The 92,886-nt window shown below is 60.0% G+C and carries 89 protein-coding genes and 9 pseudogenes; 38 read left to right on the top strand and 60 right to left on the bottom strand.

Annotated features, from left to right (window positions below):
* Positions 1 to 182: 182 nt before the first annotated feature.
* The 4 genes from AC4FS3_RS22555 to AC4FS3_RS22540 all read right to left on the bottom strand — a co-directional run bounded on the left by AC4FS3_RS22555 (position 183) and on the right by AC4FS3_RS22540 (position 5,059).
* Positions 183 to 1,394 carry a helix-turn-helix domain-containing protein gene (locus AC4FS3_RS22555; protein ID WP_491022409.1) on the bottom strand — a complete coding sequence of 404 codons (1,212 nt, stop codon included), beginning with the start codon at positions 1,392 to 1,394 and terminating at the stop codon, positions 183 to 185.
* A 183-nt stretch (positions 1,395 to 1,577) separates the two neighbouring features.
* A complete protein-coding gene (gene repB / locus AC4FS3_RS22550; RefSeq protein ID WP_491022408.1) occupies positions 1,578 to 2,543 on the bottom strand; it encodes a plasmid partitioning protein RepB in 966 nt (321 codons plus the stop codon).
* Positions 2,543 to 3,727 carry a plasmid partitioning protein RepA gene (repA, locus tag AC4FS3_RS22545; RefSeq protein ID WP_491022407.1) on the bottom strand — a complete coding sequence of 395 codons (1,185 nt, stop codon included), beginning with the start codon at positions 3,725 to 3,727 and terminating at the stop codon, positions 2,543 to 2,545. Before repA ends, repB begins: the two co-directional genes overlap by 1 nt.
* A gap of 273 nt (positions 3,728 to 4,000) precedes the next feature.
* A complete protein-coding gene (locus AC4FS3_RS22540; RefSeq protein WP_491022406.1) occupies positions 4,001 to 5,059 on the bottom strand; it encodes a site-specific integrase in 1,059 nt (352 codons plus the stop codon).
* A gap of 1,208 nt (positions 5,060 to 6,267) precedes the next feature.
* Between AC4FS3_RS22540 and AC4FS3_RS22535 the strand changes: the two are divergent.
* Both AC4FS3_RS22535 and AC4FS3_RS22530 read left to right on the top strand, forming a co-directional pair.
* Positions 6,268 to 6,874: pseudogene (locus AC4FS3_RS22535) on the top strand (glycosyltransferase family 2 protein).
* A complete protein-coding gene (locus AC4FS3_RS22530; protein WP_491022405.1) occupies positions 6,816 to 7,211 on the top strand; it encodes a hypothetical protein in 396 nt (131 codons plus the stop codon). Before AC4FS3_RS22535 ends, AC4FS3_RS22530 begins: the two are co-directional and overlap by 59 nt.
* Positions 7,212 to 7,319: 108 nt before the next feature.
* Here the strand turns inward: AC4FS3_RS22530 and AC4FS3_RS22525 are convergent, their stop codons facing one another.
* Both AC4FS3_RS22525 and AC4FS3_RS22520 read right to left on the bottom strand, forming a co-directional pair.
* A complete protein-coding gene (locus tag AC4FS3_RS22525) occupies positions 7,320 to 8,099 on the bottom strand; it encodes a glycosyltransferase family 25 protein (protein WP_491022404.1) in 780 nt (259 codons plus the stop codon).
* Positions 8,099 to 8,812: a hypothetical protein gene (locus AC4FS3_RS22520; RefSeq protein ID WP_491022403.1), complete on the bottom strand. Its 714-nt coding sequence runs from the start codon at positions 8,810 to 8,812 to the stop codon at positions 8,099 to 8,101. Before AC4FS3_RS22520 ends, AC4FS3_RS22525 begins: the two co-directional genes overlap by 1 nt.
* A gap of 734 nt (positions 8,813 to 9,546) precedes the next feature.
* Between AC4FS3_RS22520 and AC4FS3_RS22515 the strand changes: the two are divergent.
* The 4 genes and pseudogenes from AC4FS3_RS22515 to scpB (AC4FS3_RS22500) form a co-directional block, all read left to right on the top strand.
* Positions 9,547 to 9,876: pseudogene (locus tag AC4FS3_RS22515) on the top strand (DUF1403 family protein); the annotation flags it as partial.
* A gap of 155 nt (positions 9,877 to 10,031) precedes the next feature.
* Positions 10,032 to 10,112 (top strand): annotated as a pseudogene (locus AC4FS3_RS22510) (hypothetical protein); the annotation flags it as partial.
* 16 nt (positions 10,113 to 10,128) lie between these two features.
* The gene (locus AC4FS3_RS22505; RefSeq protein WP_491022414.1) at positions 10,129 to 10,464 is read left to right on the top strand and encodes a DUF1403 family protein; all 336 of its coding nucleotides are present in this window, start codon (positions 10,129 to 10,131) and stop codon (positions 10,462 to 10,464) included.
* A 2-nt stretch (positions 10,465 to 10,466) separates the two neighbouring features.
* Positions 10,467 to 11,102 carry an SMC-Scp complex subunit ScpB gene (scpB, locus tag AC4FS3_RS22500; protein WP_491022402.1) on the top strand — a complete coding sequence of 212 codons (636 nt, stop codon included), beginning with the start codon at positions 10,467 to 10,469 and terminating at the stop codon, positions 11,100 to 11,102.
* A 31-nt stretch (positions 11,103 to 11,133) separates the two neighbouring features.
* Here the strand turns inward: scpB (AC4FS3_RS22500) and AC4FS3_RS22495 are convergent, their stop codons facing one another.
* The 5 genes from AC4FS3_RS22495 to AC4FS3_RS22475 all read right to left on the bottom strand — a co-directional run bounded on the left by AC4FS3_RS22495 (position 11,134) and on the right by AC4FS3_RS22475 (position 14,858).
* A complete protein-coding gene (locus AC4FS3_RS22495; protein ID WP_491022413.1) occupies positions 11,134 to 11,478 on the bottom strand; it encodes a hypothetical protein in 345 nt (114 codons plus the stop codon).
* Entirely contained in the window at positions 11,478 to 12,281 is an 804-nt protein-coding gene (locus AC4FS3_RS22490) for a transglutaminase-like domain-containing protein (RefSeq protein ID WP_491022401.1), read from the bottom strand. Before AC4FS3_RS22490 ends, AC4FS3_RS22495 begins: the two co-directional genes overlap by 1 nt.
* Before the next feature lie 307 nt (positions 12,282 to 12,588).
* A complete protein-coding gene (locus tag AC4FS3_RS22485; RefSeq protein ID WP_491022400.1) occupies positions 12,589 to 13,764 on the bottom strand; it encodes a zinc-dependent alcohol dehydrogenase in 1,176 nt (391 codons plus the stop codon).
* Positions 13,764 to 14,291 (bottom strand): SRPBCC family protein, encoded by a 528-nt coding sequence (locus AC4FS3_RS22480; protein WP_491022399.1) that lies wholly within the window; start codon positions 14,289 to 14,291, stop codon positions 13,764 to 13,766. The genes AC4FS3_RS22485 and AC4FS3_RS22480 overlap by 1 nt, the downstream gene beginning before the upstream one ends.
* Positions 14,292 to 14,363: 72 nt before the next feature.
* Complete coding sequence (locus tag AC4FS3_RS22475) at positions 14,364 to 14,858, bottom strand: YciE/YciF ferroxidase family protein (RefSeq protein ID WP_491022398.1); 495 nt, start codon at positions 14,856 to 14,858, stop codon at positions 14,364 to 14,366.
* A 133-nt stretch (positions 14,859 to 14,991) separates the two neighbouring features.
* Between AC4FS3_RS22475 and AC4FS3_RS22470 the strand changes: the two genes are divergently transcribed.
* A complete protein-coding gene (locus AC4FS3_RS22470) occupies positions 14,992 to 16,284 on the top strand; it encodes an NAD(P)/FAD-dependent oxidoreductase (protein WP_491022397.1) in 1,293 nt (430 codons plus the stop codon).
* Positions 16,285 to 16,546: 262 nt separating this feature from the next.
* Entirely contained in the window at positions 16,547 to 16,837 is a 291-nt protein-coding gene (locus AC4FS3_RS22465) for a hypothetical protein (protein ID WP_491022396.1), read from the top strand.
* 73 nt (positions 16,838 to 16,910) lie between these two features.
* On the opposite strand, the gene AC4FS3_RS22460 is transcribed toward AC4FS3_RS22465, so the two are convergent.
* Positions 16,911 to 17,201 (bottom strand): hypothetical protein, encoded by a 291-nt coding sequence (locus AC4FS3_RS22460; protein WP_491022395.1) that lies wholly within the window; start codon positions 17,199 to 17,201, stop codon positions 16,911 to 16,913.
* Between the two features lie 129 nt (positions 17,202 to 17,330).
* Between AC4FS3_RS22460 and ku (AC4FS3_RS22455) the strand changes: the two genes are divergently transcribed.
* Together ku (AC4FS3_RS22455) and ligD are read left to right on the top strand one after the other, a co-directional pair.
* Positions 17,331 to 18,179, top strand: a complete 849-nt coding sequence (ku, locus tag AC4FS3_RS22455; protein WP_491022394.1) for a non-homologous end joining protein Ku — start codon at positions 17,331 to 17,333, stop codon at positions 18,177 to 18,179.
* A gap of 3 nt (positions 18,180 to 18,182) precedes the next feature.
* On the top strand, positions 18,183 to 20,705 hold the full coding sequence (gene ligD / locus AC4FS3_RS22450) for a DNA ligase D (RefSeq protein ID WP_491022393.1): 2,523 nt from the start codon (positions 18,183 to 18,185) through the stop codon (positions 20,703 to 20,705).
* Here ligD and ku (AC4FS3_RS22445) read toward each other — a convergent pair whose 3' ends face one another.
* From ku (AC4FS3_RS22445) to AC4FS3_RS22420, 6 genes are all read right to left on the bottom strand, one after another.
* Positions 20,706 to 21,503: a non-homologous end joining protein Ku gene (ku, locus tag AC4FS3_RS22445; RefSeq protein WP_491022392.1), complete on the bottom strand. Its 798-nt coding sequence runs from the start codon at positions 21,501 to 21,503 to the stop codon at positions 20,706 to 20,708.
* Between the two features lie 10 nt (positions 21,504 to 21,513).
* Positions 21,514 to 21,819 carry a hypothetical protein gene (locus AC4FS3_RS22440; RefSeq protein WP_491022391.1) on the bottom strand — a complete coding sequence of 102 codons (306 nt, stop codon included), beginning with the start codon at positions 21,817 to 21,819 and terminating at the stop codon, positions 21,514 to 21,516.
* A gap of 68 nt (positions 21,820 to 21,887) precedes the next feature.
* Positions 21,888 to 22,220, bottom strand: coding sequence for a hypothetical protein (locus AC4FS3_RS22435; RefSeq protein WP_491022390.1), 333 nt, complete (start codon positions 22,218 to 22,220; stop codon positions 21,888 to 21,890).
* A 7-nt stretch (positions 22,221 to 22,227) separates the two neighbouring features.
* Positions 22,228 to 22,914, bottom strand: a complete 687-nt coding sequence (locus AC4FS3_RS22430) for a DUF421 domain-containing protein (protein ID WP_491022389.1) — start codon at positions 22,912 to 22,914, stop codon at positions 22,228 to 22,230.
* A 184-nt stretch (positions 22,915 to 23,098) separates the two neighbouring features.
* Positions 23,099 to 23,914 carry a formate/nitrite transporter family protein gene (locus AC4FS3_RS22425; RefSeq protein WP_491022388.1) on the bottom strand — a complete coding sequence of 272 codons (816 nt, stop codon included), beginning with the start codon at positions 23,912 to 23,914 and terminating at the stop codon, positions 23,099 to 23,101.
* Positions 23,907 to 26,204, bottom strand: coding sequence for an FdhF/YdeP family oxidoreductase (locus tag AC4FS3_RS22420; protein WP_491022387.1), 2,298 nt, complete (start codon positions 26,202 to 26,204; stop codon positions 23,907 to 23,909). Before AC4FS3_RS22420 ends, AC4FS3_RS22425 begins: the two co-directional genes overlap by 8 nt.
* Positions 26,205 to 26,366: 162 nt before the next feature.
* Here AC4FS3_RS22420 and AC4FS3_RS22415 point away from each other — a divergent pair, with 162 nt between their 5' ends.
* On the top strand, positions 26,367 to 26,912 hold the full coding sequence (locus AC4FS3_RS22415) for a DNA-3-methyladenine glycosylase (protein WP_491022386.1): 546 nt from the start codon (positions 26,367 to 26,369) through the stop codon (positions 26,910 to 26,912).
* A 173-nt stretch (positions 26,913 to 27,085) separates the two neighbouring features.
* On the opposite strand, the gene AC4FS3_RS22410 is transcribed toward AC4FS3_RS22415, so the two are convergent.
* Genes AC4FS3_RS22410 through AC4FS3_RS22400 form a run of 3 tightly spaced genes read right to left on the bottom strand, consistent with a single transcriptional unit; the run spans position 27,086 to position 30,032 of the window.
* Entirely contained in the window at positions 27,086 to 27,697 is a 612-nt protein-coding gene (locus AC4FS3_RS22410; protein ID WP_491022385.1) for a cysteine hydrolase family protein, read from the bottom strand.
* Between the two features lie 6 nt (positions 27,698 to 27,703).
* Positions 27,704 to 29,803 (bottom strand): catalase, encoded by a 2,100-nt coding sequence (gene katE / locus AC4FS3_RS22405; RefSeq protein WP_491022384.1) that lies wholly within the window; start codon positions 29,801 to 29,803, stop codon positions 27,704 to 27,706.
* Positions 29,760 to 30,032, bottom strand: a complete 273-nt coding sequence (locus AC4FS3_RS22400; protein ID WP_491022383.1) for a hypothetical protein — start codon at positions 30,030 to 30,032, stop codon at positions 29,760 to 29,762. The genes katE and AC4FS3_RS22400 overlap by 44 nt, the downstream gene beginning before the upstream one ends.
* Positions 30,033 to 30,334: 302 nt before the next feature.
* Here AC4FS3_RS22400 and AC4FS3_RS22395 point away from each other — a divergent pair, with 302 nt between their 5' ends.
* The 9 genes from AC4FS3_RS22395 (at position 30,335) to AC4FS3_RS22355 (ending at position 36,939) form a co-directional block, all read left to right on the top strand.
* Positions 30,335 to 31,060 carry a hypothetical protein gene (locus AC4FS3_RS22395; protein ID WP_491022382.1) on the top strand — a complete coding sequence of 242 codons (726 nt, stop codon included), beginning with the start codon at positions 30,335 to 30,337 and terminating at the stop codon, positions 31,058 to 31,060.
* 77 nt (positions 31,061 to 31,137) lie between these two features.
* On the top strand, positions 31,138 to 31,644 hold the full coding sequence (locus AC4FS3_RS22390) for a ferritin-like domain-containing protein (RefSeq protein WP_491022381.1): 507 nt from the start codon (positions 31,138 to 31,140) through the stop codon (positions 31,642 to 31,644).
* 2 nt (positions 31,645 to 31,646) lie between these two features.
* A complete protein-coding gene (locus AC4FS3_RS22385; protein ID WP_491022380.1) occupies positions 31,647 to 32,087 on the top strand; it encodes an NUDIX hydrolase in 441 nt (146 codons plus the stop codon).
* Positions 32,088 to 32,140: 53 nt separating this feature from the next.
* Positions 32,141 to 33,082 (top strand): PRC-barrel domain-containing protein, encoded by a 942-nt coding sequence (locus AC4FS3_RS22380; RefSeq protein ID WP_491022379.1) that lies wholly within the window; start codon positions 32,141 to 32,143, stop codon positions 33,080 to 33,082.
* 59 nt (positions 33,083 to 33,141) lie between these two features.
* Positions 33,142 to 34,911 (top strand): YbhB/YbcL family Raf kinase inhibitor-like protein, encoded by a 1,770-nt coding sequence (locus AC4FS3_RS22375; protein ID WP_491022378.1) that lies wholly within the window; start codon positions 33,142 to 33,144, stop codon positions 34,909 to 34,911.
* Positions 34,912 to 34,931: 20 nt separating this feature from the next.
* The gene (locus AC4FS3_RS22370) at positions 34,932 to 35,762 is read left to right on the top strand and encodes an alpha/beta hydrolase (protein ID WP_491022377.1); all 831 of its coding nucleotides are present in this window, start codon (positions 34,932 to 34,934) and stop codon (positions 35,760 to 35,762) included.
* A 53-nt stretch (positions 35,763 to 35,815) separates the two neighbouring features.
* Positions 35,816 to 35,953, top strand: a complete 138-nt coding sequence (locus AC4FS3_RS22365; RefSeq protein WP_491022415.1) for a hypothetical protein — start codon at positions 35,816 to 35,818, stop codon at positions 35,951 to 35,953.
* Positions 35,950 to 36,468: a DUF4142 domain-containing protein gene (locus AC4FS3_RS22360; RefSeq protein WP_491022376.1), complete on the top strand. Its 519-nt coding sequence runs from the start codon at positions 35,950 to 35,952 to the stop codon at positions 36,466 to 36,468. The genes AC4FS3_RS22365 and AC4FS3_RS22360 overlap by 4 nt, the downstream gene beginning before the upstream one ends.
* Positions 36,469 to 36,729: 261 nt before the next feature.
* A complete protein-coding gene (locus AC4FS3_RS22355; RefSeq protein WP_491022375.1) occupies positions 36,730 to 36,939 on the top strand; it encodes a hypothetical protein in 210 nt (69 codons plus the stop codon).
* A gap of 32 nt (positions 36,940 to 36,971) precedes the next feature.
* Here the strand turns inward: AC4FS3_RS22355 and AC4FS3_RS22350 are convergent, their stop codons facing one another.
* Together AC4FS3_RS22350 and AC4FS3_RS22345 are read right to left on the bottom strand one after the other, a co-directional pair.
* Positions 36,972 to 37,388: a hypothetical protein gene (locus AC4FS3_RS22350; RefSeq protein ID WP_491022374.1), complete on the bottom strand. Its 417-nt coding sequence runs from the start codon at positions 37,386 to 37,388 to the stop codon at positions 36,972 to 36,974.
* 467 nt (positions 37,389 to 37,855) lie between these two features.
* Positions 37,856 to 38,185: pseudogene (locus AC4FS3_RS22345) on the bottom strand (integrase core domain-containing protein); the annotation flags it as partial.
* Positions 38,186 to 38,254: 69 nt separating this feature from the next.
* On the opposite strand from AC4FS3_RS22345, the pseudogene AC4FS3_RS22340 reads away from it, so the two are divergent.
* A pseudogene (locus tag AC4FS3_RS22340) lies at positions 38,255 to 39,515 on the top strand (IS110 family RNA-guided transposase).
* 232 nt (positions 39,516 to 39,747) lie between these two features.
* Here the strand turns inward: AC4FS3_RS22340 and AC4FS3_RS22335 are convergent.
* Positions 39,748 to 40,113: pseudogene (locus AC4FS3_RS22335) on the bottom strand (transposase family protein); the annotation flags it as partial.
* Positions 40,114 to 40,831: 718 nt separating this feature from the next.
* Between AC4FS3_RS22335 and AC4FS3_RS22330 the strand changes: the two are divergent.
* Positions 40,832 to 41,374 (top strand): sigma-70 family RNA polymerase sigma factor, encoded by a 543-nt coding sequence (locus tag AC4FS3_RS22330; RefSeq protein ID WP_491022373.1) that lies wholly within the window; start codon positions 40,832 to 40,834, stop codon positions 41,372 to 41,374.
* 135 nt (positions 41,375 to 41,509) lie between these two features.
* On the opposite strand, the gene AC4FS3_RS22325 is transcribed toward AC4FS3_RS22330, so the two are convergent.
* The 4 genes from AC4FS3_RS22325 to AC4FS3_RS22310 form a co-directional block, all read right to left on the bottom strand.
* Positions 41,510 to 41,782 (bottom strand): hypothetical protein, encoded by a 273-nt coding sequence (locus tag AC4FS3_RS22325; RefSeq protein WP_491022372.1) that lies wholly within the window; start codon positions 41,780 to 41,782, stop codon positions 41,510 to 41,512.
* An 82-nt stretch (positions 41,783 to 41,864) separates the two neighbouring features.
* A complete protein-coding gene (locus AC4FS3_RS22320) occupies positions 41,865 to 45,368 on the bottom strand; it encodes a CheR family methyltransferase (protein ID WP_491022371.1) in 3,504 nt (1,167 codons plus the stop codon).
* Positions 45,369 to 45,438: 70 nt separating this feature from the next.
* Positions 45,439 to 46,008: a response regulator gene (locus AC4FS3_RS22315; RefSeq protein WP_491022370.1), complete on the bottom strand. Its 570-nt coding sequence runs from the start codon at positions 46,006 to 46,008 to the stop codon at positions 45,439 to 45,441.
* Positions 46,009 to 46,221: 213 nt separating this feature from the next.
* Positions 46,222 to 46,521, bottom strand: coding sequence for a response regulator (locus tag AC4FS3_RS22310; RefSeq protein ID WP_491022369.1), 300 nt, complete (start codon positions 46,519 to 46,521; stop codon positions 46,222 to 46,224).
* A gap of 473 nt (positions 46,522 to 46,994) precedes the next feature.
* On the opposite strand from AC4FS3_RS22310, the gene AC4FS3_RS22305 reads away from it, so the two are divergent.
* A complete protein-coding gene (locus AC4FS3_RS22305; protein ID WP_491022412.1) occupies positions 46,995 to 47,888 on the top strand; it encodes an SDR family oxidoreductase in 894 nt (297 codons plus the stop codon).
* Here the strand turns inward: AC4FS3_RS22305 and AC4FS3_RS22300 are convergent.
* The 4 genes from AC4FS3_RS22300 to AC4FS3_RS22285 form a co-directional block, all read right to left on the bottom strand.
* Entirely contained in the window at positions 47,837 to 48,892 is a 1,056-nt protein-coding gene (locus AC4FS3_RS22300; RefSeq protein ID WP_491022368.1) for a sensor histidine kinase, read from the bottom strand. The genes AC4FS3_RS22305 and AC4FS3_RS22300 overlap by 52 nt on opposite strands.
* Positions 48,893 to 49,275: 383 nt before the next feature.
* Positions 49,276 to 49,863, bottom strand: a complete 588-nt coding sequence (locus tag AC4FS3_RS22295; protein ID WP_491022411.1) for an NAD-dependent epimerase/dehydratase family protein — start codon at positions 49,861 to 49,863, stop codon at positions 49,276 to 49,278.
* Positions 49,864 to 50,006: 143 nt separating this feature from the next.
* Positions 50,007 to 50,504, bottom strand: coding sequence for a YciE/YciF ferroxidase family protein (locus tag AC4FS3_RS22290; protein ID WP_491022367.1), 498 nt, complete (start codon positions 50,502 to 50,504; stop codon positions 50,007 to 50,009).
* Between the two features lie 4 nt (positions 50,505 to 50,508).
* The gene (locus AC4FS3_RS22285) at positions 50,509 to 52,935 is read right to left on the bottom strand and encodes a membrane-bound PQQ-dependent dehydrogenase, glucose/quinate/shikimate family (RefSeq protein WP_491022366.1); all 2,427 of its coding nucleotides are present in this window, start codon (positions 52,933 to 52,935) and stop codon (positions 50,509 to 50,511) included.
* 387 nt (positions 52,936 to 53,322) lie between these two features.
* Here AC4FS3_RS22285 and AC4FS3_RS22280 point away from each other — a divergent pair, with 387 nt between their 5' ends.
* A complete protein-coding gene (locus AC4FS3_RS22280; RefSeq protein ID WP_491022365.1) occupies positions 53,323 to 53,637 on the top strand; it encodes a hypothetical protein in 315 nt (104 codons plus the stop codon).
* 278 nt (positions 53,638 to 53,915) lie between these two features.
* Here AC4FS3_RS22280 and AC4FS3_RS22275 read toward each other — a convergent pair whose 3' ends face one another.
* The 5 genes from AC4FS3_RS22275 to AC4FS3_RS22255 form a co-directional block, all read right to left on the bottom strand.
* Positions 53,916 to 54,749 (bottom strand): BON domain-containing protein, encoded by an 834-nt coding sequence (locus AC4FS3_RS22275; protein WP_491022364.1) that lies wholly within the window; start codon positions 54,747 to 54,749, stop codon positions 53,916 to 53,918.
* A gap of 119 nt (positions 54,750 to 54,868) precedes the next feature.
* The gene (locus tag AC4FS3_RS22270; protein WP_491022363.1) at positions 54,869 to 55,387 is read right to left on the bottom strand and encodes a superoxide dismutase family protein; all 519 of its coding nucleotides are present in this window, start codon (positions 55,385 to 55,387) and stop codon (positions 54,869 to 54,871) included.
* A gap of 75 nt (positions 55,388 to 55,462) precedes the next feature.
* Entirely contained in the window at positions 55,463 to 56,848 is a 1,386-nt protein-coding gene (locus AC4FS3_RS22265; RefSeq protein WP_491022362.1) for a c-type cytochrome, read from the bottom strand.
* A gap of 10 nt (positions 56,849 to 56,858) precedes the next feature.
* The gene (locus AC4FS3_RS22260) at positions 56,859 to 58,628 is read right to left on the bottom strand and encodes a GMC family oxidoreductase (protein ID WP_491022361.1); all 1,770 of its coding nucleotides are present in this window, start codon (positions 58,626 to 58,628) and stop codon (positions 56,859 to 56,861) included.
* 3 nt (positions 58,629 to 58,631) lie between these two features.
* On the bottom strand, positions 58,632 to 59,240 hold the full coding sequence (locus AC4FS3_RS22255) for a gluconate 2-dehydrogenase subunit 3 family protein (protein WP_491022360.1): 609 nt from the start codon (positions 59,238 to 59,240) through the stop codon (positions 58,632 to 58,634).
* 298 nt (positions 59,241 to 59,538) lie between these two features.
* Between AC4FS3_RS22255 and AC4FS3_RS22250 the strand changes: the two genes are divergently transcribed.
* Positions 59,539 to 60,129: an exopolysaccharide biosynthesis protein gene (locus AC4FS3_RS22250; RefSeq protein ID WP_491022359.1), complete on the top strand. Its 591-nt coding sequence runs from the start codon at positions 59,539 to 59,541 to the stop codon at positions 60,127 to 60,129.
* Positions 60,130 to 60,410: 281 nt separating this feature from the next.
* Here AC4FS3_RS22250 and AC4FS3_RS22245 read toward each other — a convergent pair whose 3' ends face one another.
* Positions 60,411 to 60,707, bottom strand: coding sequence for a PRC-barrel domain-containing protein (locus tag AC4FS3_RS22245; RefSeq protein ID WP_491022358.1), 297 nt, complete (start codon positions 60,705 to 60,707; stop codon positions 60,411 to 60,413).
* A gap of 423 nt (positions 60,708 to 61,130) precedes the next feature.
* Between AC4FS3_RS22245 and AC4FS3_RS22240 the strand changes: the two genes are divergently transcribed.
* The 3 genes from AC4FS3_RS22240 to AC4FS3_RS22230 are packed head-to-tail and all read left to right on the top strand — an operon-like array spanning position 61,131 to position 62,144.
* A complete protein-coding gene (locus tag AC4FS3_RS22240; RefSeq protein ID WP_491022357.1) occupies positions 61,131 to 61,655 on the top strand; it encodes an MgtC/SapB family protein in 525 nt (174 codons plus the stop codon).
* 16 nt (positions 61,656 to 61,671) lie between these two features.
* On the top strand, positions 61,672 to 61,863 hold the full coding sequence (locus tag AC4FS3_RS22235; protein WP_491022356.1) for a DUF3008 family protein: 192 nt from the start codon (positions 61,672 to 61,674) through the stop codon (positions 61,861 to 61,863).
* The gene (locus AC4FS3_RS22230; RefSeq protein ID WP_491022355.1) at positions 61,860 to 62,144 is read left to right on the top strand and encodes a hypothetical protein; all 285 of its coding nucleotides are present in this window, start codon (positions 61,860 to 61,862) and stop codon (positions 62,142 to 62,144) included. Before AC4FS3_RS22235 ends, AC4FS3_RS22230 begins: the two co-directional genes overlap by 4 nt.
* Here the strand turns inward: AC4FS3_RS22230 and AC4FS3_RS22225 are convergent.
* From AC4FS3_RS22225 to AC4FS3_RS22215, 3 genes are read right to left on the bottom strand one after another with little or no spacing between them, the layout of a single operon-like run.
* Complete coding sequence (locus AC4FS3_RS22225) at positions 62,141 to 62,458, bottom strand: hypothetical protein (protein WP_491022354.1); 318 nt, start codon at positions 62,456 to 62,458, stop codon at positions 62,141 to 62,143. The two genes, AC4FS3_RS22230 and AC4FS3_RS22225, sit on opposite strands and share 4 nt — an antisense overlap.
* A complete protein-coding gene (locus tag AC4FS3_RS22220; protein ID WP_491022353.1) occupies positions 62,455 to 64,929 on the bottom strand; it encodes a cytochrome c oxidase subunit I in 2,475 nt (824 codons plus the stop codon). The genes AC4FS3_RS22225 and AC4FS3_RS22220 overlap by 4 nt, the downstream gene beginning before the upstream one ends.
* Positions 64,926 to 65,219 (bottom strand): hypothetical protein, encoded by a 294-nt coding sequence (locus AC4FS3_RS22215; RefSeq protein ID WP_491022352.1) that lies wholly within the window; start codon positions 65,217 to 65,219, stop codon positions 64,926 to 64,928. Before AC4FS3_RS22215 ends, AC4FS3_RS22220 begins: the two co-directional genes overlap by 4 nt.
* Between AC4FS3_RS22215 and AC4FS3_RS22210 the strand changes: the two genes are divergently transcribed.
* On the top strand, positions 65,193 to 66,248 hold the full coding sequence (locus tag AC4FS3_RS22210) for a DUF2231 domain-containing protein (RefSeq protein WP_491022351.1): 1,056 nt from the start codon (positions 65,193 to 65,195) through the stop codon (positions 66,246 to 66,248). The two genes, AC4FS3_RS22215 and AC4FS3_RS22210, sit on opposite strands and share 27 nt — an antisense overlap.
* Before the next feature lie 359 nt (positions 66,249 to 66,607).
* Here AC4FS3_RS22210 and AC4FS3_RS22205 read toward each other — a convergent pair whose 3' ends face one another.
* On the bottom strand, positions 66,608 to 67,357 hold the full coding sequence (locus tag AC4FS3_RS22205; protein WP_491022350.1) for a cytochrome c oxidase assembly protein: 750 nt from the start codon (positions 67,355 to 67,357) through the stop codon (positions 66,608 to 66,610).
* 90 nt (positions 67,358 to 67,447) lie between these two features.
* Positions 67,448 to 68,005, bottom strand: a complete 558-nt coding sequence (locus AC4FS3_RS22200) for a hypothetical protein (protein ID WP_491022349.1) — start codon at positions 68,003 to 68,005, stop codon at positions 67,448 to 67,450.
* 885 nt (positions 68,006 to 68,890) lie between these two features.
* Between AC4FS3_RS22200 and AC4FS3_RS22195 the strand changes: the two genes are divergently transcribed.
* Together AC4FS3_RS22195 and AC4FS3_RS22190 are read left to right on the top strand one after the other, a co-directional pair.
* Positions 68,891 to 69,598 carry a peptidoglycan-binding domain-containing protein gene (locus AC4FS3_RS22195; RefSeq protein ID WP_491022348.1) on the top strand — a complete coding sequence of 236 codons (708 nt, stop codon included), beginning with the start codon at positions 68,891 to 68,893 and terminating at the stop codon, positions 69,596 to 69,598.
* 72 nt (positions 69,599 to 69,670) lie between these two features.
* A complete protein-coding gene (locus AC4FS3_RS22190) occupies positions 69,671 to 69,913 on the top strand; it encodes a hypothetical protein (protein ID WP_491022347.1) in 243 nt (80 codons plus the stop codon).
* A gap of 230 nt (positions 69,914 to 70,143) precedes the next feature.
* Here the strand turns inward: AC4FS3_RS22190 and AC4FS3_RS22185 are convergent, their stop codons facing one another.
* A complete protein-coding gene (locus AC4FS3_RS22185) occupies positions 70,144 to 70,545 on the bottom strand; it encodes an FAD-dependent oxidoreductase (RefSeq protein ID WP_491022346.1) in 402 nt (133 codons plus the stop codon).
* 88 nt (positions 70,546 to 70,633) lie between these two features.
* Between AC4FS3_RS22185 and AC4FS3_RS22180 the strand changes: the two genes are divergently transcribed.
* Complete coding sequence (locus tag AC4FS3_RS22180; protein ID WP_128486787.1) at positions 70,634 to 71,590, top strand: IS5 family transposase; 957 nt, start codon at positions 70,634 to 70,636, stop codon at positions 71,588 to 71,590.
* Between the two features lie 217 nt (positions 71,591 to 71,807).
* Here the strand turns inward: AC4FS3_RS22180 and AC4FS3_RS22175 are convergent, their stop codons facing one another.
* Complete coding sequence (locus tag AC4FS3_RS22175; RefSeq protein ID WP_491022345.1) at positions 71,808 to 72,815, bottom strand: hypothetical protein; 1,008 nt, start codon at positions 72,813 to 72,815, stop codon at positions 71,808 to 71,810.
* 792 nt (positions 72,816 to 73,607) lie between these two features.
* Between AC4FS3_RS22175 and AC4FS3_RS22170 the strand changes: the two genes are divergently transcribed.
* Both AC4FS3_RS22170 and scpB (AC4FS3_RS22165) read left to right on the top strand, forming a co-directional pair.
* Positions 73,608 to 74,525, top strand: a complete 918-nt coding sequence (locus AC4FS3_RS22170) for a DUF1403 family protein (RefSeq protein WP_491022344.1) — start codon at positions 73,608 to 73,610, stop codon at positions 74,523 to 74,525.
* Between the two features lie 2 nt (positions 74,526 to 74,527).
* On the top strand, positions 74,528 to 75,163 hold the full coding sequence (gene scpB, locus AC4FS3_RS22165; protein ID WP_491022343.1) for an SMC-Scp complex subunit ScpB: 636 nt from the start codon (positions 74,528 to 74,530) through the stop codon (positions 75,161 to 75,163).
* A 26-nt stretch (positions 75,164 to 75,189) separates the two neighbouring features.
* Here scpB (AC4FS3_RS22165) and AC4FS3_RS22160 read toward each other — a convergent pair whose 3' ends face one another.
* The 10 genes from AC4FS3_RS22160 to AC4FS3_RS22115 all read right to left on the bottom strand — a co-directional run bounded on the left by AC4FS3_RS22160 (position 75,190) and on the right by AC4FS3_RS22115 (position 85,237).
* On the bottom strand, positions 75,190 to 75,852 hold the full coding sequence (locus AC4FS3_RS22160; RefSeq protein ID WP_312524726.1) for a hypothetical protein: 663 nt from the start codon (positions 75,850 to 75,852) through the stop codon (positions 75,190 to 75,192).
* A 303-nt stretch (positions 75,853 to 76,155) separates the two neighbouring features.
* Positions 76,156 to 77,346 (bottom strand): GIY-YIG nuclease family protein, encoded by a 1,191-nt coding sequence (locus AC4FS3_RS22155; protein ID WP_491022342.1) that lies wholly within the window; start codon positions 77,344 to 77,346, stop codon positions 76,156 to 76,158.
* Positions 77,339 to 79,381: a DEAD/DEAH box helicase gene (locus AC4FS3_RS22150; protein WP_491022341.1), complete on the bottom strand. Its 2,043-nt coding sequence runs from the start codon at positions 79,379 to 79,381 to the stop codon at positions 77,339 to 77,341. Before AC4FS3_RS22150 ends, AC4FS3_RS22155 begins: the two co-directional genes overlap by 8 nt.
* Positions 79,378 to 79,791, bottom strand: coding sequence for a hypothetical protein (locus AC4FS3_RS22145; protein ID WP_491022340.1), 414 nt, complete (start codon positions 79,789 to 79,791; stop codon positions 79,378 to 79,380). Before AC4FS3_RS22145 ends, AC4FS3_RS22150 begins: the two co-directional genes overlap by 4 nt.
* Before the next feature lies 1 nt (position 79,792).
* Positions 79,793 to 82,540: a class I SAM-dependent DNA methyltransferase gene (locus AC4FS3_RS22140; protein ID WP_491022339.1), complete on the bottom strand. Its 2,748-nt coding sequence runs from the start codon at positions 82,538 to 82,540 to the stop codon at positions 79,793 to 79,795.
* Complete coding sequence (locus tag AC4FS3_RS22135) at positions 82,537 to 82,815, bottom strand: HigA family addiction module antitoxin (RefSeq protein WP_491022338.1); 279 nt, start codon at positions 82,813 to 82,815, stop codon at positions 82,537 to 82,539. The genes AC4FS3_RS22140 and AC4FS3_RS22135 overlap by 4 nt, the downstream gene beginning before the upstream one ends.
* Positions 82,816 to 82,861: 46 nt before the next feature.
* On the bottom strand, positions 82,862 to 83,113 hold the full coding sequence (locus AC4FS3_RS22130) for a WGR domain-containing protein (protein ID WP_491022337.1): 252 nt from the start codon (positions 83,111 to 83,113) through the stop codon (positions 82,862 to 82,864).
* A gap of 2 nt (positions 83,114 to 83,115) precedes the next feature.
* Positions 83,116 to 83,745 (bottom strand): tyrosine-type recombinase/integrase, encoded by a 630-nt coding sequence (locus tag AC4FS3_RS22125; RefSeq protein ID WP_491022336.1) that lies wholly within the window; start codon positions 83,743 to 83,745, stop codon positions 83,116 to 83,118.
* Positions 83,746 to 84,053: 308 nt separating this feature from the next.
* Positions 84,054 to 84,959 (bottom strand): TIR domain-containing protein, encoded by a 906-nt coding sequence (locus tag AC4FS3_RS22120; protein WP_491022335.1) that lies wholly within the window; start codon positions 84,957 to 84,959, stop codon positions 84,054 to 84,056.
* The gene (locus AC4FS3_RS22115) at positions 84,956 to 85,237 is read right to left on the bottom strand and encodes a hypothetical protein (RefSeq protein WP_491022334.1); all 282 of its coding nucleotides are present in this window, start codon (positions 85,235 to 85,237) and stop codon (positions 84,956 to 84,958) included. The genes AC4FS3_RS22120 and AC4FS3_RS22115 overlap by 4 nt, the downstream gene beginning before the upstream one ends.
* A 395-nt stretch (positions 85,238 to 85,632) precedes the next feature.
* On the opposite strand from AC4FS3_RS22115, the pseudogene AC4FS3_RS22110 reads away from it, so the two are divergent.
* A pseudogene (locus tag AC4FS3_RS22110) lies at positions 85,633 to 86,014 on the top strand (site-specific integrase); the annotation flags it as partial.
* Positions 86,015 to 86,218 (top strand): annotated as a pseudogene (locus tag AC4FS3_RS22105) (IS256 family transposase); the annotation flags it as partial.
* A gap of 53 nt (positions 86,219 to 86,271) precedes the next feature.
* On the opposite strand, the gene AC4FS3_RS22100 reads toward AC4FS3_RS22105, so the two are convergent.
* The 5 genes from AC4FS3_RS22100 to AC4FS3_RS22080 all read right to left on the bottom strand — a co-directional run bounded on the left by AC4FS3_RS22100 (position 86,272) and on the right by AC4FS3_RS22080 (position 91,928).
* Positions 86,272 to 88,080: an ATP-binding protein gene (locus tag AC4FS3_RS22100; RefSeq protein ID WP_491022333.1), complete on the bottom strand. Its 1,809-nt coding sequence runs from the start codon at positions 88,078 to 88,080 to the stop codon at positions 86,272 to 86,274.
* A gap of 1 nt (position 88,081) precedes the next feature.
* Complete coding sequence (locus AC4FS3_RS22095; RefSeq protein ID WP_491022332.1) at positions 88,082 to 89,203, bottom strand: hypothetical protein; 1,122 nt, start codon at positions 89,201 to 89,203, stop codon at positions 88,082 to 88,084.
* 655 nt (positions 89,204 to 89,858) lie between these two features.
* Entirely contained in the window at positions 89,859 to 90,692 is an 834-nt protein-coding gene (locus tag AC4FS3_RS22090) for a hypothetical protein (RefSeq protein WP_035715005.1), read from the bottom strand.
* A gap of 228 nt (positions 90,693 to 90,920) precedes the next feature.
* Positions 90,921 to 91,358, bottom strand: coding sequence for a hypothetical protein (locus AC4FS3_RS22085; RefSeq protein WP_491022331.1), 438 nt, complete (start codon positions 91,356 to 91,358; stop codon positions 90,921 to 90,923).
* Positions 91,359 to 91,691: 333 nt separating this feature from the next.
* On the bottom strand, positions 91,692 to 91,928 hold the full coding sequence (locus tag AC4FS3_RS22080; RefSeq protein ID WP_491022410.1) for a hypothetical protein: 237 nt from the start codon (positions 91,926 to 91,928) through the stop codon (positions 91,692 to 91,694).
* A 226-nt stretch (positions 91,929 to 92,154) separates the two neighbouring features.
* On the opposite strand from AC4FS3_RS22080, the gene AC4FS3_RS22075 reads away from it, so the two are divergent.
* Positions 92,155 to 92,490: a hypothetical protein gene (locus tag AC4FS3_RS22075; RefSeq protein WP_306680835.1), complete on the top strand. Its 336-nt coding sequence runs from the start codon at positions 92,155 to 92,157 to the stop codon at positions 92,488 to 92,490.
* 73 nt (positions 92,491 to 92,563) lie between these two features.
* Positions 92,564 to 92,886, top strand: a pseudogene (locus AC4FS3_RS22070) (lytic transglycosylase domain-containing protein); the annotation flags it as partial.

The following is a 92,886-nucleotide window of genomic DNA, read 5'->3' as shown; positions in this document are numbered from 1 at the left end:
CTCTCTCCTCAGGTTTTTGACCGTGGTCCGGAAGACCATAGCGCAGGTGGGTGAGGAGCCGTCCACACCAGCACATCACTCCACCTCGCAGCGTTCCTACATGAGAACAATCAACGAACCTATCCGATTCCTCCCGAGCGGTCTATCTGGGTGTTTCATGGCCATGCGACCGCGGTCAGGGATCACGCTCGCAGGACGGATCTCACATACGCATCAGGGTTGAGGATGGTTCCGATCTGCCCTGCCATGCGGTTTTCTAGCTTGAGAAGTTCCCAAAGCCCGAGCTTGCTCGCAGCGCGGACGAGGATGTCCTGGCTTATTCTCAGCATGCTTCCGAATTCGAAAGCGATGCGTGTGGCTTCTGGGGCGCTCGTCGGCTTTTCATAGAAAGCGCTGACCTCGGTCAGGGCTGTCCAACTTGGAAGGTCATCGACTTCTCGCTTTCTTTTTTTTGTATCTGAATCTTGCTCTATGTGGCGGACGTTCTGTCCGTCAGAGGCGGGCTTTTGCTTGGTTGGCCGCAGCCCGGAGGTTTCTGCGGTGAGGGCCTGAAAGGTTTGGGAGACCGTTTGGTCTGGAGCGCGGTCCATGGTGGTTTCCGCGCAGGATGTAGCATCAGGGGCCTCCGCTTTGGAGGCCAGGCGCTGGTCAACCTCTTCGACTTCGCAATGGGCTATTGCTTGTGGGGCTGCATGTGACGAGAGGACCGTGGTCAGCTGCGAGAGAGCTGCCCGAGCCTCAATGAGGGTCAGTGAGGTACGTCGCACGAGGTTTCGCAAACTGTCGATGAAGGTGGTGACAGCGTCGCTTAGCTGGAGTTCGGCGCAAGCGGCGCGAAGTCTGAGGATCTGGGCCCGCAGCCCGCGCAACTCGTCTGCTTCCTCGCGGCGTCGCAGGGCAAGGGCGAGCAGCTCGTTGGACTGCGCGAAGAGGGGGGACAGGTCCAGCCCGAAGGCACCGATCGGTTTGCCGTGCTGCATCACAGGGAAGCGCTTGCCATTTGCGCTGTCACGGCGGCGGATCAGCCCGGCGGCTTCCAGCGCCTCCAGATGCCGCCGCAACTGACGGTCGGTGAGACCCTTGGCGCGGAAGCACAGGGTTTCGTTGCTGGCATAGACCGTGAGCAGGGTGGCCGGAGAAACGGGTGTCTCGCGGCCATCCGCGCTCTGACAGGGCAGGCAGCTCAGCAGCGCGTCAAGAACGACCACTGCCCCTTGCCGAATGCCGAGATCGCGGCTGCATGTATTGACCGCAGCCATGATGTCCCGACGAGCGAGAGGTCGGAATGCTGGCTGCAGGGTGATCGAACCCATGCCGGGGAGCGAGTACTCCGCGGATTTGGCACAGATTTCCTGTGCCCCGGCCGCAAGGGCCGTGGATGTGATGTGCTTCATATTGATCAGCGGACAAAACTATCCCGTTCGCTCTGAAGCGTTGCTCTTGATTCGTGATTCGGGGGCTGCTAGATTCAGGGTGTCTAATCGAGAATGCGCTTCGGCGCGGCAGCCTCCGGAGCGTCACAGCTTCGGGGGTTTTGTTTTGTTAGCCTTTCCTCCTTTCTGCTCTGCCTCGGTTGGTTATTCGTCGTCCTGCGGAGACTTCGATCGGAACTCCGCATAGGATTGTTTGATGAGGTCCTGGAGCCGAGTGTCCAGCCAGGAAGCGAACTCGGCATTTGCTCCGCTTCGCTTCACAGTGAGCGTCACTGAGCTACGGCCAGAGCGGATCGTGACGCCGTCGACTGGAGTGCTTTCGGCGATGTCGTCATGTCGAGCGCCGCGCTTTGTCGCCTCGCGAATGAGATGGTCTAAGCGCTCGTCGGAAGTCAGGCGCTCGTTTGCGGACCTCAGAATCCCGTCGGCCGTTCTCTCGGTCAGCTTCCCTGCGATGAAGAGTTCCGCCAGAGCAGTCCATTTCGGTCGTCCAGACTTCTGAGCGGCACCGATGAGCGAGCCGATGTCTGCGGGGACGGCCTGGGTGACCTTGGTAAGGTGGGAAAGACCAGCGGCTGACAGGTTAAGCACCGCCTTTGCCGTGGCAGGTTGGTGGCCGGCATCAAGGATGGCTTGGGCGAACCTAGCTCGCTCGTAGAAGGATAGGTTTCGCCGCGCAGCGTTCTCGAGGCCCTTGGCTATGAGCGCTGTCGCATCATCCAGATCCTGGACGTTGGCCCGGACTTTAATGCCTAGGTCACGACAGGCAGCGAGGCGGCGGCGTCCATAGATGACTTCGTAACGGCCTTCGGCCTTTGCTCGACGAACCAGAATTGGCACCTGTTGCCCCTGATCCCGGATGCTGTTTGTAAGACTCTCGAGGCCGTCATCCGCTTCATCATCGTTTACAGCTGTAAACGGTGTCAGCCGGTCAACGGGTCCCCAGTCGTCGATCAAACCAGGTTCAATCTCGCGAATTGCGGCGAGAGATCCCTGCAGGGCGCCGAGTGCAGGCGCGGTGATCTTGGTCGACCGCTCGGATGGCGAGGTGGTGGAGCGCGCGATCGTACTTGCGATGCCTGTCATTCCACTGAGCGATTTGCGAGCCATTACTTACGCCCCCAGGTTTGCCGGACCATCGTCTCGATCTCGCGGCCGATAGCGTCCATCGAGCCCCGTGCCCTGTCGTATGTTGCCCTGGTCATATCTGAGCGAACTACCTCATAGAGAGACTGTTTGAGCATGGTCGCGTCACTGATTGCCGTGCTCTTGAGAGCGGTGGCTGACATGACGCGATCCTGAAACAAGGCCCGCATGAACGAGGTGATTTGCTGAGACGGGATGTCGGTGGGTTCATCGCGAGTGATAAGGAGCTTAAAGTGATCGTAGTCGAGCGCCGCGCCGGCATCTTCGATGACGCCCATGTAAGCCCCTGCGAGTTCAAGGAACTGTGCAGTGGAGGAGACGTCCAACATCGATGGGGTCATCGGGACAATGATCGAGGTCGCGGCGGCCATACCGGAAATCGTCAGGAAGCCAAGCTGCGGAGGGCTATCCATCAGGACCAGGTCGTAGTCAGCTTCGACCTGCGCAAGTGCATCGCGGATCCGGAAGTAGAACGGCCTTTCGGAGTTGGAGTGAACTGCGGACTCCGTCTCGAACTCGGATAGGACGAGCCGGGAAGGAGCGATCGCGAGCCCGGGAAAATAGGTCTGCACGATCACGTCGGCCATCGGCGACGGGTTTTCGTATTTGATGGCATCATAGATCGTGAGCCCATCGAACTCGATTTCGGGGCTGATGCCGCACATGGACGTCAGCGAGCCCTGGGGGTCGAGGTCAACGACCAGCACCCGGTAGCCTTGCAGTGCGAGGTAGTGGGCTAGGTGGATCGTCGTCGTGCTTTTGCTTGACCCGCCCTTGAAGTTCATCAGCTGCCAGACTTGGAGCTTTTCGCCCTCCATCCTGCGTGGCAGGTAGTGTCCTTTCTTCCGTGAGGTTCGTTCAAGAATCTCGCGCGCCTGCAAGATCTCCTGACCTGAGTAGTAGCGGCGTCCTCCACGGTTGATTGCGGGTTCTGGCAGAACGCCGTCTGCATGAACTTTCCGCATGAACTGACCTGAGACATCGAGTAGCTCCGCAACCTCTGGGGCCGAGAACTCGCGAAGTGTCTTGGTGTTGTCTGGAGCGAACGCGGCAAGCAGGTGCTCCCTGATCGCGGCGTTCAGTCGCTCAGAGATGTCAGTCGCGAGTGCTGACGGGCGATCCGCAGTTAGCGGTGTCACAGGAATCATCTGGTTGCCTCAAATCCGAAAATGTAGCATTTTTCGCGCCACTTGATGACAAGGGCGGTGATTCGCCGGCTTATGTCAAGAGTTTCCTGCATATAGTGTCTATGCAGGCGCATCGTGACTACATGCATGGCGAGGCTGCCCGAACATTTTACAGTTGTAAACGGCCGCCGCACATTGCTGAGCTTGGGAGGCACGGCTGCCGTCCTGTGGGGATCTGTGAATTACTCGAGCGTGTGGGGTCTCTGGATGCGTAGTAGTGCTCCGATCGTTTAGCTACAGGCCAGCAGCCTTGGTCAGGTTCACCCTGAACCTGTCGCGGCGGCGCTGATACCTGCGGGTCATCTCGGCGCTGGCGTGGCCGAGCTGCTTTTGCACATGCCGCTCGTCGACCTCGGCTGAGGAGGCGAGACCGGCGCGAAGGCTGTGGCCGGAGAAGAGGGCAGGGCGGTCCTTCTCGGGCAGATCGCCCCGCAGTCCCGCTGTTTGAGCGGCCCGCTTGACCAGTCTCGCGACCTCGCGGTCATTGAGACGGAACGGCCCCGGTTCCTTGCCCCCGCCGGTGACCCGACGGAACAGCGGTCCCTGGCTGATGCGGGCGAACTTCAGCCAGAGTTCCAGCGCTTCGACCGGGCAGGTTGCGGGTGACGACCCGCGACCGATCTCGACCTCGCGCCAGCCGGTCTTGCCGCGCAGCGTGACCAGCAATCCGCCAGGCAGCAGCTCGATCCAGCCGCGCCCGTCCGTGGTCTGGTCCCGGCCGATGTCGAGCCCGGTGATCTCGGACCGGCGCAAGCCCCCGGCGAAACCGATCAGCAGCATCGCCCGGTCCCGGAGCCCCCGCAGCGTGCCGCGGTCACAGGTCTCCAGCATGGCGCGGAGGTCTTCCGGCAGGATCGCTTCCTTCTGGCGCGGGGGCGCGGCGTGGCTGTTGCGGATGCCGGCGAGGACGGTGGCGATGTGGCGGTCGCGCCGGTTGAGGCTCAGCCCGCGCTGCGTCCAGGCCCAGGCCAGCGCGGAGAGCCGGCGCTCGATGGTGGAGACGGTGTTCCTGCGCCCGCCGACGGAAGGCGCGCCGGAGGCACAGGCGGTGATATAGAGGCCGACGATCTGCGGATCGGGCAGCGTCGGGTCGAGCCCCTCGCGGCGACACCAGCCGGCGAAGTGCTTCCAGTCGGCGGCATAGGCCTTGCGGGTATTGGCGGAGCTGGCGGCTTCGGCATAGACGCGGGCGCGTTCGGCCAGATCCCGCAAGGCCGGGGGCTGGTGGCCGGGCGGGGCAGGGGCGGGGACTTCCTGCCTCGCGCCTTCCGGATTGGATGTCTCATCCGTCATGGCGACCCCCCGGGGCGCTGAGCTGTGGCGAGGGTGCTCCGATGCCGGATGCAGACGGGACCGCCGCAGGCAGCCAGGCATGAGCCCGCGATCGGCAGGGCCTCGCTGAAGCGTATCGGGCAGGATTTCGGGGCATTTTCGGGGGTCTGAAGCGCATCTCTCCATAAAGAAGCAAGACAGCCGATAATGCTGAAACTGCTGCCGGGATGTCTGTTTGGCGTGACTTCAGTTCGGTCAGCTTTTGCCACATTGCGGATCCTGGCCGGGAGCTGAGATGGGGTTATGAAGCTGCTCAGGGACAGATAAGGTTTTTGATAATGCGATCTTTTCTCTGGGGTGGAAGTAGGCCCGATTGGACAAGTTCGTCTTGGCAGCGCGACGACCGCGCACGCCTCTGGGCAGCACCATAGTGACCGGAGATCAAAGACCTGCCCGCATCGGTTCGAGAGCGGGTCTGGGGGCAGCAGCGCTGAGCCGAAAACTCGATATTACGCCCGAAACCGTTCCGAAGGTGCCAAGCGGGAAGAGGGACACAGTGGTGACGCGTTCAGGCGGCATACGCTGTTGCCATTGGACGACTGCTTCCATGTCCTGCAATCGTCCCTGCCGCACTTGGCACACTCGGACATGCAACGTTGTTTTCTACGCCACGGGATATACGCCTGCCGGAAGTGGATGGAGGCAAACAGAAACGGCAATACTTCAAGCGCTACCCCATCAACTATTTCCCTGCAGGTATCGCCGAGGCAGCAGACCGCCAGAGCTGGGGTCTGTCGCTTTGTCGTCAGTGACAGAACCGGAAAATTTGCATGCGCGCGCCTTGTACACAAGGCTGACCAGTTGGCCTCTGCTTAGTTCCTGCGCAATCTGATCGCAGTGGCTCTGTGTCGGGTCTGATACTACCCCATAAAATTGCCAGAGGTCACTGTCAGATCAGGGGGATACCACTGGCGGGCAGGCCCTGCGCCATTGCGACAGGAGTCGGCAGCATTTCCGGTCTCTCCTGCCATATCCTGCCCAGCCAGCTGCGTGGCACCCCCCTCTGGTGAGCAGGATTGCGCCCTCTGCACGGTATTGAGGCTCAGCTCCTCCATGACCTTCAGGAAGGTCCGCGCTTTGGATCTGTCGGGGGCGTTGCACGTGAAGACAGGCCTGCCATAAAGGAAAGGAGCAAGAATATCGTGTGACCCGTATCGAAAAGTGCTGCAGTGACCAGAAAAGACCAGCTTTCAGATGTATCAGAGCCGGTCTCTGACCCGGTTGAGCCGGAGGCTGTGCCGGAACGCGGCTGTCGGCTGTCGGTCGTTATCGCGACACATAATCGTCCAGGGCTTCTGCCCAGGGCCGTCGCGTCTGCCCTTACCGGTCTGCCGGAAGACGCTGAGATCGTCGTTGTCGATGACGGGTCGACTGAATGGGCCGGTGACGTGCTGGCGGATCTTGTCCCTGCGAACGGCCAGTTGCGCATATTGCGTCACACCGGTCCCAACGGAGCCGCGCGCGCGGAATTTCGGGGTGGCGAGGGCGCGGGGCACGACCATCCTGTTTCTGGATGATGATGATGAACTGCTGCCGGGATATGCGCGGCGTATGCTTAAAATCACGGCGGAAGGTACCTCCCATACAGGTTCAGCGCGGTATGGCACTGACACAGTGACGGACGTGAAAGCCGGACCGGCCGGTCGCAGGCCAGCGGCCCCGTCACAGCCAATGCGCCGTTGCGCCACAAAATCGCGCCCTGAGCGCCGGCTTCTGGGTGAAACGGGAGCAGTTTCCGGCCACAGGCGGTCTGGACCCCGATCAGAAAATCGATGAGGATGCCGGCCTTTGCTGTGCCTTCGCTACGAGTGGGGCCTGTCCTTGGTATGAGGACACGCCTGGTGCGCGCGTCTATCTCGACCATACGCACGCTGGTGCGAATAGCGCACAGCTCACCCGTGCCAATACGGCCGAAACAATGCTCGACTACTATCTGCGCACCTGGAAAAACTATCAGTCCCGCTTTCGCGCATGGTCCGAGGCGCGCTGGTTTCTGGGCGCGCGCTTTCTGCGCCGTGCAGCCAAACTCGGCGCAGATGACAGCGCTCGCCAGTTCATTGCTGGCGTCAGGCCCCTGCCCCTGGCAGCGGCCTTCAGGATTTTTATCGCGTAAAGCGCCTGACAGCCTGAAGAAAATGACAGCCCGATGAACCTGATACGCGACGCCTTGCGCCTGGCGGGCTGTCGGGACCGGTTCGCGCAACCCCGGTTGCAAACCCCGCTAGGAAATCTTCCTCGTGCGGCGTTTGAACCACCACCTTTGCCAATATTTTTCGCGAAAGAAACGCAGGGCACGCGAACCTGCAGAAGCGGCTGCCGATTTTCGTGAGGCTTCGCGCTGGCGCTCCAGCGCGGAATCTGAAACCGCAATATCGGGGTGATCCACGATGCGCGGCATGGTTACAAGCGGTGATAACGGCATGAGATCACAAGGCCAGTCTGCAAGGCCTGCAAGCGGCTGGCTGCGGTCAAGAATATAGCGGGCGGCTTTTGCCGAGATGCTGTATCCCGTGGTGAGGCTGGCATTTTCGGCCAGGCGGAAAAACGTTATTCCGGGCGCGAAGATCTTACGTCTTCCCGGCCATATGCGCGCATCGAGATGATCCAGCTGCACCAGATCGGCAGACAGAAATCCCGAGCCTTCGATGAACTCCGCAAAGCCGCTTGTCAGGATCGCATCATCCTCCAGAATGATCGCGCCGGCCAGGCCCTGATCAATGATCCTCTGATAGAGCGTCTGATGGGACAATGCGCAGGCGAACTCCGCATCTGACATTCTGCGCCGGGTGCGCGCGGCAGCACCATCGCGATCGATCCGAGCTTCCGCCTCAGGAGAAAGGCCCTGACGGCCATCGACCGCGAAGGTGATCTCCGCCGTCAGGCCAATTGCCTGCAATTGCGCATATATTTTTTCACGACGCTCTTTCGCATCCGCAAGGCTGACAACGAAAATCGGCCATCCCCCGCTCTCCTGCACACGGCTGTCGGCCTGATCCGCCATCACCCCTTCCTTTCCTTTCGAAAGGGCCAGATCCCGCGGCGCTTACCGGGGGTCTGCGCCGGGCAGACTGCGGCAATGTAGCGGGCAAAATCATGCCTGCCGCTGACCACCCCCTCGCTGACGGCGTTGAAGAGCGCGATCGAGGAATCCGCGCGCGATTCAAAGAGATGGAAGAAATCGAGCGTGCCGTAGAATGTGCCGATCCCGAAGATACCGCGATCGGCCAGCGGCCATTTCGGCCGGATCGCGAATTGTGGCGGAATCATCCCGACCGCCACACCACGACTGCGCGCGCAAACGGTCAGGTTCTGCCCCACATCCATGCGATCCGTATGCGAAAGCGACGGGCGCCCGAGTTCCTGCCAGGTTTTCCCCATGCAGCCGAGAAACATCGGCCCGGCATAGGAGGCTTCCGGGTCAAGGTGATTGGCAACCTGCTCCAGCCCGACCACCGCGCCGGTATATATGCGCTCCAGAAAGCGGATATAGGCGTCTCTTGTCAGGGGGAAAGCATCGATATCGCAAACCACAGTAATGTCGCGCGGTTCACTGAAAACCCTGTCCAGCCACTCCGAATGGCCTGCGCTGTTATCAAGGCACTGGATCAGTTCGATGCCGAGATGTGCGAACACCTTCGCCTGGCCCGCAACGATATCGGGCGAAATATTGCTTCGGTAAAAGGTATAAACAGGTGGCAGAGGGGGGGGGGGCACAGTGATCTCCGTCAAAATTCATTCCCGAAACAGGCACCGGCCCCATACGGCCCACAGCCTGCCGGTCCGGCGCGCAAAACAGGGCAACCGCTCTCCGCCGCTTTGCCCCCCTTCAGGCCAGTCTGACCTGTGAGCGAAGACGGGGGCAACCGCAAATACGCCGCGCCTTCCCACATCAGAGAACTTATGCCGGCCACCCCTGGTTATCCGGGACGCCTTATGTGATGAGCCAGCACATCGACAGGGCGGAGACAGACAGCCGGGCGGCGATGGCGATACGCACGACCATTCCTCGTCTTTGCCGCACAGCGTGCTGTGCCCAGACGGGACGGTCACAGCAGGTATTCAAACAGCCGCCAGAGTGCGTCCCGATAGAACGACACAGGCTCTTGAAGATCCGAGAGGACTTCGAGGCGGGACGAGCGAGCAGCGGCCCTGACGGGCCCCCAATTGCAGATGGGATCGCGTGAGATACGCATCAGCGCGCCCCCGCGCAGAAGGCGTGAAAGTAGACCAGGAAGAAGGTCGAGGCCGTCCCGCTGAGGAATCCAGCCACAAGAGGCACGATTGCGGTGAGTTCTTTTTTAAGGAGTTGTTTTTACATGAGTTTCTTTTGTTGCGCCGAATAATAGTCCGATAATGCAACATTATTGGACATTATAAGTGAATGACAGGCGCGGCGGATAAGATAAACAAAACTAGCATGAAGCGCCGATACTTGCTAGCGTCCAGCCATGTCACGTGCCGCAAAGTCTCCCCAGCCTCCATCAATTCCTCCGGCCCTGCCGCGATGGATCCGGCAGGGTGCGTGCCGCGATGATGTTGAAACAGTGATGTTTTTCGTCGGGGCCGCCCTTGCGGTACTGGACCCGATTGCCCGGTCTGAGGATCCGGTCGGCATCCTTTGGCGCAAGCGGCTGGCGCTCTCTGCAGCCGTGGCGATTTCCCAGTTGGAAGGGCGCCGGGAAGGCGAGGCGGACCTGCGTGACACCATCGCCTTGCGGCGTCCGGGCGATGATCCCGGCCCCGCCGGGCGGATGCTGATCGGCTGGCGCGCCCTGAGCGAGACACGGGCGCTGAGATCAGCCGATTGGCCTGCACGCTGCCTGGCTTCTTCGATCTGCCACCCGAGCCGATTTCCGAGCTTCTGCGCGACCTTGGCGCGCGCTTTGTCGGGCGGACCGCGCCGCTGCGCTTCGCGGCGGAGGCCGCGCGGGACGTGCTTGCGCTTGGACAGATCTATCGCGGCCTTGCTCTCTGGTTGGCGAATGCGATTTTGGCTCGGGCACTCGGCTGGGATCGGCCGGTGCCGCTGCTTGCCGCGCATCTGCCTCGCGCCGCATTCCGGCTGGAGGGCGAGGCATTTCATTGCGGCCTGTGCCAACGCATTGGGCAGGGGGGCGGTTGCCGCCTTCGATTTGCACATCGATCTGACCCGCCGCGCCGATGCCTTGCGTTCGGCACATCTGCGGCGACCGGGAAAGGACACCGCCTCTGTTATCACCGGGCTTCTGACTGAGGATGCGCTGGCGGCCCAAGCAGGGGCAGAGGCCAGTGATCGCGCCGCGCGGCGGTTGTTCGATCGGCTGACATCGCTTGGTCTGGTGCGAGAGCTGAGCGGACGGGCGAGCTTCCGGCTTTACGGGCTGTGACCATGGCGCCGAAATCCGCCGAGCCGCTGGACACCGAACTCGCCGCGCTACCGCACGCGCTGCGCTGGAAGGAATGGATGGCGCGGGTCGAGGCCGTGCTTTTCACGTCCTCCGAACCGGTCGGGCGGGAGGTGCTGGCGCGGGTGGTCGGTCGTGACTGTGCGATCGATCTGTTGATCGAGGATATTGCCGCCGAACTCGCGGGGCGTCCGTATGAGATTGCCCGCATCGCAGGCGGCGGGCAGTTCCGCACGAGGGTGCAACACGCAACTGCGATCCGTGCGGCGCGCGGCGAGGGTGACGCTGGCCGAGATCTCACGCAGAATGAAGCGCTCGTCCTGACCATCATCGCCTATATGCAGCCGGTAACCCGTGGTGCGATCTCGCGACTGATCGGCCGCGAGGTGAGCCGTGATCTGATCGCCCGGCTGCACCGCCAGGCCCTGTTCGCCCGAGGTCCGCGCAGCCCGGAGCCTGGCGCGCCTAACACCTATGTCACCACGCCGAGGTTTCTGGTGCAGTTCGGGCTGGAGACGCTGCGCGACCTGCCGGACCTCGAGGCTCTGGAAGATGCGGGGCTGCTGGAGCCAGTGACTGATATCGCGCTAGATCTGCCGATAGTAGGTGAAGATGACTGATCATCGCCGCACCCGTCGAAACGCCGGGGGCTTACCCTAGCCGAAAGTTCGCCGCGGACGGCCCGCTGGTTGGCTCCATCGGCGTAGTGCCCGCGAGTCTATGATCCGCCCGGGGAGACTGCTTGGAATGCGGCGCGGCCAATGCGGAGAACGGGCAGCCACAGACCAGCTTTCTTGACTCCTGGCAGGCTTGCAGGCCGCCCAGAACGGTGACCGATCCGATGACAGCGCGCGCGAGCCCCACAACCTTCACATGCAGGACCGCATCGGCGTCGCGAAGGGTCTCAAGATCCTGCCTCGTATAGTCGCGGAGCCCGAGTTCCAGAGTATGGCGCTGGATGGAGCTGCTGACGGCGTCGCTATGTGCATCGCCGATCAGGCTTCTTCGGTCCAGACCTTGAACTTCGTCAGCTGATGCGGGCCGAAGGAATGGATCAGCGGGACGTCGGTGGCATCGCGGCCGCGCGCGATCACCACCCGCCCGATCCGCGGCGTATTGTGCCGGGCGTCCAGAGTGACCCAGCGGTCTTCCAGCCAGACCTCGCACCAGGCGTTGAAATCCATCGGGGCCGGATTGGCCGGCACGCCGATATCGCCAAGATAGCCGTTGGCGTATCGGGCCGGAATGTTCATACAGCGGCACAGTGTAATGGCGAGATGAGCAAAATCGCGACAGACACCGACCCGCTCTTGCCAGGCCTCTGATGCGGTGCGGGTGGCGCGCGCATGTTCATACCCGAATGTGAGGAGCTGGTTCACATGGTCGAAGATCGCCTGCACCCGCGTCCACCCCGGCGTCACATTGCCAAAAAGCTCCCAAGCCTGCGCCATCATGAGGTCGGTCTCGCAATAGCGACTGGCAAGAAGAAAGCCGAGTGCCTCGTCTGGCAGGTCGCTGACCGGGCATTCCCGCGCAGCCTTGTCCCATGGATCGGGCTGGCCATCCACCTCGACGAAGCTGTCATGTGAGAGGCGCGTCGCGCCGGCTGGTGCTGTCAGTCGCAGGCAGGAATTGCCGTATAAGTCGACATATGTAAGGTTGGGGACCGCGTGGGAAATCTGTAATCCGCTGGTCTTGGTGACGCTTCCGGCGAGATCCGGATGCGGGTCCAGGATTGCGATCACTTCTGTCGGCTGATTGCAGGTGATCTCGATCTCGTAGCCCAACCGGATAAGCACATCGATACCCCTCGACTGTTGAAGTGTGAACGCTTCTGTGGGGGACATGTTCCGGCGGGGCTCGCTTCACACGCTTGCTTGCGCTCGGATTGCTGCCATTGCGCAGCAGCATCCGGCGCCGATTCAAGCGCTAAGCCCGCCCAAGTTGATTCCCCGTATCCCACGAAAAGGCTCTGCGTCGGGCATGCGGCGCAAGCTGCTAAAACAATGCTCCCCGCTTCAGACGGGTTTTCGGGCGAAGCGGCATTCGCGTCCTGCCAAATTCACGTGGACCCGTTGGTGTCCCTATGGGATGGGCTGGCTGGGATTAGTTCGTTGGCTTGAGCACAACCTTTGTCCATTCGTTTTGGTTGCTGTGGAAGTTCCGGTAACCGTCGGCGGCGTCTTCCAGGGACATCCGGTGAGAAATTAGGAAGGTGGTGTCGATCTGTCCCTCAAGAATGCGCTGCATCAGCTGGTGGGTGTAGGCCTGCACATGGGTCTGGCCTGTCCGGATCTGCAGACCCTTCTCCATCAGAGCGCCAAGCGGAAACTTGTCTGCCATCCCGCCATAGACGCCGGGGATCGATACCCGGCCACCCTTTCGCACTGCCATCAAGGCCATCCGCAGCGCATGAGCCCGGTCGGCACCCATGCCCACCTTCTGCTTGAGGGCATCAAGCAGGTTGTCCGGCGAGAAACCGTGGCTTTCCATGCCCACGGCGTCGATGACGGCATCAGGGCCGATCCCGCCGGTCATCTCCATCAACGCTTCCAGCACATGGGTTTGTGTGTAGTCGATTGCCTTGGCACCGAGGCCTTGCGCCAGCTGCAGTCGATGGGGATGGTGATCTATTGCGATCACCTGCGCGGCATCCATCAGCAGCGCTGACTGGACCGCGAAGAGACCGACCGGACCGCAGCCCCATACGGCAACTGTATCACCGGGCTCGATCTGCGCATTCTCTGCCGCCATCCATCCGGTGGGCAGGATATCCGAAAGGAACAGAACATCCTCGTCAGGCACGCCGTCGGGCACAACAATAGGCCCAACGTCGGAGAAAGGCACCCGAACATACTCGGCCTGGCCACCCGGATAGCCGCCAGTCAGATGGGAATAGCCGAACAAGCCGCTGACCGCATGACCATAGGCGAGATCCGAGGCTGCCTGTGTTTCCACCGGATTGGAGTTGTCACAGGCGGAAAACAGCGCCTTTTCACAGAAGAAACACTTGCCGCAGGAGATTGTGAACGGCACCACCACCCGATCCCCCTTTTTCAGGGTGGATGCCGGGCCGGTCTCAACCACACGCCCCATGAACTCGTGGCCGAGAATGTCTCCCGCCTTCAGCCCCGGAATCACTGCGTCATAGAGGTGGAGATCTGAGCCGCAGATGGCCGTCGAGGTCACCTCGATAATCGCGTCCCTCGGGTTGACGATCTGCGGATCGGGCACCGTGTCGACGCGGACATCATGTTTTCCATGCCAGGTCAAAGCGCGCATCAGGTCACCCTCCGGTTCTCTGCCGTGGCGATTTCGCCGGTTTCGATCAGCATCTTCAGACGCTTGAGCGCCTGGCGTCCCAGAAGGATCGGGTCGAACCCCCGGAGCCGTGCATAGAGGCTGCCGAGTGTTCCCCAGCGGGGTTTCCAGGCGAGCAGCAACTGCACTTCGGTGCCGCGTGATGCAGGGCTGTCGCGCAGGAGGAGCTTGATTTCCAGGTCGGTATCCGCAGTGTCCAGGCTTCGCCACGAGAGCACTTCGGGTGCCCTGTGCTTCACGCTCAAGGTCTCGATGCCCTCAGCGTCTCCGTCCACATGCCATGCAAGATTGCCATTCGACAGGGCACGGGCCTCCAGCTTTCCGCCGAAAATCAGATTCAGCGTCGGCAGATCGTGCAGCTGTCTGAGAACACCTTCCAACGGCGCGTTGATCGTGACGGTGCGTCCGCCGACCTTGAACCCGCCGAAGTCCTCGTGTTTGGCAGTCCGGCCCGGTGCATCATCATCGGGCGTCTGATCATGGTTCATACCAGTGCCTCCTCCGCATAAAGCTGGCGCATAAAATTGGCACCGGAAGCCTCGCTTCCGGTGCCAATTGTGTCAGGCTTTTTGCGCTGCTGCGTTTACGGCAGTTTCCGCAAGACCCGTGAGCAGCTCGTCGGTCTCGCTTTCCTCGGCAAGCGTCTGCTCCAGCAGCGCGACCGCGTCTTTCAGGCCGAGCTCCTGTGCCCAGGTGCGCAGCGTGCCGTATCGAGTAATCTCATAGTGCTCGACCGCTTGGGCCGCAGCCAGCAACCCGGCATCCAAAGCAGGGCTGCCCTTATAGTCCTGCAGGATCTCTTCGCCCTCTTCGAGGATACCCTCGATCGCGGCGCAGGTCTTGCCGCGCGGGTTCTTTCCGATGATTTCGAAGACCTGCTGCAGGCGTTCCACATGCACCTCGGTCTGTTCGCGGTGGTGCAGGAACGCCTCTTTCAGCTTCGGATCCTGCGCGCCGCGGGCCATCTTCGGTAGGGCGGAGAGGATCTTGCGCTCGGCATAATAGATGTCACGCAGAGTGTCGTGGAAAAGGGTGTCGAGGGTTTTCTCAGCCATGGTACGGTCTCCTATGCTGCCCACTGAACCGCGAACGAGCAGAGTTGTTCCCAAGGGCCATTCCGGGATCTTGCTTTGCCAGTGCGGAAACCTTTGGACGGACCTGTAGTTCTTTCCCCGGACAGATAAGGATATGAACCAAGATATGGCTCTGACGCAGAACCACCATCTCGTCGTCATAGGCGGCGGATTTGCCGGTCTTCAGACCGTGAACGCACTGAAGGGGGCGGGACTGCGCATCACGCTGATCGACCTGCGCAATCACCATCTGTTCCAGCCGCTGCTCTATCAGGTGGCCACAACCATCCTCGCGCCGTCCGAGATCGCATGGCTGATCCGCAGTCTGATGGAACGGCGGCCGGATGTGACGACCTTGCTGGCACGGGTCACAGGTGTCGATCCCGACCGCCGGCTGGTCATGACCGATGAAGGGGCGCCGATCAGCTATGACACGCTGGCGATCGCGACCGGTGCCACCCATTCATGGTTCGGCCATCCGGAATGGGCGCACCATGCGCCTGGGCTGAAGACCATCGAGGACGCGACACGGATCCGCAACCGTATCCTGCTGGCCTTCGAGCGTGCCGAACGGGAAACCGATCCTGAGATCAGGCAGGCCTTGCTGACCTTTGGCGTGATCGGTGGCGGCCCGACCGGGGTGGAACTGGCGGGCATTCTGGCGGATCTGGCTTGCAATATGATCCGCAATGAATTTCGCAACATCGACACCCGGCAGACCCGCGTCGTACTGATAGAAGCGGGCAAGCGAATCCTTTCGTCTTTCCCCGAAGATCTTTCAGATTATGCGGCACGCGCGCTGGAGCGACGTGGGGTGGAATTGCGCTTTGGTGCACCCGTGACGGATTGCACCGAGGAAGGCGTCCAACTGGGGGATGATTTTCTGCCATGCCGTACGCTGATCTGGGCAGCGGGCGTGGCGGCTTCACCAGCCGCCAAATGGCTGGGGGTGAAGGGCGACCGCGCGGGTAGGGTGCCCGTGCAGCCCGACCTGACGGTTGCAGGCCGGCCCGAGATCTTCGTGATCGGCGATACCGCTGCGGTGCTGCAGGAGAACGGCGATCAGGTCCCTGGCATCGCGCCTGCCGCAAAACAACAAGGCAGTCATGTCGCCCGTCTCATTCGCGCGCGGCTGTCCGGCGAGGCCACCACCGAGCCATTCCGCTATCGCCATCAGGGTGATCTGGCGACCATCGGCAAACGCGCGGCGGTGGTAAAGATCGGGCAGATTCGCCTGAAAGGCGCACTTGCCTGGTGGATCTGGGGTATCGCGCATATCTTCTTCTTGATTGGCACAAGGAGCCGGGCAGCGGTCGCATGGAATTGGCTCTGGACCTACCTGCGCGGCCAGAACAGCGGCCGCCTGATCGCGCATCCGAAACCCGGAGACGAACCTGCCATCGACTGAACCTGGGCCGGGACCTTCGACGGCTTCAGGTACCTGCGCCTGACCGGCTGGATCGGTTGCTCTCATCATGTGATATGCGCGCATAACCACCATTTACGATGGTCTTGTCCCTCATATTCGCCGGAAAGGAACATGGTGGCGCTCTGCAGGTTGCACTTAATGCACGTCTGCAGAGGAGACAGCCAGATGGTGGAAAAGAAGATCCCCGCGAAGGAAAATGCAGCATCGCCTAAAAGATCCGAAGGGCCGTTCGGACCCGGGAGTGAAGGTTGACGCTGGTGAAGAACATCACTTGAAACAGGCGGCGGCGTCGCTGAATCAGCCTGATGAGACGGGTTCTACGATCCGGGGGCAGCGCGAAGACCAGCCCTTGCGGCATGTCAATGACACGACGCAGCAAGAAGAGAACGCAGGTGAGGCTGCGGATGTGCCTGATGATTACGTCAGGGTAGCCGGGCGCAGGGAAATGCAGATGCCACCCAAAAAATGGGACAAGGTGGATGAAGAGAGCGACGAGTCATTCCCGGCCAGCGATCCTCCCGGAAACTACTGATCCCTTTGGCATCATTCGCGTCTGTATCCCCCGCTCGGTCGTTCAAATTGTGGTCTGAGGTTCCTCAGCTGCTTTAACGGCTGAGATAATAGCCCAGGACGGCGGCCAGGATGATCGCTGCCCCGAGCAGGAGCTTAACCCCGCTTTTGCCGGTCCAGCCGTCAAGCTCAGGCCGGGGCCTCGGGTCCTCTCTGACCTCGAGCCTGCGGGCCATTGCGATCTGTTCCGGTGTTGGGGGATGGCCGGCAGCTTCGTCATCTGTTCCGAGAGGCGCTGCTGCGGGATCGGGAAACGATACTTTGTCTCCAGCCTGACCGTGGTCGATCTCGTCACGAAGTTTGGCGGAGGTCACTGGGTCTTTCATGGCTCTTTCTCCTTTATCTCTTGAGTCGAACCCATGGCGCCTGAACATGTTCCTGCCTCGCTGGTCGCCCGGAACGATCCGCCGCATCACCAGTTATGCACAAGAGCCCCAAACTGGAGGTAATGCCTCATGGCCCCACGCGCGAATTGGAAAGGCACACTGAAGATTGCCGAGCTGGCCTGCCCGGTGGCGCTTTATGCCGCGGCCTCTACTTCGGACAGGATCGCCTTCCACACGATCAACCGCGCCACGGGTAACCGGGTGCGGCGGGAATTCGTCGATGCCGAAACCGGTAAGCCCGTGGATCGGGAAGATCAGGTCAAGGGCTACGAGGTCTCGGACGGAGAGCATGTGCTGCTTGATCCGGAGGATATCGCGGCGGCTGTCCCCGACAGTGACAAGGTTCTGGCGATCGAAGCCTTTCTGCCCTGTGGAGAGGTGGAAGACGTCTATTTCGACAAGCCCTATTATCTGGCGCCCGCTGATCATTCGGGCAAGGAGGCGTTCGGTCTGATCCGTGACGGTCTGGCGGCAAAGAAGGTCGCCGCCATCGCTCGTACGGTGTTGTTCCGGCGCATGCGGACGGTGCTGATCCGTGCTGATGGGCCGGGGCTGGTCGCGACCACGCTGAACTTTGACTATGAAGTCCGCTCAGTAGAGGCGGCGTTCAGGGACATTCCTGCTCCCAGGATCGCAGGCGAGATGCTGGACCTGGCTCGCCACATCATCCAGACCAAGATGGGCAGGTTCGATCCTGCCGCGTTTGACGACCGGTACGAGGCCGCGCTGGAGGAATTGGTCAAGGCCAAGATCGAGGGCCGCAAGATCAAACCGCGCGCAACCGAAGCGCGCGGCAAGGTGGTCGATCTGCTGGAGGCGCTACGCGAAAGTGCAAAACTGGACGGCAAGCCCGGCCCCGCCCGAAAGCCGCGCGCCAAGTCGCCTGTAAAGCCCGGTGCAAAGCGCAAGGCGGGTTAAACCATGGCGCTGGAACACTACCATCAAAAGCGCGACTTCACCGCAACGTCCGAGCCGAAGGGCAGGAAGGGACGCAAAGGCGGCGACAGTTTTGTCATCCAGAAACACGCGGCGCGCCGCCTGCATTATGATCTCCGGCTGGAAATGGACGGTGTGCTGCGCAGTTGGGCGGTGACGCGCGGCCCCAGTCTGGTAGCAGGGGAAAAGCGGCTTGCAGTCCATGTCGAGGATCATCCGCTGGCCTATGGGGATTTCGAAGGCACCATTCCGAAGGGTGAATACGGCGGTGGCACCGTGCTTCTGTGGGACCGTGGCAGATGGTCCCCTGTCGGTGATGTAGCCAAGGGCTATGCCAAGGGACATCTGGAATTCGAACTTGCGGGCGAGAAGTTGCAGGGCCGCTGGCATCTGATCCGGATGCAGGGAAAACCGGGCGAAAAGCGGGAGAACTGGCTGCTCATAAAGGCTGATGACGAAGTCGCCCGGCCCGGCGATGCGCGCGACATCTTGGAAGAACTGCCGCTGTCGGTCAAAACCGGTCGCGACCTCCCCGAAATCGCAGGCGAGGTGTCAGGCCAGTCTGCGAAAGCCGGGACACCCCGGAAGACCCGCGCAAGGGCCAAACCGGCGGAACTCGACGAAACTGAAACCGGGCTGCCCGATCCCGCCTCGATCAAGCGCGCGAAGAAAGAACCTCTGCCGGATTTCATTTCGCCGATGCTGGCAACGCTCGCCCCCGCAGCACCGAAAGGGGACCGCTGGCTGCATGAGATCAAGTTCGACGGTTATCGCCTGCAAGCCCGGATTGACACCGGGCAAGTCAAGCTTCTGACCCGCAGCGGGCTGGACTGGACCGACCGGTTCGGCAAACAGGTGCCAGCGGCCTTGCGAGAGCTGCCCATCGGCGCCGCACTGATCGACGGTGAGATGGTGGTCGAGGGCGGAAACGGAGCTTCGGATTTTTCCGCCCTTCAGGCTGATCTCAGCGAGGGGCGCGAAGACCGCTTTCTGTTTTACGGCTTCGACCTTCTGCACCTGAATGGTCACGACCTGCGCAGCCTGACATTGGAGCAGCGCAAGGAGATGCTGGAACATCTGCTCGCCACATCAGGCGGCCCGCTGCGCTACAGCAGCCATTTCGGGGAAAGTGGCGCCACGGTTTTGCGCCATGTCTGCCGGCTGAGCCTTGAGGGGATCGTGTCAAAACTGCGTGACTCCCCCTACCGGAAGGGACGCGGCAAGGCCTGGATCAAATCCAAATGCTCGGCCCGGCAGGAGTTCGTCATCGGCGGCTATATGCCGTCGACAGCGTCGCCAAACGCCATCGGCTCGCTCGTCCTTGGCGTCTATGAAGGGAAAGATCTGGTCCATGTGGGTCGCGTGGGCACCGGGTTTTCAGCCCGTATCGCGCAGGATCTTGTCCGGCGGTTGGAGAGGATCCGCAGCGATGACAGTCCCTTTGCGGCCCCGTTGACGGCGGAACAGGCGCGGCAGGTGCGCTACCTGCGGCCCGAACTGGTGGCCGAGGTCGAATTCCGCGCCTGGACGGCGGATGGCCACTTGCGCCATGCGTCGTTCCGGGGTTTGCGCGAGGACAAGCCCGCCACCGAGATCAGTCGTGAGGTTGCGACTGCCGAACTGAAACCGGCCAAAGCGGCGCCGCGCCCCACTGTCAAACTGACCCATCCCGACCGTATCTATTGGCCCGATGAAGGCATTACCAAGGAGGGGCTTGCGGATTACTACAGCCAGGTCTGGCGGCGGATCGCGCCTTTTGTGGTCAATCGCCCCTTGGCGCTCTTGCGATGCCCGGAAGGGATCACGGGCCAGAGCTTCTTTCAGAAACACGCGTGGAAGGGGCTGAACAGCAATATCCGGTTGGTCGAAGACCCGAAGGACCCATGTGATCCGCTGATCAGCATCGACAGTCTGGATGGGCTGATCGCGCTGGTGCAGTCGGCGGCGCTGGAGATCCACCCCTGGGGGGCTTCACTTGAGGATTGGGAACGGCCCGACATGGTCACCATGGATCTGGACCCGGGCGAGGGCGTGAAATGGCCGCGTGTAGTCGCGGCGGCGCAGGAGGTGCGCCAGAGGCTGACCGATGCGGGACTTACGGCCTTCGTCAAGACTTCGGGCGGCAAGGGGCTGCATGTCGTGGCACCTTTGAAACCCCATGCCACATGGCCCGAGGTGAAAGCCTTCACCAAGGGAGTGGCCCAGGCGATGGCCGCCGATGCCCCCGGCTACTATGTGGCAACGGTTGCGAAGGCAACCCGCAAGGGGCGCATCCTGATCGACTATCTGCGTAATCAGCGCGGTGCGACGGCGGTGGCAGTCTATTCTACCCGTGCCCGGCCCGGGGCGGCGATCTCGACCCCGTTGGAATGGGAAGAGCTTGGGCCGGAGATCGGCCCGGCGCATTTCACCCTGACCAATCTGCCTGCCCGACTGGCCGCAATGACGCGCGATCCGTGGGAGGGGTTTCGCAAGTCAGCCGCGCCGTTGAAGCTCAAGGCGCGATAGCTATTTGCCCTTCTTCTCGGCGGCAAGGCTGCGTTTCAGCGCATCCATGATCCTGACGACGTTATCCTTGGCCGCAGGTTCCGCCTTCGCCTTGGGCACACGCTTGCGGCCCTTTTTCTTCGCAGCGATCAGATCAAGCAGCCGAGCCTGCACGGGATCGGACGCCATGTCAGGCGACCAGGGCTGTTTGCGCTCATCTATCAGACGCTTGACCAGCGACATCAGTTTGGGATCGGGCTTCTTGTCCTCGACCTTGCCGAAATATTCTGCCGCGTTGCGCACCTCATCGCCATAGCGCAGGGTCCAGACAACGATACCATTGCCGCGCGGCTCGAGCATCACGGCGCGTTCGCGGCGATACAGAACCAGTCGCGCGATGCCGACGGTGCCGGTATCGGCCATGGCGGCGCGGATGACGGAGAACGCCTCCTCGCCCACCCGATCCGCAGGCGCGAGGTAATGCGGCATATCATACCAGATCCATCCGATACTGTCGGCCGGGACAAACATGTCGATGTCGATGGTGCGCGTGCTTTCCAGCGCGACCTGATCGATCTCGTCATCCTCAAGGATGATGTAATCGTCTTCACCCTGGGCATAGCCCTTGACCTCATCCTCCTCCCGCACGGGCTTGCCGCTGACGCTGTCGACATACTGGCTGATCACCCGGTTGCCGGTTTTGGCATTCATTGTGTGAAAGCGCACCTTTTCGGCCTCGCTGGTCGCGGGGGACATGGTCACCGGGCAATTGACCAGCGACAGTTTCAGATAGCCTTTCCAGAACGGCCGGGGTGCCATGCGTCACTCCTCAGCAGTCGTTCTCTTTGTCGATCCGGCCGGGATGGTCGCGGTCCTCGCACATGGCTGTGTCAGGGTTGCGCCCGCGCGGGATCGAGGGTTTATCGGTCCCCTGTGCGATTGCATGCTTGCGCACTTCCTCCGGCGTGACGCGCTGCTGTTCGGGCGTCAGATCATCCTCGCCCGGGACAACAGCTTCAGCCTGCTCTGCCGGGCTCGTCGCTTCCCATGCCTGACTGGTCAGATCGGCCTCAGGGCGTTGCCCCAGTGATTTCTGCTTCGGATGAGTGGCGGGTTCTTCGGTTTTACGGTTCATCGTACCTCTCCGATTGATGGATATCCAACCATTCAACACGCGCCTTGTTCCCCGTCGTTCTCCCCCCGCTATCGATGTGGGAAGTGGCGCTGACGGGACAATGAGCTCACGACCCCGCTGGCTCGTGTCACGTGGTATGTCTGCGGAACTGGACCGCGCATCTGCAGCGTTGGAATTCCGAGTTCCAAAAGCAACGCCACGCAGGTTCTGGATCTTTGATCATTTAGCGGAAGGTTCGCGACCCTCGCGCTGAAATCCGCCCCTTCACCTTCGGCGACAGCAAGGGCGGCAGCCCGCTCGACGATCAGCCCGACAATGCTGAACCCCCGTGCTTCCAGAAGCGCCGCCATCGGAAGCGCAACTTCAAGTCGGTCCTCGATGATCACCACATTTCTGGTCATGAATTGCTTATTGCCTCCACTTCGGGGCCGGTGTGGCGCGGACCCAGCTGTTTACGCCACAGTTCGGGCATGGCGTGTGCGAGTCGGAAACCAGCCCGCAATTCTCACAGCAGGCGGCAGCGCCGCGGGCAGGCAGGTCCTCATACACCTCTTCCCTCGGTGGCATGATTGAGAGGCCGGGCTGGGGGTCTCCTGCGGGAAACATTGACAGCTTGCCGGACGGCTCGAGATAGACCACGCGGAGAGAGGCGAGGTTTTCAACGCCTTTGAGGCGCAGCATTTCCATCAGTTCAAGGGATCCGAGCTGGCGGGCGCTCAGCCCATCACAGAGGATTACTCCGTCGCGCAGTATCGCGACTGGCTGACCGTCGATCACACGTTTCGCAAGGCGATAGCGCCGGATGGCGTAGTCGACACCCTTGTCCAACACCACAAGGACCGCAATGACGAGCATGGCATGCGCGAGCGGCACCTCGGGGTAGAACATCGCGTCGCCGACGGCGGAGCCGAGCGCGATGACAAGCAGGAATTCCACCACCGACAGCTGAGAGATGCTGCGCCCGCCAATCCAGCGGAGCAGCGCCATGGTCCAGATCCAGATGACCAGGATGCGAAAGATGATTTCCAGATAAAAGAGCGGAGGATCCTCGCCCAGAAAGACGCGTAGCCAGTCAAAGGGAGTGATCACTTCCATGAGGCCAATTCCTTCCCAGAGCAGGTTATGCTGCGGTGAGATATCCGGTGCGAGGTCAACTGACTGACCGTCCTGACGTCTGGTCAGCGAGCTGTCCCGGCGCATCAATAACGGTCAAGAGGGCAGAGAGGTTCTTGTTCTGCCCGAACCGTAGGGACACTGATCGATCGCTAAAGAAGCGTTCTCATTTCCGATGATCCGGCTGTGCCACTTCAGTCCGATACGCAGCGACATAGGCCAATGCGACCAAGGCACCGCCGATCAGATTGCCCATCGTCGCAGTGAGGAGATTGGCGAATATCCCGATGACAGTAACATCATAGCCCGCATGGTCGCCCTGTATGAAAAATGCATATGGCAGCAGATACATATTCGCGACCGAGTGCTCGAGCCCGGCGGAGACGAAGGCTGCAGTGGGCAGGAGCAGGGCTGCGAGCTTCGTAGTCACAGTCTGACCGCCATAGGCCATCCACACTGCAAGGCAGACGAGTATGTTTGCCAGAATGCCGCTGGTGAGGGTGACGCCAAAGGGTTTTTCGAGCTTGGTCACGGCCAGATCCAGCGCCGCCCGGCCGACCGCACCCTCGCCCTTTGCATGGACATCGGCAAAGGCGACCAGCCCTGCAAGGGCGAGGGAGCCAACAAAGTTCGCGATATAAACGATGCAAAGTGCCAGCAATGCCCGAGAGGCCGCCAGCTGGCCGAGGGCAACCGGACCTGCCATCAGTGTGTTGCCCGTGAAGAGTTCGGCCCCTGCGACCAGAACCAGCGCAAGCCCCAGTGCAAACACCAGACCGGCGAGGATCTGCGCCACACCGAAGGGCAGGTCATCGCCTTGTGCAAGCGCAATCGTAGCAAACAGCCCGCCCAGGCCGATGTAGATCCCTGCAAGGATGCCAAGCACAATCATAGGACGTAACGACAGATTGGCCTTGTCGGTCACAGCGTCGCAGACTGCCTTCGTCAGCACGGGCGGTTCCGGCAGCGTGGTATCAGCCATGCGCCACAGCCTCCGGGCTGATCCGCACCGGGACGGATTTTGCAGCAGGCGTCTTGCTCTCCTGCGCATATTGCCACAGCGGGATCAGCGCGTTGCATTCCGGGTAATAGGCGGCAATAGTGCCTTCGGGGATATCATAGTCGATGACCTGCAAGCCGCCGACACTCCGCGACATACCATCCTCCGTCGCAGCGGTCAGCCGTGCCAGCCCGTCCTTTGCAATCTGGAAACGCATTCGGTCGTTCGGGTTCATCATCACAATCATGCGCGAGCCGTGTATGCCGCGCAGCCGGTCGGCATTCCCGTAGATGGTAGTGTTGAACTGGTCGTTCGACCGCAGTGTGATCAGGCGCATCACATCGGGATCATCGCCGGTATCAAAGCTGGCATGCAGGGCCGAAGGCGTCTTGAAGTTTGCTTTGCCGGTGTCAGTCTCCCAGATGCGCTCGCGTGCGGGAACAGGGCGCGGGAAGCCTCCAGGCAGGTCCAGCCGGTCGTTGAAATCATGGAAGCCATCGGGAAAGATCGCCGCGATTTCGTCCCGGACGAGCGCATAGTCGGCGACCCAGCGATCCCATGGCACCAGCGGGTTGTCGGGCAGTGTGGCTTTGGCAATTTCGGCAACGATCCTGGGCTCAGACAGCAGTTGGGGGCTGGCCGGGCGGTATTTCCCGCGCGATGCGTGAATGCAGGTGGTCGAGTCTTCCATCGTTACGATTTGAGGCCCAGACGCCTGTTCGTCGATTTCCGAGCGCACGAGGGTGGGCAGCAGGTAGGTTGTCCGTGCGGTGATCAGGTGGCTGCGGTTGAGTTTTGTGGCGATCTGCACAGACAGATCGAGGTCGCGCCATTTGCGCTCCATCAATTCGCGCTCGGGGATGGCGCGGACGAAATTTCCGCCCAGCCCGATGAAGGCGCGGACCGTGCCGGCAACAATGCCCTCGCAGGCCTCAACGGTGTTCATCCCGTCTTCGCGCGGCGGTGTGAACCCATAGCGCTCGGCCATCTCGTCCAGCGGCACCAACTCGGTCTTTTCGGCAATGCCCACCGTGCGCTGGCCCTGGACATTCGAATGCCCGCGCACCGGGCAGATCCCTGCGCCGGGCCGACCCATATTGCCGCGCATCAGCAGCAAATTGACCAGCATCTGCACGGAGTCGACGCCTAGCTTGTGCTGGGTCAGGCCCATACCATAGATGGCGATGACTGATTTGGCCTCGGCATAGGTCCGTGCTGACGCCTCGAGGGCCTCGCGCGGCAATCCGCATTCGGCTTCGATCTCGGGCCAGGGTGTCGCACGCACCATGGCCTCGAATGCCTCGAACCCATGCGTATGGGCGTGGATGAACTTGTCGTCGAGGATGCGCGGCTCACCGGCAGCCTGCGCCGCATCATCCCAGGCGAACAGAGCCTTTGCCATGCCGGTCAGCACTGCGATGTCGCTGCCGGCGCGCGGCTGGTAGTATTGCGTTGCGATCTGCGTGGCGTTGTTGGTCAGCATCTGTCCCGGCCGCTGCGGATTGACCAAGGCCTCCCAGCCGCGTTCGCGCAACGGATTGAATACCACGATGGGCACATCACGTTCGCGCACCTCCTGCAAGGTGTGTAGCAGGCGCGGCGAATTGGTGCCGACATTCTGCCCGAAGGACAGGATGCAATCCGTGTCCTGAAAATGCTCGAGCAGGACGGTGCCTACGGGCGTCCCGATGCTCTGCGGCAGCGCCACGGATGTGGTTTCATGGCACATGTTGGAACTGTCGGGCAGGTTGTTGTTGCCATATAGACGGGCCAGCAGCTGATACATGAACGACGTCTCCAGCGAAGCCCGGCCCGAGGCGTAAAACACCGCATCCTTTGGCGCATAAGCGCGAAGATGTGCGCCGATATCGGCAAAGGCTTCGGCCCACGGCACCTCGACATAGGTATCGCTTGCGGCATCGTAACGCATTGGTTGGGTCAGCCGTCCCTCGTTCTCGAGGTCGTAGTCTGACCAGGTGAGCAGCTCAGTGACTGGATGACGGGCAAAGAATTCTGGCGTCGTGCGCCGGGCGGTGAGATCCCAGAAAGTGGCCTTAGCACCATTCTCGCAGAATTCCGCCAGATGGGGTTCGCCGGGTTTAGCCCATGCGCAGCTTGTGCACATATAGCCCCCGATTTTGTTGTGATCGCGCATCAACCCGACACTGGTTTGAACGGCGCGCTGTTTGACGGAGTGCTTGACCAGTGACTTGACCGATCCCCAGCCCCCCGTAGGTTGACGGTAGGCTTCGTGGCTGGCGCGATCAGACATAGCTCTCTCCTTGCTGCTATGTCTATGAATTGTCTCCGGTGCCAGTTGTTCCCACTTGCCACACGATCGTTATATATGTTGGAGGTGCCAGACCTTCGCGCAGTTTGGCGACACGGGACTGCCCGACCAGCGCTATTCGGATTCTGCCAAACAGCCGACTCAATGACACCTACACCGCCATTCGACCCTGATCTGGACGCTTGTGCCTTGGCACGTGCTCTGATCGGAGCTGCGCTGTTGGTGCGTGGTGTCGGTGGTGTCGTGATTGAGACCGAGGCCTATGCAGCCGATGATCCTGCATCTCACAGTTTTCGCGGGCTGACTGCCCGGAACCGCGCGATGTTCGGTCCCCCGGGGCATGCCTATGTTTATGTCTCATACGGGATGCATCTTTGCCTGAACGTGGTGGGACGCCCGGGCGAGGCCGTTCTGATCCGCGCGCTGCGTCCTGAATGGGGATCGGACGTGATGCGGCAACGGCGCCCGAACGGACTGTTATGCGCGGGTCCGGGTCGGCTGTGCCAGGCACTGGACATACGGATTGAAGACAATGGCAGGCCTTTTGACGGCAATGATCTGGTCCTGAATCCGGCATTAACGCCTATCGCAGGTATAGTGAGTGGCCCCCGCATCGGAATTTCACGTGCAGTGGACCTGCCCTGGCGCTTTGGATTGGCAGGGGAGAGGGGACTGAGCAGAAAATTCTAGACCTCAGTTTTCCTTAGAGACGTCGTGGGGCGACGGCGCTTTGTCGGTGCGCAACGGCCACTATCACATTGACCGGGGACGGCATGAATGCGGCACATGCCTTCCGCATCTACCGAGGCGCGAGATGTGAGCCGCGCGTCCTCTTATGGAAAGGCTGGCACATCGAACCGTCCTCAAAGCTCGCGCCAATTCGTCAACAGAGCATCGGTATCGATCACCTCGATCTGCGTATCGAAGCGGCTGGAATAGAGGTCCATTAGTTCATCATGTGTCCGGTTAGACGAACTGCACAACGCATCCTTGATCAGGATCAGTCTGAAACCCCGGTCAATAGCACCAAGCGCCGTCGCCAGGACACAAATGTCCGTCTCGCCTCCGGTCAGGAAGATCGTATCCACCTGTCCACGAGACAAAAGCTGATCCAGCGCGGCGGTCTCCCAGGGGGAATAGACCATCTTATCAATGACCTTTGCCGGCGGCGCATAAGGTGACAGGTCAGGCAGCAGGTCCACAGCCTCATTCCCGATGCGATCCAGGGTAACGCACTCCCATTTATGGTAGTAACGCCGCCAGGTACCCTTTGCATCTTCCGCTCGGGCAGGGGGGATAAACCGCGTAAAGATGGTGCGCGAAGGGTTGTGGCCGCAAATCGCAGCCACATTCGGCAAGATCCGCTCAAGCCACGGTACGGCCCAAGGGTATCCCGGGCCGAACAGACGCTGCATATCAACGCAGATATGCACGCAATCCGGCCCTAGAGGCCCATATCGTAAGCCCTCTCCCATTGCGCGTCAGGGTTTGAGGACACGCTCGCGCGCCCATAGTCGCAGCGCACGGCAGGCGGCTACGAAATCTGCGCTGCTGCCGGGTTCCAGAGGGATCAGCCCTTCATCCGCCGCGGCGTCGATACCGATTGCCTCCAACAATCCTGCGGCCCCGGGCGTATAGGCGATGAACTTGCAATGCGCGAAGGCATCGCTGACAAAATCGCGGGCCGCCACATCGCCTGCCAGCCGGTCTGCACCCTCTGGCGTCAGGATCAGCGCAACGGCGTCGAACAGCACCGATGGCCCTCCATCGATCATGTGCATCGCCGGGGTCAGGCTACCATCTTTTGCTCGGGCGCCACCCACCTTGGGGGCAACAATCTCCAGCGTGGCGCCTTCATCCGCCAGCGCGGCGGCCAGATCGGCGACCAGAGCCGCGTCGATCCCGTCGCAGATCAGCGCTCCCACCTTGCGACCCGCAAAGCTGGCGGGCGGGTTGCTGATAATGCTGAGCGCGGGAGACGGATCCAGATCACGCGGTGGCGTCGCGGTATCGGCGGGGTCGGGCAGGGTTTCGATTCCCAGCTTGTCGGCGACCATCTCGGCCAGCGGGCCGTCGATGTTCAGCAGATGCGAAACCATGCGCTCGCGGATCACCGGAATTTCGCATTTCGACAGTTCGAAGATCAGTGCATTGGCGATGTGCTTTTGCTCGATCGCGGTCTGGCTGAGATAGAACTGCCGCGCCTGGCTGTAGTGATCGGCGAAGCTTTCAGGGCGCAGTCGTTGCTTTTCGCCATCGGGCGGAGTGGCGTGGCTGTGGTGGCCGCGTTTCGGGTCTTCACGCGGGCCGGTGCCATGCGAGTTCGGCTGATAGTTCACCCGGCCGACCGGATTGCGCATCGCCATATGCCCATCCTGTTGGAAATGCGCGAAGGGGCATTTCGGCGCGTTAATCGGGATATGGGTGAAATTCGGGCTACCCAGACGTTTCAGCTGTGTGTCGAGATAGCTGAAATTGCGGCCTTGCAGCAGCGGATCGTCGGAAAAGTCGATCCCCGGCGGCACGTTCTGAGTCATGAAGGCGACCTGTTCAGTCTCGGCGAAGAAGTTATCGGGCATCCGATCCAGCACCAGCCGCCCCACCGGAACAGGTTTGATCACCTCTTCGGGAATGAGTTTGGTCGGGTCCAGCACATCGAAATCAAAACTGTCAGCAAAATCCTGATCGAAGATCTGCAGACACAGCTCCCATTCCGGGAAATCTCCGGCCTGAAGGGCATTCCATAGATCGCGACGATGGAAATCGGGATCGGCGCCGTTGATCTTGACCGCCTCGTTCCACATCACCGATTGCAGCCCCAGCTTGGGCTTCCAGATGAATTTTACGAAGATAGATTTGTCATCCGCATCCAGAAGTCGGAAAGTGTGGACGCCAAACCCTTCCATGAAGCGGAACGAGCGCGGGATCGCGCGATCTGACATCACCCATATGATCATATGCATGGATTCCGGGGTAAGGCTGATGAAATCCCAGAAATTGTCATGCGCCGACTGCGCCTGCGGAAAGGCACGGTCAGGCTCGGGCTTCACCGCATGGATGACATCTGGGAACTTGATAGCATCCTGAATGAAGAAGACCGGAATGTTGTTACCGACGAGGTCCCAGTTGCCTTCCTTCGTGTAGAACTTCACCGCGAAACCGCGCACATCGCGGGCCAGATCGAAACTGCCCTTTGAGCCGGCGACGGTGGAGAAGCGAACAAAAACAGGGGTGATTTCGCCCGCCCGCTGAAAGATGTCGGCGCGGGTAAAGTGCGCAAGCGATTCAAAGGTCTCAAAGAAGCCATGCGCGCCGTAGCCCCGGGCGTGAACCACGCGCTCGGGAATCCGCTCATGATCGAAGTGGAACATCTTCTCGCGGAAGTGGAAGTCCTCGATCAGCGCCGGGCCGCGTGCGCCGATCTTCAGGGAATTTTGGTCGTCCGCGACAGGCCCGCCTTGCGCAGTGGTCAGCGTTTCGAATCCGGCATCGGCGATCTGGTGCAATTCGCCACCACTGCCCCGGGTAAGGGTCTGGTCATGTATCCTGGCGTTTTTGGATTTCGGCATCTTCGTCTCCATGGCTGGCATTTGGCGTGCTGGTCGTCCCGGACCCGCCGGGCTGTTTGGTGTTGCCACTGGGCCGGGCATCCGGGTCGATACGGTGCCTGCCTGCGGGGTCGATCTGTTGCTGGCGCTGGTCGATGACATTCGGTGAAGGACGGCGCAGCGCCTCGGGAGAAACCACCCCGGCACCGCTTTCCTCGGAAGGGCGCTCCTTCTGCGGAACGGACTTTGGGTTTTTGGTCATGACGGGCCCTAGCGATGATGTCCCCAGTCGAACCGCCGCCTGCGCGAAATGTTCCGGTGCCGAGCCCAGTCCGCTTTGGCGGGTTCTGACCTCGTCTCGATAAAAACAGGGCGCACAGGAACATTGTCGCTGATGTCCTGTTCAAACCCCGCATGCCGAAGTCATCGCATGTGCAACTCAGAAACATGGCAGCGCCGACTGGTCACTGCCGCAGGTTTTTCCGACGCCTCGCCACGGTGCGTCGCGCCCGGAATATGCCAGAACCCCTGAAAGTGGAGGAAGAAATGCCTAGAAACAATGATATGTCCGAACGTGACTCGCGCGGCCGGTTCGTCAGCGATGACGATAATCGCGGCGGTGGTCGTTCCGGGAGCAATGATCGTGACCGCGATTCCCGCGGCCGCTTCATGAGTGACGACGATGATCGCGGCCGGTCTGGGCGCAGGTCGGGTGGCTATGATGATCGCGGCGATCAGGACCGGGATTCACGCGGCCGGTTTACCAGTGACGATGACCGGGGCCGTGGCGGCCGGTCGATGAGCCGCCATGACGATGATGACCGTCGCTATTCCCGCAGCCGGGATGACGACTATGGCCGCGATCATGGTCAGGGTGGCTGGTTCGGCGACCGGGAAGGTCATTCGGAGGCATCGCGGCGGGGCTGGGAAGGCCGGCGCGATGATGGTCGCGGCTCCTCCAGCCGGGCGTCCGGTCGTTACGATGATGACGACCGCCGCTACTCCCGCAGCCGGGATGACGACTATGGGCGCGATCACGGTCAGGGTGGCTGGTTTGGGGACCGGGAAGGTCACTCCGAGGCCTCGCGCCGTGGCTGGGACAACCGTCGGGACGACGACAGCCGTGGCTCCTATAGCCGTTCGTCAAGCCGTTATGACGATGACGACCGCCGCTCGTCGCGCGGCCGGGACAGTGACTCTGGTCGCGATCACGGTCAAGGCGGCTGGTTCGGGGACAGCGAAGGCCATTCCGAAGCGTCGCGCCGTGGCTGGGAAAATCGCCGCCGCTGATACCGGCATCGGCAGGGGGGCTTCGTGCCCCCCTGTTTCTTGGCTTCACGCTGATCCCGATGAAAAGGACAAGCAAAATGGAAGAAATTCGCAGAAATTATACTGCATGGCTGCGCGATGCGCATGCCATGGAAGAGCAGGCGATGACGATGATGCGGGGCATGCTGTCGCGTCTCGAGAATTACCCCGACCTCAGCGCCAGGATCGAGCGGCACATCGGTGAAACGGAGCGTCAGGCCGTTGCCTTGCGGGATTTGCTGAACAGCAGCGCCGAAGGCACTTCGATGCTGAAGGATGCGATGGGCAAAATGGCGGCGACCGGTCAGGCGCTGAGCGGGATATTCGCTAGCGACGAGGTCGTTAAGGGCAGCATGGCAAGCTACACCTTCGAGCATATGGAGATCATCGCCTACAAGGTGCTGATCGCCGCCGCCACCCAATTGGGGGACACCACCGCAGTCGCCATTTTCGAGCAAATCCTCGCCGAAGAACAGGACATGGCGGACTGGCTGTTTGATCACATGGACGAGACCGTGCGCATCTTCCTGTCCCGCGACGAGTTGGATCTCCAGGCCGGTCGCTGAATATGGCCCCGAAGCCCGCAACAGTCCTGCGGGCGCTGCGCCGAAAGGATGTGCTTGATCAGGTTGCGGCCTTGCCCTGGCGCAAGGGCGAAAGCGGGGTCGAAATCCTGCTGATCACCTCGCGCCGGACAAAGAGGCTGATCATTCCGAAGGGCTGGCCCATGCGCCGTCACACCGGCCCCGAAGTCGCCGCCATCGAGGCGATGGAGGAGGCGGGGGTTGCGGGTCGGATCAAGGCCCGTCCGCTGGGGCACTACAGCTATTCGAAGGTGTTTGACGATTGTGTGCTGCCGGTGCGTGTCGCGGTCTTTCCCCTGCGGGTGAAAGAGGAGTTTTCCGAATGGAGAGAGGTCGATGACCGCAGACGAATATGGCTGAGCCGCTCAGAGGCCTGTGCGGTCGTGACGGATGCGGGGCTCGCGCGGCTGTTCTCCCGGATCTGACGAAACCAACCGTGTCGCCGCGGTCCGGCGACTGAATGAAGGAGGAGAAGACAATGAAGAATTTGCTTTTGACTACGATGCTCGTGTCGGCCTTTGCAGCCACATCTCTCATCGCGCAAACCACCGATCCGGCGGTGCCGGGCGACGGCGTCATGATGCCGGAAATCACTGCGCCGGAAGGCTTCGTGCGGCAGGACATCTCCCTGACCGCCGAAGATTTGTTGGGTGCGACGATCTATGACGCCACTGGCGAGTCCATCGGGGATGTGCATGATCTGGTGCTGGACATCGGTGCATCAGGCGGCAGTACACCCGAAGGCGTTGGGGGCACTGTCCCTGATAGCAGCACAGATACCGATACAATGACCGGGACCGGCATGTCGCCGGACAGCAGCGGCGGCACGACTGGCGCGATGCCGGAAGGGTCGGCCACAGACGGCGCCATGGATGGCAGCGCTGCGCCGGATGCTGGCACCGCAGGCACGGCAGGAGCCCCATCTGGCGAAGCGGCCACCGGAGAGAATGATGGCGCCAACACCGGGACGGCTGTCGAAGGGTCAACCAGCACCGATCCAATGATGTCGTCCGATGGCGCCAGCGGAACCGGCACATCTGAGACCACGGCGCCCTCGGACAACGTTCATACCGGAGCCACCGGAGATGCGGCGGATGGTGCAGCAACCGATGGCACCGGAACTGCCCCTGACGCAAATGCGACGGGCACCACAACACCTACCGGCGCCAATGACAAACTGACCCCGGGCGTGACTGCCGGCGCCGGCGAGGCGACCCATGCCGTCTTGGACATTGGCGGCTTCCTTGGCATGGGCGAGCATCGCATCGCCGTGCCGATCACCGATCTGGCGATTTATCGCAGCGACAGCGAAACCCGGGTCTACCTGCCCTGGACCCGCGAACAGCTGGAAGCGCTGCCGGCCTATGACGAAAACGACCCGACCACCTTGGGTCGCTCGAACATGCCGATGGCCAACTGACCGGACCGGGACGCGGCCCCGACCGGGGCCGCGTCCCTTCACCAAGCGGGAGCAGCACCATGCGACTTCGCCCACCACATTGCGTTTGCGCGATTCTGGCCGTCGCCAGCCCGCTCTGGGCGCAGCCCGAGGGGGAGGTCGGCCTTTATTCCGACGTCACCATCAATGGCTCGATCCTGGAGCCTAGCCCCATCGACCTGCCGGACAGCGAAGGCCTTGCCGCCATGCTGAATGTGCCGGACAGGGCGCAGATCCAGGTCTTCGCCCGCGACCTGGTCAATCCGCGCATGCTGGCCGTGTCTGAAGCCGGTCACCTCTATGCCACCCGCCGCAGCGTGGGAGATGTGGTGCTTCTGCGGGACGAGGATGGGGATGGCATCGCCGAGGCACCGGTCACGGTGGCCAGCCGTCCGGGGATGCACGGCATCGCCTTTGACGGCGGCAGGGTCTATCTCGCCACGGTCAACGATGTCTATGTGGCCGATGTAGCTGCGGATGGCACCTTCGGACCGCTGCCCCGGATCATCAACGACCTGCCCGATGGCGGGCAGCATCCGAACCGCACCTTGGGCATGGGGCCGGACGGGATGCTTTACATTTCGGCAGGATCCACCTGCAACGCCTGTGCCGAGACCAACCCGGAAAGCGCCACGATCCTGCGCGCGAAACCTGATGGAACCAGCCGCACCATCTTTGCCAAGGGGTTGCGCAATACCATCGGCTTCGACTGGCAACCCGGATCGGGCCAGCTGTGGGGCATGGATCACGGAATCGACTGGCTGGGCGACGAAGCGCAGGTCGAGGAACTGAACCAGATCCGGCAAGGGCACGGCTATGGCTGGCCCTATGTCCACGGCATGGGCGAGTTCAACCCGCAGGACAATCCCCCCAATGGGATCAGCCTCGAGGCCTGGGCGGAGATGTCCACCGATCCCGTGCTCGGCTACACTGCCCATGCGGCGCCGATGCAGCTGGCCTTCTATGATGGCGCGATGTTCCCCGAATGGCATGGCGACGCCTTTGTTGCCATGCGCGGATCCTGGAACCGCCGCCCGCCTGCGGGCTATGAGGTGGTCCGCATCGACTTCGAGCGGGGCCAGCCGGTGGCGATCGAGCCCTCTCTGACCGGCTTTCTGGTGCAGGACGGGGAAAGCTGGGGCTATCTGGGCCGTCTTGCGGGCGTGGCCGTGGCCCCGGATGGCGCCATTTTCGTGTCGGACGATGATCAGGGCGTAATCTATCGAATCTCGGCCACGGGCGCGGCGGAACCAGAGGCGGAGAGACGCGCAGAGATGCCAAACCCGATCCTGCCCCTGACCCCCGGCCCCATCGCACTTGACCTGTTCGAGGCGGATGGCGCGGTCGAGATCACCTCCTCCTTCGGGAATGGAGAGCCCATCCCCGAGCAACATTCGGCAGATGGAGACAACGCCTCGCCCCCGCTGTCATGGCAGGGCGCGCCGGAGGGGACGAAGTCTTTCGTGATCATCGCGGATGATCCCGACGCAGCCGCGCCGAAACTCTTCAACCACTGGCTGCTCTACGACCTTCCCGCCGATGTGACCGCCTTGCGGGAGGGCCTGCCGACCGAGCCGCTGCTCCTAGATCCGAAGGGCGCGAAGCAGGGCACGAATGACACCGGCGGCACCGGCTATTTCGGCCCCAAACCGCCGGTGGACGACCCGCCGCACAGCTATCACTTCCAGATCTTCGCGCTGGACGTCGGCAGCCTTGGCCTGAAGCCCGGTGCCAACCGATCCGAGATCCTGTCCGCGATGCGGGGCCATGTCCTCGCCAAGGGCGAGATCATCGGCCAGTTCGAACGCTGACCCATCGAAGGGAGAGAATGATGTTGATCCGACTGTCCGCCCTCGCGCTTGGTCTGTCCACGGGTCTTACGCTGGCTGAACCCGCGCCCGACATGCAGGCGGTGCTCGACAAGCTGGTCGAGCTGCAGGCCAAGCCGATCCACACGCTGGACGTGCCCGCCGCCCGCAGCCAGGCCACCCCGGCCGACGCCGCCAAGGCCGTCCAATGGGTAAAGCGCATCCCTTCGGCTCCCGAAGGACGGATCGCGACCGAGGACATCTCCATCCCGACCGATGCCGGACCGCTGCCCGCACGGGTCTACCGGCCCGAAGGGGAGGGCCCGTTCCCGGTGATCGTCTATTTCCACGGCGGCGGCTGGGTGCTTGCGGACCTGAACGTCTATGATGGCACGCCCCGCGCGCTGACGGCGGGGGTGCAGGCGATCACCGTTTCGGTCGAATACCGCCACGCGCCGGAGCACAAGTTCCCCGCCGGGCATGATGACGCCTGGGCGGCCTATCAGTGGATCGTCGAGAACATCCACGACTGGAACGGCGATGCCGCACGGATCGCCGTCGCCGGCGAAAGCGCCGGGGGCAACCTGGCGGCCAATGTCGCCCTGATGGCGCGGGACATGAAGGCGACCATGCCGCTGCGGCAGCTGCTGGTCTATCCGGTTGCGGGCAATGACATGGACACCCCGTCCTATCAGGAACACGCCAAAGCCGCTCCGCTGGGCAAGGCCGACATGGAATGGTTCGTCCGCCACGTCTTTACCTCGCCCGAGGAAGCCGCCGATCCAAGCCTGAACCTGCTGGGGCAGGAAAGCCTTGCCGATCTGCCGCCCGCCACCACATCCTTGCGGAAATAGACCCGCTGCGGTCCGAGGGCGAGGCGCTGGCGGCAGCATTGAAGGCGGCCGGGGTGGAGACCAATCTTCGGGTGTTCACCGGCGTCACGCATGAGTTCTTCGGGGTGGGCAAGGTGGTCGGCGCCGCATCGGAAGCGATGGACATGGCGGTGGCCGATTTGAAACAGGCCTTCACGGCGCAGGAGGAATGACCATGAAACTGATATGCAGCCTGGCCCTTGCGGCCCTGATGACCGGCACCGTCCCTGCCATGGCGCAGGAGGTTGTCGCGGTGATGGACATCGCGCCCGAGGTCTTCGTTCAGACCGCCGCGAAAGCGAACGCGTTCGAGATCCGCTCCAGCGAACTGGCGGTGACCAAGGCACAGACCCCCGCGTTGAAGGACTTCGCCGAACAGATGATCGCCGATCACACCGCCGCCGCCGAAGCCCTGCAGGCAGCGGCGGAAGCCCCTGTCGCGGACGACCTCGACCCCAAGCATGAGGGTATGCTGGCCCTGCTGGAGGGCGCCGAGGGCGGCGATTTCGACATGCTCTACGCCGATATGCAGGCCGCAGCCCATCCCGAGGCCGTGACGCTGTTTTCCACCTTCGTGGCGTCAGGCGACGGCGGCGAGGTTCACGCGTTCGCCGCCGAGACCCTGCCGAGGCTGGTGGAGCACAAGGCGCATATCGACGCGATCATTGGACGCGGCATACGGGACTGACAGGCTGGTGCGCACGGTGCCTTGCGCTTCATCCCCGACAAGAACAGCTCGGTTTGTCGGGCCAGATCGAACAGGCGGCAATTTTCCATCCGCCCCTACTTCGTGACGAAGTTGGTGCCCGTGTTATGATAAACTACCCAAGATTGTGCAGAATGGTCTCAACAAACCAGTTTCTGTGCTCGTTCTCTTACCGGGAAGAAAAGCAGTGGAATGCTTTCTGCCCGGCTCTTGTCGTGGCCGTGTCCAAAGCAGAGAGCAATGATGGGTGAGGACATCGTCAGATTACTGCCACTTCTTCGCTCTCGTGCCCGCGAGCTTGTGATCGAAGAAGGTGCAGCAGATACTCTTGTCGAGCGGACCCTCATCCGCGCGTTGAGGGAAGCGGCATCCTACGACCAAAACTCCTATGTGGAGGAATGGTTGATTTCGCTGATGGTCACGGAATGGGAGGTTTCTCGTCCTCGCCATTGAACTCCATGCTTTTTCGCCTCAGCGACAAGGACCTACTTTCGAAGTTCCAGCAATGATCCGAGATAACGGGCGAGGCGGACCGAGTGCTCTTCAATGGTTTCGCGGCCTCGCCCAATATTTGCCTTGTCCTCAAGGTCCAGAATTTTTACCCGCCTCGCCAATGGATTGCTTGCGGCCCGCCGAACCAGATCGCTGTCAACCTCGCCCTCGCGCCGGGTGAGAGCGTCTACCGCCTCCGCCAGATCATGGCGAAGGCCGGCAACTTTCAACGCGTCGATTGTCCATTCGCTCCGCTCGACAACATCATGCAGAATGCCGACGATACGTTCGTCATCCGTCCTCGCAGCGCGCATGACTCGTAGCGGATGCTCAATGAAAGGTGTTCCATCCCGCTGCGTCTGGCCGTGGTGTGCAGCCGTAGCAAGCTCTATGGCAGCTTCGAGCCTCATATCGGCGCCTTTCCAGGGGTTCACTTCAACGAATACGGCTGGAATGAGACTTTGGATCAGCCGGTGCTGTTATTCGCACCCATATGATACGAAGGTCTCGCTCGCTTCCGTTCGTTATTGAGCATCACAAAGCCGTAATCGTTCCGAGTCTGGCTGGTGAGGCCCGGGGCATTTAACTCCGGGCCTCGGCACTCGGAACCAACCGCCTGGAGAACTCATTTCTCACATTGCAGGCCAGATGGCGATGTGGAGCGCCTTCGATCTTTCCGACTTCGGTGGTGGCGCCGGTGTCCAGATTGACCGAGTGGAAGCCGCCATCGACCACAAGCAATGCTTTGTTACCACCCTCGCCGCCCGAGACGATGTCGAGTGCGGCCTCGGTCGGTTCGGCCGATCTCTCCCACCGCGTTCAGTTTGCCGTCATGCTGCGGTTCCGGCACCGCCAGCCAGCCACGCCGTCGATGTTGGGTCTTGAGTCTGCGTGCGAAGTTGTAGGCGGCCATAAAGTCGCTGAGGTGCGTGCGCAGCTGATCGTGGCTGTCATGGTGGAAGCGCTTAACGGTGGCGTCCTTGATCGTGCGGTTCATGCGCTCGATCTGACCGTTGGTCCAAGGATGGTTGGGCTTGGTCAGCCGGTGCTCGATGCCGTTGGCCTCGCAAATCATGTCGAAGCGCATCGGCCGGGAGTATATTGTGTTCCTGTTCCGTGGCTGCTCTGCGAACTGGATCCCGTAGCATCTCGGGAATGACGTGCCGTTGGATGTTATGGCCGCCTGCGCAGCCCACAAATTGCGCAGCTGGCGGCCATAACCGAGTCTCAGGTCTCTATGGTGGTTTTGCGAACCACACCACAGAGGAGACCGGCTATGGCCAAGGTTGAGCATACTTCGGATGCCCGCGTTCTGGTAGGCATCGACATTTCTAAGCACCGGCACGAGGTGCTGATCGCGGTCCCGGGCAAGACGCGCCGGCGGCGCCTGACGATCACCAACAGCACTGATGACTTCATGCGGCTCATCGACATCTTGCGGGAATACGGCCTGCCTGTCCTGATCGGTATTGAGGCCACGGGCAACTACCATCGCGTGCTGATGTATCATCTTGGCGTCGCCGGTTTCGACCTGAAGCTGGTCTCTTCGGTTGCCTTGGCCCGCACCCGGGAGGCTTTGCACAACAGCTGGGACAAAAATGATCCCAAGGACGCCCAGGTCATCTTGCATATGCTGCAAATTGGTGCCGTGCTGATCTTTCAGGACCCGATGGTGGCTGGCACGAACGACATCCAGGAGTTGTCAAAGACCCATGATCCCGTCTCGCGGGCCAAGACCGAGCTGTGGCACCGCATTCTGACCCATTACCTGCCGCTTTACTTTCCGGAAGCCGACCGTTTCCACCGCAGTTCACGCACTGACTGGTTTCTGGCCTTCCTCGAGATGTTCCCCTCTCCGCACATGATCTCGGCGCTGACCAAGGAGGAGTTCACCAAGACCGCTTGGGAGGTAATCGGGCGCAAGGTCGAGAAGTCTCTCCTGTTGTCAGATATTTACTAGACGGCGAAGACTTCTGCGGGGCTGCCCGTCTCCCCGGAGTCGGACGCCATCCGCATGTTCCGCCTGATGCTGGCCGAAGGCAGAAGTCTGATCCGGCAGCGCAATGCCATTGAAGACCGCGCCGTCGAGCTCCTCGGCGATCGGCCCGATTATCTGCTCCTACGCACCATTCCCGGCATCGGACCGATCAACGCCCTGACCATCCTGGCCGAGACGGGAGACCTGCGCAGGTTCCGCCACCATCGGCAGTTTCTGAAGTTCTGCGGCATGGATCTGGCCACAGTCCAGTCCGGCATGTTCCGCGGCCGGAGCAAGATATCCAAGTATGGCAATGCTCGCTTGCGCCGCACTTTATGGCTGGCGGGGCAGACGGCGGTCATGAAAAAGACCAACAGCTACCGCGACAAATTCGAGCGCTATATCCAAAGATCGGCAAAACCCGGATCTGCGGCGCAAAGCTTATACCGCTATTGCAGCCAAGATGGCGCGCACCATTCACGCCGTGATCAAATCCGGCGAACCCTATCGTCCCTTCTTCGAGGGGACGAGCCCAGGCGGAAGGACCTCTCTCTTCTAGCCGTGGAGGCGCGTGACGCGACCTCGTAGATAATGGTCGGGCCTTCCGCTTGGGATTTAGGATCTCGTCTTAAGGACGGTGAGGGCGGCAACCAGGTCGACCCTGTATTTGCTATGGAAGAGACCACTTCTTGACGGCGGAGCCCGCCTGGGCAACTATTCTCAAGGCATCCGAGCGAACGGATGCCCCGTGATCTGATGCCCAAAACCGCGTTTCCTTCCCGAGCTAGGACGTTGTCCGTGAGAATGGTATGGACCTGATAGGGCACGGATTCGAGCATATGCTGAAGGAACTCCCAGGCTGTCTTCCTGTCAGCCTTGTCGACGAGTTGGGTCACGGCGAATTTGCTCGTTCGGTCGATGCCCACGAACAAATATAATTTGCCTTCAGCGGTTTGCACCTCGGCGATGTCGATGTGGAAGAACCCTATGGGGTAGCGTTTGAACTTCGACCGCTTCGGCTTGTCGCCTGCCGTATCAGGCAGGCGCGAGATGCCATGTCGCTGCAGGCAGCGGTGCAGTGCCGATCGCGTCAGGTGAGGGCTCGAAGGCTGCAGAGCGTAAAGGCAATCGTCCAATGGCAGAAGCGTATGGCGCTTTGACACGCGTGTTCTCGAGGATGTATGTGACGGCCTCCCCGACGATGATCGGCTGGACGCCTCAGGGATCGCTGTTACTATATGCGGGGGGGGCGATCACGCTGGCGGGCATTGTTCACTCTCAACTTGCACGGCACCTGGTAGAGGCTATCGCCGGCAGGTGTAGGGGCGTGAACCATGACCGGAACAACCTCAGGGTTAGCCGGAGCAACAACGTCTATGGCAGGTGAGTGCGGCGTCCCGTTCTGCCGCAAAAGATGGCATACCCGTACGGCAGAGGGATGGACCATGTATCACTTCCGCCAGCCTTACTGGACATTTACCCGGCTGGATGCAAATAGCTGTATTCTGACGGGGATGTTGGGTAAACTTTTGTCGTGACAACACTGGCTGGATCAGATCAATGGTGAATTCGGTTATTCCTTTCCCTGGACAGTATGCGGAGGCGTCTTCCGAGGAAGAGGAAATTGTTCGGGCTGCCACGCAGGACCTCTTGCGCGCGGTCGCGGCTCAGCCTGTGCCTGACAGGTTGCATGCACTCGCGGCGGAACTGGGCAGAGCTCTGGATATGCGAGGCACCGAATTGTTCGCGCCAGACGATGAGACTGACCGTACGGCCTGACTTTTTGGCGGAGTACCGCTGATTGCCCTGGAGCTTCGGAACCTGGAGTCCACTGGCTGGTTGGTCTCCCGTTACAGAAGCTGAGGGAGAGAGAGCATGGTGACGCCACGCGGGTTCGGAAGCCAGACCAGGGCAGCTTCGGACGAGTTGATCGAAATGATCCCGACGCTCCGAATCTATGCGCGCAATCTGATGCGAGGCGGTGATGAGGTCGATGATCTCGTTCAGGAAACGCTGATGAAAGCGATTGCAAACGCTGCACGCTTTGAACCAGGAACCAACCTGCGGGCCTGGCTTTTCACCATCATGCGCAATTCGTTTCTCACGCGTGTCCACAAGCGTGCGCGCGAGCCCGTGGGCCGCGCAGATTGTGTATCTGGCAACGTCATCTGCTTTCCGCGCCATGATGCCCAGATTGCCGGAAATCGTGTTATCCAGGCGATTGATCGGCTTCCGAGCCAGTATCGGGAAGCGCTGGTCCTAGTGTTCGTCGTCGGCGAAAGCTATCAGGATGTTGCCCGGATCTGCGATTGCGCCATCGGTACCGTGAAGAGCCGCGTAAGCCGCGGCCGGCAAATGCTGATGGAGGATCTGGGAGTGACGCGGGTCAGCGATCTCATCGCTGTGAATTATGGATGAATTCTGCGGGCTCACACATTCGATGAGCCCATAGCTCGTCCTGATATCATGACGATGCGTATACCTCCGGCTAGATGCAGCATCGCGTTCACTAAAGATGTGGCCGCCGAATTCCCGCGTCCTGCTTCGGGGATTCTAACTGTTGGGGCCCGGTTCAGGAGCCGGTCGTTGTTGCCGATCTTCCGGGTCGACCTGCTCTTCGTTCCCATTGTCATTGGGGTCCTCATCTAGAGGATCGTTTCCCGGTAGGATATTCCCTTCCTCATCGGCGGGAAGCGGGTCGTTTTGCGTCCAACGCAACTCCTCGATGGCGCGGTCAAAAACCGGCATCTCAGTGCATGTTTTATCTATCCTCGCAACTCCGCCACGGGCGTCGCGAGCGGCTGGCTTTTCAGGTGCTTTACTCATCAGACTGGTCCTCCGCTGCTCGATGGATATTCAATCGTCAAGCTTGGGGAATGTTCCCGCGCTGATAGAAACGATCGCTGGATCAGAGTGGCAGAGCGATCGTGCAGCGAACCCCGTCGGCGTCGAGCCGGAATGTCGTGATCGCGTCCAACTGATAGGGCAAGGCCTTTTCGATCAACTCCCGTCCCTGGCCAAGGCGGGGAGTGGTGTCAGGGATTGTCACACCAGTCTCGCTCCATTCGACAAGCAGGAGCGGGCGGTCGATGTCCTCGATCCGCCAGGCGACCAGCAGTTTCCCTCCCAACTGCCCAAGGGCTCCATGCTTCACAGCATTGGTGGCAAGCTCATGCAAGGCCATCGCCAGCATCTGCACCGCAAGGGGCCGCAGCGGCACATCGGATGGGCCATCAAGCCTGACCCTCTCTCCCGGGTCCGTGCCTACGGCGGAGAGCGCGCTCTTCACCAATTCGTCAAAGTGCACTGCGTCGTTTTCATCCAGGCTCGACAAGAGCCCCTGGACCCGTGCCAGCATTTCCAGCCGGTCGCGAAAGCGCTGCCCGAAATCAACAAGATCCCGTGCAGATTGAAGGGTTCGCTGCGCGACCTGACGCACCACCGACAACAGATTGCGGGTCCGGTGCTGCAACTCGGCCACCAGTAGCCGCTGGCGCTCCTGAAGATTGTGCAGTTCGTCGATATCGGTCGAAGTGCCCAGCCATTCGATGATGCGACCTTCACTATTGCGCACCGGTGTCGCGCGGGTCTTGAACCACCGCCAGAGACCGTCGTCCGCAGATCTCAGCCGGAACTCCACCTCGAAGCCGTCGGCCTCGGCCGCGGCCCATGCCGTATGTGCGGCGTCACGGTCATCGGGATGGACAGCATCCAACCAGCCCAGGCCGAGCGCTTCTTCTGATCTCTGGCCGGTATATGCGGTCCATTGCGGGCTGGCCCAGGTCCAGACACCCGGCTCACCCGAGCGCCAAATCAGTTGTGGCAACCCGTCCAGCAGGCGATGAAGCCGTTCTTCGCTGTCGCGCAGCGCGTGCTCTGCGTTGCGTGTTGCGGTCATGTCGGTGAAGGTAAGAACCGTGCCGCCAATGAAATTGTCGATGCTGCGATAGGGCAGGACCCGCACGGCATAATGCCGGTCTCGCGCGAGATCAGCGACGATGCGTTCCACTGGAATGAGGTTTTGCAGCACGCCTTTTATGTCTTCCTGGATTTCCGGATAGCTGATCCGCGTGACGACATGGTCCAACGGGCGGCCGATATCCGTATCGAGCAGATGGAAGACTTCTGTGGCAGAGGCGGTGAAACTGCGCAGGCGCAGGTCATTGTCCAGAAAGATGGTTGCGATCTGGCTAGCTTCCAGCAGGTTCTTGATATCCGAATTGCTGCGCGCCAGCTCGTGAATCTGGTGACCAAGCTCGAGATTGACGGTCTGGAGCTCTTCGTTCACCGATTGCAGCTCTTCCTTCGAGGTCTCCAGTTCCTCATTGGTGGATTGCAGCTCTTCGTTGACCGACTGGTATTCCTCGTTCGACGAGCGCAGCTCTTCGTTGGTGGATTCCAGTTCTTCGATGGTGGCCTGCAGGCGCTCCCGGGTGATGCGAAGCTCATTTTCAAGCCTTTGCACATGATCGTCGGAATCCGGTGGCTCGGCGGGTTCCGTGTCCGCCGTCGCGATCCCCGCATGTTGGAACACCACCACGAGTGAGGTGATGTGCTCGCGGCTCAGCGGTTCGATCACGATGTTCACGCAGAGGGCCTGATCATCCTGCCGGACCAGTTGGCGCGGCAGGTCGACTCGGACCCCTTCCGATACCGCGCGATAAAGCGCCGAGCGCAGCTCGACCCGCAGATCGCGATGGACGAGGTTGATCAGGTTCAGGGATGCGGTTCCGGTGAGCGGCTCCAGAAACCGGCCGATCCGGCCCGAGAAATGCAGCACCTCGAACTGGGTATCCACCACCACATAACCGGGAGCGAAACGCTCGGCGACAGCATCCGCCTGTTTGCTGACGGTATCCGACAGACGTGACAGCGGCAGGGGGTCCGATGACGCGGGGGCCGCACCTCTGCTGGCCTGCTGACGGACGGCGGGCGGGAAGTCCGGGATCACTCTGGTCGCCGTCTCCAGCTTGCGGAACAGCCTGTTCTTGCGGTCGATCGGGGCAAAGAGCGTCTGATGCCGTGTCACATTCTCCGATGATCCGAGCATCAGGAGGCCACCGCTTCGCAAGGCAAAGTGGAAAAGCGGGATCGTGCGGTCCTGCACCTCGACGTTGAGGTAGATCAGCAGATTGCGGCAGGACAGCAGGTCGATCCGCGAAAAAGGGGCATCCTTGACCAAGTTGTGCGGCGAGAAGATGCAGATCTCGCGCAATTCCTTGACCACGCTGTAGGTGTCGCCCTCGCGCGTGAACCAGCGATCCAGCCGGTCGGCGCGGATGTGTTCGGCAATTGTCGACGCATAGCGCGCTGCCCGGGCCAGACCGAGTGCGCGGGCATCCAGATCGGTGGCAAAGATCTGGATGCGGGGCGGAGAGTCCAGAGTGGACGCATGTTCCTTCAGCAACATGGCGATAGAGTATGCCTCTTCGCCGGTCGCACATCCGAGCACCCAGATGCGGATCGTATCCTCTGGCCGCTTTTCGTGAAACAGCGCCGGGATCTCGCGTTCCAGAAGCTCGAATTCCTGAGGGTCGCGGAAGAACTGTGTCACGCCGATCAGCAGATCCTGAAACAGGCGTTGTACCTCTTCGCGGTTCTCCCGTAACAGCTCGACATAGGCCGAAATATCCGGCAGTTGTAGCAGCAGTAGCCGCCGCTGCACCCGGCGGACGAAGGTGCCGCGTTTGTAGCCGTGAAAATCATTGCCGGTCACGCGGCGCAGGGCCGCTACGATCCCCGATATCTGCGATTCCACGGCCTCGGCGGTCAGTCTAATGCTTGCGTCGGGAAGAACCGCGATATTGCCGATATAAAGGTCGATTTCGGCCGCGATGCGGCTCGGGGTACCGCGCAGGTCGAGCACGCCGGACGGCCCCGCTGTTTCGGACCCATCTTCGTCGCCGGGGTCCCATTCCCCGATGGAAAGCCCGCCACATTCCTTGGTGGCGCGCAAACCGACCACGCCTTCGTCGTGAAGGCCGTTCAGGATCACTGCGACAGAGCGGCGGCCCGCGCGGCGAGCAATGGATTCCAGCATGGTATCCACCGCCCCGGTGGTCCTGTCTGCCTGTCGATCCCTCAACGACAGCATGCCGGCGTCCAGCGTCATCAGCTGATTTGAAGCTGCAATATAGACATGCTCCGGGCTCAGGGGCGCGCCATCTTCCGCTACGAGAATCGTCAGGGCTGAAGCGCCGGCAGCATGATCAAGCACCTTATCCAGGCTTGGCGGATCAATTCCTCCGATTGCCACCAGATAAACGCCGCCAAGGCCAGGCTCGATGGACGCGAGAATACCGGTAAGAGAATCAAGCGAACGTGCCGTCACAGCAATGCCGATTACTGCGGCGATATCTTGCGGTAAATCATCGGCCCCTTGCACCGGGCCAGTCTCGGGCGAATTGGTCATGAAAGGTCCTGGCACAGGTCGCAGAGGCGTGTGTGACCATAGACCGATGCGCGCTGCAACGACAGCGGGTTCAGTTCAACAGATCGCGTCCCCGCTCAACCACTGCGCGCTCCATCAGCTGTTGCAGCCATTTCTCCAATGGAGGAACCGAGGTCAGCGCAGATTGTTCCTGTATTGCCAGCAGAAACGTAGCTTCGACCAGCCTGTCGGCAGCGAGCGGATCTGACAGGATAAGCCTCGCCGAGAGTCGGAGCTTGGGCAGCAGGGATACCAGCGTCTGTGCGTGGCTCCGCATCTGCCGCTCCAGCAGCGCAACTGCTTCGCCAGCCTCATGAGGCTTTGGCAGGTGTGAGATATGTGCGAAGCGTCTTGGAATATCGGCGATATTCTGGGCCGAGTAGAAGACGAATGGAACGGCTGCTTCCACAAGGCGATCCGCGAGAGGATAGACCTTCTGGTCGCGCAGATTCAGGTCAAGCACCGCCATGTCTGCAGCAGCAACATGGCCCGAGGCGTCTATAACGCTGGGGAATGGACCAAGGACATGAGCTTTCGCCGCCCTAAAGTGATCAGCGAGTTCATTGGCTACGAAGTAGTCATCCTCAACGATCATGATATTCTGGCCAGACAGGGTCTGCATCTTGCTTCCGTCTCGCGTCGAGTTCGGTTTGGACTGATGCAACGCACCCTGCGCGGTTCGGGCACGTTCTCCTTACTATGAACCAAGATCAGAATGGTGCAACCCGCGCAGATTTGCGACATAATGACATTATTTCAAAGGGTTGATTTTTGACGCCCGCGAATCTGCGGATATCCGCCTAATATTTGGTCCCGGTCGGACGTTACCCGCTTCTCAGAGGTCAATCGGCTTTTCCAGCCGTGGCACCCCTGCATAGGCCAACGGCAATACGCCCGTATCATATCCTGTGATGAACAGGAGCGGTACTCCGGCTGCAATCAGGCAGTCAGCTACCGGAAAGACCATTTCTCCTCTCAGGTTCACATCCAGCATCGCGAAGTCGGGCATCGAGCCGGCGTGAAAGTAATCCAGCGCCTCCCCAACTGTCGGCAACGGACCGATGACCTTCGCACCGAGGTGGTCCAGAAAACGCGCCAGATCGGCTGCCACAAGGTACTCGTCCTCGACGATCATCACGCGCCTCTCGCGAAGATCTGGCAGGAAGGAGGCCAGCTTTCGCTGTGTCATGTTTCCGGTCCTTGCTGAGGTCGTGGCGGCAGCGCTGCAGTCAATCTTTCCCCGAAATGGGAGGCGTGAACAGCACCAGTGTCCCGCGCTGAAGTCTCATGGCGAAGGATGCCATCGGCGGTGGTGCCGCGCTCTTAGGCATTCGGCGGAAGGCCAGCGGCCGTCGAGGACGATGAAACAGGCGCGACAGGAGATGAACGGAGGCAAGAGCAGGAAGTTCCCGCAATCGGCAAAGGTTTTGGAAGAAGCCTTTCGGCACGTGAACTTGCTGTCCGGGGTCGGTGAGGCAATGGGAAGGGAACATACGGGAGAGGTTCTTGTTGACGGAGAAAGGCAATAGCGGAGACGAAGCCATGACGGGTTCCAAAGACGAGAATGCCACTGCAACGATCATCGCCAATGCCCCGGGCCATGAAAGGATGGATAGGGACGGAAAGACTTCCCCAGGCCGTTTTCATCGTGACTATCCCAAACCGCCTTTTCCCGAGCAGACCCAGGACCTTCCTGGAAGTTTTCAGGCGATGCAGCCCCGCCCGGATCATGGCGAGGAAAGCTGGCGTGGGGCCGGGCGCCTCGACGGGATGGTTGCGGTGATTACCGGGGCCGACAGCGGTATCGGGCGCGCCGTTGCAATCGCTTATGCGCGCGAGGGGGCTGATATCGCGCTCGTATATCTTGATGAGACCGCAGACGCGCTGGATACCGCTGGCCTGATAGAAGAGGCCGGCAGACGTTGTGTCCGCCTCGCGGGAGATATCGCAGATCCGGCACATTGCCGGTCCGTCATTGGCAAGGCTGTCGCCGAATTCGGACGGATCGACATCCTGGTCAACAATGCTGCGCATCAGGACACGTTCGAAGAACTTGAGGCCGTTTCAGATGAGGAATGGGAGCACACTTTTGCCGTCAACATCCATGCGATGTTCTGGCTTTGCAAAGCTGCTGTCCCGCATATGCGACCGGGCAGCGCGATCATCAACACGGCCTCGATCAATGCCGACATGCCGAACCCGACGCTGCTTGCCTACGCCACCACGAAGGGGGCGATCCAGAACTTCACCGGAGGGCTGGCCCAACTTCTTGCAGACAAGGGAATCCGTGTGAATTGCGTGGCGCCAGGGCCGGTCTGGACCCCCCTCATTCCGGCGAGCATGTCGGGTGAAAAGGTGGCGAAATTCGGCGAAAATTATCCGATGAAGCGCCCGGCGCAGCCTGTGGAACTGGCTTCGGCCTATGTTATGCTGGCCGAGCCGATGTCGAGCTACATATCGGGCGCGACAGTGGCGGTGACCGGTGGCAAGCCACTGATCTGAGATTCTTCCTGATCTGCGGCGGCCGGCGATCGGAGCGAAAACACAACGCCCTGCGGCGCAAACGTCAGGATAGCGTCACCACGAAATTCCTGGCGAAGCGCGGTTTCAATCAGGTCTCTTCCGAAACCACTGGCGGTCGGCTCGGTGACCGGTGGGCCGCCTTCCTCGCGCCAGAAAAGCTCAAACCGGCCGCGGCGTTGGGTCCACTCGATGGCCACCCGGCCGCTGCCGTTCGACCAGGCCCCGTATTTCAGGGCATTCGTTGCCAGTTCACCAAGCGCAAGACTGAGGGCGAAGACCTGATCGGCCTCGATCATCACCGGCGGACCGCGGGTGACCAGCCGGTTTTCCGGCAGGCTGCCGGCAAGGGCATCCGCGATCAGCGTCCGGATGTCGAGTTTTCCGTCGATGTCCTCAAGCAGCGCGCGCTGTGCCTGATCGAGCTGCGTTAGGCGGCGAATAGCCGCTTCAAGCGCTTCCTCGGTCGATGTTGCGCGGCTGAACGTCAGGCGAATGATCGCCACCGCCTTGGCATAGGCATTCTTGATCCTGTGTCGTAGCTCGCCGTTCAGAATGCGATTGCGGCGGGCGGTCAGGACCTCGCCCGTGGTTTCCACCACAGTGTCCATGAAACCACAAATGGCACCAGTCTCGTCTGCCACCGGGCTGTAGCAGAAGGTGAACCAGCCGATTTCCGGCCCATTGCCGCGCTCGATCTGAAGTTCGTAGTTCCGGATGAACGTCGATTGCCCGCCTAGTGCGCGCTCCGCAATTGGTCCGATTTCGTGCCAGGCCTCAGCCCAGATCTGGCTGAACGGCTGGCCGAGACAGGGAGCTTTTTCCCCCAGGATCGGCACAAAGGCATCATTGTATATCGTGATCATTTCCGGACCCCAGCACAGGCATTTGGGGAAGTCAGAGCGCAGGATGAGGTCGACTGTGATTTTGAGCGCAACCGGCCAGGTACTGCGCGGGCCAAGTGGAGTCCGGCTCCAGTCGAACACGCGGACCTGATCACCCATCACCCGATCATGTCCGGTTTCCATGATGCTGAACCCGCTCTTCAAATCTGCGAGGGAAGATGTCTTTGCGCCGGAACATTGATATTTTCCGGCGTGCCGATCAAGTCCAAACCTTCTCGCCGTAGTTGCATGGCGATCATGGGGGCGTCAAAGCGACTAAAGGCAAGGTGCGGCAGCGGATTCTTGCAGGCTGTAGGGATCTCTCCTGTCGCGCTGTGAGGATGGGCCCTGTTCTTGGCAAGGGGGAACGGTTGTGGGGTGCTGACAATCGGGTACGGTGGCGGGAATTCATCGTAAACGGGGATCGGTTTGCTCGGAGCAGGTGAGGCAGGCCTGCGAGAAACATCGGCATGTCGTCACAGGACTCAGATCGGTACGTCATTGAAAAGTCTTGCAGAACTGACTGGCCGCGGTCCGATCAGATCGGCCGCATCATGCAGCCGCTGCAGCATATCTCGGGCGTGACCTGTGAATCCCGACCGACCTGGCCAGTGAACCAGGTCTTCGAGTCCCGCGGCAAGTGAATATTCCGGAACAAAGCCGATCCTCTCTTCTGCAGCGCCCGGCAATCCGGCGAGATATCGGCTGGTCCCTCTGCAGGCCATTTCCAATGGTGTAACGCAGCCGGCCTGTCCAAACGCGATACGTGCAACCTGGTGGGCGACCTCGGCTGAAGTGTGACCGATGCCTGTCGTGATGTTGAGAGGGGGAATTGTCCGGTCGCAATATGTCAGGGCATGACACATCGCCTTTGCTGCGTCCCGGACATGCAACCAGTCATCCCTTTGCCCGCCATCTTCGAGGAGCAGCGGCGGTTCCCGCCGAAGAATATCGCATAGCAGAAGATCGGTTTCTCCGTTGATCGTTTTGCTGCCATCCATCGGAGTGCCGTAGAGGCGGCCCATGCGCAGGACCGCGGTTCCGGCACCAGTGGCTCTCGCCCAGATACGCACCCAGATGGCGACCTTGATAGCTGCAGGCAGATGTGACGAGGACACAGGTCATGGCTCGCTAGCACTCCAGAGGGGGCTGGTTCCGAGCTGAGCAGAACCAGCCCTGCCGGCGCCGCCACCGGGAGCAGATGGCAGAACCGGCCTCAGGCGGCGGCGAGCGCGGCCTGGTTGACCGAACCGTCGGCGAGTTCCGTCAGTGCGCTGTCGGTCGCCTCTTCTTCGGTGAGGGTTTTTTGCAGGATCTGTGCGATCTCGCCCTGACCCATCAGTTCCGCCCAGTTTCTGAGTGTGCCGTAGCGGGCGATCTCATAATGTTCGACGGCCTGTGCTGCGGCGATCAGACCGGCATCAAGCGCCGGCGAGCCCTTGAAGCTGTCGATCACCTCTTCGCCTTCATCGAGGATGCCTTCGATCGCCGGGCAGGTCTTGCCGCGTGCGGGCTTACCCAGAATGTCGAATACCTGCTGGAGCCGCTCGACATGGATCTGGGTTTCGTCATGATGTTTCTCAAAAGCCGTTCCCAACTCCGTCGACTGCGCGGCGCGCGCCATTTTCGGCAAGGCTTTCAGGATCTTGCGCTCGGCGTAGTAGACGTCCTTAAGAAGATCGTGAAACAGATCGTCCAGTGTCTTCGCTTTCATGGCTTCACTCCATTGCAGGTTGGTCGGGTTCAGCTTCAGGAACCGGCGTGGGGAAGGATTGTTCCGGCTGATCGGGCTCTTCTTCGTTCAGCGGTGGGTGATCACCGGAAAGCGCATAGGCAATGACGTAATCCCCGGCTCTGGTGCCGACTGAACCATGGCCTCCCGCCACGATGACCACATATTGCCGCCCGTCTATCGCATAGGTCATGGGTGTCGCCTGACCGCCGGCGGGCAGCCTCGCGCGCCAGATTTCGGCGCCCGTGGTAAGGTCGTAGCCGCGCAGATAGTCATCGACCGTGGCACCGAGGAAAGCCACCCCCCCGCCGGTGATGATCGGCCCGCCGATGCCCGGCACCCCTGTTTCAAAGGGCAGCGGCAGCGGCGTCATATCCCTCACCGTGCCATTCCGGTGCATCCAGACGATTTCGCCGCTGCGCAGATCCGCGCCGGCCACAAATCCCCAGGGCGGGGCGGAGCAGGGCACGCCCAGCGGCCCGAGAAATGGCCCCATGAAGACGCCAAAGTCCGCACCATCATTGCGATTTAGACCCTGCTCGGAGGCTTTTTCATCTTCGCCCTTCGGCGGAATATCGGCGGCCGGGACCAGTTCCACGGTGAAAGGAAGATAGGTGGGCATGCCGAACATCACCTGACGGACGGGATCGACCGCAACGGATCCCCAGTTGAAAACCCCGAAATTTCCGGGATGAACGATGCTTCCCTCAACCGAGGGCGGGGTGTAACGGCCTTCATAGTTCAACTGATGGAACCGGATGCGGCAGGCAAGCTGGTCGAAGATCGTTACCCCCCACATATCGGCCTCGCGCAACATCGGCGGCTCGAAAGAAAGTGCCGAGACCGGCTGTATGGGCGCGGTCCATTCGCCGGGGATAGCGCCGCTGGGTGCCGCGCGCTGGCCGACCGGCAGCACGGGGCTGCCGGTCCGGCGGTCAAGCACGTAGATATCGCCCTGCTTGGTCGGCTGGACCAGGGCGGGCACCCGGCCCCCAGGCATATCAAGGTCGATCAGCACCGGCTGCGCCGGCACATCCATGTCCCAAAGGTCATGATGAACCGTCTGGAAGACCCAGACGCGTTGACCTGTTGCGATATCCAGCGCAACAACCGATGAGGAATTCTCCTCCACCGCCACGCTGCGCCCGGCCCCGAGCTGGTCGGGAACCTGGTTCCCGAGCGGGATATAGACGAGGCCAAGCGCCTCATCATAGGAAAAGACCGACCAGCTGTTGGGGGAATTAGCGGAGTAGCTCTCGCCCTCCGCGATATTGATGGGGGCGGTATTGCCCGGATCGCCAGCATCCCAATTCCAGGTCAGCGTGCCCGACCGGATGTCATAGGCGCGGATCACTCCTGACGGCGACTGTACCGAGAAGTTGTCATTCACCGCGCCGCCGATGATCAGCTTGTCGTCCACTGCAACAGGCGGCGAGGTGGAATAATAGTACCCCGCGGGCTGATAGGGCATGCCGGGCAGCAGCGAGATTTCGCCGCCCTCACCAAAACTCTCGCATCGCTGGCCGCTTTGCGCATCCAAGGCGATCAGGCGGGCGTCCGCGGTCGGCATATAGACTCTCGTGGCACATGCGGTGCCCGGGATGACCGCATCATCCTCCCAGTATGTCACGCCGCGACAGGTCTGGTGCTGGCGATCCGGCTCCATGCCGGAGCGGGCGTCATAGCGCCAGATCTCACGGCCGGTTGCAGCATCGACGGCTATGGCAAGGTTGTGCGGCGTGCAGAGGAACAGCCGGTCCCCGACCTTGAGCGGTGTGACCTGATAGGTCGTCTCGGTCACATCCTCGGGCAAGCGCAGATCACCGGTCTGGTAGCGCCAGATTTCTGACAACTCACCGATATTCCCCGGTGTGATCTGATCCAGCGGCGAATAGCGTTGGCCGTAACCGCCACGACCGTAGACTTGCCAGTCTGCATCGGTGAAACCCGCGCCGGTCGACGGGTCGGGATTGACGGTATCTGCTCTCAGATGGCCCGAAAGATCCTTGGGATCATGCATCATCGACCAGAGGGCAACCGCAGCACTGCTCAGCAGGACCGCTCCGGCAAAGACAGTCCCCTGCCGGGTTTCGTTCCGCTCTGCGACCGGTTTGATCCTTTCAAGGACGAAAAGCCAGATTCCCAGCAGGACCAGCAACCAGCCGCGCGGTGCCAGTTGGTACCAGTCCGCGCCTACCTCCCAAAGCGCCCAGATCATCGTTCCGATCAGCACCAGAGCGTAGAAGGGTAGAGCGACGGCGACACCCCGCCACAGCAAGATGGCCGTGACAAGTACGCCCGATCCGATTAGCAGGTAGGCCGGGCTTCCGCCGAGCGATATGAGCCATACCCCGGGGATAACGAGTGCGATCCCGATCAGGGCGAAAACGAGGGCCGTCAGCGTCCGGGCCATGGGCGGTTCCTTTCGGTCGTTCAGTGTCGGCCGCGGAAACGGCCCTGGCGGGAGTGCTCATGAGACAGTCTGAGCCGAGGCTAGGAGTCTGGTCCGCAGATGGTTCGCCGGTGCCTCATCGGCGTTCCGCCAAATGGCCCCGACCATCTCAATGATATTGCCGGGATTCTTTCGGCATGGTTCAGAACGGACATTCCGATGAATTGTTCCCGTGCGATGCGTGGTCGCGCTTGCCGGCCAGAAACGGGCCCGGCGCAGTGCCGGTTTGACATCCACTGTTCCCGCTATGTGGAGGCGCGAGTTTTCGCTGACCTGCACTCTACTGGGAACAATAGCCGCAAGCCCCTGATTGAAGCCCTGTCAGACCGAACCTGAAAGGAATTCGTCATGTCCGCGCCGCAAACCAACCTGGAGAAGCAAAAAAGGCGGCATTGGGCGCCGTTGCTGGGAATGGCGCTCGTCACCCTGTTTGGCGTCGGGATAATTCTTTACTGGCTGGGAGAAGAAGTCGCTGAATCCGATCCACGATCTCCTGCGGGTATTGACGCCGGAACAGTCAATGAACCGGCACAGTCAACCATCCCTGCAGAGGTGATCGAGCCCGGTGCTCAACCAGGCGTCAACGAAAGCCCGACCAGCCCGCCGACCATCCGGGAAAGCCCTCCTGTCCCCAATACACCCGATGAGCTGACGACGGAGTAGGCGTCGGTCCGCCTTGCGGTGTACGTTTGCGCACCGCAAGGCCGGTCACATGTGAAGAGCCCTATTCCCGAAAGGGCAGGGCGATAAACGATCCGTTGTCAGCTGCTTCAGCCTCAGAATGGAACCTCATCAGGGGACTTCCCATTCCGACGTGTCTTTCTGGGGCAGCAAGGTGGCGACCGTACCCTCTGGATCATCGGAAGGCCTGTGCTTCCAGGGTGTCTGCGACCCGCCTTTCGGCGGGTCGCACTGGCTGTCCCGGCAGATTCTGCGGGAGATCAGCTCGCTTTGGGACGAGGCTTTCCGGTCTCGGCGCCCGTGCCGGTGTTTCCAGCCGGGCTTTCCTCGTCATTTTCGCGAATACGAAGGTTGTTCTGGACATGCTGGATTCCCGAACAATTCTCGACGGCATCCTCGGCGGCACGCTTGGCCTGGCGGGACGACACATGTCCGCTGAGCGTAACCTCTCCATTGGCCACCTCGACCGAGATGCCGCGAGCATCTACGGAATCGGCATCTGCCAGCCGATCACATACGTCTTCGCGGATCCGCTCATCGCTGCGCTTGTAGTCCTTCGGGCCATGACCGCGAAATCCCCTCGAAAGCGGATCATCCCGCCCCTGACCCTGGAACGCCGTGTACATTCCGGGATCATAGGCCCGCGGCGGGAAGCCTGCGGCATAGGGGGGATAGCCCGCGGTTTCCCGAAAGCCGCCCTCATAATCACGATCACGGCGAGACGCATCACGCCGGCTCCGGCCCTCGTCATCATAGCTGCGCTCATGCCGGGCGAACCCGAAGGCATTGCCATCGTCTTGTTGCCCGTAGTCGTGACGTTCGTAGTCCCGACGCCCATAGTCCTGGCGTCGGTAATCCCCACGTCCGTAATCGTCATGCGCCCGCCCCGGTGCCCTCTCGTCGTCACGCCGATCCTGATCCCATTGCGAGCCCGCACGGAAACGAGCTTCTGCGTCCTCCTCGCGTGCGCGCGGCTGATCATATGCGCGCGGGCGCCAGGATGTGGTGCTGTCGTCGCGGCCGCCGCCGTCCCGCTCGTAACGGGCCTGGTTGCGTTGGTCGTCCTGGCTCTCGCCATAGCGCCGATTTGCCATCTGTCTTTCCTCCTGGTGATTTCCGGTCAAGGCCGGTGTCTGAGCCACCGCGCTGATGATCTCTGCGCGCGTTCGTTGAACCATGGGATGTGTGGTTTGTTCCTGACCGCCGCCCATGCCTAGTCGATGACGGCACAGGCCAGCCGGTCTCCCGCATTTCCGCTGGGCTGACTGCGATGATCGTCGGCCCCGGCATGAACCATGAGTGCCCGGCCCCGGATGGAGGTGTCACCTTCCCCGAGGGTCACATGCGGGTTGAGAACCTGCACCCGGGCGAAGCCATCAGCATCGGTATGGATGTTCGGCATATCGCCCGCGTGCGGGCCGGTTTCAGACAGAACACCATGTTCTGCATTGGTGGGATTGAAATGACCGCCAGCTGTTTCATGCGCGGAGTGGGGATCGCAGGTGCCCGTCTCGTGGATATGGAACCCCAGCCAGGCATTTGCCGGGAGCGCACCGAGGTCCAGGTCGATCAGCACGCCGCCGCGTGTTTCGGTCAGGGTCGCGGTGCCCGTCTGAACGCCTTCCAGGTTGACGAAGGTCGTCCGGGCTTCCCGTGACGGAGGCTCTTGCGCAAAAGCGGAAGCCGGAAGGGCAAGCGCCCCGCAAAGAAGGCTGAGCGTAAGCGTTTTCATGGTTCTCTCCTCATGTGGGGTGAGCCTGAGAAACCTGCCGATTGCCGCCTTGTTCCTGCTATTGCCTGGAACCCGTCAATCCGCGCGGGCTTGGGCGCCCTTTTGCGTATCAGTCGGCCCGTGCTCACGGATATTGATGACCTCTTCCTGCGATATCGGGGCGGCATCATTGCCCCAGGCCTGCCGGAGGAAGCTGGTCAATTCGGCAATGTCACTGTCGCTCAGTCGTGCCTCATAGCCCTGCATCACCAGGGGCATCGGTCGCTGATTGGTTCCCTCAACCGTCGCTCCCCAAAGGATGATCGAGACAAGAGGCGTGATCTCGTCGGACAGGACCAGCGTATTGCCTTGCAGCGCCGGGAAGATTTCGGGCGAGCCGCGCCCGGTGACGAAATGGCATTGCGCGCAATTGTCCATGAAGACTCTTGCTCCCAGCGGCATGTCGGGAGAGGCTTCGGTCAGCATCCGGGCTGTGGCCTCTCCGCGGGTATCCGCTTCCGGGGCGGGCCGGGCAGCCGAGCCCTGGGGCACTGCCGCCTCCGGCGGGTCATGCGGCTGGCCGTTAAGTGCCTTCAGAAAGCGGGCCATGGAGATGATATCCGCATCGGTGAGATACTGCAGCGAATGTTCAACCACGAGACCCATCTCGCCATTGGCAGTCGCAGCGAAATTGCGCCCCGTGGCGAGGAAGGCTGTCAGCTCGCTGATGGGCCAGTCGCGGACCACACTTCCCGGCCCTCTGAGGACGGGCGCGTCCTGGCCATCGATATGGCCGCCGGTCAGGAAGGCGGGCTCATCGTAGGTGATCCCGTCCTGACCCATCCAGGCCGTGCGCGGGCTGTGGCAGGCAGCGCAGTGGCCCGGTCCTTCGACCAGATACTGACCGCGATCCAGCACCGGATCGTCCATCATTGGCTCAAAACCGCTGTCGTGGTTCAGGATCAGCCAGTTCAGCGCGCGGATGCCCCAACGCTGGTTGAAGGGAAAGGGCAGATCGGGCGCGGGTACGTCATTGCGGACCGGCTGCACCTCTTCCATGAAATAGCTGTAAAGTGCGCGGATGTCCCGCTCAGACAGCAGGCGGTAGTTCTCATACGGCATGGCGGGATACAGATGTGTCCCATCGGCGCTGAGCCCGTCGACCAGAGCGGCACGAAACTGATCAAGGCTCCAGCCGCCGATGCCGGTTTCCGGGTCGGGGGTGATATTCGCGGTATAGATCGTGCCGAGCGGGCTGTGAATCGCTCTCCCGCCTGCGAACTCCGCACCGCCCTCGGCCGTATGGCAGGCCATGCAGTCGCCTGCCCGCATCGCATATTCGCCTGCGCCGGGTTCGGGGGGCCAGTTGGCTGGTATTGCCTCGGATGGAGGGGTGCGGCTGACCGGGATCCAGATCAGACCCGCTACGAAAAGGATTGCGGCCAATGCCAGAGCCGCGAGGATGCGCAGAAAGGGTTTCATCTCATCCCCCTCAGACCAGCGGGCCGGGATTGCGCAGATACTGGCGCCGGATTGCGTCGGCAGCCCAGTAAGCCAGACCGCCCACGAGGCCCGTCGGGTTATACTGCGTGTTCTGCACGAAGGCCCCGGCGCCGGTAACAAAGACATTGTGCTTGTCCCAGGCTTGGAGATAACGGTTCAGCGGGCCGCCCTCTTGCGTCTCCGACATGATCGCGCCGCCGGTATTATGGGTGGTCTGATAGGGCCGCACATCATAGCGGCTGTCGGAATCCTTGTAGCTGGATTTCATCAGATCGGGCTGCATGGAGCGCGCCAGCGCCTCTATCTTGTCCTGCAGAAAGGCATTCAGCCGCAGTTCGTTGGGATGCCAGTCAAAGGTGATCCGCATCAATGGGCGGCCATGACGGTCTTTGTAGGTCGGATCCAGATCGCAGTAATGGCCCCGGTAGGACATGACCGAGCCGTGATGCGAGATGCTCATTTCATGGCCGTACCATTCGGCGATGGCCGCTTTCCAGGCCGCGCCCCATTCGGGCGTATCTTCGGGCAGGGGCATCGAGCGGATCGGCTGGCCATTAGTCTGAGCAGACGAGATATAGGCACCGCCAATGAATCCCTCGGCCCCGAAGTCAATGGCATTCATGCCGAAATCGTCGATGCAGACGCCATTGATGCCGGATCCGACAAATGGATTGAAATGCTCATCCCTGAAGAACATCGAGGTGGAGCCGGTGATCTGATAGCCGTAATTCTTGCCCGTCACGCCTTCGCCGGTGGCCGGGTCATAGGGCTGGCCGATGCCGGAGATCAGCATCAGCCGGACATTCTCGATCTGATAGGCCGCAAGGATGACGATATCGGCGGGCTGGAACACCTCTTCGTCGGTCTCCTCATCGAAATATGTCACGCCGGTTGCGGTTTGGCCGTCCGGCGCCATCTTGACCCGTAAGACCTCGGCCCCGGTGCGGTAGCTGAAATTCGGCTTGCGGAAGAGGGCTGCGAGGATCGTCGTCTGGGGCGAGGATTTCGAATATTGGTAACAGCCATAGCGTTCGCAAAAGCCGCAGAAATTGCAGGCTCCCATCTGCATCCCGTATTCGTTGACGTAGGAGGTGGAGGCGTTTCCGCCCGGGCGCGGGAACGGATGATAGCCCATGGCGCGCGCTGCCTCGGCGAATTTCGCGCCGTTGTATGTCATGGGCAGGGCGGGCATGGGATATTCGCGCGAGCGCGGGCCCTCGAACGGATTGCCGCCTTCCCGGATCTCGCCATTCACATTTCCGGCGGTGCCGGAGATCCCCGCCACATGCTCGAAACGGTCAAAAAATGGCTCCAGTTCGTCATAGGTGACGGGATAGTCGCCGATGGTCATGTCCTCAGGAATGATCCCTTCGCCCCAGCGATCAGTAACATAGCTGCGAAGCGCCATTTCGACCGGTTGTGGCCGAAAGTTCTGGCCGTTCCAGTGAACGCCTGAACCTCCAACACCATTGCCCAGCAGGAATGATCCCCATTTGCGCATGGGCAGCGCGGTCTCGGTTAGATCGCGGCGGATGGTGATGGTCGATTGCGACGGGCGCAGCATCAGCTTGTGCCGTTCGCCCTGCGAGAGTTCGTCGATCATCTCGGGGTATTTCAATTCCGGCACGGTTCGGCGGTCTGGGCCACGCTCCAGCGCAAGGATTTCCAGCCCCTCCTTCGCCAGTTCCATTCCCATGATCGCCCCGGTCCAGCCGAGGCCAACGATCACGACGTCTTTTTTCGGATCCTGTCTTGCCATCGCTCAGGCCCTCTTGCCCGAGACCGAAACCGGTCCGAGCGGGTAGGGGATGTTGTGCTGGCCCACCCATTCCTTGTAATGCGCCCGCGCGCCGGGAAAGCCGATATGGACCCAGGCGGCCATGCCGTGATTGCCGCCATGCATAGGGTCCGACAAATAGCCCTCCTTGGTATTGGCCAGCAGGATGTCGAAGAAATCGCGCAACTCCGGTGGCAGGGAAACCTCGCCGTCCTCCAGTGCGGCCAGGGCTTCATCCTGCGCCTCCTCTGCTAGGTCAGTGAAGATTCCACCATGGCGGGCGACACACCAGGCGTCAAAAAGCGGAATCGCCTCGCGGTAAATCGCTGAGGGTGACAGCGGCGATTGCCAGCCGAGTTCGGGTGCGGCATCGGGTTGATGCGGGCCCTCCATGTACCAATCCGTGGCGGATCCATATTCGCCCGCCAGTTGGCGGTCGATGAAAACAGGCACTCTTGCTTCGATCGCACCCGGTCCGCTGCCGCCAGAGGGGATCAGTCGGCCAACTGCCGCGAGGACGAAGCCCCATTCGGCATCGTCGAAGAATACCCGGGGATATTCGTTCAATGGAGGTAGGCTCTGCGCATCCGCCATGTCCGAAGGCCAGAACCCTGCAGCGGCAAGGGCGGCGGCGGAAACCCTGAGGAACTGGCGGCGATCAGGATGATTTGCGGGGTGAACTGCGTCGGGATTGCGAAGTGCAAGATCTGGCGGGGGGGCATGTGGCGGGGCGGTCATGTCGTTTCCCTGGCTATGAACTGGGCTGGAAGCGGCATCCGGGATGCACTGGGAACTCTGAACCGGGTGCAGCGCGGATTGTTCCGGCAATTCTGGAACAGGCCCATCGTGAAAGAGTTTCACCAACTCGGAAGAGAAGGGGGCTGACCGCGATATGCCGGAAAATCATGATGTGCTGAGCGCGGTGCTGGATCAGCTTGACAAGGCGGGCGAGTCGGAGACTGTCAGCATCGGATCGGTGGTCGAGGCCACGGGTGCACGCTCCTTCGCAAGTCTTATGCTGGTTTTCGCACTGATCGCCGTGTCCCCGGCCAGCATCGTACCCGGTGTGACGTCGATAGTCGCGGTGTTGGAATTCCTGCTTGTGACACAGATGATCGCCGGGCGAGGTCATGTCTGGTTGCCAGCTATGGTGTCTGATCGCGAAATCGGAGGCGAGCGTCTGCGGTCGGCGGTTTCCTGGTTGCGCAAACCGATCACCGTTGTGGATCATGTTCTGCGGCCACGACTGAGCTTTCTGACCGAGAAGCCCTGCCTTTATGTCTGGCTTTTCCTGATCCTGGCCCTCACCCTCATCATGCCATTCATGGAGTTGGTGCCAGGCAGCGGCACTGTGGCCTCGGGGTTCATTGCTCTTGTTGCGGCGGCCATGCTGACCAGAGATGGGGCACTGCTTCTTCTGGCCGCACTCTGTCTTGGTGCATTGGTCTGGATGGCAAGATTACTTGGCGAGGCGCTCTGGTGAGGAAGCCATATTGCGCAAGCCGGGCAGAGCACCTGCCTGTCCGGATGTAAAGCGACATGGATCAGATCATTCCATCACGATTGACGTTATCTCTGCCGTGCCGAGCTTCAGGACAAGCATGGTCCAAGCTCGACAGGTCCTGAACATCGACGAGTTGGAATAAACTGATGAGTCGCAAGCGTCTTGAGGCGCCTGCCGCAGCAGGCGCCTTCATACCTCAACTTTTTTCAAGACGGGGAAACTGGCAGCTTGGGCAAAGACGGAATGCCGGGAAGCAGATTTCAGTGCCGATGTTCGGGCAACTCTTTCAACTGTTCCTTGGTCCAGGCTGTTTTGCCATGAACTTCGCCGTTCTCATCCCGCATCAGGTTCAACTGGTCGACGCTCAGGAGCACCGGCTTGGTGCCGATACCCAGAAAACCGCCAACATCAACGACCACCTCGGTGAGCGGGCCGCTGCCATGCACATGCGAGATCGTACCGACTTTTCGGTCATCAGCGCCATAGATTGGAGCATTGGTCAGGACTGCCTCGGTCAGATCCTGATGGGTCAAGGGCGTATGTTTGCTGTGGTCCATGAAATTCCTCCTCTGGATGTTGCGATTTTGGCGTACAGCACTCTCCGGCACGGAAAGGCAGTGAAGATGCCGGAGCAAATGGGACAGAAGCTCGCCTGCCTATGCGTTGGCCGCGATGGGAAACCGGGAAAACCATCACATTCTTCGTACCATTTCGCCCGGTTGACATGCGAAGCGGCATCTTCGGGGAGATAAACCCAAAATCCTCCGGGTTGTTCCGCGCTATTTCTCTTCCGATGCATGTCGGCGCGCCGGCGCCGTGAACGGGCCGAATGGTTGGTGAGTTTTCGCTGCCTCTGTTCGGGAATGGGAACCGGTGGAAGACCCGAAGGTTTTGCAGCTGAAGCCCTGCTGCCTCCTACCGGTGCGCCGGTGCATAGGAACATCGCCGGAGGTGAGGCGCAGGGGCTCACGTGAGGATACATGATAGACAATTTTGTCACGCTCCTGAGCGCCGAATTTCGCGATCCCTTCGTGGCGGTCAGCGCAGAAGCAGCTTTGCTGCGTCTGATCTTTGCCGCGCTTCTCGGCGCGGCCATCGGTGTAGAGCGTGAACTCCATGCCAGTGCTGCGGGGCTGCGCACGCATATGATCGTTTCTATGGCGGCCTGTCTTTTCACGATAATTGCCGCCGAGATCATGGCGCGGGAGTTCAGTGGGGCGAGCCAGATCCAGACCGATCCGCTACGATTGATCGAGGCAGTGACGGCCGGGGTAGCCTTCCTTGCGGCGGGGTCGATCATCACCTCGGGCGGCAAGGTAACAGGGCTGACGACCGGCGCCGGCATGTGGATGGCGGGCGCAATCGGGTTGGCCTGTGGCAGCGGTCTCCTGCCGCTTGCGATCATGGCGACAGTGCTTGCGATCCTGGTGCTGTGGCTGTTGCGGCACGTGTCACGACGCATCGCGGCAAATGGCGACGGGATCGCCACGGATGAGGATCACTGAGGGAAAGGAGCCAGATATGCCTGCGAAATCGAAAGCCCAGCAAAAGGCCGCCGGTGCCGCCCTGTCGGCAAAACGGGGCGAGACGGCACGAAAGGACCTGGTCGGTGCCTCGAGAGAGATGTTCGACAGCATGACCGAGGCAGAGTTGGAAGAACTTGCCTCCACGTCGCATGAGGGTTTGCCGGACAGCATCGAGGGCGAGGAATGATGACGCCCTTGCAACCGCCCGAGATCAGCCGCGCCCTGCTGGTTGGCAAACATGTCTTCGCTTCGCGCAACGAAGCAATTGGCTGCGTGAGCGATGTTCTTGGCACCGGCAACACGGCCACCATATTCGTCGACATGGGAGGTATGCTCTGTCTGGACGGGAAGACCATCGAACTGGTTGCCGGAGATATGCAGATCGGGCGTGAGGAGAACGGAGCGATCATGCTTGTCACCCCGCTCACGTTGCATGAACTTGAGATGCTGCCCGCGGTACAGCTCTAAGGCCACGCGCCGCAGGTGGTCAGGCCAAGGACCGGGAAGAGAGTGAGGATTGTCGCTATCAAGCCGATCCAGCTTCCCGCCTGGATAATCCTGTCGCTCAGGCCATCGCCGCGCGGCGCGTGCCAGAGAATTGCACCTGCCGCCGCCAGCGCTGCCAGCCAAAGGATGATCAGGGTGAAATGATGCAGGTCACCGATGGGAGCTGTGCGTGCGGGCCAGCCCCGGGCGCAACCGAGGCCGTGGGCCGCATAGATCATCGAGAAAGCGACGGCCCAGAGCGTTGGGCCGAGCAGGGCGCGAAATGGCCAACTCATGTCAGGACCTCCTGCGCGGCTATCAGCTGGACAAGGAGTAGGGCTGTCGCCAGGGTGAAATCCTGCCAGGTGCGCCAGATCGGCCAAGCGGCGACACGGTCCTGGGCCAACCGGCCATCCTGGCGCTGCCGCAGGCACAAAAGCGCGAAAAGCGCCGCAATTGTGCAATGCAGCGCAACATAGCCGAGGCCCGCCGCGCGGAGCGCATCACGTGCGTGTCTGGTCGGATCGTCGAGCAGCATCGCCAGCCCGCCGGTCACCCCTAGCCCTAGCAGCAGCAAGGGCAGCGCGACGCTGGCGCCTTTGGCGAGAGGAAAACGGGCCAGCCCTGATGCAGCGATCAGGATCAGGATCAGCGCTGCCGCAAGCACCGCTGTTGGAGCGGTTGCAATGCTGCTGTTCGGCGCGGGCCAGCCCGGCGCGACCACAGACAGGAAGCCGACTGCGAACAGGAAACAGGTGAAGAAGGTTCCGTTAGAAATCAGCAGACAGGTCAGCCCGGTGCGTGCCAGCCCGTCCGGAACGTGGTGGTTCACGGGCAGGCAGAATCCCGGTGCAACCTCGAACTGAGGCTCACTGAGGCGGGCGCCCATAAAGCGATGCCACTGCCACACCATGATCACGATGGCTGCCAGACCGACAGGCGCCAGAAGATACAGCCCGGACAACATCAGCAGGACAAACACGCCGATCACGGCTGCGGTCAGGATCGGAAGGGTGCTGTTGCCCGGCAGGATGGCGATATGGTGGGGTTCTCCACTGGTCGTATCGACCACCAATGTCTCGCGCCGCTGGCGTGGAGCCCCGGGCAAAAGACCCTCTCCCCGGGCAAGCTGCAGGATGCTTTGGCCGGGCATAGGCAGCGAGGCGACATTATAGGTCGGGGCTGGCATCTGCATGGCCCATTCCAACGCGGGAGAGGGCAGAGCCGTGGTCTGCCAAGGGTCGCGGCCCGATTTCGCACCGAAGAGTACCTGCAGGATCAGGTCCAGCGCGAACAAGGCAAATCCGGCTGCCATCACGAAGCCGAAGAAGGAACTGACAAGGTTGGGCCACATCCATTCGGGGTTGTCGGGATAGACATCGATCCGGCGCGGCATGCCCAGGAGGCCGGTCAGATGCATGATGAAGAAAGTGCCGTGAAAACCGATCAGGATCAGCCAGAATGCAATTGGGCCAAGGCCGCGCACCGCCGCCCGCCCGGTGAACAGCGGCATCCAGTAGACCGCAGCCGCCATCATCGGGAACACGAAACCCCCGATGAGGACGTAGTGCAGATGCGCGGTGACAAAAGCGGTGTCATGCGCCTGCCAGTTGAAAGGCACGATGGCCAGCATGACGCCGGTCAGTCCCCCCATCACAAAGGTCGAGAAGAACCCCATCAGGTGCAGCATCGGCAGCCGCATCCGGGGCCGCCCCTGCCAGATCGTGCCGATCCAGGCGAAGATCTGCACTGCGGTTGGCACCGCCACCAGCGCCGAGGCCGCTGAGAAGAATGCCAGCGCCATATGCGGGATGCCCACGGTGAACATGTGATGTACCCAGAGACCGAAGGACAGAAACACCAGCCCCAGCACAGCCGCAACAATCGCGCCGTAGCCCATGATCTTTGTGCGGCACATCACCGGAAGGATGGTCGAGATCGCCCCGGCGGCGGGCAGGAAGATGATATAGACCTCCGGATGGCCGAACAGCCAGAAAAGATGTTGCCACAAAAGCGGATCGCCGCCGCGTGTCACGTCGAAAAACGGCCAGCCAAAGGCGCGCTCGATCTCAAGCAGCACCGAGGCGAGGATCAGCGGTGGAAATCCCACCAGCATCATCGCGCTGGTCCCGAGCATATACCAGGCGAAGAGCGGCATCTGCGTGAGCTTCATGCCCGGTGCGCGCATCCTCAGGATTGTCACTGTGATCTCGACCGCTGCCGCCAGTGCGGAAATCTCGACAAAGGTCACGCCCAGAAGCCAAACATCGGCGTTGATCCCGGGGCTGTAGGTCTTGGATGACAAGGGCGTATACATGAACCAGCCGCCGTCCGGGGCCACACCTGCGACCAGCGCGGACAGGATGATCAGCCCGCCGAACAGATAGCACCACCAGCCAAAGGCCGAGAGGCGCGGAAAGGCCAGATCCCGTGATCCGAGCATTTTCGGCAGCAGATACATCCCCAGCCCTTCCAGCATTGGAATGGCGAAGAGAAACATCATCAGGCTGCCATGCATGGTGAAGAACTGATTATAGAGCGCGGTATCCAGAAACGCCCCGCCGGGTGTCGCCAACTGCGCGCGGATCAGCATCGCAAGACAGCCCGCAATGGCGAAGAAAACAAAGGCCGTGACCATGAACCGCAGGCCAAGCTCGCTGTGATTGACCGAGGTGAGAATGCCGCGCCATCCGGCTGGTCGCCCCCAGATGTGGTCGAGCTCGCGATGCAGGCGCAGGGCGCGTTGTGGTGGGTTGGGCGGGATCATTGAGCCTCGCTTTTCCTGAGATCGGTGAAAGCGGGCGGGGAGGCCGGATCATAGGCCAGCACCTCGAACCGCATCCCGGCATATCCGATGCCCGAAAATTCTGCCGAGGTTCCGTGATAGAGACCGGGCTTTGATGCCTCGATCCGCAACAGGTTGTCGCGACCGGGCAGGGCATCCATCTTGCCTGCCAACCGCGGCACCCAGAAGGCGTGGATGACATCCTCTGAACGGATCACGACATCGACCGGCGTTCCGGCGGGAATATGCAGCCGCCCTTCTGTCCAGATCATGTCGCCCTCTGGCCCGGGCTGGCCGAAACGCCAGCTCCATTGCCGGGCGATCGCCTCGACCCTTACAACATCCGAGGCCGGGTGGGGTTGGATCCTCTCGCCGACCCAGATACCGGCGCCAACGACCAGGGTCAGAACGATGAAGCTGAAACCGAGGCCCATGCCTTTGATCCAGAACGTCTCGCCAGGCGCCGCGGCACCCCGGCGCGTAAAGCCGAGCCAGATCAGTGCCAACACCAGAATCGTGATCAGCGCCGCCCCGGCCAGCATCGCCCACCAGAGCAGCGCGATATCCGCAGCTGCTGGCCCCTGCGGCGCAAGGGTCGAAAGTGGCCCGCTACATCCGGCAAGGGCCGGAACCATCAGCGTCGCCGCAAGTTTTCCGTTTGGTATCCAGAAGGAAAGGCGCAGATGGCACAAGCCAGAAGATCCCGCCGCAGGCTTCGCGACCCGATCCACGAGCATCGCAGCTTTCACCGCAAGGAATCGAAGATTGCGGTCGCGGGCCATCCAATCCATGCCATGCTGGTGACTTTCCCGATCGCCCTTTGTGTCAGCACGCTTTGTGCGGATGCGCTTTACTGGTGGACAGGTGATCTGTTCTGGCCCCGCGCCGCGCTGTGGGCGGCGGGGGGCGGCTTCCTGATGGGCATCCTTGCCGGGCTTGCCGGGACGGCCGAACTTCTGTTGGTGCCCGGTATCCGAATTCGTGCCGCCAGCTGGACGCATTTCATCCTCGCGGTGATGCTCCTGTCGGTGCTGGGGGCGAATTGGGGGATGCGGCTGGGTGATCCCGCAGCGGCGGTCCTGCCGTGGGGGTTCCTCACCTCGCTCCTTGCCGCAGGCATGACCGCGATGACCGGCTGGCATGGCGGCAAACTGGTGTTCGACTACGGGCTCGGGACGCAAAATGATCATGATGCCCCCCCCGCGCGGAGACAGGAACTGATCGGGTATCAGCGCACGGATCGGTGCGAGGTCGGGTTTGCCCAGCACCAGGGCCAGAACGGCGGCAATCAGGGGCAGTAGGAGCACAAGCCCTGCCAGCGGCGCGATGTGCCAATGGCTGCGCCGCTCCTCCCCCGAACGCTGGATAAGATGGCCGAACCAGACATGAACCATCACCATGGCGGCCACAAAGGCCAGTTTCACCAGTAGCCACGGCTCGAAGACCTGAGCGGCGAAGATCAATCCGGTGCCGGCCATGATCGTCACTACTGCGGCCGGGGTCGCAAAGCCGATATAGCCGATATGGGTGATCAGGCGGAAACGGGCATATTGGCGCTGGCTCATCGCCCCGCCATGGGCGCGCATCAGGAGCGGCAGCGCGATCAGGGCGGCACACCAGCAGGCGAGTGCGGCGATATGGAGGAATTTTAGCGCGGGGATCATGCGGCCTCCCCCAGTCGCCACGCGCGCCTTGCCATGAGCGCCGCGACCAGCGCCAGTGGAGCAAGGCCCGGTACCCACATGATCAGCCCGGCGGTTTGCTGATCCGCCAGCGGCTCCATCCCCCAGGCGAGAGGACCGGCGATGTGTTCGGCATAGAGTAGCCGGTTTGAAAAGGTCAGAACCGCCCCGATCAGCCCCATCACACCAGCAAGCGACCCGACGAGAGCCGCATTGACCAGAACGCTGCCGGCGTCGCGGTCATGCAGAGTAAACACCGCGGACCAGAAGGCCCAGGCCGGCAGCAGCAATGCGAATTGCATCACCCAGTATATCAGAGTGCTGTCCCAAGCCGCCGTGTAGACCGCAGGGATATGCCACAGCAGCAATGCGATAGCGGTGAGCAGCAGCGACATTGGAGCCAGCATCCCGGATCCGCCTAATCCGCGCAGCGGCAGGCTGAGCGCAAGCATGGGCGCAACAAGGCTGACAAGCACCAGATGGTGAAGCGCCCTCGCGCTGAACAATGCCGTGGTCAGCGCGCATAGCGGTGAGACGAAGGCAATGAAGAGCGCGATCCACGCAAGAGAGAAAATCGCCCGGCTCTCTGCCCGCACCATGCCCAAGATCAGCACGGCCATCAACGTCGCGACGAGCAGCGGATGGAAGTTCCAGCTTCCCAGAAGCGCAGATGGATCAGGTGCAGGACCGCACCATGGGACCGTGTCCGGCTGTCCTGTCTGGTCCATGACATTCTCTCCCGTGCGAGAAATTGTAGTGGCAGTCAAAAGAGGCAACGGAGAAAGCCGCTGTTGGTTTCAAGCTGGCGCATGCGCAGATCAGAGGCGCCACTTCTCCGCCTGAAGCTGTCGGCGCAGTTCGGGAAGCGGAATGGCGTCCGTCGCGGAGAGAGCCTCTTCGACGATCTGCCGATACTCCTCCGAGAAACGCACCGAGACGGCGACACCGCCCCGCTGGAAAACCTCGCGGTAAAGGTCAGCATCATCCTCAGGAATGCCAAGGTCGATCAGCGCTCCGATGGATGCACCTGCAAGCGCTCCACCTGCCGCGGCGGTCACTGCTGTTGCGAACCATCCGGCGGCTGCGACCGGACCAAGGCCGGGAATGGCGATGAGCCCAAGCCCCGCAAGAAGACCGGCGCTGCCACCTACCGCTGCGCCCAGCACGCCGCCGGCTGCAGTCGCAGGAGCAGGCTCCGGCAATTGGACCACTTCTCCGGTGACGGTATCGCGCTCTTTTCGCATGTCGCGATAGTCGCGCAGCGACTCGCCGCCCAGGATCGACGGTTCAATTGCGGGCCGTGCAAGTGTCTCAAGATGTTCGATGGCGCGCATGGCGTCGGAGTAGCCTCTGTAAAGACGGGTTGTCGTGGGCATATCAACCCTCCCTTGATCGCGAGTGCCGCGTGATCGGGAGCATGGTCAGCGCGTCGCCATGTGGTTCTTCGACAATTGCGATTGCACAGCGCTTTGAGGCTTCAGTCATTTTCCGGATGCCCTTGCCATCGGATGCGACGCTCTCCGCCTTGTTGACGCTCCATGAGGTTACCTTCTTCAGCTTGAGACTTGCCCGCCCAGCCCGGAAACCCGGCTGAGATGTCCGAGGCAAATCTGCTCTGCGGGCCGCTGGCCACCGGACCAGACAGCGGCGAAAATACCCTATCGTGTTGGATTGTTTCATGATTTTTCTGTGGGCTTTCTGACAGATCCGGGTGCAGGTCGCGTACAGGAAAAATAAACCTGCGAGCGGGGGATATGTTCCGAAGGCACGCCTGGATGCGCTTCATGCAGCGTGTGATTGCGAACAGGGCTGGGGAAGGGACCCATAAGTCTGATGGCGGCGGGAACATAGCCGCAGTCCGAAGGTTTGTTTCTCGTGCCGGGCGTCCACCGGCGAAACAATCAACCGGAGGATAAGAGATGCCCCATGGAGGCGAAGACCCCGACCTGCCCGTGATCCCGGTTCCGCCAGCCGCACCGGACGTGCCGCAGGATCCACCCGATCCACCGTTGCAGGATCCCCGTCCGGGTCGGCGAGGTCCCGAGATTCCTGAGCTACCTGATGTCGGGGATCCGATCCCGTCGCCCGATGCACCGGAGGATCCGGTCGCGTCCGCATGAAAGGCCGGGCTTCAGCATCTGCCCTTCCTGCGAAGCCATCGACGAGGTGACGCAGGAAGCCCTCAACTAGGGAGCAAGCATATGAGAAGGACAGTCTCTGCTTTTGCGATCTGCATCTGCTTCGGCGGTCAGGCGCCGGTGATGGCACAAGACAATCTGGAAGGGATCATCTCGGGTGTCGCTCAGGGCCTGCTATCTCAGGAGCTTGAACGCCAAGCCGTTGCCGAGGCCCGCCGGAGCGGTACTCTCAAGGGTTGGCGCGCCTATTTGACGAGATTCCCTAATGGTGCCCACCGCAGCGAGGCCGAGCGGGAGATCGCGAGGCTGAGCGGCGCGGTGCTGCCAACCGAACCTGCGCCTTTACCCGCCGACAGCGCAGCTGCGGCAGAGGCGGCTCTGGCCCTCAGTCGGGAGCAGCGTCGGCAGATTCAGAGCCAGCTGACCTCTCTGGGGTATGATGCCGGGATTGCGGATGGTCTTTGGGGGCGCAAGACCCGCGAGGCGAACAGAGCCTGGCAGTCGGCCAATAGCGCGACAGTGAATGGGTATATGACCGAGCGCCAGATGCGTCAGATCCGGGAGCAGGCCGGGACAGCCAATCTTCCGGCGGACGATGCCGTGGCAGATGACAGAACCGAAGAGCGTCTCCTCGGCCTCACCGCCTCCGAGCGTCGAGACATCCAGCGCCGTCTGACAGCACTCGGCTACAATACCAGAGGTACAGACGGGGTCCTTGGTCAGAACAGCCGTCGCGCGATAGCGGCCTGGCAACGTGATGAAGGACTACAGGCCAGTGGCTACATTACCGCCGACCAACTGCGGGAATTGCGCCGTCAGACTGGCGCGTGAACTCGCGGTGGCTCACAGCGCGGGTCACGGAAATGCATTTATGAAGCAAGGCCATGACAAAACGAGAGGAAGATGTTTCCTTGGCTTCGCCTTCTGCTTGTCCATCTTTGGGTGGCCTGCATCGCCGGAACCGTGGTGATCGCGGGGCTTGCCCTGGGGCATTACAACCCGGCGACCTTTGGCATTGCGGCCGTTGCCGGGCTGCTCCTCGGCGTCCCCGCGGGTCTGCTGAACTGGATCTGGCTGCGCCCGAGGCGTTCGCGCGAGATCGGATGGACCTGGCCGATCGCGCAGTTTGTCCGCCGATCAGCATAGCCGGTATTGTACAGCGCCTGGGTCGTGAGCCGTGGGTGCGCTTCTCAGCTCGTCCGCAGCTCTCGCAAAGGCCTGGCAGGATGAGCGTTCTCGGTGCTTCGGGATGGCGAGCGGATGCCTTTCTGCTCGCCTGGGGCTTCGTCCTTTCACCGCGTCAAAACCTGTAACGCTGGTTAAAATCCATGGCTGAAGGCCGGTTCACGTGAAAATAGAGCTTCTGGTCGCCATTGTTACCGATAGCGGAAAATCGCCCCATCCGGGTCGTCCGTGCCTGCGATAGCAGCTGCCACGATCTGCGCTGCGATGACCGAAAACGTGATCCCATTGCCGCCATATCCCATTGCGGCAAAGCATCGCTCATATCCTGGTACACGGTCGATGATCGGCAAACCGTCATCTGTGACGCCGAAAGGGGCGGACCAGGTGTAGGCCGGCTTGCCAATCTTTATGCCGATAAGCTCGTGGAGTTTCCGGGCGATGATCCTTGCCTTTTTCACCAGCTTGGTGGGGTCGGAATTGGTGTCTGCGGCCTCTTCGTCTTCGCCGCCTGCGATGATCCGCGCCATATCCGTCTTCAGATCTGCGATCTGCTTTTCCAAGCTTGCTCGGATCTCTTCGAAAGTATCGGCCATTTCGCCATTCCTTATGGAACGTCTGAAAAACCTGCGCGTTTTGGCGTGATCTGATAGGATTATCGGGACGCGACGAGGAGCCCCGCCGATGCCGAAACAGCCTGCCTTTCCCGGTCTTCGCTATGCGATGAAGAAGAAGGTGACGCGGCGCGAACAGTTCCTCGCCGAGATGGACGCAGTGGTTCCCTGGGGCCGACTTCTGGCGCTCATCGCGCCGTATTATCCGAAAGCCGGGCCGAAGGGCGGGCGCCCGCCGATGCCGCTGGAAACGATGCTGCGGGTCTACTTTCTCCAGAACTGGTATGCGCTGAGCGACCCGATGGCCGAGGAAACCTTGTACGACAGCGAGGCGATGCGCCGCTTTGCCGGGATCGAGCTGGGCGATGACCGCATTCCCGATGAGACAACCATCCTGAACTTCCGCCACCTGCTGGAGCGCCACGGGCTGACCGAAGCGCTCTTTACCGAGGTGAACGCGCATCTTGCTGACAAGGGGATCAGCCTGCGCTCGGGCACGCTGATCGATGCGACGATTATCGATGCGCCATCCTCGACCAAGAACAAAGCCGGCGCTCGCGACCCAGAAATGTCCTCCACCAAGAAGGGCAACGAGTGGTATTTCGGCATGAAGGCGCACATCGGCGTCGATGCCGACAGCGGCGTGGCCCACAGCCTTGATACCACGACGGCGAGGGTCCACGACAGTCAGGTCTGGGATGCGCTTCTGCACGGCGACGAGGATTCGGTCTGGGCGGACAAGGGCTATGTCAGCGCCGAGCGCGAGGCGGGGTTCAGGCGGGCGGGCAAGATCTGGGGCGTCATGCGCAAGGCACCGAAGGCCGGCGAGTTGCATCCTCTCGACGCGCGGATCAACCGCATTATCGCCAGCGTCAGGGCGAAGGTCGAACATCCGTTCCGGGTCATCAAGCGCCAGTTCGGTCACGTGAAGACCCGCTACCGGGGGCTGGCCAAGAACCGCGCCCAGCTCTTCACGCTGTTTGCGCTCGGGAACCTGTTTCTGATGCGGAGGAAACTTCTGGCATGAGGACGAGTCTGCCCAAAATCCACCAAGTGGCCGCAGCTGCGGTCCAGAAAGCACGAAAACAGCCGCCGGACACCCGTCCTCGGCTGGTCCAGCCGGTCAAGCGGCTATCTCGGCGCAGCCGAAGCTGTTGATCAGACGTTCCTTATCATTTTGGTGTTGAACCTGTTGGTCTGGCACTTTTCCGGGACGGTCTGTTCGCCGTCCCGGAAAGCCAGCCCTACAGGCGATAGCTGAGCCCCCCGAAGATGCGCCCGTCGTCGCGATGCCTGCCGCCCCGGACTGCACCCGAAACAGCGGCGGCCCCCGCGACCAGCGCTGCCGCGGTCAGAGCGAAGGCCGTCAGGATCGCGCTGACGCGAGCGGCCTCTGCCGCATCACGGGCAGTAGCTTCCGCCTCATCAGCCAACCTCCTGGCCTCTGTCCGCAGTTCTTGCGCAGAGGCGATGGCTGCATCGACCCGCGCTTCGACTTCACTTTGCTCAAGGCCGCTCAGCCTTGTTGTCGCGCTGGTCAGATAGGCGCGGTCCGCTTCTGTGATCTCGCCGCTCACGGCAATACCCACGAGGATTGACGCGCTCTGACGCGCCAGTTCGGTTGGGTCCTCTCCCGCTGCGGCAGGGGCAGCGGTTCCGGGCGCAGCTGGAGTGCCAACGGCAGGAGGTGCCGTACTGGAAAGCACTGGACGGCTGAGCGTATCGCCGATCCGCTCAAGCGCAGAGGCCGTGGCATCGTCCGGAATTGCGGTACCAATGCCTTGCGCTGCACCACCAATCGCCGCGCCCGCAGCCTGTGTTGCACCACCTGCTACCTCTCCCAAAGTGGTTGCAGCAGTGGAGACCACGCCTGCTGCCATCCAGGCCGTCATCAGCATTCCGAGTGCCCAGACCACCAGCCCGTTGATCCCGTCGCGTGCAGCGATCTCTTCACTGGTCGTCGTTTCGATCCGGCGTCGCATGCGACCGGCGATATACCCGCCCGCCAGATAGCTTACCACCAGAGTGATCACGAGCCACAACCCTGTCACTATGATCCAGAGACTGAAGGATCCCTCGCCCGGTTCCGCAGAAATTGTCGAAAGCCCGAGTGCTGCGCCGAATGTCATGAAGAGACCGGCAATCGCGGCGGCTACGACGGCCCCCGCGATTACGGCTGGCCAGTCGACGAGAGGACGGGCGGTGTCCGTTGCGGTTGCGCCGGGTGGGATTTGCGTTTCACTGCGTTCCATTGCTATTTCTCCTCAACGCAGTCCGAGAAGGGACAAGATCGCGAGAACGACCACGACAAGGCCAACGAGATAGATAATGCTGTGCATGAGGCTTCTCCGACGATTTGAGCAGGTTGCGCATTGAGCAGGCTGCGCGAATGCGCGCATCCGATGGGCAACAACCGGCTGGTCGCACAGATGTTCCGCAGCACGACCGGTCCCGAAGGATCAGAGCTCCCAGTTGCTTGTTTGGACAACAGGCAGCCGCAGTGGAACGAAATGTCAGCCGCAGCGTCTCTTGTGGGTAGACTCAGGAATGCATTGCGGTCGGAGCTCGTGTAGATGCTGGGCTTTGCTGGCAAATGTGATTTTGATACGCTGCCCATCACAGCGATCAATGAAAGAGAGTTACGGTGCCGATCTGGTTCACTTGCGCATGTGCGAGACAGCTCGAACCCTGCTGGACCTGACCTAAAATAAGTTTCCCCCCGTTTCCGCATGATCGCGGGCATTGGCACCGGTGCTATCTGCCATTTGTGCGAATAAGCGGTCTCTAAAGATCGTTACACCAGCCTTGCCGTAGGTGAGCTTTGGCACGGTTGCGAAGTCTGGTGCTACCCGCCAACATATGTACGAGATTGTAGGGAGTGCCACGGGGCTATGAAATACAGGCATTTTACGCGCACTTCAGCCGAAAATGCGGATCAAGTATCTGATATTGCAACCTTATTGGACATTATAGAGAGAAGACAGGTGCGGCGGATAAGTTAAAATATACTGGTATAAAGCGCCGCTCCTTGCTAGCGTTACCGCATGTACCGTGCCGTTAAACCTCCTCCGCCTGCCCTAATCCCACCGGCCGTGCCGCGATGGATACGGCAGGCCGTGGGTCGTGATGACCCTGAAATTGCAATGCTTTCTGCCGGGGCAGCGCTCGCCACCTTGGATCCGTTCGTGCGTTCTGACGATCTCGTTGGGATGCTCTGGCGCAAGCGGCTGGCGCTTACTGCTGCAGCGGCGATCTCAGGGTTTGAGGGTCGCCGGGAAGGGGAAGCCGAACTACGCGATGTCCTGGCTCTTTGTAAATCTGGGGATGACCCTGGCCCGGCCGGGCGAATGCTGATCGGCTGGCGTGCTTTGGGCGAGGCGCGTGCCCTGCGCTCGGCGGAATGGCCGGCGCGGCTGCCCGGCTTCTTTGATCTGTCGCCCGAGCCGGTATCAGTGCTCTTGCAGGACCTTGGGGCGCGGTTTGTTGGTCGCGCCCATCCGTTGCGCTTTGCGGCTCAGGCGGCCAGGGACGTTCTTGCCCTGGGCCCGGCCTATCGCGGTCTCGCCCTCTGGCTGGCGGATGCGGCTTTGGCCCGGGCGCTTGGACAGGATCGTCCTGTGCCACTGCTCGCGCCCCATCTGCCGCGTTCGGCTTTTCGGCTGGAGGGAGACGCATGGCTTGCCGCCTGCGCGCGCGCCTGGGGCAGGGGAGCGGTTGCGGCTATTGATCTCCACGTCGATCTAGCCCGCCGTGCCGATGCCCTGCGCGCTGCAAACCTGCGGCGGCCGGGAAAGGACACGGCCGCGATCATCACCGCCCTTCAGTCCGAGGATGCGCTGGCGGCACAGGCGGGGAAGGAGGCCAGTGATCGTGCGGCGCGGCGCTTGCTCGGCAGGCTGACATCGCTCGGGCTGGTGCGCGAGCTGACCGGTCGCCCGACGTTCCGGCTGTATGGGTTATGACCATGGCCCCTAAATCATCTGAGCCGCTGGACGCGGAACTCGCCGATCTGCCACAGGCTTTGCGCTGGCGGGAGTGGATGGCGCGGGTCGAGGCCGTGCTGTTCGCCTCCTCCGAGCCTGTGGGCCGGGAGGTGCTGGCGCGTGTGGTGGGACGGGACTGTGCGCTTGATCTCCTGATCGAGGATATTTCTGCTGAACTGGCGGGTAGGCCTTACGAGATTGCGCGTATTGCGGGAGGTTGGCAGTTTCGCACCAAGCCGCAACACGCGGCGGCGATCCGCGCCGCCCGCAAGGAGGGGGAAGAGGGTCGCGATTTTACCCCGAATGAGGCCCTCGTCTTGACCATTATTGCCTATATGCAGCCGGTGACCCGTGGTGCGATCTCGCGGTTGACGGGCCGTGAGGTCAGCCGTGATCTGATCGCACGGCTGCACCGCCAGGCCCTGATCGCCCGAGGTCCGCGCAGCCCGGAACCAGGCGCGCCCTACACCTATGTCACCACGCCGGGTTTCCTCATTCAGTTCGGTTTGGAAACCCTGCGCGATCTTCCGGATATCGAGGCGCTGCAGGATGCCGGACTGCTGAAACCGGTGGCTGATGTCGATCTGGACATGCCCATCGCCGCTGAGCAGGAATGATTGCGCCTGCTCAGGACGCTAACTGTTCAAGGCCGACGGGAGAGGAGAGCCGTGACCTGCTGCGTGCTGTCCAGCCAGGCGGCCACGTCTGGACGGCGCCATTCTATGATCCTGCGAATGCGCTGGTGATCTTCATGCAGATTTCGAGCGAAGATGGGCTCGTGATGCGCGATCCGGTTTCTCAGCTTCCGGACCTCGTCGATGTCATCGAACAATCTGGCGCGGGCTTCTGACAGCGTCAGTGCTTTGTCATATCCCGGAAATGTCGCCGCGAGGTGGGGATCCCAGATCCGAGGCTGCTGGCCTTTCAAGAACAGGAAGCGCCAAAAGGCGAACTTCAGCTCGGCGACGACCTTTCCCGCTGTGGGAAGCTTCGCTGCGCAATCTGTCAGATCTTCTCTGGGCCTGTAGCCCCTTGCTGGTGCTGGGAGCGTGTAGACGAAACCGCGGTTGAGATGCCAGTTGCCCCCGAAAACCGCCTCAATTGCCTCGACTGCTCCGTTTCGGATCGACAGTTCGCAGTACTGCAGCATGACGTAGAAAGCGGCAGACACATCGGTGTTCCAGCAGTAGAGATCCATCGCTCTCTGGCGATCGCCCGCGGTTTCACGCAGATAAGAGCTGAACCGTGGAGGTGACAGCACGGCCTCAAGATCAAAAATCAACTGGTTCGAAAATCGTGTGTGCATGGGGCGTTGCGGTATAACGATATTGACCAGAAGACCATAGTGACCTATCTAGAGTAGGCAAGGCTTTGAGGTTCGCGGGCATCTGCCTTCCCTCATCGTCGTAAGATCTGCAGAAAGCCCGCCGCGTTCGCGGCGGGTTTTCTAATTTGGGCACTATGTGCGGACTGCCATGCTGTAGGTTGCGCCCTGCCTGCGATTTAGCAGGCAGGGCGAGGGCAGCGGCTGGTCAACGAGTTTTATAATCCAAACCGGCGATGTGACTTCAGAATTTATGCCGCCTTGGGAGACAGATGTCTGTAGGCTTTATTTGTCTGGCCGCAGGACGAGACTGGCCTTCTCTGGGTCATAGTGAAACTTTGTGATCGTTCCGTCCTTGATCTTCTGAACGGCCTCATCAATCACGAAGAGCGGTACCAGGAACCATTCGCGCGGAATTACGGGTCTTCCGAACCGATCGGCAATCTCGATGTCGAGCTGTGCACTGCCGAAAATCCGATGGATCAGGTTCTCAAGCCGAGTTTGGTTGATATTGTAGAGCTCATAGGTCGCGACAACTTCCACTGGAGCCATGAGGAATGTGGGCTGTAGCTGTGCACCCGCAATCCGCTTTTCGACTCCCAAGGTAGTGACGCCAATTTTGTGGACCAGCTCCCGGTTCTCAGCCACCATGGGATGGTCGGATTTGCTGCGCAAAACGTAGATTGTGCCAGTGGTGCTGTCGCCCTCTTCCGGCGCGTCTGCGAAGAGCGGTCCCGCCACAGACTCGGTGATCCGCCGCCCAGATTCATCCTTATTCAAGGCGCGCTGAAGCGATCGCATCAGCATGTTGCTTTCCGTGCCGTTGTCGAAGATGACGCGCAAGCGCGCATCAGTTCGGCCTTGGTCGGTCAGAGTCTGTTCGCCCATCTCAGCAACATATGCTTTTTGACCTTCTACAATGAAGAAGCGGCCTTTTTGAATTTCGGCTTTCAGTTCGAACGGGCGGGTCTCACGTTCGCCGGAATCCAGCTCGCGTTGAACCTTTTCGAAAAGTGGCTTGAACGTCTCAAAATCTTCGCATCGCTTGCGATTGGCAATATCCTCGGCTGCTTTGCGCTCCGCGTTGGATCGTACATGCTTCAGCTCAGAAAGGGGGGACGCTTCAACCGTGATGCCAAGCGCTGCAAGCAGAGCGTCATCATCCAGATTTTCAGAGATCGGAGCGAAGTTAATTCCCGTTAGCAGGCCGCCAGTGTCCAGGTCTGCAAGTAGGTCAGTGGCTTCGGGGAGCTCCCGCAAACGCTGCAAACGAACGGCATAAAGCCGTTCGAAGATATCCGCTTCTTCCGAATGCTGCGGAACACGTCCGTGCTCAGATACGAACTTCTGGATATCTTCAAACCCAGCGATGATCCGCTCTTCGCGTGGGGTCCGTAAAGCTTGCGTCTTTTTCTCGATCTCGATGCCAAGCTCCGAGAGGAGCGCATCATCTTCATCCGTGAATGTATTAGCCATTCATCGCCTCCTGCTTCATCCGGGCAAGGAAGGCCACGCCTTCGGCCATGCGTTTCTCCCAAGCGTCAGCGGAAGTCAAAGACGGAAGCCGTCCGCGTTCTTGCTTGAACTTCACGGCACGCTTGACGAGGTCACGCGCCTCTTCCAGCGACAGTTTGATCTTCTTGGCCTCAATCACGGCGGCAACCTCTTTCAGGCTCTCTTCGCTCATGGTTTTGGCGAGGATCGCATAGGCTTCGCTGAACGGGTTGATCCGGTCGATCAGGTCAATATCGAGCTCTTTGACGCTCATAGCGAACTGGCGAACACCGTCGACAAAAGCCGTGTTTGAGGATGCGTCCGTACCGTCACCAAGAAGAGTCTTCTTGGCCTGTTGCGTGAAATTCATCGCAGCAATGGCGTGCTGACGAACCGCCTCCTGATCGACTTCGTCCAGCTCAGGGTACTTGTCGCGCACGATTTTCCCCATTTTCACCTGGGTCAGCTCCTCCGGCACCATTTCGGCGTCAAAAAGACCACGCTCGATCGCGGTCTTATCCTGTAAGAAGGTGGTGATGACCTCGTTCAGGTCATTCTGACAGATGCGATTTGCTTCTGGGCTCTTGGGCTGGGTGAGCCCTTTGATCTCGATCTGAAAGATGCCTTTTTCTTCATTGAAGCCTACGTTGCACTTGCTGTCATCGTAGCCGTTCTCGCCATAGTCGAAGCCATCCTGCGCAGTGTTTGCAGGCATCTTAGGTTTGAACTCGAACTTGGGTGTCAGCACCTGCTCCATCAGCAGGCTGGCGGCAATAGCCTTCAAGGTGTCGTTGACGGCCTCACGCACCGCCTCTTCAGACGCGTCGGGCTCTGCAATCAAGTTGGTAAAGCGGGCACGTGTTTTGCCTTTGGCGTCGCGTGTGGCACGTCCGATGATTTGAACGATCTCGGTTAGGCTGGAGCGATAGCCCACGGTCAGCGCATGTTCACACCAAATCCAGTCGAAGCCTTCCTTCGCCATGCCAAGCGCGATGATGATGTCAACATGGTCACGGTTGTTCTTTTGGGTTGGATCTTTCAGTGACGCCGAGACCTTGTCTCGCTTGGCGGTATCGTCATCCACGAGGTCCGCAATCCGCAGCACCTTCCCATCAGGACGCTTCACCAGCTGAAAACCTGTAGCAGGGTCTGTGCCTTGCCAGTCGCCTAAGGCGTCGATGATATGCTCGACCTCCCGATGCTTGTCTTTCGTGCTTTCACGCGAGTTGACATTAGGGATGTGCAGGATGGTCTTCTCGTTCGGATCCAAAACTTTGAGAAGCTCGTCGGCGTAGGAGCCACTGTAAAAGAAATACCCGATGTCGAGCGTCTTCAGCCATGTGTAGCCGCTGAGCTGCTCATAATAGGTATAGGTAACAGTCTCAAAGCGCGCCTCATCTTCGGGCGACAGCACGGCTTCAGTATCACCTCGGAAATACGATCCGGTCATGGCAACCACATGTGCCTTGTCGCGTGTGATAAGCGTGCCTAGGTGCGCCCCCAGCTTGTTATCTGGGTTGGCTGAGACGTGGTGGAATTCGTCCACGGCAATAAGGCGGTCATCGAATGCTTCGATGCCGAATTTATCCACGGCGAAGCGGAATGTAGCATGGGTGCAGACGAGGATACGATCGTCACCTTCCAAAAACTTGCCAAGCGCCCCGACTTTGCCGCTGTCGCCTCCCGGTGCGTTGCATAGGTTCCAGCGCGGCTCGACGGTCCAGTCCCAATAAAAACCGAACTTAGACAGGGGCTCATCGGCAAAGCTGGATCCGATCGACTTTTCCGGAACCACGATGATGGCCTGCTTGAGGCCTTGGTTGTGTAGCTTGTCGAGCGCGATGAACATCAGTGCCCGGCTTTTCCCAGAGGCGGGTGGCGACTTGATCAGTAGGTATTGCTCGCCGCGCTTTTCATATGCGCGTTCCTGCATAGTGCGCATTCCAAGTTCGTTGGACTTGGTGGAGCTTCCATTGGCAGGATAGGAAACGGAGACAGAAGGAACGGACTTGGTCATGCGGAAATCCTGAAATCTTGCAAATAAGAAATGGCCCAAGCAGGCGGTCTGGGCCAACTGCGGAAGCCCTGAGCATGCCAGCTCACACTGCCATCTCCGATCAGCCCATTCACCTCAAGGTGTCGGACAAAAGCATCATGATCGTAAAGATAGGCATCATCACCGTTCAGGAAGGCAATGTAGATTTTCTTGCCGATATACTTCCGATCGATAATGAGCCGTCCCTTCAATTGGACCTTTAAGACCGTTTCGCCGTCAATATGGATCGCGATGAAATCGGCACCTTGCCAATCATCCGTCAGCCTTATGCAATTGAAGCCGTAATCCGCAATGCGAGCTGCGAACTTATGAAAATTGTAGTTCTCACGCTGTCTAGAATTGAGGTCTGTATATGGCACACGCGTAAACATTTCAGGCGGTCACCTTCGTAGTCATCTTCGTATACATATCGAAGAGCTTTTCGAGGCGTTCGGTATCGTTCTTAAAGCGGCGGCCGATGTAGATGCGCTCCAGTGTCTCGTCGTTGCGGTCATGGGCCGCTCTGAGGTCGGTTGGCATCTTTTCTGGGTCGTAGAGGTCCGCGATGGTGGCCGGAAAATGCGCCTCTCGCGCTAGAAGAATTTCTTCAGCGCAGCGGCTCAGGTCTTCGCGGTTCTTCTCAGTTAGCTTGGGGACAGGGAATGTGTTCCAACCTAAAGTATTTGAATATGCAAAATCCGTGCGCGTTCTCCCACAAACTGTTGCAATCCAAGAGAGATGAAGCCGAGAAGACAAAATAGATATCAGCCAGATTGTCTCATCGAACAGCACAAAACTTTGACTACTCACAACGGTTTCTTTTCCTACCAAACCGACTGGAAGGAATTCTCTGTTCCCAGAGGTGATCCTCGGAAGAACTATTGTTAGTGTCCTGCCCTCGCGCATTTCTCTAAACTGGTGTGCTTTTTTTGCCATTTGATTTGCGCTAGCATCCGGGCTTTCTAAACGAAGAGCGCGCACAGAATTTACGCGAGATGCAATTTGCGGATAAGACATAGCGTCTGCAAGATTATCATCTGTTATCCAAAGGCAATAATTATTCTCACCTTTAATAAAGTCAGCTGACCCTACCATTGGCCGGATAAAACGCTCCATAGCCTCTTTTGGTAACATCATCTGGGCCAGTTCGCTTTTGGTCATCCGAAGAAAACCACCATCCACGACCTTGTTTCCAAAAATCATCGGAGGAAGGCAAGATAATGGCTTGCTGGACTTTTCTACTATTTTTGTTTCACCAGCAGTGAGGTACGCGCTAATCTTTTCGCTTCTCTTGGCCGTGCTTTTTCCAGCATCGTCCACCGAGTATATTATCGGTTTTAGTGGTTTTTTATTTGATATTGCAATAATCGCAACTGTTACACCCGCGTTGTGGCTAGCTAGGTTCGCCCACTTGAATGATGTATAGCAAAATGAGATTTCATGCCCCGTTGAGAATATTGCAGGCCATAGAATAGGAACTTGTTGGCCTTGGCATATCGAATTAGTCGATACAAGAGCAGTGGACGACTCAGTGTGAAGTCCAAAGTCTGCTGCTTTCATGAACCAGCCAGATACATAATCAAGTGACTTCCAGGCTTTTACACGGCCATCAAATATGCGCTTCAAATCCTCCTTTTGCTCTTTGCTCTGCCAAGTTGAGCCAAGATAGGGCGGATTCCCACAGATATATGTCTCCCCACCCTCATTATCGAAATCAATCTGAGCTTGATCCAGCGGTGTCTGAAACAAATCTTCGGCCTGGAACTTCACGGCAGTTCCGGTTGGCGGGCAGATCGACAGCCAGTCCAACCGCAGTGCGTTGCCACAGGTGATCCAGTTTTGACTGTCCAGCGGTAGAAACTCGGCCAGTGCCTCCTTTTGCCCTCGGTAGGTCACGTCACATTGGTACTCCGCAATGATCAGCGCCAGCCGAGCGATTTCGGCGGAAAAATCCCGGAGCTCGATACCGCGGAAGTTGGTCAGGGGGATGTCTGTCTTACGATCGGCCTCGCCTCGTCGGCGGTTGATCTCGGCCTCGATCGCACGAAGTTGCTTGTAGGCGATGACTAGGAAGTTTCCCGAGCCACAGGCCGGATCAAAAACCCGAATTTTAGTGATGCGACTACGCAAATTCAGAAGCTTACGACCATTGTCGCCAGCTTCCTCCAGTGCCGCGTTCAAGTCATCCAAGAACAGCGGGTTCAGCACCTTCAGAATGTTCGGGACGGAGGTGTAATGCATGCCGAGGACCGAGCGCTCCTCTTCGTCTGCCACTGCCTGGATCATTGAGCCGAAGATGTCGGGGTTGATTCTGGTCCAGTCCAGCCCGCCGATATGGCTGAGATAACGCTGCGCGATTTTGGAGAAGCGCGGCACATCAGTCGAGCCAGAGAACAGCCCGCCGTTCACGTAAGGAAACGCATCGGCCCACCGAGGCAGATTGGCATTGGCTCGGTCTGCCAGCGGCACGTTCATTGCGCGGAAGATTTCGCTGATGACCTCGTGCGTGTTGGTGCCATCACGGTTCGACATCTGCTCGATCGTGCCGGTGAACAGCCGAGATGAGGCAAAGATATCGGTGTCTTCGGCGAAGAAGCAGAAGATCAGTCGGGCCATGAAATGGTTCATGTCGGGCCGCCGATCGACCTTACTCCATTCCGGGTTGTCCTTCAGAAGCTCCATATAGAGCCGATTGAGGCGACCGGTTGCCTTTATGTCGAAGGCACTTTCCTTGATCTGCTTGACGGTCGAGATGCCCGCGAGCGGCAGGAAAACGCCAAAGCTGTCGGGAAAATCCGGGTAGGCGCAAGCCACCGTGTCGCCGCCGATCAGATCTTCCGCTTCGAAGCTCTGCCCATCGGTTGCGAGGATGAACTTAACCTTGTGCTTGGCCGTGGCGGGGCTGGCCTTGAGTGCCGCGAGGGTCTGAGACACTTCGCCCGGCGTGCAGGTCGCGATATGGATGTTGTTGCGTTGCAGAACGCCGCCGAGATCCGACTTATTGGAGTCGCCCTTACGCAGCTTCTTGATTTCCGTTTCCTTGCGGCCGAAGGCTTCAAGGAAGGCGTAGGGGAATTCTGCGGCGTCGAAGGGCGCTTCGGCGAGGTCAGAAATAGCCTGTTCGATTTCAACCGGGTTCATGGGGTCTGCCTCGTAAATGGCTGGACTTCGATCTCATCGGCACGTGCCATGACCGTTTCCAGTTCGTAATTCAGTTGTCGTTCCATCCAAGCGCGAGCGGATGTGCCGAAGGCCTTTTCCAAACGCAGGGCCATTTCCGGAGAGATACCTGACCGCCCATTCAGAAGATTGCTAAGGGTCTGCCGATTACACCCGAGCACTTGCGCAGCCTCAGTGACGGAAAGAGCATTGGGGCCAAGGCATTCTCGCCGGACCAGGATTCCAGGATGGGTCATAGTATCTCCCCGTTTACTCTGGATGTACGGTGATAATGGACAGTTATCAATCTAACATTGAAAGCTGCTGAGGCATGACCCAATATCCGCGCTGCCGTTTGGACGTTTCCAACGCGAGCAAGGCGGCGATGGCTTGGTGCTCTTCTTCAAAGCAGTCCAAGCGAACCTGACTGTTCTGTCCGATGCGCCCCCATTCCCGATAAAGCGACCATTCCCCAAACAGGTTGGGCATGACGGCCATCCGATAAAACCGGGCAATGTTTTTCGCAGGGTGGCGCTTTTCGAGATAGGTTTGCATGCTCAGAGGTGATGCCTCCGTGCGATCTCAAGGGCTTCAGCCTGCTCCGTGCCGATGTAGTCCTTGGTGCTCTCGATGCTGGCATGGCCGAGCAAAAGCTGGGCTGCGCGCAGATTGCCGGTTTGCTGATAGATATGGGTTGGAAAAGTCCGGCGCAGGGAGTGCAATCCATAGAGGCTGGGATCGAGGCGCGCCTTTTCGAGCCAGGATTTGAACAGCCGCCAGAGCTGGCTTTCGCTGAGATGATTGTGGGAGCATCTGGGCCCCTGCCCGGTGAAGAGCCAGCTGTGCAGAGGCTTGTCGATCGTGACGAGATAGGCGCGCAGGCTGTCGCGCGTGTTCTCGGACAGCCGCGCCTGGACCGGGCGGGCGTTGCGGCTTTCGGTTTTCTTCTGCCGGATTTCGACGATCTCGCGCACGCCTGCTGAGGTGGCGACATCCGCTATCCGCAGGCGCACCAGATCAGAGCCCCGGAAGCTGGTGTCGAGGGCAGTGTTGAACAGCGCGAGATCGCGCAGCGCCTTCTCTTGGCGCAGGAGCAGCCGGATCAGGGCAACCTGATCCGTCGTGAGGGGAGGCTTTTTGCCGACCACGCGCCCCTTGTTCCATGTCGTTTCTGACGTCCCTGACACAGCTTCTTCCTTGCAGGCTATCAGATGAATATGGCGAGAAAGCTTGCATCAGGGAAAGAGAAAGTTCTAGGTCTTGTCAATTTCCCCTTATTTCTTTGGAGTCTTAGCCACTGTTCTCATGCAAGCTTCTAATCAAAAGCTCGCATGAAGATGACGCGCACGAAGTAGCAGGGGTTGACGCATTCGGCCCATAGCCGCCATTCGACAGCCTGCTCTCGCTGCGCCACAGCATTACCCAAAGCGGACACCCGCATCGCGGTACAGGATCATCTATGCTACTTGGATAATTGCACATCTCGTTATTGGGGTCAGCGCATGACCTTATTCCAGTCAACAGCATGGCCGGCCTCAACTAGTTCACGGGCAAGCTTTTGCTTCCATCCGCCCGCATCGTCCATGCTTTCCCAAACCACGCCGGCAAAATCACTGGGGATGGATACGTTACCCCTTCGTAGGGCACAGACTTTATCTCTGCCAAGATGTGCCATGAAGTATCCGAGTTCAAGCAGGACATTTTGGCGGGCCCTGGGCTCAAGGTCAACGTCGGCTTTGGCGCGTCCCAAGTCGTCAGGCGTCAGCAACACCACAGCGAAGCCAACATCTGCGTTAGCCTCCACTTTCTCGATTATTGTTCGTCCCTTGTTGGCCTGCTCATGCAGAATTATGGGCTCAAATCCAATGTTACCAAGGAAGCGAGCGACTGTTTCCCTAGCCTCACCATCGTGGCCATGAACAATGAATACCTTGTTGGACATTGGCAATACCAAACTGGGGGCAGTGCGCCCTTGAGCTTCCACGTAGGCTTTATAGTCTCGAACAAATGGAATGATGATCTGACTGGTAACGGAGTGAACGCCACTTATGATTTTGCGACTGCCAGTCCAGAAAAATGTATATCCGAACTCCGCCATCTCATCTGGATTATTACAGAACTTGAGAATGAGCAGAAATTTTAGGCCAAGTATTTCAAGATCGTCGTCCGGCCACTGCAGCCGTGCACTCCCGACCATGCCGCCCTGAGTGCTCTGACTCGATGCGATGAACGTATCTAGATTGACGTTCTCAGTGAGCGCAGCATTAGAAGCTTGAAGATCGGTGTGCTGAAGAAGCCTGCCAAGCCTCTTTAACGGCGCCGGATAAGATTGTAGATCAGACGATTGAAGGTCCAGAACAGCATTGTTTATCTGTTTGAATAGGTCTTGCGGGGCGCTCATTCATCATCCTGCAGTCGGGCTTCGGCAGCCTTCTCCAATATTATGGCCCGATATTGCTCCTTCATTCCTTCTGCAAGCGATCCGATGATTTCGCTGTCCTCATAGCCTGCAACGCGGTCGTCAATTATCCGCTCCATTGCAGAAATAGCTTGGTCGATGCTTGCAGGGTCTTCTGGGTTAAATGAGACACTGCCCAAATCACCGTCCAGCTCAGCCAGTGCGTCCTGTGCCCTCTGCAGGTCACGCTGAAGTTTGTCTAACCCCTGGATTTTGAACATCTGCTCATCCGTCACTGATAGTCTATGGGAAACTATGGAGCCAGAAGTGTTATCATTCAAGATGGACGGTGGAAAACCGCACTGAAGCTAGCTGTTGTGCCTATGTAGGCATGCCGTGTCCGGCCCTAATTGAGCCTAGTCGGGTGTTTTGGGGGCTAAAGCGCCTGATGTGCTTGAGCAAATTCAACACCGAGCGCCTGACAGTGTGACAGGGCAAGCCAGATCGCACTATTCCACCGACCGCTTTCTCGGTTTCGTTGCAGCTGCCACGCCGCATCACCGTCAGACGGCTCTCCGCCCGCGAGATATAACAAAACGACTCGAGGTTCCATGTTACTATGGTGCCTGTCGGATCATCCGAAGTCAGGGTGGGCTTGGGGGCGGGAGGTATCGCCATGTCCATCGATTTTCTGCCCGCACTGCGGCCTGAACACCCCGCCTGGAACAAGGGGCGCATCATCGGCCAAAAGCGTCCCTTGCTGCCGAAGCATGTATGGTCCATCCGTGTTCGCCTTGAGATGGCGGATAACCGGCGGGATCTTGCTCTGTTCAATATGGCCATCGACAGCAAGCTTCGTGGCTGCGACCTCGTGTGCCTGAAAGTCCGCGACGTCTTCGCGGCAGGGAGGGTGAAGGAGCGCACCTCGGTCACCCGAGAGCAAGACGCGTAAGCCTGTTCGGTTCGAGGTCACTGAAACCACAAGACAATCCCTCGAGCGCTGGATCGCTGATCCCGAGATGCTCGGGCTGGAGTATCTATGGCCGAGCCGATTACACTTCGCCACCGTTCGGCACAGGACTGTCCGAACCAAGGGTGCGCTGTCGCAGAAGACGGCGAAGCTCATGGTCTTCAAGCTCGTTCAGGCTTCCGCCAAGACATGGCGCCGCCTGAAGGGCGTGAACCAGTTGCCTTTGCTCATCGAAGGCGTCACATTCACCGACGGCGTAGCCACCAGCGTCGCCGAAAATCGCGCCGCTTGATCAGGCCGTATCACCCAAAATCCCGCATAGCTCTCCAATCTGCGGCTAAAGCATCACACGACAACCGCGTCGTCACCCCACAGCTTATCGAGGTCGACGTCGCGGCTGTCAGGCTCACGATCGGCGTTAAGCCGATCCACCTGTAAGAGTATCGGGATATCAAACGTAGAGCCGGTAAGAACACAGGCTCCTTTAGGAAGAGAAGGAATTTGACTTTTCGACACAGCGTCAAGCGTAGAGATTGCATTGTCTAAAAGAGCGAGATCTCTATCATTGACCAGGCGATGAATAAAAAAGTTGTGCACCTGCGAAACAATTGTCGAAGATATATCAGAAGGCCTCTGACTGGATAGGACAATAAACATGCCAAACTTTCGCCCTTCCTTGATGATTTCTTCAAAAAGCTCCAGGCGATAATCCTTCCAACTTTCAGATTCTCTTGTCGACTGAGTTGAGAGGATGTTGTGAGCTTCGTCAATGACCAAGTGAATGGTCGAAGTAGGCGGCGATGTGCTGGCCTGCTTATGGTGTTCGTATAGCTGCTTTGCGATTAAGATTGGGACAATTTTCTTAAGGTCCTGATTTACCTCCCGCAGGGAAATGACGTGAAGCGGCTTGTCTTGCTCTTGGACATCACCTCCGACTGCAATAACTCTTTCCAAATCGCTTTTGAATGACTCAATCCTTCTAAGGAGCGGTTGTATATGTTCATATTGGACAGCACCGCCAAGCGCATCACGCACGATCTGTAAATTGGCGCGGAGTTGAAGTTCACTAATTCCTGAGATCGCGTCTATATCTATTTCATCCACCTTGCCAAGGAAGCGTTGATCAACAAAGTCCGATTGCTCCTCCCTGCTGAGGAAATGCCAATTATTCCCGACTTCCGGTAGCACGTGGAAGGTGTCGATGTTCGGACCGCTGCGAAGTCCAACCTCATCTAATGCTTCTGAAAGTTCCTCTGCTCCGATCAAGCGGACAAGATGCTTGAGTTGCTCAAGAGCTTCCAAGCTTGGGTCCTTCGATTTAAGCACGCGCTCCAGGGTAGCTCTAAAAAAACGTTTGAGACTGTTAGGCACTTCAGCGAAACGCCTCCGGCCCGAAATTATCCGTCGCAAGAAGGGTTTCTGTGTATTCGCGGTCGCTTGGAATAGAATTCCTAGGGTTTCTGCGTCCCAAAATTCATCGTCCTCTAGGCGGAAGCGGTCAGCATCATCTCTGCGAGTGCTCAACCGAGTTACTTCCTTGAAAGCTGCCCCGCATACTTGGCCGCCTGTATATTCTCCATTAAAATCTATTATGAAAAACTTGCTTTTTCCAATCATCCTCTCGACCTTTAGGTCGAAAAGTGTCGTTAGAAGTTTCGCGAGAGTGTTTGACTTTCCGCTGCCAGTGTTCCCGAATATACCGATGTGGGTATTGAATAAGCTTTCCCATGGCAAAGAAACTTGCAGTTCTTCTTTCAGGAGCTTTCCAATCGAAAAGCCTCCACCGCTTTTGGGCTCGAATATCTTCTCGACTTTCGCCCCTGGAATGAGCTTCGCAACATCACCGATCTTCGGGAGAAACTTAATGCCATCCGAAAATGTGCCGCTCTCAAAATATCCTATCGGGCGAACTTTGAGTTTCCGAACATAGTGCTGCTCGGGGCCATCTCCCTCCTTTACCCGATCGTCCAGGTATTCTCCCTCCACCAAGCACACGATCTCCCTAAATCCGTGGTCGATCGCGATGAACTCCCTGATAGAAACGCCTTTGAAGGCGGCACCCCTGTAAAAATGAGTTTCGAGATTCGAGTTCGTATTGGCTTTGATGGTGATCTCTATGCCAACGACCGCGGTAACATGGCCAATCTCAATCATCTCACACTCCAGAACCCGAGCTGGCGGTTACTGAAAATACTTCATCATTAAATGCCTTAAAGTCTAAGGCTCCATCTGTCCTTATCAGTTCTACGTTGTCAAATGCGCGGAACTTTTCCTTCAGATCATCCCGTGTCTGGTCTGAGTAGCAGCAGATATAAACCTTAAGTGTCGGATTCGAAAGAGAGCGTTTGATCAAAGAGAGAATATGTTCATCAGCAAACGAGAAACCAAAAACGATGAATACGGTGTTAGGCTTTTCAAGCTCATAACTCAGTGCGCGAAGGGCCTGATAATAGTGCTCCTCAAAAACTGTCTCGTGAAATTTCCATTTTGTGGGATTTACCACCGGGAGCGCCTTGTAGCTCTCCCAGAACTTTTCAATGTCATCAGGAGGAACAGTGAAGGATTTGGAAGATATATCGTTCTCATCACAGGTTGCGTCTGACAAAATCGCCTCAAACCCAGGATCCATGTAGGTAGGGACACTGTCGGCGCGTTCCTTGGCTCTAGCGGGATCATAGGAAACCTCAATATTTTCACCGTCCTTGTACCAGTAGACAGAGCCATGGGGCTGGATGAGGTTTATTTGGGGTACACTTGTTTCATGCCGTTCGAAGGCGCCTTGATCTTTATAAAAGCGATTAAAGGATCTGGTTTGCAAGGTTCGTTTAATGAAACCTGTAGCTCCGTCGTTCAGAACGAAATCGAACTTTTTGCTTTCGATCATGCGCTCTGCACAGTGCGCGATAATGCCGTCATAGTTGGTGGTAAAGATATTAGCCCTCTTTGTCCCGATTTTTTTGTTCAGCAAATGCAAGATAGTCGAGATAAAGCGAACGTAATTTCGCATGACATCTAACTGCTCCGATTTGAGCTTCCCGTAGCTGGAAAAGCGGGAGGCCGGCCCGATGACATTCTCAACGTAGTATGAAAACAGAAGGCACATAATGCTTTCGCTGCCTTCAAAGCGCGTCGCTAGCGTCTCTAGAGTATGCCGTTTCGATGTGTTACTGTCTTTCACCTCGAGCGCGAGCGTCGGAAACAGGCCAACCGACGCGCCCGAGCCGATGAGAAAGTTTAAATTCTTATCGTATATATCGTTTCGATTAATTGCCGTCACTTCGCTTACCTCGCTTCTCCACAATATTCGTACGGACGCGATCGGTTTTGAGCAAGTGCAGACGTCTTGCCACGGTCACATCCGTTCCTGCTAGCGGCCAACACGGTGGGGCAGGAAGGAAGCCTGACGAACATTGTAGCGCGCAACGAAAGTCGGCTTTCTATCGAGTCGCGCTGGCTGGCTCTTTAACCATTCTTAAGGGATAGCATGGAATTGGAGCCTCGGCTTCCTAGGTTTGGCGGCCACTGTGGGCGGCATAAATAGCCGTCCGCAAGCTGTCGTTCCGGCAGAGCGCAGCGAATGTCTGCTCTCCTCCCGACACAGTGCGGTGTGAAGCGGATCCCCGCAGCGGTAGCGAATGACCACTTTCTCCAGCTTGCTGCAGCCGCCATGCCACACCACTGTCAGGCACCTCTGCGCCCGTGATGGGCAGAGGGGAGCGACTTTCGCTGCGTGATGACTGAATGACCGCTACCCCAAGCTCTCTGCGTCTGCCACGCCGCATCGCCCTCAGGCCGCTTACCGCCCTTTCTAGCGGTCAGGGTCGCTGAACTCTGCTGACATAACGTCTGGAACATGTGGTTTCTGCCGACATTCGACATTGATATCTCGGCCGGAAGATCATTGCGGACGAAGCCCGAGACGCGGTTTTGTCTCATCGCTGGATCACTCCTTCTGCTACGGCCATTCCGTGCACAGCCAGCTGTGCCTGGAACACCGAACAGCCGAACCTGCTGCGCAGATCTTCTACTCGCTTCTCATAGCGATCCACCCCGAGTTTCCGCTTCAGATCACTTTCGTGGAAATATCGATTGATGAACGGCGCTGGCGCCATCAGGCGCTGCAATTTGTCAGCCTGTCGCGTGATTGGTTTGCCGCTTGCGAGGGAAGGGTCGGACCCGGAAACGTCACCACCTCGCCACTTCCGCATGAACCCCAGCAGATACCCGGCTGGCACGGCGTCATGACCTCGTCCACGGTTGAACTCCCTGAATCGTTCCCAGATGTGCCGGCTGTCTGCGGCGCGACAAGGCAGGGCGGTCTTGGCCTTTCCGATCAAAGCCAGCCAGCGTGCCGCTTTCTCAGGCTCTTCACGATCAACCACTATCGTTCCCGAGAATACATTTTTGTTTGAATCTCTTATATAAGGGGTGGTGTCAGCTGTGGTTGACACTTCGCCATCTGCATCAGGTTGGTCACAGCACCCGAAGCGGAAGAGCCATGGCGCAAACCGGCCCTTACCCCGCTGACGCAGTAGGCGCAGCCCTGAGGCTGCCAGTTCTGCCAGAAGAGCGTGCAGGTGCTGTCGCGATACCGTCATGCGATCGGCCAGATCACCGAGGGTAAAGGCTGCTGTGCCATGCGGCAGGCCATTGTAGCCGTCCTTCCAGGCAATGGCGTCAAGGATGACAGTCGCAAGCTTGTGCGCGGCACAGGAAAGTTCGGTGTGGGTGATGCGGCGAAGGATGGCGCCGGTGGTGAGTTCCATGATCGTCGTCTCCAGGGCGACGTCGCAGACACAAAGCAAAAATACACCATCGCAATCAATCAAACATTATTGGTTGCGCAACCTCAAAGGATGGTCTAGAATACTCTGGCTAGGTGAGTGTTCTTTGAGGTTTTGGTGTTGGACCTTTGGTCTGGCGTCGTCTTCAAAAAGGGGATCGACCGTCCCCGACACAGAGAGCCGCCGGGGCCGCAATGCCCCGGCGGCTTTTCAATAGCGGACCTCTTCCGATCCATAGTTCCCGGCATGGTCACGCCAATCCACGAAGACCGAGCGCCAGGAATAGCTGCGGCAATGCTCCGGCAGCGCGAGATCAGATGCCTCCGGGACAGCGGCCACCGAGGATCTGGCCCAACCGTAGTCGCCTTGCGTGCCATAGGAGCCGAGACGGGTGGAATCGCTGCGGATGCAGTCGCCATCGCGGTTTTGATGCTGGCTGAACTGGATGTGATAAACCCGGATGCTGCGCACGAAGTCGAAAGCATCGCCAGAGATGTCGATATCGGCCTGCTCCAGGGCCTGCGCGAGGGTCAGACCCGGCACGTCGATAGGGATGGGCAGGGTACTTTCACGCGGCTCGCGGAACGCAATGTCATAGAGCCGCTCCATCGGGCTGAGCGGCGCATCGCCACCGAGGGATGCGCCCATGGGGCAGCGCCAGATCTGCAGGGGCGGCTCGACTGGCCAGGGCCTGATGCGGCGAATGAACTCGGCGCGGGCCCGCGAGCAGGGCACGGAGGCTGGCCAGCCGCCGGCGAGGCACAGAAGGATAGCGCAGTCGATCTGGTAGGTCTGTGCCTGAACGGGGGCAGGGCTCGAGACTGCGGCGGTCAGGGCCAGAGTGGCTGTCAAAATGGTGCTTCGAAAGGCAGGGTACATGGAGGCGACTCGCTCAGTTACCCCCTATCGCTACAATACACCACTATTGAATGCAACATTCTTGCATTGCTTATAGCATGGCTGACGCGTCCGATCTTCGGCTCAGTGTCCCACCACGCTCTGGAAACGCCCGTAATCCTGACTGACCTCCTGTGCCTCGGAGAAGGCCCGGGCACGCTCGGCATCGAGGCAGCGGAAGTAGTCCTGCACTGCGGAGATGTAGTCCTCGAAGTCGCCCCGGATCAGATCGGCATAGGCCCGTACATCGGCCGGGTCGCTTGGCAACCATGGCCGTTCAGGGGGATCGCATGATGCTAAGGCGGCGGAGCAACTCACCATGATGGCGACAAGGCAGGATATCAGGCGCAGCTTCACCATGTTTCGGACGAGGCCCCGTCATTGCTTTGATTTGCCACAGTCTTGGGCTATCCACCTTTATGGAGCGATGATCTGCCGTCAAGGCATCAAATAATCATTGCCATCAATAATGGTGTAATGCTACGGCTATGGTGATTTGATTCCCCATGGCCTGACCCATTCTATGGAGAGGAGCCGCGGGGAGACCATGCTAGAAGACGCCCCGAATGTGGTTACAGAAGACGGATTGCGACAGCTGCTCGCCCAGGGCTATTCGGCCGAAGTGGTCTGTCGGACCGCGGCCGAGAAGCGCCTCAACGCCTGGTACGGCTCCTGGTATGTGCGGGCCATCGGCCCTTCGGGCGGCGATGAGAAGATCGTCGTCACCAGCCGCAATTACATCAAGGCCCGTGAGTTCAAGACCGTCGCTGGGCTTGTCAGCTTCCTCTCGGATATCGGAATGCGCACGGCGCATATTCCGCTCGATGAGGGCGGCCGCTCTCTCCACCAACTGCCGGAATCCGCGCCCGCGCAGCAGGGCTGACGCTTCATCCCTTATTCTGGCCCTCTGCGCCCTAGCCGGGTTCACCCCTGCCGGTGTGAGGGCCGAGGGCTTTGTGTTTCGGGTGGCGCTGGACGGCCAACTGGCCTCGGTGTCATCCGACGCGGGCTTCATGCGTCAGTTCGGCACCGAGACGCCGGATCGCCTTTTCCTCTTCAGCACTCCGCAAACTGATGGTGACACTGGTGCCAGTGTCGTCGCGCCACGGCCTGCTTCTGCTAGCCCCGAAATACTCCAAGGCATCGAAGACACCGCCTTGCGCTATGGTGGCCATGCCGCGCTGAGGCGGGCGGGCCTTTCTGTCACCGACTGGGCACTTTTCTACCGGGCCAATATCGAGGTCGAGAGCGCCTATAACCCGGCGGCCCTGAGCCATGC

This window comes from Pseudogemmobacter sp. TB195 (genome assembly GCF_058313095.1).
Note: the sequence above shows the minus strand (reverse complement) of the source record. Positions and strands in the feature narration are given on the sequence as shown.

What these genes read in the sequence shown, in the direction of transcription:
- AC4FS3_RS22555 (WP_491022409.1), bottom strand. Translation starts at nt 1,394, where the DNA reads ATGAAGCACATCACATCCACGGCCCTTGCGGCCGGGGCACAGGAAATC.
- repB (WP_491022408.1), bottom strand. Translation starts at nt 2,543, where the DNA reads ATGGCTCGCAAATCGCTCAGTGGAATGACAGGCATCGCAAGTACGATC.
- repA (WP_491022407.1), bottom strand. Translation starts at nt 3,727, where the DNA reads ATGATTCCTGTGACACCGCTAACTGCGGATCGCCCGTCAGCACTCGCG.
- AC4FS3_RS22540 (WP_491022406.1), bottom strand. Translation starts at nt 5,059, where the DNA reads ATGACGGATGAGACATCCAATCCGGAAGGCGCGAGGCAGGAAGTCCCC.
- AC4FS3_RS22525 (WP_491022404.1), bottom strand. Translation starts at nt 8,099, where the DNA reads ATGGCGGATCAGGCCGACAGCCGTGTGCAGGAGAGCGGGGGATGGCCG.
- scpB (WP_491022402.1), top strand. Translation starts at nt 10,467, where the DNA reads ATGGCGCCGAAATCCGCCGAGCCGCTGGACACCGAACTCGCCGCGCTA.
- AC4FS3_RS22485 (WP_491022400.1), bottom strand. Translation starts at nt 13,764, where the DNA reads ATGCGCGCTTTGACCTGGCATGGAAAACATGATGTCCGCGTCGACACG.
- AC4FS3_RS22480 (WP_491022399.1), bottom strand. Translation starts at nt 14,291, where the DNA reads ATGAACCATGATCAGACGCCCGATGATGATGCACCGGGCCGGACTGCC.
- AC4FS3_RS22475 (WP_491022398.1), bottom strand. Translation starts at nt 14,858, where the DNA reads ATGGCTGAGAAAACCCTCGACACCCTTTTCCACGACACTCTGCGTGAC.
- AC4FS3_RS22470 (WP_491022397.1), top strand. Translation starts at nt 14,992, where the DNA reads ATGAACCAAGATATGGCTCTGACGCAGAACCACCATCTCGTCGTCATA.
- AC4FS3_RS22460 (WP_491022395.1), bottom strand. Translation starts at nt 17,201, where the DNA reads ATGAAAGACCCAGTGACCTCCGCCAAACTTCGTGACGAGATCGACCAC.
- ku (WP_491022394.1), top strand. Translation starts at nt 17,331, where the DNA reads ATGGCCCCACGCGCGAATTGGAAAGGCACACTGAAGATTGCCGAGCTG.
- ligD (WP_491022393.1), top strand. Translation starts at nt 18,183, where the DNA reads ATGGCGCTGGAACACTACCATCAAAAGCGCGACTTCACCGCAACGTCC.
- ku (WP_491022392.1), bottom strand. Translation starts at nt 21,503, where the DNA reads ATGGCACCCCGGCCGTTCTGGAAAGGCTATCTGAAACTGTCGCTGGTC.
- AC4FS3_RS22440 (WP_491022391.1), bottom strand. Translation starts at nt 21,819, where the DNA reads ATGAACCGTAAAACCGAAGAACCCGCCACTCATCCGAAGCAGAAATCA.
- AC4FS3_RS22435 (WP_491022390.1), bottom strand. Translation starts at nt 22,220, where the DNA reads ATGACCAGAAATGTGGTGATCATCGAGGACCGACTTGAAGTTGCGCTT.
- AC4FS3_RS22430 (WP_491022389.1), bottom strand. Translation starts at nt 22,914, where the DNA reads ATGGAAGTGATCACTCCCTTTGACTGGCTACGCGTCTTTCTGGGCGAG.
- AC4FS3_RS22425 (WP_491022388.1), bottom strand. Translation starts at nt 23,914, where the DNA reads ATGGCTGATACCACGCTGCCGGAACCGCCCGTGCTGACGAAGGCAGTC.
- AC4FS3_RS22420 (WP_491022387.1), bottom strand. Translation starts at nt 26,204, where the DNA reads ATGTCTGATCGCGCCAGCCACGAAGCCTACCGTCAACCTACGGGGGGC.
- AC4FS3_RS22415 (WP_491022386.1), top strand. Translation starts at nt 26,367, where the DNA reads ATGACACCTACACCGCCATTCGACCCTGATCTGGACGCTTGTGCCTTG.
- AC4FS3_RS22410 (WP_491022385.1), bottom strand. Translation starts at nt 27,697, where the DNA reads ATGGGAGAGGGCTTACGATATGGGCCTCTAGGGCCGGATTGCGTGCAT.
- katE (WP_491022384.1), bottom strand. Translation starts at nt 29,803, where the DNA reads ATGGAGACGAAGATGCCGAAATCCAAAAACGCCAGGATACATGACCAG.
- AC4FS3_RS22400 (WP_491022383.1), bottom strand. Translation starts at nt 30,032, where the DNA reads ATGACCAAAAACCCAAAGTCCGTTCCGCAGAAGGAGCGCCCTTCCGAG.
- AC4FS3_RS22395 (WP_491022382.1), top strand. Translation starts at nt 30,335, where the DNA reads ATGTCCGAACGTGACTCGCGCGGCCGGTTCGTCAGCGATGACGATAAT.
- AC4FS3_RS22390 (WP_491022381.1), top strand. Translation starts at nt 31,138, where the DNA reads ATGGAAGAAATTCGCAGAAATTATACTGCATGGCTGCGCGATGCGCAT.
- AC4FS3_RS22385 (WP_491022380.1), top strand. Translation starts at nt 31,647, where the DNA reads ATGGCCCCGAAGCCCGCAACAGTCCTGCGGGCGCTGCGCCGAAAGGAT.
- AC4FS3_RS22380 (WP_491022379.1), top strand. Translation starts at nt 32,141, where the DNA reads ATGAAGAATTTGCTTTTGACTACGATGCTCGTGTCGGCCTTTGCAGCC.
- AC4FS3_RS22375 (WP_491022378.1), top strand. Translation starts at nt 33,142, where the DNA reads ATGCGACTTCGCCCACCACATTGCGTTTGCGCGATTCTGGCCGTCGCC.
- AC4FS3_RS22370 (WP_491022377.1), top strand. Translation starts at nt 34,932, where the DNA reads ATGTTGATCCGACTGTCCGCCCTCGCGCTTGGTCTGTCCACGGGTCTT.
- AC4FS3_RS22360 (WP_491022376.1), top strand. Translation starts at nt 35,950, where the DNA reads ATGACCATGAAACTGATATGCAGCCTGGCCCTTGCGGCCCTGATGACC.
- AC4FS3_RS22355 (WP_491022375.1), top strand. Translation starts at nt 36,730, where the DNA reads ATGGGTGAGGACATCGTCAGATTACTGCCACTTCTTCGCTCTCGTGCC.
- AC4FS3_RS22350 (WP_491022374.1), bottom strand. Translation starts at nt 37,388, where the DNA reads ATGAGGCTCGAAGCTGCCATAGAGCTTGCTACGGCTGCACACCACGGC.
- AC4FS3_RS22330 (WP_491022373.1), top strand. Translation starts at nt 40,832, where the DNA reads ATGGTGACGCCACGCGGGTTCGGAAGCCAGACCAGGGCAGCTTCGGAC.
- AC4FS3_RS22325 (WP_491022372.1), bottom strand. Translation starts at nt 41,782, where the DNA reads ATGAGTAAAGCACCTGAAAAGCCAGCCGCTCGCGACGCCCGTGGCGGA.
- AC4FS3_RS22320 (WP_491022371.1), bottom strand. Translation starts at nt 45,368, where the DNA reads ATGACCAATTCGCCCGAGACTGGCCCGGTGCAAGGGGCCGATGATTTA.
- AC4FS3_RS22315 (WP_491022370.1), bottom strand. Translation starts at nt 46,008, where the DNA reads ATGCAGACCCTGTCTGGCCAGAATATCATGATCGTTGAGGATGACTAC.
- AC4FS3_RS22310 (WP_491022369.1), bottom strand. Translation starts at nt 46,521, where the DNA reads ATGATCGTCGAGGACGAGTACCTTGTGGCAGCCGATCTGGCGCGTTTT.
- AC4FS3_RS22305 (WP_491022412.1), top strand. Translation starts at nt 46,995, where the DNA reads ATGGATAGGGACGGAAAGACTTCCCCAGGCCGTTTTCATCGTGACTAT.
- AC4FS3_RS22290 (WP_491022367.1), bottom strand. Translation starts at nt 50,504, where the DNA reads ATGAAAGCGAAGACACTGGACGATCTGTTTCACGATCTTCTTAAGGAC.
- AC4FS3_RS22285 (WP_491022366.1), bottom strand. Translation starts at nt 52,935, where the DNA reads ATGGCCCGGACGCTGACGGCCCTCGTTTTCGCCCTGATCGGGATCGCA.
- AC4FS3_RS22280 (WP_491022365.1), top strand. Translation starts at nt 53,323, where the DNA reads ATGTCCGCGCCGCAAACCAACCTGGAGAAGCAAAAAAGGCGGCATTGG.
- AC4FS3_RS22275 (WP_491022364.1), bottom strand. Translation starts at nt 54,749, where the DNA reads ATGGCAAATCGGCGCTATGGCGAGAGCCAGGACGACCAACGCAACCAG.
- AC4FS3_RS22270 (WP_491022363.1), bottom strand. Translation starts at nt 55,387, where the DNA reads ATGAAAACGCTTACGCTCAGCCTTCTTTGCGGGGCGCTTGCCCTTCCG.
- AC4FS3_RS22265 (WP_491022362.1), bottom strand. Translation starts at nt 56,848, where the DNA reads ATGAAACCCTTTCTGCGCATCCTCGCGGCTCTGGCATTGGCCGCAATC.
- AC4FS3_RS22260 (WP_491022361.1), bottom strand. Translation starts at nt 58,628, where the DNA reads ATGGCAAGACAGGATCCGAAAAAAGACGTCGTGATCGTTGGCCTCGGC.
- AC4FS3_RS22255 (WP_491022360.1), bottom strand. Translation starts at nt 59,240, where the DNA reads ATGGCGGATGCGCAGAGCCTACCTCCATTGAACGAATATCCCCGGGTA.
- AC4FS3_RS22250 (WP_491022359.1), top strand. Translation starts at nt 59,539, where the DNA reads ATGCCGGAAAATCATGATGTGCTGAGCGCGGTGCTGGATCAGCTTGAC.
- AC4FS3_RS22245 (WP_491022358.1), bottom strand. Translation starts at nt 60,707, where the DNA reads ATGGACCACAGCAAACATACGCCCTTGACCCATCAGGATCTGACCGAG.
- AC4FS3_RS22240 (WP_491022357.1), top strand. Translation starts at nt 61,131, where the DNA reads ATGATAGACAATTTTGTCACGCTCCTGAGCGCCGAATTTCGCGATCCC.
- AC4FS3_RS22235 (WP_491022356.1), top strand. Translation starts at nt 61,672, where the DNA reads ATGCCTGCGAAATCGAAAGCCCAGCAAAAGGCCGCCGGTGCCGCCCTG.
- AC4FS3_RS22230 (WP_491022355.1), top strand. Translation starts at nt 61,860, where the DNA reads ATGATGACGCCCTTGCAACCGCCCGAGATCAGCCGCGCCCTGCTGGTT.
- AC4FS3_RS22225 (WP_491022354.1), bottom strand. Translation starts at nt 62,458, where the DNA reads ATGAGTTGGCCATTTCGCGCCCTGCTCGGCCCAACGCTCTGGGCCGTC.
- AC4FS3_RS22220 (WP_491022353.1), bottom strand. Translation starts at nt 64,929, where the DNA reads ATGATCCCGCCCAACCCACCACAACGCGCCCTGCGCCTGCATCGCGAG.
- AC4FS3_RS22210 (WP_491022351.1), top strand. Translation starts at nt 65,193, where the DNA reads ATGCAGCCGCCCTTCTGTCCAGATCATGTCGCCCTCTGGCCCGGGCTG.
- AC4FS3_RS22215 (WP_491022352.1), bottom strand. Translation starts at nt 65,219, where the DNA reads ATGATCTGGACAGAAGGGCGGCTGCATATTCCCGCCGGAACGCCGGTC.
- AC4FS3_RS22205 (WP_491022350.1), bottom strand. Translation starts at nt 67,357, where the DNA reads ATGGACCAGACAGGACAGCCGGACACGGTCCCATGGTGCGGTCCTGCA.
- AC4FS3_RS22200 (WP_491022349.1), bottom strand. Translation starts at nt 68,005, where the DNA reads ATGCCCACGACAACCCGTCTTTACAGAGGCTACTCCGACGCCATGCGC.
- AC4FS3_RS22195 (WP_491022348.1), top strand. Translation starts at nt 68,891, where the DNA reads ATGGCACAAGACAATCTGGAAGGGATCATCTCGGGTGTCGCTCAGGGC.
- AC4FS3_RS22190 (WP_491022347.1), top strand. Translation starts at nt 69,671, where the DNA reads ATGTTTCCTTGGCTTCGCCTTCTGCTTGTCCATCTTTGGGTGGCCTGC.
- AC4FS3_RS22185 (WP_491022346.1), bottom strand. Translation starts at nt 70,545, where the DNA reads ATGGCCGATACTTTCGAAGAGATCCGAGCAAGCTTGGAAAAGCAGATC.
- AC4FS3_RS22180 (WP_128486787.1), top strand. Translation starts at nt 70,634, where the DNA reads ATGCCGAAACAGCCTGCCTTTCCCGGTCTTCGCTATGCGATGAAGAAG.
- AC4FS3_RS22175 (WP_491022345.1), bottom strand. Translation starts at nt 72,815, where the DNA reads ATGGAACGCAGTGAAACGCAAATCCCACCCGGCGCAACCGCAACGGAC.
- AC4FS3_RS22170 (WP_491022344.1), top strand. Translation starts at nt 73,608, where the DNA reads ATGTACCGTGCCGTTAAACCTCCTCCGCCTGCCCTAATCCCACCGGCC.
- scpB (WP_491022343.1), top strand. Translation starts at nt 74,528, where the DNA reads ATGGCCCCTAAATCATCTGAGCCGCTGGACGCGGAACTCGCCGATCTG.
- AC4FS3_RS22160 (WP_312524726.1), bottom strand. Translation starts at nt 75,852, where the DNA reads ATGCACACACGATTTTCGAACCAGTTGATTTTTGATCTTGAGGCCGTG.
- AC4FS3_RS22155 (WP_491022342.1), bottom strand. Translation starts at nt 77,346, where the DNA reads ATGGCTAATACATTCACGGATGAAGATGATGCGCTCCTCTCGGAGCTT.
- AC4FS3_RS22150 (WP_491022341.1), bottom strand. Translation starts at nt 79,381, where the DNA reads ATGACCAAGTCCGTTCCTTCTGTCTCCGTTTCCTATCCTGCCAATGGA.
- AC4FS3_RS22145 (WP_491022340.1), bottom strand. Translation starts at nt 79,791, where the DNA reads ATGTTTACGCGTGTGCCATATACAGACCTCAATTCTAGACAGCGTGAG.
- AC4FS3_RS22140 (WP_491022339.1), bottom strand. Translation starts at nt 82,540, where the DNA reads ATGAACCCGGTTGAAATCGAACAGGCTATTTCTGACCTCGCCGAAGCG.
- AC4FS3_RS22135 (WP_491022338.1), bottom strand. Translation starts at nt 82,815, where the DNA reads ATGACCCATCCTGGAATCCTGGTCCGGCGAGAATGCCTTGGCCCCAAT.
- AC4FS3_RS22130 (WP_491022337.1), bottom strand. Translation starts at nt 83,113, where the DNA reads ATGCAAACCTATCTCGAAAAGCGCCACCCTGCGAAAAACATTGCCCGG.
- AC4FS3_RS22120 (WP_491022335.1), bottom strand. Translation starts at nt 84,959, where the DNA reads ATGAGCGCCCCGCAAGACCTATTCAAACAGATAAACAATGCTGTTCTG.
- AC4FS3_RS22115 (WP_491022334.1), bottom strand. Translation starts at nt 85,237, where the DNA reads ATGTTCAAAATCCAGGGGTTAGACAAACTTCAGCGTGACCTGCAGAGG.
- AC4FS3_RS22100 (WP_491022333.1), bottom strand. Translation starts at nt 88,080, where the DNA reads ATGATTGAGATTGGCCATGTTACCGCGGTCGTTGGCATAGAGATCACC.
- AC4FS3_RS22090 (WP_035715005.1), bottom strand. Translation starts at nt 90,692, where the DNA reads ATGGAACTCACCACCGGCGCCATCCTTCGCCGCATCACCCACACCGAA.
- AC4FS3_RS22085 (WP_491022331.1), bottom strand. Translation starts at nt 91,358, where the DNA reads ATGGGCGCATCCCTCGGTGGCGATGCGCCGCTCAGCCCGATGGAGCGG.
- AC4FS3_RS22080 (WP_491022410.1), bottom strand. Translation starts at nt 91,928, where the DNA reads ATGGTGAGTTGCTCCGCCGCCTTAGCATCATGCGATCCCCCTGAACGG.
- AC4FS3_RS22075 (WP_306680835.1), top strand. Translation starts at nt 92,155, where the DNA reads ATGCTAGAAGACGCCCCGAATGTGGTTACAGAAGACGGATTGCGACAG.